The sequence below is a fragment of the Streptomyces sp. JK94 genome, from assembly GCF_053613315.1.
On the sequence record NZ_JBSICH010000007.1, the window covers coordinates 396,225 to 491,964 of the forward strand.

The 95,740-nt window shown below is 72.0% G+C and carries 81 protein-coding genes and 1 pseudogene (1 of these 82 running past the window's edge); 57 read left to right on the forward strand and 25 right to left on the reverse strand.

Annotated elements, in window-relative coordinates:
* The 3 genes from ACVV2G_RS08455 to ACVV2G_RS08465 all read right to left on the reverse strand — a co-directional run.
* A protein-coding gene (locus ACVV2G_RS08455; RefSeq protein ID WP_453841963.1) for a Yip1 family protein crosses the window boundary here: on the reverse strand, positions 1–335 show its 5' portion. Its footprint begins 706 nt before the window's first position; the window shows 335 of its 1,041 coding nt (coding positions 1–335); its start codon is at positions 333–335; its stop codon lies off the left edge, out of view.
* A gap of 71 nt (positions 336–406) precedes the next feature.
* On the reverse strand, positions 407–1,309 hold the full coding sequence (locus ACVV2G_RS08460) for an FG-GAP repeat domain-containing protein (protein ID WP_453841964.1): 903 nt from the start codon (positions 1,307–1,309) through the stop codon (positions 407–409).
* A gap of 198 nt (positions 1,310–1,507) precedes the next feature.
* Complete coding sequence (locus tag ACVV2G_RS08465; protein ID WP_453841965.1) at positions 1,508–3,790, reverse strand: heterodisulfide reductase-related iron-sulfur binding cluster; 2,283 nt, start codon at positions 3,788–3,790, stop codon at positions 1,508–1,510.
* A gap of 260 nt (positions 3,791–4,050) precedes the next feature.
* Here ACVV2G_RS08465 and ACVV2G_RS08470 point away from each other — a divergent pair, with 260 nt between their 5' ends.
* From ACVV2G_RS08470 to ACVV2G_RS08500, 7 genes are all read left to right on the forward strand, one after another.
* On the forward strand, positions 4,051–5,502 hold the full coding sequence (locus tag ACVV2G_RS08470; protein ID WP_453841966.1) for an MraY family glycosyltransferase: 1,452 nt from the start codon (positions 4,051–4,053) through the stop codon (positions 5,500–5,502).
* Between the two features lie 95 nt (positions 5,503–5,597).
* Complete coding sequence (gene dnaK, locus ACVV2G_RS08475) at positions 5,598–7,451, forward strand: molecular chaperone DnaK (RefSeq protein ID WP_453841967.1); 1,854 nt, start codon at positions 5,598–5,600, stop codon at positions 7,449–7,451.
* A complete protein-coding gene (gene grpE / locus ACVV2G_RS08480; protein WP_453841968.1) occupies positions 7,448–8,155 on the forward strand; it encodes a nucleotide exchange factor GrpE in 708 nt (235 codons plus the stop codon). The genes dnaK and grpE overlap by 4 nt, the downstream gene beginning before the upstream one ends.
* A gap of 42 nt (positions 8,156–8,197) precedes the next feature.
* The gene (gene dnaJ / locus ACVV2G_RS08485) at positions 8,198–9,391 is read left to right on the forward strand and encodes a molecular chaperone DnaJ (RefSeq protein ID WP_453841969.1); all 1,194 of its coding nucleotides are present in this window, start codon (positions 8,198–8,200) and stop codon (positions 9,389–9,391) included.
* A 5-nt stretch (positions 9,392–9,396) separates the two neighbouring features.
* Positions 9,397–9,849 (forward strand): heat shock protein transcriptional repressor HspR, encoded by a 453-nt coding sequence (locus ACVV2G_RS08490; protein WP_453841970.1) that lies wholly within the window; start codon positions 9,397–9,399, stop codon positions 9,847–9,849.
* A 355-nt stretch (positions 9,850–10,204) separates the two neighbouring features.
* Complete coding sequence (locus ACVV2G_RS08495; protein ID WP_453841971.1) at positions 10,205–11,314, forward strand: substrate-binding domain-containing protein; 1,110 nt, start codon at positions 10,205–10,207, stop codon at positions 11,312–11,314.
* Positions 11,315–11,463: 149 nt separating this feature from the next.
* Entirely contained in the window at positions 11,464–12,510 is a 1,047-nt protein-coding gene (locus tag ACVV2G_RS08500; RefSeq protein WP_453842052.1) for a helix-turn-helix transcriptional regulator, read from the forward strand.
* A 154-nt stretch (positions 12,511–12,664) separates the two neighbouring features.
* Here the strand turns inward: ACVV2G_RS08500 and ACVV2G_RS08505 are convergent, their stop codons facing one another.
* On the reverse strand, positions 12,665–13,675 hold the full coding sequence (locus ACVV2G_RS08505; RefSeq protein ID WP_453841972.1) for a helix-turn-helix transcriptional regulator: 1,011 nt from the start codon (positions 13,673–13,675) through the stop codon (positions 12,665–12,667).
* A gap of 84 nt (positions 13,676–13,759) precedes the next feature.
* On the opposite strand from ACVV2G_RS08505, the gene ACVV2G_RS08510 reads away from it, so the two are divergent.
* The 3 genes from ACVV2G_RS08510 to clpB all read left to right on the forward strand — a co-directional run bounded on the left by ACVV2G_RS08510 (position 13,760) and on the right by clpB (position 17,232).
* Positions 13,760–13,951 carry a hypothetical protein gene (locus tag ACVV2G_RS08510; protein ID WP_453841973.1) on the forward strand — a complete coding sequence of 64 codons (192 nt, stop codon included), beginning with the start codon at positions 13,760–13,762 and terminating at the stop codon, positions 13,949–13,951.
* A complete protein-coding gene (locus ACVV2G_RS08515) occupies positions 13,948–14,283 on the forward strand; it encodes a hypothetical protein (RefSeq protein WP_453841974.1) in 336 nt (111 codons plus the stop codon). The genes ACVV2G_RS08510 and ACVV2G_RS08515 overlap by 4 nt, the downstream gene beginning before the upstream one ends.
* Before the next feature lie 351 nt (positions 14,284–14,634).
* Positions 14,635–17,232 (forward strand): ATP-dependent chaperone ClpB, encoded by a 2,598-nt coding sequence (clpB, locus tag ACVV2G_RS08520; protein WP_453841975.1) that lies wholly within the window; start codon positions 14,635–14,637, stop codon positions 17,230–17,232.
* A gap of 56 nt (positions 17,233–17,288) precedes the next feature.
* Here the strand turns inward: clpB and ACVV2G_RS08525 are convergent, their stop codons facing one another.
* Complete coding sequence (locus tag ACVV2G_RS08525; RefSeq protein WP_453841976.1) at positions 17,289–17,816, reverse strand: hypothetical protein; 528 nt, start codon at positions 17,814–17,816, stop codon at positions 17,289–17,291.
* A 137-nt stretch (positions 17,817–17,953) separates the two neighbouring features.
* On the opposite strand from ACVV2G_RS08525, the gene ACVV2G_RS08530 reads away from it, so the two are divergent.
* The 3 genes from ACVV2G_RS08530 (at position 17,954) to ACVV2G_RS08540 (ending at position 19,889) form a co-directional block, all read left to right on the forward strand.
* On the forward strand, positions 17,954–18,490 hold the full coding sequence (locus ACVV2G_RS08530; protein ID WP_453841977.1) for a YbjN domain-containing protein: 537 nt from the start codon (positions 17,954–17,956) through the stop codon (positions 18,488–18,490).
* Positions 18,491–18,744: 254 nt separating this feature from the next.
* Entirely contained in the window at positions 18,745–19,026 is a 282-nt protein-coding gene (locus tag ACVV2G_RS08535) for a hypothetical protein (RefSeq protein WP_453841978.1), read from the forward strand.
* A gap of 116 nt (positions 19,027–19,142) precedes the next feature.
* Positions 19,143–19,889: a UPF0158 family protein gene (locus ACVV2G_RS08540; protein WP_453841979.1), complete on the forward strand. Its 747-nt coding sequence runs from the start codon at positions 19,143–19,145 to the stop codon at positions 19,887–19,889.
* A gap of 222 nt (positions 19,890–20,111) precedes the next feature.
* Here ACVV2G_RS08540 and ACVV2G_RS08545 read toward each other — a convergent pair whose 3' ends face one another.
* Complete coding sequence (locus tag ACVV2G_RS08545) at positions 20,112–21,314, reverse strand: pyridoxal phosphate-dependent aminotransferase (RefSeq protein WP_453841981.1); 1,203 nt, start codon at positions 21,312–21,314, stop codon at positions 20,112–20,114.
* Between the two features lie 882 nt (positions 21,315–22,196).
* Between ACVV2G_RS08545 and ACVV2G_RS08550 the strand changes: the two genes are divergently transcribed.
* The 15 genes and pseudogenes from ACVV2G_RS08550 to ACVV2G_RS08620 all read left to right on the forward strand — a co-directional run bounded on the left by ACVV2G_RS08550 (position 22,197) and on the right by ACVV2G_RS08620 (position 36,998).
* Positions 22,197–22,733 carry a DUF2617 family protein gene (locus tag ACVV2G_RS08550; RefSeq protein WP_453841982.1) on the forward strand — a complete coding sequence of 179 codons (537 nt, stop codon included), beginning with the start codon at positions 22,197–22,199 and terminating at the stop codon, positions 22,731–22,733.
* Between the two features lie 261 nt (positions 22,734–22,994).
* Complete coding sequence (locus tag ACVV2G_RS08555; protein WP_453841983.1) at positions 22,995–24,842, forward strand: polyamine aminopropyltransferase; 1,848 nt, start codon at positions 22,995–22,997, stop codon at positions 24,840–24,842.
* A gap of 148 nt (positions 24,843–24,990) precedes the next feature.
* Positions 24,991–25,872 (forward strand): SRPBCC domain-containing protein, encoded by an 882-nt coding sequence (locus ACVV2G_RS08560; RefSeq protein WP_453841984.1) that lies wholly within the window; start codon positions 24,991–24,993, stop codon positions 25,870–25,872.
* Between the two features lie 169 nt (positions 25,873–26,041).
* Positions 26,042–26,830: an aldose epimerase family protein gene (locus tag ACVV2G_RS08565; RefSeq protein WP_453841985.1), complete on the forward strand. Its 789-nt coding sequence runs from the start codon at positions 26,042–26,044 to the stop codon at positions 26,828–26,830.
* A 10-nt stretch (positions 26,831–26,840) separates the two neighbouring features.
* Positions 26,841–27,413: an orotate phosphoribosyltransferase gene (gene pyrE, locus ACVV2G_RS08570; RefSeq protein ID WP_453841986.1), complete on the forward strand. Its 573-nt coding sequence runs from the start codon at positions 26,841–26,843 to the stop codon at positions 27,411–27,413.
* A 156-nt stretch (positions 27,414–27,569) separates the two neighbouring features.
* Complete coding sequence (gene fbaA, locus ACVV2G_RS08575) at positions 27,570–28,601, forward strand: class II fructose-bisphosphate aldolase (protein ID WP_453841987.1); 1,032 nt, start codon at positions 27,570–27,572, stop codon at positions 28,599–28,601.
* Between the two features lie 189 nt (positions 28,602–28,790).
* The gene (locus tag ACVV2G_RS08580; protein ID WP_453841988.1) at positions 28,791–29,204 is read left to right on the forward strand and encodes a DUF3151 domain-containing protein; all 414 of its coding nucleotides are present in this window, start codon (positions 28,791–28,793) and stop codon (positions 29,202–29,204) included.
* A gap of 143 nt (positions 29,205–29,347) precedes the next feature.
* A complete protein-coding gene (locus tag ACVV2G_RS08585) occupies positions 29,348–30,163 on the forward strand; it encodes a tryptophan 2,3-dioxygenase family protein (RefSeq protein WP_453841989.1) in 816 nt (271 codons plus the stop codon).
* Positions 30,156–31,427, forward strand: coding sequence for a kynureninase (kynU, locus tag ACVV2G_RS08590; protein WP_453841990.1), 1,272 nt, complete (start codon positions 30,156–30,158; stop codon positions 31,425–31,427). The genes ACVV2G_RS08585 and kynU overlap by 8 nt, the downstream gene beginning before the upstream one ends.
* A gap of 152 nt (positions 31,428–31,579) precedes the next feature.
* On the forward strand, positions 31,580–31,972 hold the full coding sequence (locus ACVV2G_RS08595) for a hypothetical protein (protein WP_453841991.1): 393 nt from the start codon (positions 31,580–31,582) through the stop codon (positions 31,970–31,972).
* Positions 31,973–32,074: 102 nt separating this feature from the next.
* On the forward strand, positions 32,075–32,983 hold the full coding sequence (locus ACVV2G_RS08600; protein WP_453841992.1) for an alpha/beta hydrolase: 909 nt from the start codon (positions 32,075–32,077) through the stop codon (positions 32,981–32,983).
* A gap of 354 nt (positions 32,984–33,337) precedes the next feature.
* Positions 33,338–33,535: pseudogene (locus ACVV2G_RS08605) on the forward strand (acyltransferase family protein); the annotation flags it as partial.
* A gap of 80 nt (positions 33,536–33,615) precedes the next feature.
* Complete coding sequence (locus tag ACVV2G_RS08610; RefSeq protein WP_453841993.1) at positions 33,616–34,962, forward strand: sensor histidine kinase; 1,347 nt, start codon at positions 33,616–33,618, stop codon at positions 34,960–34,962.
* Positions 34,959–35,633 carry a response regulator transcription factor gene (locus ACVV2G_RS08615; protein WP_453841994.1) on the forward strand — a complete coding sequence of 225 codons (675 nt, stop codon included), beginning with the start codon at positions 34,959–34,961 and terminating at the stop codon, positions 35,631–35,633. Before ACVV2G_RS08610 ends, ACVV2G_RS08615 begins: the two co-directional genes overlap by 4 nt.
* Before the next feature lie 147 nt (positions 35,634–35,780).
* The gene (locus tag ACVV2G_RS08620; RefSeq protein WP_453841995.1) at positions 35,781–36,998 is read left to right on the forward strand and encodes a cytochrome P450; all 1,218 of its coding nucleotides are present in this window, start codon (positions 35,781–35,783) and stop codon (positions 36,996–36,998) included.
* A gap of 15 nt (positions 36,999–37,013) precedes the next feature.
* Here the strand turns inward: ACVV2G_RS08620 and ACVV2G_RS08625 are convergent, their stop codons facing one another.
* Together ACVV2G_RS08625 and ACVV2G_RS08630 are read right to left on the reverse strand one after the other, a co-directional pair.
* Positions 37,014–38,681 carry an ABC transporter permease gene (locus tag ACVV2G_RS08625; RefSeq protein ID WP_453841996.1) on the reverse strand — a complete coding sequence of 556 codons (1,668 nt, stop codon included), beginning with the start codon at positions 38,679–38,681 and terminating at the stop codon, positions 37,014–37,016.
* Positions 38,678–39,688, reverse strand: coding sequence for an ABC transporter ATP-binding protein (locus ACVV2G_RS08630; RefSeq protein ID WP_453841997.1), 1,011 nt, complete (start codon positions 39,686–39,688; stop codon positions 38,678–38,680). The genes ACVV2G_RS08625 and ACVV2G_RS08630 overlap by 4 nt, the downstream gene beginning before the upstream one ends.
* 73 nt (positions 39,689–39,761) lie before the next feature.
* Here ACVV2G_RS08630 and ACVV2G_RS08635 point away from each other — a divergent pair, with 73 nt between their 5' ends.
* Positions 39,762–40,286 (forward strand): GbsR/MarR family transcriptional regulator, encoded by a 525-nt coding sequence (locus ACVV2G_RS08635; protein ID WP_453841998.1) that lies wholly within the window; start codon positions 39,762–39,764, stop codon positions 40,284–40,286.
* A 38-nt stretch (positions 40,287–40,324) separates the two neighbouring features.
* Here the strand turns inward: ACVV2G_RS08635 and ACVV2G_RS08640 are convergent, their stop codons facing one another.
* On the reverse strand, positions 40,325–41,287 hold the full coding sequence (locus tag ACVV2G_RS08640) for a diacylglycerol kinase (protein ID WP_453841999.1): 963 nt from the start codon (positions 41,285–41,287) through the stop codon (positions 40,325–40,327).
* Between the two features lie 185 nt (positions 41,288–41,472).
* Between ACVV2G_RS08640 and ACVV2G_RS08645 the strand changes: the two genes are divergently transcribed.
* The 3 genes from ACVV2G_RS08645 to ACVV2G_RS08655 all read left to right on the forward strand — a co-directional run bounded on the left by ACVV2G_RS08645 (position 41,473) and on the right by ACVV2G_RS08655 (position 43,908).
* Positions 41,473–42,756 carry an adenylosuccinate synthase gene (locus ACVV2G_RS08645; protein WP_453842000.1) on the forward strand — a complete coding sequence of 428 codons (1,284 nt, stop codon included), beginning with the start codon at positions 41,473–41,475 and terminating at the stop codon, positions 42,754–42,756.
* A gap of 150 nt (positions 42,757–42,906) precedes the next feature.
* Positions 42,907–43,428, forward strand: a complete 522-nt coding sequence (locus tag ACVV2G_RS08650) for a DUF3515 family protein (protein ID WP_453842001.1) — start codon at positions 42,907–42,909, stop codon at positions 43,426–43,428.
* Positions 43,429–43,707: 279 nt separating this feature from the next.
* Positions 43,708–43,908 (forward strand): hypothetical protein, encoded by a 201-nt coding sequence (locus ACVV2G_RS08655; protein WP_453842002.1) that lies wholly within the window; start codon positions 43,708–43,710, stop codon positions 43,906–43,908.
* A gap of 129 nt (positions 43,909–44,037) precedes the next feature.
* Here ACVV2G_RS08655 and ACVV2G_RS08660 read toward each other — a convergent pair whose 3' ends face one another.
* The 3 genes from ACVV2G_RS08660 to ACVV2G_RS08670 form a co-directional block, all read right to left on the reverse strand.
* The gene (locus ACVV2G_RS08660) at positions 44,038–44,688 is read right to left on the reverse strand and encodes a hypothetical protein (protein WP_453842003.1); all 651 of its coding nucleotides are present in this window, start codon (positions 44,686–44,688) and stop codon (positions 44,038–44,040) included.
* A 131-nt stretch (positions 44,689–44,819) separates the two neighbouring features.
* On the reverse strand, positions 44,820–45,521 hold the full coding sequence (locus tag ACVV2G_RS08665) for a GntR family transcriptional regulator (protein ID WP_453842004.1): 702 nt from the start codon (positions 45,519–45,521) through the stop codon (positions 44,820–44,822).
* A 169-nt stretch (positions 45,522–45,690) separates the two neighbouring features.
* Positions 45,691–47,046, reverse strand: a complete 1,356-nt coding sequence (locus ACVV2G_RS08670) for an aspartate aminotransferase family protein (RefSeq protein ID WP_453842005.1) — start codon at positions 47,044–47,046, stop codon at positions 45,691–45,693.
* A 377-nt stretch (positions 47,047–47,423) separates the two neighbouring features.
* On the opposite strand from ACVV2G_RS08670, the gene ACVV2G_RS08675 reads away from it, so the two are divergent.
* Positions 47,424–49,397 carry a serine/threonine-protein kinase gene (locus ACVV2G_RS08675; protein ID WP_453842006.1) on the forward strand — a complete coding sequence of 658 codons (1,974 nt, stop codon included), beginning with the start codon at positions 47,424–47,426 and terminating at the stop codon, positions 49,395–49,397.
* 310 nt (positions 49,398–49,707) lie between these two features.
* Here ACVV2G_RS08675 and ACVV2G_RS08680 read toward each other — a convergent pair whose 3' ends face one another.
* Entirely contained in the window at positions 49,708–50,466 is a 759-nt protein-coding gene (locus ACVV2G_RS08680; protein ID WP_453842007.1) for an SLATT domain-containing protein, read from the reverse strand.
* Positions 50,467–50,721: 255 nt separating this feature from the next.
* Here ACVV2G_RS08680 and ACVV2G_RS08685 point away from each other — a divergent pair, with 255 nt between their 5' ends.
* The 3 genes from ACVV2G_RS08685 (at position 50,722) to ACVV2G_RS08695 (ending at position 52,401) form a co-directional block, all read left to right on the forward strand.
* Positions 50,722–51,063, forward strand: coding sequence for a YbaB/EbfC family nucleoid-associated protein (locus ACVV2G_RS08685; RefSeq protein WP_453842008.1), 342 nt, complete (start codon positions 50,722–50,724; stop codon positions 51,061–51,063).
* Positions 51,064–51,149: 86 nt separating this feature from the next.
* The gene (gene recR, locus ACVV2G_RS08690; protein ID WP_453842009.1) at positions 51,150–51,749 is read left to right on the forward strand and encodes a recombination mediator RecR; all 600 of its coding nucleotides are present in this window, start codon (positions 51,150–51,152) and stop codon (positions 51,747–51,749) included.
* A complete protein-coding gene (locus ACVV2G_RS08695; protein WP_453842010.1) occupies positions 51,742–52,401 on the forward strand; it encodes a DUF5063 domain-containing protein in 660 nt (219 codons plus the stop codon). The genes recR and ACVV2G_RS08695 overlap by 8 nt, the downstream gene beginning before the upstream one ends.
* A 137-nt stretch (positions 52,402–52,538) precedes the next feature.
* Here the strand turns inward: ACVV2G_RS08695 and ACVV2G_RS08700 are convergent, their stop codons facing one another.
* Entirely contained in the window at positions 52,539–52,937 is a 399-nt protein-coding gene (locus ACVV2G_RS08700) for a hypothetical protein (protein ID WP_453842011.1), read from the reverse strand.
* A gap of 84 nt (positions 52,938–53,021) precedes the next feature.
* On the opposite strand from ACVV2G_RS08700, the gene ACVV2G_RS08705 reads away from it, so the two are divergent.
* Both ACVV2G_RS08705 and ACVV2G_RS08710 read left to right on the forward strand, forming a co-directional pair.
* A complete protein-coding gene (locus tag ACVV2G_RS08705) occupies positions 53,022–53,831 on the forward strand; it encodes a helix-turn-helix domain-containing protein (RefSeq protein ID WP_453842012.1) in 810 nt (269 codons plus the stop codon).
* Positions 53,828–54,013, forward strand: a complete 186-nt coding sequence (locus ACVV2G_RS08710) for a DUF397 domain-containing protein (RefSeq protein ID WP_453842013.1) — start codon at positions 53,828–53,830, stop codon at positions 54,011–54,013. Before ACVV2G_RS08705 ends, ACVV2G_RS08710 begins: the two co-directional genes overlap by 4 nt.
* A gap of 69 nt (positions 54,014–54,082) precedes the next feature.
* Here the strand turns inward: ACVV2G_RS08710 and ACVV2G_RS08715 are convergent, their stop codons facing one another.
* Entirely contained in the window at positions 54,083–56,275 is a 2,193-nt protein-coding gene (locus tag ACVV2G_RS08715) for a VCBS repeat-containing protein (RefSeq protein ID WP_453842014.1), read from the reverse strand.
* Between the two features lie 277 nt (positions 56,276–56,552).
* Here ACVV2G_RS08715 and ACVV2G_RS08720 point away from each other — a divergent pair, with 277 nt between their 5' ends.
* From ACVV2G_RS08720 to ACVV2G_RS08735, 4 genes are all read left to right on the forward strand, one after another.
* The gene (locus ACVV2G_RS08720; RefSeq protein WP_053134529.1) at positions 56,553–57,830 is read left to right on the forward strand and encodes an aspartate kinase; all 1,278 of its coding nucleotides are present in this window, start codon (positions 56,553–56,555) and stop codon (positions 57,828–57,830) included.
* Positions 57,830–58,906, forward strand: coding sequence for an aspartate-semialdehyde dehydrogenase (locus ACVV2G_RS08725; RefSeq protein WP_453842015.1), 1,077 nt, complete (start codon positions 57,830–57,832; stop codon positions 58,904–58,906). Before ACVV2G_RS08720 ends, ACVV2G_RS08725 begins: the two co-directional genes overlap by 1 nt.
* 476 nt (positions 58,907–59,382) lie before the next feature.
* Positions 59,383–59,958, forward strand: coding sequence for a SigE family RNA polymerase sigma factor (locus tag ACVV2G_RS08730; RefSeq protein ID WP_453842016.1), 576 nt, complete (start codon positions 59,383–59,385; stop codon positions 59,956–59,958).
* A 383-nt stretch (positions 59,959–60,341) separates the two neighbouring features.
* On the forward strand, positions 60,342–61,409 hold the full coding sequence (locus tag ACVV2G_RS08735) for a hypothetical protein (RefSeq protein ID WP_453842017.1): 1,068 nt from the start codon (positions 60,342–60,344) through the stop codon (positions 61,407–61,409).
* Between the two features lie 217 nt (positions 61,410–61,626).
* On the opposite strand, the gene ACVV2G_RS08740 is transcribed toward ACVV2G_RS08735, so the two are convergent.
* On the reverse strand, positions 61,627–62,418 hold the full coding sequence (locus ACVV2G_RS08740) for an SURF1 family protein (RefSeq protein ID WP_453842018.1): 792 nt from the start codon (positions 62,416–62,418) through the stop codon (positions 61,627–61,629).
* Positions 62,419–62,562: 144 nt separating this feature from the next.
* Between ACVV2G_RS08740 and ACVV2G_RS08745 the strand changes: the two genes are divergently transcribed.
* Complete coding sequence (locus ACVV2G_RS08745; RefSeq protein ID WP_453842019.1) at positions 62,563–64,407, forward strand: S9 family peptidase; 1,845 nt, start codon at positions 62,563–62,565, stop codon at positions 64,405–64,407.
* Positions 64,408–64,724: 317 nt separating this feature from the next.
* Here ACVV2G_RS08745 and ACVV2G_RS08750 read toward each other — a convergent pair whose 3' ends face one another.
* On the reverse strand, positions 64,725–66,620 hold the full coding sequence (locus ACVV2G_RS08750; protein ID WP_453842053.1) for a potassium channel family protein: 1,896 nt from the start codon (positions 66,618–66,620) through the stop codon (positions 64,725–64,727).
* 242 nt (positions 66,621–66,862) lie between these two features.
* On the opposite strand from ACVV2G_RS08750, the gene ACVV2G_RS08755 reads away from it, so the two are divergent.
* Both ACVV2G_RS08755 and ACVV2G_RS08760 read left to right on the forward strand, forming a co-directional pair.
* Entirely contained in the window at positions 66,863–67,372 is a 510-nt protein-coding gene (locus ACVV2G_RS08755; RefSeq protein WP_453842020.1) for an NfeD family protein, read from the forward strand.
* A gap of 193 nt (positions 67,373–67,565) precedes the next feature.
* A complete protein-coding gene (locus ACVV2G_RS08760) occupies positions 67,566–69,116 on the forward strand; it encodes a flotillin family protein (RefSeq protein WP_453842021.1) in 1,551 nt (516 codons plus the stop codon).
* 132 nt (positions 69,117–69,248) lie between these two features.
* Here the strand turns inward: ACVV2G_RS08760 and ACVV2G_RS08765 are convergent, their stop codons facing one another.
* From ACVV2G_RS08765 to ACVV2G_RS08780, 4 genes are all read right to left on the reverse strand, one after another.
* Positions 69,249–70,334 (reverse strand): PucR family transcriptional regulator, encoded by a 1,086-nt coding sequence (locus ACVV2G_RS08765; RefSeq protein WP_453842022.1) that lies wholly within the window; start codon positions 70,332–70,334, stop codon positions 69,249–69,251.
* Between the two features lie 125 nt (positions 70,335–70,459).
* A complete protein-coding gene (locus ACVV2G_RS08770) occupies positions 70,460–70,753 on the reverse strand; it encodes a zinc-ribbon domain-containing protein (RefSeq protein ID WP_453842023.1) in 294 nt (97 codons plus the stop codon).
* Between the two features lie 245 nt (positions 70,754–70,998).
* The gene (locus ACVV2G_RS08775) at positions 70,999–71,220 is read right to left on the reverse strand and encodes a helix-turn-helix domain-containing protein (protein WP_453842024.1); all 222 of its coding nucleotides are present in this window, start codon (positions 71,218–71,220) and stop codon (positions 70,999–71,001) included.
* A complete protein-coding gene (locus ACVV2G_RS08780; RefSeq protein WP_453842025.1) occupies positions 71,220–71,717 on the reverse strand; it encodes a DUF2975 domain-containing protein in 498 nt (165 codons plus the stop codon). Before ACVV2G_RS08780 ends, ACVV2G_RS08775 begins: the two co-directional genes overlap by 1 nt.
* Before the next feature lie 210 nt (positions 71,718–71,927).
* On the opposite strand from ACVV2G_RS08780, the gene ACVV2G_RS08785 reads away from it, so the two are divergent.
* The 4 genes from ACVV2G_RS08785 to ACVV2G_RS08800 all read left to right on the forward strand — a co-directional run bounded on the left by ACVV2G_RS08785 (position 71,928) and on the right by ACVV2G_RS08800 (position 82,400).
* The gene (locus tag ACVV2G_RS08785) at positions 71,928–73,052 is read left to right on the forward strand and encodes an amidinotransferase (RefSeq protein WP_453842026.1); all 1,125 of its coding nucleotides are present in this window, start codon (positions 71,928–71,930) and stop codon (positions 73,050–73,052) included.
* 826 nt (positions 73,053–73,878) lie between these two features.
* Entirely contained in the window at positions 73,879–75,918 is a 2,040-nt protein-coding gene (locus tag ACVV2G_RS08790) for an SPFH domain-containing protein (RefSeq protein ID WP_453842027.1), read from the forward strand.
* Positions 75,919–76,052: 134 nt separating this feature from the next.
* Positions 76,053–80,930, forward strand: a complete 4,878-nt coding sequence (locus ACVV2G_RS08795) for a DNA repair ATPase (RefSeq protein ID WP_453842028.1) — start codon at positions 76,053–76,055, stop codon at positions 80,928–80,930.
* A gap of 222 nt (positions 80,931–81,152) precedes the next feature.
* Positions 81,153–82,400 carry a cation:proton antiporter gene (locus tag ACVV2G_RS08800; RefSeq protein WP_453842054.1) on the forward strand — a complete coding sequence of 416 codons (1,248 nt, stop codon included), beginning with the start codon at positions 81,153–81,155 and terminating at the stop codon, positions 82,398–82,400.
* 266 nt (positions 82,401–82,666) lie between these two features.
* Here ACVV2G_RS08800 and ACVV2G_RS08805 read toward each other — a convergent pair whose 3' ends face one another.
* The gene (locus ACVV2G_RS08805; RefSeq protein WP_453842029.1) at positions 82,667–84,205 is read right to left on the reverse strand and encodes an alanine/glycine:cation symporter family protein; all 1,539 of its coding nucleotides are present in this window, start codon (positions 84,203–84,205) and stop codon (positions 82,667–82,669) included.
* Positions 84,206–84,766: 561 nt separating this feature from the next.
* Here ACVV2G_RS08805 and ACVV2G_RS08810 point away from each other — a divergent pair.
* The 5 genes from ACVV2G_RS08810 to ACVV2G_RS08830 all read left to right on the forward strand — a co-directional run bounded on the left by ACVV2G_RS08810 (position 84,767) and on the right by ACVV2G_RS08830 (position 87,805).
* Positions 84,767–85,222, forward strand: a complete 456-nt coding sequence (locus ACVV2G_RS08810; RefSeq protein ID WP_453842030.1) for a hypothetical protein — start codon at positions 84,767–84,769, stop codon at positions 85,220–85,222.
* Positions 85,219–85,422, forward strand: a complete 204-nt coding sequence (locus ACVV2G_RS08815) for a hypothetical protein (protein WP_453842031.1) — start codon at positions 85,219–85,221, stop codon at positions 85,420–85,422. Before ACVV2G_RS08810 ends, ACVV2G_RS08815 begins: the two co-directional genes overlap by 4 nt.
* Positions 85,423–85,449: 27 nt before the next feature.
* On the forward strand, positions 85,450–85,581 hold the full coding sequence (locus ACVV2G_RS08820; protein ID WP_453842032.1) for a hypothetical protein: 132 nt from the start codon (positions 85,450–85,452) through the stop codon (positions 85,579–85,581).
* Between the two features lie 201 nt (positions 85,582–85,782).
* A complete protein-coding gene (locus ACVV2G_RS08825) occupies positions 85,783–87,123 on the forward strand; it encodes a TrkH family potassium uptake protein (protein ID WP_453842055.1) in 1,341 nt (446 codons plus the stop codon).
* On the forward strand, positions 87,116–87,805 hold the full coding sequence (locus tag ACVV2G_RS08830) for a potassium channel family protein (protein WP_453842033.1): 690 nt from the start codon (positions 87,116–87,118) through the stop codon (positions 87,803–87,805). The genes ACVV2G_RS08825 and ACVV2G_RS08830 overlap by 8 nt, the downstream gene beginning before the upstream one ends.
* A gap of 819 nt (positions 87,806–88,624) precedes the next feature.
* On the opposite strand, the gene ACVV2G_RS08835 is transcribed toward ACVV2G_RS08830, so the two are convergent.
* Positions 88,625–89,458: a PIG-L family deacetylase gene (locus ACVV2G_RS08835; RefSeq protein WP_453842034.1), complete on the reverse strand. Its 834-nt coding sequence runs from the start codon at positions 89,456–89,458 to the stop codon at positions 88,625–88,627.
* A gap of 635 nt (positions 89,459–90,093) precedes the next feature.
* On the opposite strand from ACVV2G_RS08835, the gene ACVV2G_RS08840 reads away from it, so the two are divergent.
* The gene (locus tag ACVV2G_RS08840; protein WP_453842035.1) at positions 90,094–90,501 is read left to right on the forward strand and encodes a RusA family crossover junction endodeoxyribonuclease; all 408 of its coding nucleotides are present in this window, start codon (positions 90,094–90,096) and stop codon (positions 90,499–90,501) included.
* Positions 90,498–91,379, forward strand: a complete 882-nt coding sequence (locus tag ACVV2G_RS08845; RefSeq protein ID WP_453842036.1) for a hypothetical protein — start codon at positions 90,498–90,500, stop codon at positions 91,377–91,379. The genes ACVV2G_RS08840 and ACVV2G_RS08845 overlap by 4 nt, the downstream gene beginning before the upstream one ends.
* 618 nt (positions 91,380–91,997) lie before the next feature.
* Here ACVV2G_RS08845 and ACVV2G_RS08850 read toward each other — a convergent pair.
* Positions 91,998–93,872, reverse strand: a complete 1,875-nt coding sequence (locus ACVV2G_RS08850; protein WP_453842037.1) for an NACHT domain-containing protein — start codon at positions 93,870–93,872, stop codon at positions 91,998–92,000.
* Positions 93,873–94,363: 491 nt separating this feature from the next.
* Between ACVV2G_RS08850 and ACVV2G_RS08855 the strand changes: the two genes are divergently transcribed.
* Positions 94,364–95,170: an IS5 family transposase gene (locus ACVV2G_RS08855; RefSeq protein ID WP_453842038.1), complete on the forward strand. Its 807-nt coding sequence runs from the start codon at positions 94,364–94,366 to the stop codon at positions 95,168–95,170.
* On the opposite strand, the gene ACVV2G_RS08860 is transcribed toward ACVV2G_RS08855, so the two are convergent.
* Positions 95,112–95,618 (reverse strand): hypothetical protein, encoded by a 507-nt coding sequence (locus tag ACVV2G_RS08860; protein ID WP_453842056.1) that lies wholly within the window; start codon positions 95,616–95,618, stop codon positions 95,112–95,114. The two genes, ACVV2G_RS08855 and ACVV2G_RS08860, sit on opposite strands and share 59 nt — an antisense overlap.
* Positions 95,619–95,740: the final 122 nt, after the last annotated feature.

A 95,740-nucleotide genomic window follows, 5' to 3' on the forward strand; every position in this document is an offset into this window, starting at 1 on the left:
AAGTACTCCGGCTCACCGTGTCTCCCGCCGTGCGGCTGCGGCCACGGGGACCCGGCGGCACCGGGGCCGCCGCCTCCGGGGCCGCCGCCTCCGGGGCCGCTGCCTCCGTACGGCTGCTGAGGGTACGGCTGCTGAGGCGTCGCGGGACCGCCGTACGACGGTCCCTGGGGCGCCTGCTGTCCGTACGGTGGGCGTTGCGGTCGCGCGTGCGGAGCGCCGTTGTCCCGGCCGCGTCCGATCCTGAATCCAGCCACGCCTTCGAACGTACCTGGTCCCGGAGAGTGACGTGCGGGGCGCGGCCTTTCGGGGCGGCCTTTGCGGCCGAGCTGTGACATCCCCTACGGGTGCTCCCCGAGGGCACCCCGACGTCCCGGAGACGTGCGGGCGCGGGGCGTCCGTCCCTCCCCTACGGGGTCAGGAAGTGCGACGTCGAGAAGGTGACCGCGGGCTGTGCCGTCAGCAGAGTCTTCGCCGTGCCCCGGTACACGGCGACCGTGTCCTTCGTGTCGGCCCGGTACGTCCGTACCACCAGGTCCGCCAGGCCGTCGCCGTCGAAGTCGCCGGCCGTCAGCACCTGCGTCGTGCCCGTCGCCGCCGGCCGCACCGTGACCACGCCGTCTGTGGTGGGGCCGGTGTCGCGGCCCGGGAGGACGCGTACCGCGGAGCCGCCGGCGACCAGCTCGCTCAGGCCGTCGCCGTCGAAGTCGGCGGCGTCGAGCGCCGGGCCGGGGGTGTCGAGGGTGCCGCGTGCGGCGGTGGGGAGGTCGTAGCGCAGGGCGGTGCCGTCCGGGGTGCCCACGGCCGCGTCCAGCGCCTTGCCCCCGCCGAAAGCGCCGAGGGCGATGTCGGTGCCGGCGGGGAGGGTGACGCCGGTGCGGGCCGGTCCGGTCGGGCCGCCCAGGACGAGGGCCGCCTCGCCGGGGCCCGTCGAGGCGCGGACGAGCAGGTCGTCGTACCCGTCGCGGTCGACGTCGGCGGTGGGTCCCGCGGGGGCCTCGCCGGGGGTGAGGAGGGGCGCGCCGGCCTGTTGCGGGGCGCCCTTGCGGGTGAAGGGGCCGCGCAGGTAGCTGAGGTGGCCGGCCGAGGCGTGGACGACCAGGTCCTCGGCGCCGTCGCCGTTGAAGTCGTCCGGGACCTCGCTGCCCTCGCCGTGCGGGACGGGGAGCGGGGCGGGGGCCCCGGCGGCGTGGAGGGGGGTGGGTTCGCCGTCCTCGGGGGTGTGCGCCGCCGGGCCGTGACCGCAGGCGGTCAGCAGCAGGAGGCAGCCGAGAGCAGTCGCGCCTGTCAGGGGGCTTCTTCGCGCGCGCACCGTTCACCTCGTCCGTATCAAGCCGTACCACCGACAACGACCGGGTAATGATGCACGCGTTCGAGAAACGGCGACACCCCCGGGTCCGGGCGGACCTGGGGGTGCCGGAGGCGAGGGCGGTCACCTCACCGGGTGTGCTTCACCGGGTCTGCTTCACCGGGTGTCCTTCATCGGAACTGCTTCACCGGTTCACCGGGTCTACTTCACCGGTTCCGGCGCCGGCTCGTCCGCCGACTCCGGTTCGCCCGCCGGGTCGGCCGGGGTCTTGACGGAGTCCAGCAGGAGCTGGGCGACGTCGACGACCTGGATGGACTCCTTGGCCTTGCCGTCGTTCTTCTTGCCGTTGACCGAGTCGGTCAGCATGACGAGGCAGAACGGGCAGGCGGTGGAGACGATGTCCGGGTTGAGGGAGAGGGCCTCGTCGACGCGCTCGTTGTTGACGCGCTTGCCGATCCGCTCCTCCATCCACATCCGCGCACCGCCGGCGCCGCAGCAGAAGCCGCGCTCCTTGTGGCGGTGCATCTCCTCGTTCCGGACGCCCGGGACGGCGGCGATGATCTCGCGCGGCGGCGTGTAGATCTTGTTGTGGCGGCCCAGGTAGCACGGGTCGTGGTACGTGATGATGCCCTCGACGGGGGTGACCGGGGTGAGCCTGCCCTCGTCGACCAGGTGCTGGAGCAGCTGGGTGTGGTGGATGACCTCGTAGTCGCCGCCGAGCTGCGGGTACTCGTTGCCCAGGGTGTTGAGGCAGTGCGGGCAGGTGGCGACGATCTTCTTGGCCGACTTGGGCCTGCGCGACGCGTCGGTGACCTTGCCGTCGTCGTCCGTCTCCTCGCCGAAGGCGGCGTTGAGGGACATGACGTTCTCCATGCCGAGTTCCTGGAACAGGGGCTCGTTGCCGAGGCGGCGGGCGGAGTCGCCGGTGCACTTCTCGTCGCCGCCCATGATGGCGAACGTGACGCCCGCCATGTGGAGCAGCTCGGCGAAGGCCTTGGTGGTCTTCTTGGCGCGGTCCTCCAGGGCGCCGGCGCAGCCGACCCAGTAGAGGTACTCGACCTCGGTGAGGTCCTCGATGTCCTTGCCGACGACCGGGACCTCGAAGTCGACCTCCTTGAGCCATTCCAGGCGCTGCTTCTTCGCCAGGCCCCAGGGGTTGCCCTTCTTCTCCAGGTTCTTGAGCATCGTGCCCGCCTCGGACGGGAACGCCGACTCGATCATGACCTGGTAGCGGCGCATGTCGACGATGTGGTCGACGTGCTCGATGTCCACGGGGCACTGCTCGACGCAGGCGCCGCAGGTGGTGCAGGACCACAGGACGTCCGGGTCGATGACGCCGTTGTCCTCGAGGGTGCCCACCAGCGGGCGCTCGGCCTCGGCGAGGGCCGCCGCCGGGACACCGGCCAGCTGCTCCTCGGACGCCTTCTCCTCGCCCTCCATGGTCTTGCCGCCGCCGGCCAGCAGGTAGGGGGCCTTGGCGTGCGCGTGGTCGCGCAGGGACATGATCAGGAGCTTGGGGGAGAGGGGCTTTCCGGTGTTCCAGGCGGGGCACTGCGACTGGCAGCGGCCGCACTCGGTGCAGGTGGAGAAGTCCAGCAGGCCCTTCCAGGAGAACTGCTCGACCTGGGAGACGCCGAAGACGTCGTCGTCGCCGGGGTCGGTGAAGTCGATCGCCCTGCCGCCCGAGGTCATCGGCAGCAGGGCGCCGAGGGAGGTCTCACCGTCGGCGTTCCGCTTGAACCAGATGTTCGGGAAGGCGAGGAAACGGTGCCAGGCCACGCCCATGTCGGTCTTCAGGGCGACCGTGATCATCCAGATGAACGAGGTCGCGATCTTCAGGGCGGCGAAGAGGTAGACGAGGTTCTGGAGCGTGGAGACGTCCAGGTCCTGGAACGCGGAGACGACCGGGTACGAGATGAAGAACGACGCCTCGTAGCCGTCCACGTGGTGGAGGGCGCCCTCGAGCGCGTGCAGCGTGAAGATGCAGACGCCGACGATGAGGATGACGGCCTCGACGAAGTACGCCTGGCCGAAGTTGGAGCCGGCGAAGCGGGACTTGCGGCCCGGCTTGTCCGGCTTGCTCAGCTGGCGGATCGCGATCAGGACCAGGATGCCGAGCACGGTCATCGTGCCGATGAACTCGACGAAGACGTTGTACGGCGCCCAGTCGCCGATGACCGGCAGGATCCAGTCGGCCTGGAAGAGCTGGCCGATCGCGTTGACGATCGTCAGCAGCAGTGAGAAGAAGCCCACCGCCACGAACCAGTGCGCCACCCCGACGATGCCCCAGCGGTTCATCCGGGTGTGGCCGAGGAACTCCCTGACCACGGTGAGGGTGCGTTGCACGGGGTCGTTGGTCCGCGTTCCGGCCGGGACGGGCTGGCCCAGGCGCATGGAGTTGTAGATCTGCAGGACGGCGCGGCCGAACAGTGCCACGCCGACCACGATCAGGACCAGCGACACGATGATCGCGGCGAGTTGCATTTGGGGGCTCCTCGGGCCTGCGAGGTGACGAGGGGGCGGTATTACTAAGCGGTAACTTAGGCAGTCCGTTCGAGACTACCCCCATCCTCCGCCGCACTGTAGCCGGACGTGCGGTGATCTGCGTCGCTGAGGCAACCCTGACCACGGGCCTGACCACGGGCCTGACCACGGGCCGGGCCCGGCACCCCGGGCGGCGCCGCGACGACCGGACGCGCCATTCATCGCAAATCATGATATTCATCCACGTTCGGGCATAGCTTATGCCCGTGCTCTATGGGATCACCGCAGCCACCGCCTCCTTCCTCCTCGCCGCCCTCCTCACCGCGCTGCTGAGGGCGCCCGCCCTGCGCCTCGGCCTCGTCGACCGGCGACGGCGGCGGCCCGTCCCCCTGCTCGGCGGTGCGGCCGTCGTCCTCGTCACCGGAGCGGTCGCGTGGACCGGCGACCGGACCGGCGTCGTGCCGCTCGGCTCGGGGGTGGGCCGGCTGCTCGTGGCCGGGACCGCCGTCGGTGCCCTCGGTCTGGCCGCCGACGTCTGGCGGCTGCGGCGGCGGTGGCCGGCCGCCGGGACGGCCGTCGCGGCGGCGTGCGTGGTGCCGTACGGCGAGACGGGGCCGGTGGCCGGGGGGCTCGCGGTGGGCTGGATCGCGCTGGTGGCCGTCGCCTTCCGGGGGCTCGACCATGCCGACGGGGTGGCAGGCACGGTCGGTGTCGTGACCGCCTTCGGTGTCGGTGCCTGCGCCGCGGCGGAGCTGATGGACGGGCTGGCGGTGCTGCTGCTCGCGCTGGCCGCCGCGCTGACCGGGTTCCTGCTGCACAACCGGCACCCCGCGCGGATCGCCCTCGGGGCCTGCGGGTCGCTCTATGCGGGCTTCCTGCTCGCCGGGGCGGCCGTGTTCACCCGGGCGGGGCACGATCCCCTGGCCGGCGCGGGGGTGCTGTTCGCGCTGACGGCCCTCGCGGGGGCCGACGCCGTCCTCGTCCTCCTCTCGCGCCGGCTGGCCGGGCGGCCGGTGCTGCGCGGTGGTCCCGACCATCTGGCCCACCGGCTGCGGCGGCTGGGACTCACCGCGCAGGGTGCGGTGGTGGTCCTCGGTGTGGCCGCGTTCTGCGGGGTACTCGTGGGCGTGCTCGTGCACACCGGCTGGGCGGGGGAGACGGCGGTGCTGTGGGTGGCAGGCCCGGTGGTCGCCGGGGTGGCGGCGCTCCTGCGGGTGCGGGTGTACGGACCGCGGCGGGCGGCGACGGGCGTGCCGGTCGGCGGGTCCGCCGGCGGGGTCGGCCGGTCCATCAGTGGGGTCGGCCGGTCCCTCGGCGGGGCCGACCGGTCCCTCGGCGGGGCCGACCGGTCCACCGGCGGGTCCGACCGGACCTCCGGCAAGACTTCCCGCCGGTCCCTCGGCGGGGCCTTCCGCCGCTCCTCCGGTGAGGGCGGTCGCTCCTTCGATGAGGGGCGTCGCTCCTCCGGTGAGGGCGATCGCCCCTTCGGCGGGGGCCGCCGGTCCTCCGGTGAGGACGGTCGCTCCTCCGGAGGGGGCCGTCGCTCCTCCGGCAGGGCCCCGAGCCGGCCCGCCGTGGTGCGGCAGGAGCCTCTCGGGGCAACCGGAACCCCGGACGGGACGTCCTCCCGGGGGACGGTTTTTCCGGTTCGTCAGACCCGACGGGCAGAGAACGCGCAGGTCAGAGAGTCATTGCGCGTAAGGAACGGATAAGAGTTGAGTCCACTCGACTCACCTCTGTTGACCGAGCGACCCGCGTCGTGCACACTTGAGCCTGTTCCACTCAAGTCAGCTGGAGGTTATTCACCATGGCACGTGCGGTCGGCATCGACCTGGGCACGACTAACTCCGTCGTCAGCGTTCTGGAGGGCGGCGAGCCCACCGTCATCACCAACGCCGAGGGCGCCAGGACCACGCCGTCCGTCGTCGCCTTCGCCAAGAACGGCGAGGTGCTGGTCGGCGAGGTGGCCAAGCGCCAGGCGGTCACGAACGTCGACAGGACCATCCGGTCGGTCAAGCGCCACATGGGCACCGACTGGAAGATCAACCTGGACGGCAAGGACTTCAACCCGCAGCAGATCAGCGCCTTCGTGCTGCAGAAGCTGAAGCGGGACGCCGAGTCCTACCTGGGCGAGAAGGTGACCGACGCGGTCATCACCGTCCCGGCGTACTTCAACGACGCCGAGCGCCAGGCCACCAAGGAGGCCGGTGAGATCGCGGGCCTCAACGTCCTGCGCATCGTCAACGAGCCGACGGCCGCCGCGCTGGCGTACGGCCTCGACAAGGACGAGCAGATCATCCTCGTCTTCGACCTCGGTGGCGGTACGTTCGACGTCTCGCTGCTGGAGATCGGCGACGGTGTCGTCGAGGTGAAGGCCACCAACGGTGACAACCACCTCGGTGGTGACGACTGGGACCAGCGCGTCGTCGACTACCTGGTCAAGCAGTTCCAGTCCGGCCACGGCGTGGACCTCAGCAAGGACAAGATGGCGCTGCAGCGCCTGCGCGAGGCCGCCGAGAAGGCGAAGATCGAGCTGTCCTCGTCCACCGAGACCTCGATCAACCTGCCCTACATCACCGCGTCCGCCGAGGGCCCGCTGCACCTGGACGAGAAGCTCACCCGGGCCCAGTTCCAGCAGCTGACCGCCGACCTGCTGGAGCGCTGCAAGACGCCGTTCCACAACGTCATCAAGGACGCCGGCATCCAGCTGTCCGAGATCGACCACGTGGTCCTCGTCGGCGGCTCCACCCGCATGCCCGCCGTCGCCGAGCTGGTCAAGGAGCTGACCGGCGGCAAGGACGCCAACAAGGGCGTCAACCCGGACGAGGTCGTCGCCATCGGCGCCGCCCTGCAGGCCGGTGTCCTCAAGGGCGAGGTCAAGGACGTCCTGCTCCTCGACGTCACCCCGCTGTCCCTCGGCATCGAGACCAAGGGCGGCATCATGACCAAGCTGATCGAGCGGAACACGACGATCCCGACGAAGCGTTCGGAGATCTTCACCACCGCCGAGGACAACCAGCCCTCCGTGCAGATCCAGGTCTACCAGGGCGAGCGCGAGATCGCGGCGTACAACAAGAAGCTCGGTATGTTCGAGCTGACCGGTCTGCCCCCGGCGCCCCGCGGCGTCCCGCAGATCGAGGTCGCCTTCGACATCGACGCCAACGGCATCATGCACGTCACGGCGAAGGACCTCGGCACCGGCAAGGAGCAGAAGATGACCGTCACCGGCGGCTCCTCGCTGCCGAAGGACGAGGTCGACCGGATGCGCCAGGAGGCCGAGAAGTACGCGGAGGAGGACCACGCCCGCCGCGAGGCCGCCGAGTCCCGCAACCAGGGCGAGCAGCTCGTCTACCAGACGGAGAAGTTCCTCAAGGACAACGAGGACAAGGTCCCGGGCGAGGTGAAGACCGAGGTCGAGACGGCCGTCGCCGAGCTGAAGGAGAAGCTCAAGGGCGAGGACACCGCCGAGATCCGCACCGCCACGGAGAAGGTCGCCGCCGTCTCGCAGAAGCTGGGCCAGGCGATGTACGCCGACGCCCAGGGCGCGCAGGCCGCCGGCGGCGAGGCCCCCGGCGCGGGCGCTCAGGCCGGCGACAAGGGCGACGACGACGTCGTCGACGCCGAGATCGTGGACGACGAGCGCAAGGACGGTGCCGCGTGACGGAGGAGACCCCGGGCTTCGAGGAGAAGCCCGACGTCCCCTCCGGCGCCACCCCTGACGACGCCGAGCCGAAGGCCGCTGCCGAAGAGGGAGCGGCCCCGGCCGGGGACGCGAGTGAGAACGCGGGCCTGGTGGCCCAGCTGGACCAGGTGCGCACCGCGCTCAACGAGCGCACGGCGGACCTCCAGCGCCTCCAGGCCGAGTACCAGAACTACCGCCGCCGGGTGGAGCGGGACCGCGTCGCGGTCAAGGAGGTCGCCGTCGCGAACCTCCTGTCCGAACTGCTGCCCGTGCTCGACGACGTCGGCCGCGCCCGGGAGCACGGCGAACTGGTCGGCGGCTTCAAGTCCGTCGCGGAGTCGCTGGAGACCACGGTCGCCAAGCTGGGCCTCCAGCAGTTCGGCAAGGAGGGCGAGCCCTTCGACCCGACGATCCACGAGGCCCTGATGCACTCCTACGCACCGGACGTCACCGAGACGACGTGCGTGGCGATCCTGCAGCCCGGGTACCGGATCGGCGAACGCACCATCCGCCCCGCGCGGGTGGCGGTGGCCGAGCCGCAGCCGGGTGCGCAGACGGTCAAGCCGGCCGAGGAGGGCACCGAGGCCCAGGCCGACCCCGCGGAGAACGCGGGGGACGCCCAGGGCACCGGGACCGCCGGGCCGGCCGGGAACAAGGAGAGCGGTGGCCCGGAGGAGGGCTGACGTCACGGGAAACACGTACGCAGGAGAGGAGGGACGTCGGGGATGAGCACCAAGGACTTCATCGAGAAGGACTACTACAAGGTCCTCGGCGTCCCCAAGGACGCCACCGAGGCCGAGATCAAGAAGGCGTACCGGAAGCTCGCCCGCGAGTACCACCCGGACGCCAACAAGGGGAACGTCAAGGCGGAGGAGCGCTTCAAGGAGATCTCCGAGGCCAACGACATCCTCGGTGACCCCAAGAAGCGCAAGGAGTACGACGAGGCCCGCGCCCTCTTCGGCAACGGCGGTTTCCGTCCGGGGCCGGGCGCGGGCGGCGGCACCTTCAACTTCGACCTGGGCGACCTCTTCGGAGGCGGGGCCCAGGGCGGGGCCCAGGGTGCCGGCGGCTTCGGCGGGGGGATCGGGGACGTCTTCGGGGGCCTGTTCAACCGCACCGGCGCCGGCGGTCCCGGCACCGGCACGCGGACCCAGCCGCGCCGCGGCCAGGACGTCGAGTCCGAGGTCACCCTGAGCTTCACCGAGGCCATCGAGGGGGCGACGGTCCCGCTGCGGATGTCCTCGCAGGCACCCTGCAAGGCCTGTTCGGGCACCGGCGACAAGAACGGCACGCCGCGCGTGTGCCCGACCTGCGTCGGCACCGGACAGGTCGCCCGCGGCTCGGGCGGCGGCTTCTCGCTGACCGACCCGTGCCCCGACTGCAAGGGCCGCGGCCTGATCGCGGAGGACCCCTGCGACGTCTGCAAGGGCTCCGGGCGGGCCAAGTCCTCCCGGACCATGCAGGTCCGCATCCCGGCCGGGGTGTCGGACGGGCAGCGCATCCGGCTGCGCGGCAAGGGCACACCGGGCGAGCGGGGCGGGCCGGCGGGCGACCTGTACGTGGTCGTGCACGTCAAGGACCACTCCGTCTTCGGCCGCAGGGGCGACAACCTCACCGTCACCGTCCCGGTGACGTACGCCGAGGCCGCCCTCGGCGGGGAGGTCCGGGTCCCGACCCTCGGCGGTCCGCCCGTCACCCTGAAGGTGCCGGCGGGCACGCCCAACGGCCGCACCATGCGCGCCCGGGGCAAGGGCGCGGTCCGCAAGGACGGCACCCGGGGCGACCTCCTGGTCACCGTCGAGGTGAGTGTTCCGAAGGACCTGTCGGGGAAGGCTCGTGACGCGCTCGAGGCGTATCGCGAGGCGACCGCGGACGAGGATCCGCGGGCGGAGCTGTTCCAGGCCGCGAAGGGAGCTTGACGGGAATGGACGGTCGTCGACGCAACCCGTATGAACTGACCGAGGACACCCCGGTCTACGTCATCTCGGTGGCGGCCCAGCTTTCCGGTCTGCACCCGCAGACCCTGCGCCAGTACGACCGCCTCGGCCTGGTCTCCCCCGACCGCACGGCCGGGCGCGGCCGGCGCTACTCGGCCCGCGACATCGAACTGCTCCGCCAGGTGCAGCAGTTGTCGCAGGACGAAGGCATCAACCTGGCCGGGATCAAGCGCATCATCGAACTGGAGAACCAGGTCGCCGCGCTCCAGGCCCGCATGGCCGAGCTGCAGGACGCCCTGGAGGGCGCGGCGTCGGCGATGCGCCAGCGCGAGGCGGCGGTGCACGCCTCCTACCGCCGCGACCTGGTCCCGTACCAGGAGGTCCAGCAGACCAGTGCCCTGGTGGTGTGGCGTCCGAAGCGGCAGCAGCAGTCGGACTGAGCCCGCTCGGTGGAGGGGCCCGGGAGTTCGCGCGCGGACTCCCGGGCCCCTTCGCGTGTGCCGCCGTACGGGCCGGGGGCCGACCGCCCGCCGCCGGTGCGGGGGCGGCGCCGTGCACACGTCCGCGTGCGGTCCGTGCCCGGCCCGCGCCCGGCTCGTGTCCACTCCGTGTACACGCCGACGGCAGATCTCCGCACTTCGTCCGCGGCATGTCCGCGAGTTCGCGGAGCGTACTGTTCCCATGTCGTTAAGTGGTTCCCCTTGACGCCGGTGGTGGCGAAAGCGTTGGCTTTTCAGTCATACGGGCCGTACTGCTGTGCCCACGTACCGAATCGCACCTGAAGTGAGCCCTCACATGCGCCGTCGTATCGCCATATCCGTGGCCGCCCCCGCCATGTCCCTCGTGCTCGCCGGCTGCGGCGTGCTCGGCGCGTCGGAGAGCGGCGACGGGGCGAGCCCCACCAAGGGCAACGACGTCACCGTGGGACTGCTGCTCCCGGAGACGGCGAACACGCGCTACGAGCAGTTCGACTACCCCTACTTCAAGGCGAAGGTCGCCGAGCTCACGCGCGACCAGGGCCACGTCAAGTACGCGAACGCCGAGGCGAGCGCGTCGAAGCAGGCCGACCAGATGCAGCAGATGATCGACGACCAGGTCGACGTGATCGTCCTGGACGCGGTCGACGCGAAGGCCGCCGGGGAGAGCGTGCGGAAGGCCAAGGACGCGGGCATCCCGGTCATCGCCTACGACCGGCTGGCCGAGGGTCCGATCGACGGGTACATCTCCTTCGACAACGAACTGGTCGGCGAGGTCCAGGGCCGCTCCCTCGTGGAGGCGCTCGGCGACAACGCGGGCGGCTCCGACACGATCGTCATGATGAACGGCTCGCCCACCGACCCGAACGCCAAGCAGTTCAAGGCCGGAGCGCTGGCCGAGCTGAACGGCAAGGTGACGATCGCCGAGTCCTACGACACCAAGGACTGGAAGCCGGAGGAGGCCGAGGCGAACATGGCCGAGGCGATCGGCAAGCTCGGCAAGGACAACATCGCGGGCGTCTACGCCGCCAACGACGGCATGGCGGGCGGGGTCATCAAGGCCCTGGAGGACGCGGGCCTCGAGGACCTGCCGCCCATCACCGGCCAGGACGCGGAACTCGCGGGAGTGCAGCGGATCGTCACCGGCGACCAGTACATGAGCGTGTACAAGTCCTACCCGCTGGAGGCGGAGAGCGCCGCCGAGATGGCCCTCGCACGGGTCCAGGGCCGGGACATCCAGTTCGACGCGCTCGCCCGCGACAAGGTCGACAGCCCCACCCACAAGGGCATCCCCGCCCAGCTGGTGCCCGTCGTCGCCCTCACGCGGGACAACATCGAGAGCACCGTCGTCGCGGACGGCTTCTTCGAGATCTCCGACATCTGCACGGCCGCGTACGAGGCCGCCTGCGCGGAGATGGGGCTGAAGTAGGGCCGGTACGGTCCCGACGCACGGCCCGGGCATCCCGGGAGAACCGGCGCTTTCCGGCCGTCGTGCCGTGTCGAGCCGTGTTGCGGACCCGGTCCGGGCCGCGCATAGTTGCGCTGCGGAAGGAGCCGAAACCGGGGGTGGGACGGGCGATGGCCGGGCACGGGGCGGAAGAGCATCCACACGGTGCCGACCGGCTGTGCGCGGCCGGGGACCGCGTGTACTCCCGGGCCGTACGACGCGGCCGGGTGCCCCGCCGGGACGCCGAGCCGGTCCCCTGCCTCCTCGAACTGGCCCTGCTGCACCCCGACCCCGACGACATGGACTGGCTGGTGCCCACCTCCCCGCAGGAGGTCATGACCCGGCTGCTGCGCGGTGTCCACGACGAGGTCAACGCGAGCCAGCAGCGGGTGGGCTCGGCGGTGGAGGCCTTCGAGTGGTACGCGGGGCTGGGCCGCCAGCTGCAGTCCCCGGCCGGCACGGAGGGCACGGCGCTCCGGGTCCTGGACGGCCTGGCCCGTATCCAGGCGGCGATGGACGAGGCGACGCAGGCGTGCACGACGGAGGTCCTCACCGTGCAGCCCGGCGGCATACGGCGTGAGGCGGAGCTCTCCGAGGGGCTGCACCGGGCGCTGGCGCTGCGCGGGCGCGGGGTGCGGATGCGGGACCTCTACACGCACGTCGCCCGGCACGGGCAGGGCCTGCTCACCTACCTGGAGCTGATGGGTGACGCGGTGGAGGCCCGCACCCTCGACGAGGTCATCGACCGGCTCATCCTCTTCGACCGCACCGTCGCCTTCATCCCCGCCAACACCGACCGCACGATGGCCCTGGAGCTGCGCCACCCCGCCCTGATCGCCTACCTGGCCACGGTCTTCGAACGCCTCTGGCGCCTGGCGGTCCCCTTGACCGCGCCCCTCCCCGACACGGGCATCGAGGGCATCTCCCACCGCGAGCAGTCCATCGCGGCGCTGCTGGCGGAGGGCCACCAGGACGCGGTGATCGCGGAACGGCTGGGCATCAGCGTCCGCACGGCCCGCGCCCACATCGCCCGCCTCTCGGAGACCCTGGGCGCGGCGAGCCGGACGCAGCTGGGGGTGCGCATCGCCCAGGCCGGCCTGGACGGCTCCCCGCACCTGCCGCCCGCGATCGGCCTGCCCGACCAGGCTCCCGGCCGGGAATCCCCGACCGCCCGGTGAGGTGGCCGAGCTGCGCCCGGCTGTCACTGCCGGCGTCGAGGGCGAGTGAGCGGTCGTCGCCGGCAGGGAAGAAGGCGAGCGACGGTGCGGACAGTGACGGTGAGGTGTTCGGTGGTCTCGTCGAGGGTGCCGGCCTCCACGTCGGTCGAGGGGGTCAGTGTCCCTGTTCCAGAAGTCCGGACCGGGCTATCAGGTAGCCGAGCTGGGCGCGGCTCCCGCTGCCCAGAGCGGCCGCCAGTTTCGCGATGTGGGCCCGGCACGTGCGCACGTTCATGCCGAGACGCCGGGCGATGGCCTCGTCGACATGGCCCTCGACGAGCAGCTTGGCGATGGAGCGCTGGACGCCGGTGATCCCGTCCGTGGGGGGAGCGTAGGCGGGTTCCTCGAGGAGCGGCACCGCACGGGCCCAGAGTTGTTCGAACACCTTGACCAGGTAGTCCACCAGGCCGGGGTGGCGGAGTTCGAGGGCGACTTGGCGGTCGTCGCGCGCCGGGATGAAGGCCACGGCCCGGTCGAAGATCATCAGCCGTTCGATGAGTTCCTCGAGAGTGCGGATCTCGACCTTGCCCTTCGCCATGATCTCGGCGTACGCGAGGGTTCCCTGACTGTGCCGCACGGTGTGCTGGTACAGCGTGCGCATCGACACCCCCCGGTCGATGACGCCCTGACCTCGCTTCAGAGCGGTGCCCAGCACGTGTTCACTGCGTCCGCCGCCCGGCTGGACGGTGAGTACCTCCGACTGGCACTCCGCCGTGGCGCGTTCTATGGCCGAGTTGATGCGCTCGATGCCCTCGTGCACTGTGACGGCATGGGTTTCGCCGGGGCTCTGTGCGCTGATGGCCATGAATGGCTCGAAGGAGTCGGCCAACTCGATGGCCAGGTGCCTGCGTTCCTGGATCTCTCGTTCCAGGGGATGCAGGCGCTGGGCGAGTGCCGCGGCCGGCGGCACCGGTCGCAGCCAGTTCGGGTCGTCCGGATCCGGGTGCAGCAGTGCGAACTCCAGCAGGCACGGAGCCGTCTCGGCTTCCGTGCGAGCGACGCGCCCCAGGCGAAGCGCGCTGGCGTACAGGTGTTTTCCGTCGTCGCAGAGGTCCGCCATCGCATGAGGATGCGCCCCTTTTTTATCTGTATTAGGCAAATCTCCACCCCCCAGGGTCCTGAACATGCAGGAACATGATGCACCGATCCTGTGGCTTTGACGTGGCTTGATGAGCCATCGTCTTGGAGACGGGGGAGAGACACTGGGGAAGTGAGGACGAAGCCCATCATGTGCAAGAGAATGCTTCGCTCGATACTTGCCGTTGCCTTCTCCGCAGGGCTGGTCTTCTGTACGGCGACCGGTTTGGACCTCGGCTGGGACAGCAGCAAGTTCGTCGTGACCGACGCCAAGAGCGTGCCCGACCTTGGCTGGGATGTGGTGCAGGCGGGGGTAAGGGTATGACCACTCCACCCGACGACCGTTCCTTCCGCCGGGAAATGGCCACCGCCTACCGCTCCGGCTGGCACTTCATCGACCTGGTCACCGCGATCCCCCACTCCGGTGACTCCCTGATGGTGACCGTCTTCGGCGAGCCGGTCGTCGTCACGCTGGACGAGGACGGCGACGTGCGGGCGTACCGGTGTCTGCGGCGGCCTCGGGGGGCGCCGCAGCCCGTGCGGTGCGCCATCCGATACGGAATGATCTTTGTGAACCTGGACCAGAGGGACCACCGGCTCGCACAGCCGGAGGACTCCGAAGTGAGGACCATCTCGGCCACCCCCCGCAGTGCCTGACGCGATTCCCCCGTCGTAACAAATCGCTCAGGTGCTTCCCCCCGGCAGCGGCGTCACCGTGACCTGAACACGGTGACGCCGCTGTCGTTTGCGGTGACGTCCCGGGGTACCGGTCTGGCGTCGGTCTGGTCTCGTCCCGGCTGGAGCGCCTCTCGCACGGCATGGACGCCGGCAGGGGGAGGCCTCGACGCCCTCTGGAGGGGGTGGCGGCCGTGTCTCCCCCGGAGGGTGCGGCGGTCGTGTCCCTTTTCCCTTGAGTGGAATAGACTCAACTTTGTGTACGTTGTCTGAGTCAGCACTGGGAGACGTGGCCGGACCGCCGACGGCCGGCGCGAGGAGGGAAGCCAGAACGTGGACGCCGAGCTGACCAACCGGAGCCGGGACGCGATCAACGCGGCCAGCAACCGGGCCGTGACCGAGGGGAACGCCGACCTCACCCCCGCCCACCTGCTCCTGGCTCTGCTCCAGGGGCAGGACAACGAGAACATCACCGACCTGCTCGCCGCCGTCGAGGCCGACCTCGCGGCCGTGCGCTCCGGAGCCGAGCGCATCGTCGCCGGGCTGCCCAGCGTGACCGGGTCCACGGTCGCCCCGCCGCAGCCGAACCGTGAGATGCTCGCCGTGGTCGCCGACGCCCAGGCCCGCGCCAAGGAGCTCGGGGACGAGTACCTCTCCACCGAGCACCTGCTCCTCGGCATCGCCGCGAAGGGCGGCGCGGCCGGTGAGGTACTGGAGGGGCAGGGCGCCCGTGCGAAGAAGCTGCAGGAGGCCTTCCGCAAGGCCAGGGGAGGGCGGCGCGTGACCACCGCCGATCCCGAGGGCCAGTACAAGGCCCTGGAGAAGTTCGGTACCGACCTCACCGCCGCCGCCCGCGAGGGCAGGCTCGACCCCGTCATCGGGCGGGACCAGGAGATCCGGCGCGTGGTGCAGGTGCTCAGCCGGCGCACCAAGAACAACCCCGTCCTCATCGGTGAGCCGGGCGTCGGCAAGACCGCCGTCGTCGAGGGCCTCGCCCAGCGGATCGTCAAGGGGGACGTGCCCGAGTCGCTGAAGGACAAGCGGCTGGTCGCGCTGGACCTGGGCGCCATGGTCGCCGGGGCGAAGTACCGCGGTGAGTTCGAGGAGCGGCTGAAGACGGTCCTCGCCGAGATCAAGGACTCCGACGGGCAGATCGTCACCTTCATCGACGAGCTGCACACCGTCGTGGGGGCCGGGGCCGGCGGCGACTCCGCCATGGACGCCGGCAACATGCTCAAGCCCATGCTCGCGCGCGGCGAACTGCGCATGGTCGGCGCGACGACGCTGGACGAGTACCGGGAGCGGATCGAGAAGGACCCGGCGCTGGAGCGCAGGTTCCAGCAGGTGCTGGTCGCCGAGCCGACCGTCGAGGACTCGATCGCGATCCTGCGCGGCCTCAAGGGGCGCTACGAGGCGCACCACAAGGTGCAGATCGCGGACAGCGCGCTGGTCGCCGCCGCCACCCTCTCCGACCGGTACATCACCTCCCGCTTCCTGCCCGACAAGGCCATCGACCTCGTCGACGAGGCGGCCTCGCGGCTGCGCATGGAGATCGACTCGTCCCCGGTCGAGATCGACGAACTCCAGCGTGCCGTGGACCGGCTGAAGATGGAGGAGCTGGCGATCGGCAAGGAGACCGACGCCGCGTCGCTCGAACGCCTGGAGCGGCTGCGGCGCGACCTCGCCGACAAGGAGGAGGAGCTGCGCGGTCTCACCGCCCGCTGGGAGAAGGAGAAGCAGTCCCTCAACCGGGTCGGCGAGCTGAAGGAGAAGCTCGACGAGCTGCGCGGTCAGGCCGAACGCGCCCAGCGCGACGGTGACTTCGACACCGCCTCCAAGCTGCTCTACGGCGAGATCCCGGCCCTGGAGCGCGACCTGGAGGCCGCCTCCGAGGCCGAGGAGGAGGTCGCCGGGGACACCATGGTCAAGGAGGAGGTCGGCGCCGACGACATCGCCGACGTCGTCGCCTCCTGGACCGGCATCCCCGCCGGGCGGCTGCTGGAGGGCGAGACGCAGAAGCTGCTGCGGATGGAGGAGGAGCTGGGCAAGCGGCTCATCGGGCAGAGCGAGGCGGTGCGGGCCGTGTCCGACGCCGTACGGCGGAGCAGGGCCGGGATCGCCGATCCCGACCGGCCGACCGGGTCGTTCCTCTTCCTCGGCCCGACCGGTGTCGGCAAGACCGAGCTGGCCAAGGCCCTCGCCGACTTCCTCTTCGACGACGAGCGGGCCATGGTCCGCATCGACATGAGCGAGTACGGCGAGAAGCACAGCGTCGCGCGGCTCGTCGGTGCCCCGCCCGGATACGTCGGGTACGAGGAGGGCGGCCAGCTCACCGAGGCGGTGCGGCGGCGGCCGTACAGCGTGGTGCTGCTGGACGAGGTGGAGAAGGCGCACCCCGAGGTCTTCGACATCCTGCTCCAGGTGCTGGACGACGGGCGCCTCACCGACGGGCAGGGCCGCACCGTCGACTTCCGCAACACCATCCTCGTCCTCACCTCCAACCTGGGCAGCCAGTACCTGGTCGACCCGGTCAGCAGCGAGACCGAGAAGAGGGAGCAGGTCCTGGAGGTGGTCCGGGCGTCCTTCAAGCCGGAGTTCCTCAACCGGCTCGACGACCTCGTGGTCTTCTCCGCCCTGAGCAAGGACGAGCTGAGCCGGATCGCGCGGCTCCAGATCGACGCGCTCGCCCGGCGGCTCGCCGAGCGCCGCCTCGCCCTGGAGGTCACCGACGAGGCCCTGGTCTGGCTGGCCGACGAGGGCATGGACCCGGCGTACGGCGCCCGGCCGCTGCGCCGCCTCGTGCAGACCGCGATCGGCGACCGGCTCGCCCGCGAGATCCTCTCCGGAGAGATCAAGGACGGTGACACGGTCCGCGTGGACCGCTTCGGCGACGACCTGATCGTGGGACCGGCGGGCGGCAGCACGCCGTAGGCCCGGCAGTCCGCCGCCGTGCGGCCCGTCACCCGCCGGGGTGGCGGGCCGCCGCGTCACATGGTGAACGCGGCGAACCGCACCAGTGCCGTCCCGGCCGCCTCGTACGTCACCCGCACCTGCACGGCATGGGCGTCCACGCCGTCCGGCAGGCCCCGCTGGTAACCCAGATTCAGACAGAGATCGACGTCGCCGCCCGCGCAGTGCTCCGACGCGGGCCCGGGGGCGTCCGGATAGGTGTGTGCCAGCCATTCCCGGACACCCGTGCGGGGCATGCGGAAGGCGGCGCCGTAGTGAATGTCCTGGAAGCCCTGCAGCGTGCACGCCCCGACCGGCCGCGCGCCGTCCGGCAGGGCGGCTCCGCCGAAACGCAGGGCCTCGGCGCAGGGGACGTGCGCGGCGGCCCCGCCGTCGCCCCGGCCGTCCGGCTCGGAGAAGACGGAAGCCGTGAGGAGGACGAGAAGGGGGAACAGGACCAGCACCGGCAGCGTCACGAGCGCCGCGAACAGCCGCCACCTGGTGCGCCCGCGAGGCACCTCCCCGCCGCCCTCGTGCCCCGTCGCCGTGTTCCGTGTCCGCCACATGGCCCCGCCCCCGTCCGCGAACCTCCACCCCACCGGCCGGATCATGTCAGCCCAGGGCTGACAGGCCCCCGGCGGGCTTGCCACGCCCCTCCCCGCATGGGGGAGGATGGCCAGATCCGTACGAAGGGAAATTCACGGTGACCATCGACCCGTCCTCGATTCCGAACTTCGGGGGCCAGCCCGAGCCGCAGCCCCAAGGACCGGCGGGCCCCGTCGTCCCGGACCAGGATCTCGTGAAGCAGCTCCTCGAACAGATGGAGCTCAAGTATGTCGTCGACGACGAGGGCGACCTCGCGGCGCCGTGGGAGCAGTTCCGTACGTACTTCATGTTCCGCGGCGAGGGCGACCAGCAGATCTTCTCGGTGCGGACGTTCTACGACCGGCCCCACCAGATCGGCGAGAAGCCGCAGCTGCTGGAGTCGATCGACGACTGGAACCGGCGCACCCTGTGGCCCAAGGTGTACTCCCACACCCACGACGACGGCACGGTCCGCCTGATCGGCGAGGCGCAGATGCTGATCGGCACGGGCGTCAGCCTGGAGCACTTCGTCTCCTCGACGGTCAGCTGGGTGCGGGCCGCCATCGAGTTCGACCGGTGGCTCGTGGAGCAGCTCGGCCTGGAGCAGGAGGTCAACGAGTCGGAGGAGAAGCCGAAGGACGAGGACGGCGAGTAGTACGGCCCCGTCCCGTAGGAGGAGAGCCCGCCCCCGGAGGTGACCGGGGGCGGGCTCTCCTCGTGCGCGGGGCCCCGCCGGCGGGCGGCCCCGCTGCGGATCTCCGGCACCGGCGGTGAGCGGGCCGCACCACCTGTCCGAACCGGTCAGCCGGCCGTACCGACGGGCTCGGTGACGCGGCACTGCCCGTCGTACCCTGACCACACACGGGAAGGAGCGCGCTGGCGCGCCGTGAGTTGCTGTCCCCGGAGGACATGACCGAAGCGGAGTCTCTGCTGGTGCTCGCCGAGAGCCTGCTTCAGTTCGTGGAGTTGGCGGGCGACGGGGCCGGCGCCGAGGAGATGCTGCGCGCCCAGGACTCCCAGGCCGGGGACGCGGTGGCCGCCGCGTTGGACTCCGCGCACCCGGACCGGGCCGGACTCGACGAACTGAGGCAGCTGGCGGCCCGGGCACTGGGCACCCGCGGCACCCGCGTCGGCCGCGCCCGCAAGGCCCGGCGCTCCTCGGGCAGGAGCGGCCGCAAGCGGCGCCCCTGACCGGGCGACACCGTCTGCCCCCAGGCGCCGGGGGCGCCGGCACCGGCACGGAGCCGGGCGGAGGGAAACCGATGGGTCCCCGGCGTCGTACCCCGGTGGCGCGTTAGCGTCGGGGCGTGGATGAGGAATGGGACGAGGACGGGCTGCGGGCCCTGCGTGGCGCGCTCCATGCGCAGGACGGAGTGGCGGTGCTTGCGGCGTTGCGTCGTGGACCCGTGCGCGAGGTGCTGCAGCTGGCCGGCGATGGTGTGGCCGGTGCCCCGGCACAGGGCCTGCCGGGGGCTGCGGAGATGGCGGCCCTGTTTCTCGGCGCACTCCAGGAGCGCGGCTTCCGTGGCGATGAGGAGCTGGCGGACCGGTTGCGCGCGGCCACGGGAGACGCGGCGACCCCCCTCCTGCGTCCGCTCGCGGTCGATCTGGAGATGCTCGCCATGCTGCTGGAGGGCGACCCGGCCGAGTCCGGTGGCCGGATCGATCTGTCCACCGGGGAGTGCCGGCCTGCGTTCACCGGTGAGCCGGGGCCTGGGCCCGAGGCCGAGGAGGACGACGATCCCGAGCGATGGCTGTACGTTCCGGCTCTGGGGTCCGGGGCCGGCTACCGGGACATGGAGCTGTTCATCGAAGGGGTCGAGGACGCCGCCCTTGCCGACAGGCTGCGGAACGCCATCGGCGGGCGGGGCGCCTTCCGGCGCTGCAAGGCCGTCCTCGCCGGTGACGAGCGCTCCTGGAGCCGGTACCACCGGTTCCGCGATGAGCGACAGCGCGGCCGGGCCCGCGCCTGGCTGGCCGAGGAGGGCTACTGCCCGCACTCCGCCCTCTTCGTAGAGCCCAGCTCGGTTCCGATTCCTTCGGGGCCGGTATGACCCCTTGCCGCCCCTGTCCTGCCTGATCCGGGGCGCTGTCAGCGTGCCGGACGGCGCCGGTTGATGGCTGAGGGAAGCGGGACCGCCGACAGGCGGGCTGCGTGAGATGACCGCCGGTCGGCCGGTGTCCCGGTCGGCCGGACGGCAGTGGAGTGCGGGTGCGCGGCGGCTCGGAGCCACCAGGCCGTGTGGCCGGTACGTCCGCTGGTACGTCGGTGGCCGTCAGGCGGCCAGCGTCCCGAGGCGGGAGGCCGCCTCCTCCAGCACGCTTGTCCGCTTGCAGAACGCGAAGCGGACGAAGGGGGCGCCCTGCTCGCGGTGGTCGTAGAAGACCGCGTTGGGGATCGCGACCACCCCGCAGCGCTCCGGCAGCGCACGGCAGAAGGCGAAACCGTCACTCTCACCGAGGGGCCGGATGTCGGTGGTGACGAAGTACGTGCCGGCCGGGCGGAAGACCGTGAAGCCGGCCCGCTCCAGACCGCCCGCGAGCAGATCCCGCTTGGCCAGCATGTCCGTGCGGAAGTCCGTGAAGTACGTCTCGGGCAGGCGCAGCGCCTCGGCCACGGCGTACTGGAAGGGCCCCGACGCCACGTACGTCAGGTACTGCTTGGCCGAGCGGACCGCCGTGACCAGGGCGGGGGCCGCGGTGATCCAGCCGACCTTCCAGCCGGTGAAGGAGAACGTCTTGCCGGCCGACCCGATGGTCACCGTGCGCTCGCGCATCCCCGGGAAGCTCGCCAGGGGGATGTGCTCGGCCGCGTCGAAGACCAGGTGCTCGTAGACCTCGTCGGTCACCACCAGCAGGTCCCGTGCCACGGCCAGTTCGGCGATCGCGGCCAGCTCCTCCCGGGTCAGGACCGTGCCCGTCGGGTTGTGCGGGCTGTTCAGCAGCAGCAGGCGGGTGCGGTCGGTGACCGCGGCGCGCAGCTCGTCGAGGTCGAGGCGGAAGGTGTTCACCCCGTCGGCCGTGTGCGGGCGCAGGGTGACGGGTACGCGCGTGCCGCCCGCCATCGCGATGCAGGCCGCGTACGAGTCGTAGTAGGGCTCCAGCGCGACCACCTCGTCGCCGGGCTCCAGCAGGGCGAGCAGCGAGGCGGCGATGGCCTCGGTGGCACCGGCGGTGACCAGGACCTCGGTGTCCGGGTCGTGGGCGAGGCCGTAGCGGCGCCGCTGATGGGCGGCGACGGCGGTGCGCAGCTCGGGCACGCCGGGCCCCGGCGGGTACTGGTTGCCGCGCCCGTCGCGCAGCGCCCGTACGGCGGCCTCCCGTACCTCTTCGGGGCCGTCGGTGTCCGGGAAGCCCTGGCCCAGGTTGATCGCCCCGGTCGACTGGGCCAGGGCGGACATCTCGGCGAAGATCGTCGTCCCGAACCCGGCGAGCCGGTGGTTGAGGAGGGGGCGTGCGCTGGAGCTCATGGGGGTCATGGCGGTCATCCTGCGCCGAAGCTCTGGAGTTCCTCAACTCTGCTTTGGCGCGTGGCGGCGAAGGGCATCTCCCGTTCACGCGACGAGCTCGACGCACAGCCGGCCGAGCTTCACTCGGGAAGCGGGGCGCCCGACGGGGGCTGCTTCGGGGGATCACCGGGCGCGAGCCCGGGAAGCGGAAGGAGGGTGGCGCCATGGTCGTCGGCATCATTCTGGTCGTGTTCGGAGCCCTGGTGGTCGGCGGGCTCGTGGCCGGCGCGCGAAGCGGCGGAGGTCACCGGAGCGGCAGCGTCCGCAGGAGCCGCGCCGGCCGCGGCCGGAACAGCTGGTGGGCCGACGGCTCGCCCTCGGGCGGGCACCACTCGAGTCACTCGGGTGGCTCCTCGTGCGGCGGAGGCTCCTCCTGCGGCGGCGTTTCGTCCTGCGGAGGCGGGTCGTCGTCCTGCGGGGGAGGGGGTGGCGGCGGATGCGGTGGAGGCAGCTGACACGGGGCAGCTGAGCTTCTTCAGGGGGAACCGCATCCCCGCCACGGGGCCCGCGCCCGGAGCCGGGCCCCACGTCCCCACCACGAGCGCCCGCCGGGAAACACACCCGGTGGGCGCTCCCACGCACCGGCGCGCGCCGTGCGGGCGGGGTGTGCGCCTCGGTTGAACAGTTGAGCTGTGGACCCCCTGAGGGATGGAAACCCGGTGAAGTTGGGTAAAAAAGCTGTGGCGGCGCCACGGTTCATGATTCCCTCTCCCTCATCAACGCAGCTCCTCGGACGACCTGTTGACCCCCCTCCTGACCGGCCGACTGGGCTGAGCGGGCCGCATCCCCGGCAGTGACCGGGACGCGCCGGCCCCACACCGTCCTCTCCTTGTGTGCTTGCGGAGCCGATCCATGCTCACGACCCTGAAAACCGCCTACACCGACACGCGCGCCACGGACCTCGCCTGGGCCCTGGGGCGCGAACCGCTGCCCGCGCTCGCCCGTCTGGACGTCGAACTGGGAGACGCCAAGCTCCAGTTGCGGCTCCTCGGCGCCTCCCACCAAGTGCTGCTGGAGGAGGAGCGGGGCAGCTGTTCGGAGACCGTGGCGTGCATCCCCGGCAGCAGCACGCCCCTTCCACTGGGCGTCGCCAAGCGGAAGGGCGACTGGGAGTACGAGTTCGCCGCGCGCGTGGAGGTGCTGACGCCGGGTTCCTTCGCCGGCCGTGCCCAGGAGCTGCTGGCCCTGGTCGCCGACCACCCGCACGGACTGGCCGGGGTCTTCCCGGGCAATCCGCACGCCTTCACCGCGCTGCTGGCCCAGCGGCACGAGGGGCAGGTGCACTGGCGGACCTGGCACGCCTACCCGCAGGACGGCCACTTGGTGGCGACCCGGACGAGGGTGGGCGTGCGGGTGCCGACGTCGCAGCTCAGCCCGTCCGGGGGGTGAGCGGGTGGGGTTGGGCCCGCGGTGCGGCCTGCGGTGCGGCCTGTGGCGGACCTCGCCGCGGTTTCCGTCGTGGTCCCGTCGCGGGTCCGGTCGCGGTCCCCTCGCGGGTCCGGTCGTGGTTCCGTCGCGGGTCCGGTCGTGGTTCCGTCGCGGGTCCGGTCGTGGTTCCGGTCGTGGGCTAAACCTGTGGCGCCCGGGGGAACGTCAGTTTCACACGTGTGGGTGACGAAGCGTGCTGCTGGAGTGACGTAACGTCACCCCGTGATCGAACCGCACGCGCCCGCTCCGCCCGGCTCTCCGCCGTCCTGGGGCGGCCCCGGCGGCCGTCCGGACGGCCCCGACAGGTTCGCCGGTGCCTCTGACCCCTCGCGTGCCTCCGAGGCGTCGGATCGTTCCGGGACCGCCGGCGGTTCCGGCGCCGGAGCGGCGGCCCGGCTGCCCGTCCGGCCGGCCATCGGGCGGTTCCTCGTGCTGGCGGGCGTGTTCGTCTGCGCGGCCTGCGGGCTCGTCTACGAACTCGAACTGGTCGCCCTCGCCTCGTACCTCATCGGCGACTCGGTCACCCAGGCGTCCGTCGTCCTGTCCGTCATGGTCTTCGCCATGGGCATCGGCTCGCTCGCCGCCAAGCGGCTGCGCCGGTTCGCGGCCGCCGGCTTCGGCGCGGTCGAGGCCGCCCTCGCCCTCGTCGGCGGGCTCAGCGCGATGGTGCTGTACGCCGTCTTCGCCTGGACCGGAGGCTACGGCGGGCTGTGGGAGACGGGCCCCCACGTCCTCCTGGTCGTCTTCTCGCTCACCATCGGCGTACTGATCGGCGCCGAGGTGCCGCTGCTGATGGAGCTGATCCAGCGCGTCCGCCGCCAGGACGCGGGCGGCGCCGTCGCCGACCTGTTCGCCGCGGACTACGTCGGCGCGCTCGTCGGGGGCCTCGCCTTCCCCTTCGTGCTGCTGCCCTTCCTCGGCCAGCTGACCGGCACGCTGATCACCGGCACCGTCAACGCGCTCGTCGGTGCCGCGCTGGTCCTCGGCCTGTTCCGGCGGGACATGACCCGCCGGGCCTGCCGGCTGCTGCTGGCCGCCTACGCCGTCGTGCTGAGCCTGCTCGCCACGGCGACCGTCCTCGCCGACGACTTCGAACGCGCGGCCCGGCACGCCGTGTACGGGCAGGACGTCCGCGTGGCCGTCCGGACCGGCGTGCAGGAGGTCGTCCTGACCGGCGACACCGACGGCCGGCCCCTCGGCCTGTACCTGGACGGGCGGCTGCGGCTCAGCGCCGGTGACGGGCCGCGCCGCCACGAGGCCCTGGTGCGTCCCGCCATGAGCGGTCCGCACGCGCGCGTACTGATCCTCGGCGGGGGCGACGGCCTCGCCGCGCGGGAGGTGCTGCGCCACCCGGGCGTACGCCGTGTCGACGTCGTCGAACCGGACCCCGGGCTGGTCCGGCTGGCCCGGCACGACCCCGGGCTGTCCGCGCTGAACCAGCACGCCTACGGCGATCCGCGCCTCCACGTCATCGGGGCCGACGCCTTCCGCAGGCTGCGCTCGACGCCCACCGCGACGTACGACGTGGTGATCTCGGACCTGCCCGATCCGGGCGTCACGGCCGGCACGAAGCTGTACTCGCAGGAGTTCTACGGTCTGCTCCGCCGGGTGCTCGCCCCCGACGGGCGGCTGGCGGTGCACGCCGGGCCGCTGTCCGCCCGGCTCCGGACCTTCTGGACGGTGGACGCCACGCTCCGCGCGGCCGGCCTGCGGACCGTCGCCTACCGCGTCGGCGCGCCGGAACCCGGCGCGCGGGACCCGGACTCCGCGCGGGGCCCCGGTTCCGTCATGGGCCGCGGTTCCGTTCCGGGCTTCGGTTCCGCGCGGGGCTCTGGCCCGGTTCCGGGCCCCGGTCCCGGCCCCGGTGGCACGGTCGTCGGCTCCTCCCGCGCCACCCGGGACTGGGGCTTCCTGCTGGCCGCCCGCACGCCCCCCGTCCTGCGCCTCGACCCGACGGCTCCGCGCCCGCGCACCCTCACGCCCCGGTCCCTCCTCCGGGACGCCCGCGCCGCCTCCCGTACCCGGCTCACCGGTCTGCCGCCGTCGACGCTGGTGCATCCCCGGTACTGAGGCCCGCGTTCGCGCCCGGCACCGCCCCGCCGGTGCCGGCGCCCGGAGCGGGAGGCCGCGCGGGGCGGCCCGTGGGGTACGGGAGACGGCGGGTGACTTCGCGCCGACGGGGGGTGTACCGGGCGCCCGCTGGGTAGGCTGCGCTGACATGGAGCATGAGGTGTTCGTTCCGGTTCCGGCCGAGCGGCTCAGGAAGGTGCTGGCCGACCCCCTGCGGGTCGCCCGGGCGGTTCCGGGGCTCCAGCAGGACGCCGGTGCCGAGCCCGTCACGGGGCGGCTCAAGGTGCGGGTCGGCAGTCACTCCGTCACTTACCGGGGCTCCCTGCGGCTGTCCGCGAGGACGGACGGCGCGTACGCCGTCGAGGGCGTCGCCGCCGAGTCGCGCGGCACCGGCACGGTCACGCTCGCGCTCGTCCTCCGGGTGACGGACGCCGACGACGGCTCCACCCTGGCGATCGACGGGACGGCCGCGGCCGACGGGCGGGTCAAGGAGCTGCCGGCGGACGCGGTGACGTCGGCGGCCACCCGGTTGCTGACCCGCTTCGCGGAGAACCTGGGCGCGGTGGCGGAGGCGGACGAGGACGTCGAGAAGCAGCCGGACGACGGGGGAGCCGACCCGGACCGGCAGGACGGGCAGGACGGGCAGGACGGGCAGGACCGGCAGAACGGGCGAGAGCAGTCGGACGGCCGGGAGCAGGCGGACGGGCAGGAGCACCCGGACGGCCCCGGGACCGCCGCGAGCCACCCGGCCCCCACGACCCCCGTGACGCCTGTGACCCCCGTGACTCCGGTGGCGCCCCCCGCCCCCGAAGCCCCCGGGCCCCCGGCCGAGGCGGCGCACGCGCGCCGCACGATGATCGGCCGCAGCGCGGAGGAGGTCGACCACGCCCCGCCGCGCGGCAGGTACGCCCCCGTGCCCGCGCCCCAGGGCGGCGTGGCCGGTGCCCCCCTGCGCTGGGCCGCCCCGGCGGCGGCGCTGGTCGTGGCGTCGGCGATCGTCGTGGGCCGGGCGCTGCGCAAGCGCCGCTGAGGCCTCACCCGCAGCAGCCTCGTCGCACCCGCCCGCTGCAAGCGCCGCTGGAACCGTCGCCGCCCCCGGACGCGCCGACCGGACAGCCGCGCCGACCAGGCAGCCGCGCCGACCAGGCAGCCGCGCCGACCGGGTGGGGCACTCTTGATCGCCCCAGTAGGGTCGTGGCGTGAGCAACGAACCCATCACGCTGACCGCGGGTGACGCGGAGGCGACCGTGCTGCCGGGCAACGGCGGCCGGATCGGCGGGCTGCGCGTCGGCGGCACGGAACTGCTCCGCCAGGGCGAGCGCTACGGCTGCTTCCCGATGGTCCCCTGGTGCGGCCGCATCCGCGAGGGCCGCTTCCAGGACGGCGCCGTCGTCCGGCGGATGCCGCTCAACTCCCCGCCGCACGCCATCCACGGCACCGCCCGCGACGGCGCCTGGCACACCGCCCGCGTCACCGCCGACGAGGCCGTCATCACGTACGACCTGGTCGACCCCTGGCCCTACTCCGGCCGGGTCACCCAGGTGATCGCCCTCGCCGAGGACGCGCTGACGCTGACGATGTCCGTGGAGACGTACGAGTCGTCGTTCCCGGCGCAGGTCGGCTGGCACCCCTGGTTCAACCGCACCCTCGACGGCGCGGACGTGGCGATCGACTTCGACCCCGCCTGGCAGGAGGAGCGCGGCGACGACCACCTGCCCACCGGCCACCGGACCGCCCCCGGGCCGGGGCCCTGGGACGACTGCTTCGGCATGCCGGACGGCGTCGACGTCACCCTCACCTGGCCGGAGCGCCTGGAGCTGAAGGTGTCCAGCCGGGAGCAGTGGGTCGTGGTGTACGACGAGCAGGACGCCGCCGTCTGCGTGGAGCCGCAGACCGGTCCGCCCGACGGCCTGAACACCCTCCCGCGCCTGGTCACGCCCCTGGAGCCGCTGGAGGCCACGACGACCTGGAGCTGGACCCGGCTCTAAGCTGGTGCGCATGACGGACGTCAACGAAGTAACGCCGCCAGGCACACGCGCGGCGCTGCTGCAGCAGATCAAGGACAAGGCCGTGGTGCACGGCAAGGTGACCCTCTCCTCGGGCCTGGAGGCCGACTACTACGTCGACCTGCGCCGCATCACCCTGGACGGCGAGGCCGCGCCGCTGGTCGGGCAGGTGCTGCTGGACCTGACCGCCGACCTGGACTTCGACGCGGTGGGCGGGCTGACCATGGGCGCCGACCCGGTCGCCGCGAGCATGCTGCACGCCGCCGCGGCGCGCGGAAAGCGCCTGGACGCGTTCGTCGTCCGCAAGGCCGCCAAGGCGCACGGTCTGCAGCGGCGCGTCGAGGGCCCGGACATCAAGGGCCGCCGCGTCCTCGTCGTCGAGGACACCTCCACCACCGGCGGCTCCCCGCTCACCGCCGTCGAGGCCGTGCGCGAGGCCGGCGCCGAGGTCGTGGCCGTCGCGACGATCGTCGACCGGGCGACCGGTGCCGCCGAGAAGATCGAGGCCGGCGCGGGGGTGCCGTACCTCTACGCGTACGGCAAGGACGAGCTGGGCCTGGACTGAGGCCGGCCCCGGCGACGGACCCGCCCAGGGGGCGGACGTCCACTCGGAGGATCCCGGCCCGTCTGGAAGGATGGGGCCGACGATGACGTCGCCCCCCATGGTCTAGGTCAGGGCCCACGCACGTATCACGCCCACCCGCACACACAAGGAGCGGACATGCCCATCGCAACTCCCGAGGTCTACAACGAGATGCTGGACCGGGCGAAGGCAGGAAAGTTCGCCTACCCGGCCATCAACGTGACCTCCTCCCAGACGCTGCACGCGGCCCTGCGCGGTTTCGCGGAGGCGGAGAGCGACGGCATCGTCCAGATCTCCACCGGCGGCGCCGAGTTCCTGGGCGGCCAGCACAACAAGGACATGGTGACCGGCGCCGTCGCCCTCGCCGAGTTCGCGCACATCGTCGCCGAGAAGTACGACGTCACCGTCGCGCTGCATACGGACCACTGCCCGAAGGACAAGCTCGACACGTACGTCCGTCCGCTGCTGGCGGTCTCCGAGGAGCGCGTCAAGGCCGGCCGCGACCCGCTGTTCCAGTCGCACATGTGGGACGGTTCCGCCGAGACCCTGGCCGACAACCTCTCCGTCGCCACCGAGCTGCTGGAGCGCGCCCGCGCCGCCAGGATCATCCTCGAGGTCGAGATCACCCCGACCGGCGGCGAGGAGGACGGCGTCACCCACGAGATCAACGACTCCCTGTACACGACGGTCGACGACGCGGTCCGCACCGTCGAGGCCCTGGGTCTCGGCGAGAAGGGCCGCTACCTGCTCGCCGCGTCCTTCGGCAACGTGCACGGCGTGTACAAGCCGGGCAACGTGGTGCTCCGCCCCGAGCTGCTCAAGGAGCTGAACGAGGGCGTCGCCGCCAAGTACGGGCAGCCGGCCGGCAGCAAGCCGTTCAACTTCGTCTTCCACGGCGGCTCCGGTTCCTCCGCCGAGGAGATCGCGACCGCGCTGGAGAACGGCGTGGTCAAGATGAACATCGACACGGACACCCAGTACGCCTTCACGCGTCCGGTCGCCGACCACGTGCTCCGCAACTACGACGGCGTCCTGAAGGTCGACGGCGAGGTCGGCAACAAGAAGACCTACGACCCGCGCACCTGGGGCAAGCTCGCCGAGGCCGGCATGGCCGCGCGCGTCGTCGAGGCCTGCGGCCACCTGCGTTCGGCCGGCCAGAAGATCAAGTAACGGCCACCGCACCCGTACGACGGGCCCGGCACCCCGGCTCTCCCCCGAGGCGCCGGGCCCGCGCCACGCGCGCGGGCGGGCCTGCGATGTGCGTGGGCGGCGGGCCCGCGCCACGCGCGCCCGGCCCGTCGCACGTGCGCGGGCGGGCCCGCGCCACGCACGCCGGCGGCATGACGCAGACTGGTGCGCATGGCCATTCACGAGAACCTCCTCGGGGGACCGCCCCCGACCCACCTCCCCGACGAGCCGGGGCCGCGTGAGCTGCTGGCGGGCGGGACCACGCCCGCCGACGTCGCCGCGAAGTACCCGACGTCCTCGCTGGCCTGGGCCCGGCTGGCCGACGAGGCGTTCGAGCGCGGCAGCGTCGTGGAGTCGTACGCGTACGCCCGTACCGGCTACCACCGCGGTCTGGACTCGCTGCGCCGCAGCGGCTGGAAGGGCCACGGCCCGGTTCCCTGGGAGCACGAGCCGAACCGCGGCTTCCTGCGCGCCCTGCACGCCCTCGCCCGCGCCGCCCAGGCGATCGGCGAGCAGGGGGAGTACGAGCGCTGCAGCCAGTTCCTGAGGGACTCCTCGCCGGCCGCGGCCGAGGTGCTGGGCTGACACCGGGGGACGGTCCGCGGGGCCCGCGACGGGCGGGCCTTGCGGTTTCCTGGCACGATTGCGGAGGATGCCGTTGGGGACCGGGGCCCCGTGCCGGTAACGGCAGGGCGGACCGCTACCCGTAGTGCCATCAGGAGACAGCGATGTCCCACGACGCCCCGAATCTCGACTTCGAGGGCAGCACGCCGTACGAGGACTACGTCAAGGCGGACGTGCTCACCCACCTCCAGCACACCCTCTCCGACGATCCCGGAGAGATGGTCTTCCTGGTCACGACCCAGGTCATGGAGCTGTGGTTCACCGTCATCGTCCACGAGTGGGAGACCGCGGCCCGCGCCCTGCGCGAGGACCGGATCCAGGTGGCGACCGACGCGCTGAAGCGTTCGGTGCGCGAACTGGAGGCCCTGAACGCCTCCTGGACGCCGCTCGCGGGCCTCACCCCCGCCCAGTTCAACTCCTACCGGAGCGCCCTCGGCGAGGGCTCCGGCTTCCAGTCGGCGATGTACCGCCGCCTGGAGTTCCTGCTCGGCGACAAGTCCGCGTCCATGCTCGTCCCGCACCGGGGCGCCCCCCGCGTCCACGCGGAGCTGGAGAAGGCGCTGCACGAGCCGAGCCTGTACGACGAGGTGGTCCGGATGCTCGCCCGGCGCGGGTACGACATCCCGGACGCCGTGCTCGAGCGCGACGTCACCCGGAAGTACGAGGCGGCACCCGAGGTGGAGGCCGCCTGGACGGCCGTCTATTCCGGTGACCAGAACGGCGAGCTGGCCCGTCTGGGCGAGGCGCTCACGGACGTCGCCGAGCTGGTGTGGCGCTGGCGCAACGACCACCTGGTCGCCACCCGCCGCGCGATGGGCTCCAAGACCGGCACCGGCGGCTCCGCCGGGGTGGCCTGGCTGGAGAAGCGGGCCCGCGGCAGCGTGTTCCCCGAGCTGTGGACGGCGCGGTCGTATGTCTGAGCGCCTCGGACCGGCGGCCGAAGCCGGAAAGCTGGGCGCTGCCGACGGGTTGGTGGCCGAGGGCGGGAAGTCGGACGCCGCCGACGGGCTGGTGGCCGAGGCCGGGAAGCTGGACGCCGTCGACGGGCTGGCGGCACTGCGTGAGCGGTTCGTCCTGGACGACGTCGTCTATCTGGACGGCAACTCGCTCGGCGCCCTGCCGGCCGGTGTCCCCGCGCGCGTCCAGGACGTCGTACGGCGTCAGTGGGGCGAGCTGCGCATCCGGTCCTGGGAGGAGAGCGGCTGGTGGACCGCGCCCGAGCGGATCGGCGACCGGATCGCCCCGCTGGTCGGCGCCGCGGCCGGGCAGGTCGTGGTGGGCGACTCGACGAGCGTCAACGTCTTCAAGGCTCTCGTGGCGGCCGTACGGATGGCGGACGAGGGGCGGGACGAGATCCTCGTCGACGCCACCACCTTCCCCACGGACGGGTACATCGCCGAGTCGGCGGCCCGGATGACGGGCCGCACCCTGCGCCCGGTCGCCCCGGCCGAGGTGCCGTCCGCGCTGGGGGAACGCACCGCCGCCGTCCTGCTCAACCACGTCGACTACCGCACGGGCCGGCTGCACGACCTCCCGGCGCTCACGGCCGCGGTGCACGCGGCGGGAGCGTACGCCGTCTGGGACCTGTGCCACAGCGCGGGCGCGCTGCCGGTCGGGCTCGACGAGCACGGCGTCGACCTGGCGGTCGGCTGCACCTACAAGTACCTCAACGGCGGCCCCGGCTCGCCCGCGTTCCTGTACGTGCGGCGCGACCTCCAGGGCCGCTTCGACTCGCCCCTGCCGGGCTGGAACTCGCACGCCGAGCCCTTCGGCATGACACCCGCCTACGCGCCGGCCTCCGGTGCGGTGCGCGGGCGCGTCGGAACGCCGGACGTCCTCTCGATGCTCGCCCTGGAGGCGGCCCTGGAGGTGTGGGACGGGGTGTCGGTCGAGGCGGTGCGGGCCAAGTCCCTGGCGCTGACGGACTTCTTCCTGCGCTGCGTCGGGGAGTACGTCCCGGACGGCCGGGTGGAGTCCGTGACGCCGGCCGCGCACGCGGAGCGGGGCAGCCAGGTCGCGCTGCGCTGCGGCGACGCCGGGGACGTGATGAAGCGCCTGATCGAGCGCGGGGTGGTCGGGGACTTCCGTGCCCCGGACATCCTGCGCTTCGGCTTCACCCCGTTGTACGTCCGGTTCGCGGACGTCGAGCGGGCGGCGCGGGTGCTGGCGGAGACGCTCGGGTAGCCGGTCCACGCCGGCTTGCTCGGGCGTCTCGGGTCGGGGCGGGGTGTTGGTGCGGGCTGTTCCGGGTGTGCGTGGGGGTGTCTCGGGTGTGCGCTGAGCTGTCCCGGGCGTGCGCCGGGAACCGTGGCGGGCTCCGGCGCGTGGACGTGGGTGTGGATGACGTGCATCACCGGACCCGTGGCTGCGCCGGCTGCCTCGTCGCGGGCGGGATCGGCGCCTCGACCGCCGTGCTCGTCTGGGCGCCGCTCGCCCGCATCAGCGTGACCGGCGGCTTCGACGGACGGCATCGCGACCTCGGCGTGCTGTACCTCGACCTTCCGCTCGTCGCCCTGGGCGGGGCGCTCGTACCGGTCGCCGCCTGGGCGGTGGGACTGCGGCTGCTGGGCGGGCGGTCGTGGGCGGCGGCGCTGCTCGCCGTGGCCGCGCTCGCGCTCGGCACCTGGGGTCTGACCGCGTGGACGCCCTACGAGCAGCCCGAGTTCACGGGGTGGGACCGGCCCGGCGACTCGGCCGCCGACCGGACCTCTTCCCTTCACCCTGCGTGACATCCTCGTGTCCGCGCACGTCACCGGCCTGATACGGTCCCGCCAACGGCCGATTTCCATCCCCCGGTCCGCCAACACCGTTTCGCCGCTGAGAGGTTGAGCATGCCGGACGCCGCCGCAGAGCCGGGCACCGCTGCCACGAGGGACGCCGCGGAGGGCGCGGAGGAGAAGTCGGCCTTCTCGCACCCGGTGGCCGACCCCGACACCACCGCCGTGTACGGCGATCACCCCGACCAGGTCGTCGACTTCCACGTCCCGCGCTCAGCGGGCGGCCCGGGCGGCGCCGCTCCCGTCGTGGTGCTCCTGCACGGAGGCTCGTGGCGGGCGCCGTACGACCGCCGCCACGTCAGTCCGTTCGCCGGCTTCCTGGCCCGTCGGGGCTTCGCCGTGGCCAGTGTGGAGTACCGGCGCGGTGCGGAGGGCGGGGGCGCGGCCGGGGGCGGACCCGTCGCGGGGCGCTGGCCCGACACCTTCGACGACGTGGCCGCCGCGCTGGACGCGCTGCCCGCGCTGGTACGGCAGCACCTCCCGCAGGCCGACGCGCACCGCATGGTGCTCACCGGCCACTCCGCGGGCGGTCACCTCGCCCTGTGGGCGGCGGCCCGGCACCTGCTGCCCGCCGACGCCCCCTGGCACCTGGACCGTCCGGCGCCCTTGCGCGGGGTGGTCGCCCTCGCGCCGATCGCCGACCTCCGGGCCGCCGGTGAGCTGGACGTGTGCGGTGGTGCGGTGCGCCAGTTCCTGGGGGACGGCGAGGTGTTCGAGGAGCGTCGGCCGTACGCCGATCCCGCCCTGCTGCTGCCCACCGGCATCGCGACGACCCTCGTCCAGGGCCGTGCCGACGTGGACGTCCCGCAGGCGGTCGCCGAGGCGTACGCCGACGCGGCGGCGAGGGCCGGGGAGGTGGTGGGGGTGACGCTGCTGGAGGACGTCGGCCACTATCCGCTGATCGACCCGGCGGCGGACGCGTGCGCGGTGGTGGCGGAGGAGATCGCGCAGTTGGCTTGGTGAGACCGGGTGTGGGGGAGGGGGCGCGGCGGGGAGCGGCCGGTGATGCGGTGGGGGCAGGCGGGGGTGCCGGTGCGGTGTGTGTGGTGCCTGTGGTGCGCGTGCGGTGCGGTGCGGTGCGGGCCGCCCGGTTGTACCCGTAATACCTGAGAGCTACCCCGCGGATGAGCTCCCTGGCGGGACGCGAGTTACCCGGCGCGATGCATGACTTCCTTCTCAGGCAAGCCCGATGGGCGGGTGAGCCGGAGGGGAGAGACCATGGGGTCCGGGCCGGCGGTACGTTGGCGGCGGCGCGTGAGCAGATGGCGTCGTACCGTCCTCGCCGCGCTCGTCCGAGGGGCCGCGGTGCCCCCGCGCGGCTGGATCAACCTCGCCGCCGGCCGGCTGGTCCCCCACACGCTCGGCGCCGCCTGGACCCGCGGCGCACTGGACCGCGGCGCGGGCCGGCTCCTGCTCACCGGCGGTACGGCGGCGACCGCGGCGCTCGTCGCCTGGGCGGGCTACCCGGCGTCGACGGTCGGCGTCCCCGGCGCCGAGGTGTCCGTCCGTACTCCCCGTAGTACCTGAGGCGGACACCCGAGGACCCCCCTCACTGGTGACGACCGCGCCATCCCGGGCCGCCTACCGTTGCCCATGTGACCGAGACGACCCAGACGTGGACCACGCCCCCCGGAGACGGGGGCGGGTCCCGCAGCCCCGAGTACCGGCTGGCGATGGACGCCCTGAGCGGACTGCGCAGGGAGCTGTTCCACGACGCCTTCGCCTACCGTCCGCTGACCCGCACGGCCACGGACGGTCCGTGGGTCCGCCGCCTGCCCGCCCGGATGCGGCCGTACGCGGCCCGCCTTCCGTACGCGGTGGTGGCCGCCGTGGCGCTGCTGTCCTTCTACGGCGGCGTGGCCGGCGGTACGAACGACGGCCCGCCGGCCCTGATGAGCGGCCTGGTGTGCGCGGTCCCGGTGCTCGCGACACTGGTCCGGCCGGTCGGCGCCTTCTGGATGTCCATGGCGGCGACCCCGGTGGTCGCGCTGCTCGGCAGCAGCTGGGGGGACTGGCCGTGGCCGCCCGGCGCGTTCATCTGCCACGCGGCGGTGATGGTGATCGTGGCGATACGCACCCGGCCCCGGGCGGCGGCGTGGATGTGGGCCCTGACCGCCGCGTACGGCTTCGCCAACGAGTCCGTCTGGGGCGCCGGCCACTACGGCGGCAATTCCTCCCCGCTGCTGGTCCTCACGGCCTTCGCCCTGCTCGTGGTCTCCGTGTGGCACATCCGCCGGGACGCCCGGCGGCAGGTGACCGCGCAGGAGACGGTGACCGCGCACGAGCGGTCCCGTCGGACCCTGCTGGAGGAGCGCACCACCATCGCCCGCGAGCTGCACGACGTGGTCGCCCACCACATGTCGGTGGTCGCCATCCAGGCCGAGGCCGCCCCCTACCGGGTGGAGAACCCACCGGAGGAGCTGGAGCGGGCCTTCGCCACCATCCGCGAGAACGCGGTGGCCGCGCTCACCGAGCTGCGCCGCGTCCTCGGTGTCGTCCGCGCCGAGGACTACGAGGTCCCGGACGCCCCGCAGCCCACGCTCGCAGACCTGGACGCCCTGCTCGCCAACGTCCGCGACGCCGGCCTGAGCGTGGAGAAGGCGGTGACCGGCGCGGTGCGTGAGCTGCCGCCCGGCGTGGAGCTGTCGGCGTACCGGATCGTGCAGGAGGCACTGAGCAACACCCTGCGGCACGCGCCCGGCGCGACCGCCCGCGTCGAGGTCTCCTACGTGCTGGGCGGCCTGGGGCTGCGCATCGTCAACGGCCCGATCCCCGAGGCCGGTTTCGTCAAGCCCTCACCCGGCGCCGGACACGGCATCACCGGCATGCGGGAGCGGGTGTCGATGCTGAACGGCGGGATGACCGCCGGCCCCACCGACGAGGGGGGCTACGAGGTGGCGGTGTTCCTGCCGGTCACCGCGCCGAACGAAGGTGACGCATGACCGGCGGCACGATCCGCGTACTGGTCGCCGACGACCAGATGATGGTGCGCGAGGGATTCTCGGTCCTGTTGAACGCGATGCCGGACATCGAGGTCGTCGGCGAGGCGGTCAACGGCCGCGAGGCCGTCGACAAGGTCCGCGAGCTCGCCCCCGACGTCGTCCTGATGGACATCCGCATGCCGGAGCTGAACGGCATCGAGGCGACGAGGGAGATCATCGCGGCGGACGGTGCGTCGAAGGTGCTGGTGCTGACCACCTTCGACCTCGACGAGTACGTGTACCAGGCGCTGCGCGCGGGCGCTTCCGGCTTCCTCCTCAAGGACGCCTCGGCCCGCCAGCTCGCCGACGGGGTGCGGGTGGTCGCCGGCGGGGAGGCACTGCTGGCCCCCTCGGTCACCAGGCGTCTGATCACCGAGTTCTCGAAGCTGTCCGAGGGCCCGCGTCTGATGCCGCAGGCGCAGGCGGCGTACGGCGAACTGACCGACCGGGAGACGGAGGTCCTGGTGCTCATCGCCCAGGGCCTGTCGAACGCGGAGATCGCCGGTCACCTGGTCGTCGCCGAGTCGACGATCAAGACGCACGTCAGCCGCATCCTGGTGAAGCTGGGCCTCAGGGACCGTACCCAGGCCGCGGTCTTCGCCTACGAGGCCCGGCTGGTCACGCCGGGGTGATCGGTGCACGGTCACGCCGGGGTGATCGGCACGCGCACGCCTCCCGCGCGCCCGCCTTCTCCCGGCACGCACGCCTCCGTGCGGATGTTCCTATTCCGGTGCGGGATCCTCTGGGCAGGGGCCCGGTCGGCGTCCTATCGTCCGTTCATGACGGCTGCATCCGACCTCGCGTTCGACCCGTGGGACCCGGCGTTCGTCGCCGACCCGTACCCCGCCTTCGCCGAGCTGCGGGCCCGGGGCCGGGTGCACTACTACGCGCCCAGTGACCAGTGGCTGGTCCCGCACCACGCGGACGTCTCGGCGCTGCTGCGCGACCGCCGCCTGGGCCGGACCTACCGGCACCGTTTCACGCACGAGGACTTCGGACGCACCCCGCCCCCGCCGGAGCAGGAGCCCTTCCACACGCTGAACGACCACGGGATGCTCGACCTGGAGCCGCCGGACCACCCCCGTATCCGGCGCCTGGTGTCGAAGGCGTTCACCCCGCGGACGGTGGAGCGGCTGAGGCCGTACGTGTGCGGGCTCGCGGACGTCCTGGTGTCCCGGCTGGTGGCGGCGGGCGGCGGTGACCTGCTGCGGGAGGTGGCCGAACCGCTGCCGGTCGCCGTGATCGCCGAGATGCTGGGCATCCCGGAGTCGGACCGGGGGCCGCTGCGTCCCTGGTCGGCGGACATCTGCGGGATGTACGAGCTGAACCCGTCCGAGGAGACGGCGGCGAAGGCGGTCCGCGCGTCGCTCGACTTCTCGGAGTACCTGCGCGGTCTGATCGCGGCCCGCCGCAAGGAGCCCGGGGACGACCTGATCTCGGGTCTGATCGCCGCCCACGACGAGGACGACCGGCTCACCGAGCAGGAGATGATCTCGACCTGCGTCCTGCTCCTGAACGCCGGTCACGAGACCACGGTGAACGCCACGGCCAACGGCTGGTTCGCCCTCTTCCGCAATCCGGACCAGCTGGCGGCCCTGCGCGCGGACCACTCCCTCGTCCCCCGTGCCGTCGAGGAGCTGATGCGCTACGACACTCCGCTCCAGTTCTTCGAGCGCTGGGTGCTGGACGAGATCGAGATCGACGGCACGGTGCTGCCGAGGGGCGCGGAGGTGGCGATGCTGTTCGGCTCCGCCAACCACGACCCGGCGGTCTTCACCGCCCCCGACCGCCTCGACCTCACCCGCCGGGACAACCCCCACATCTCCTTCAGCGCCGGCATCCACTACTGCATCGGCGCCCCACTGGCCCGCATCGAACTGGCGGCGTCCATGACGTCCCTGCTGGAGCGGGCGCCCGCGCTCCGGCTCGCCGCGGAGCCGGAGCGCAGGCCCCACTTCGTCATGCGGGGGCTGGAGGGGCTGGCCGTCGAGGTGTAGGACGCCCGCTCGCGCCTACTTCGTCTCCAGGTCCCGCCGCCGGAAGCCCGCCAGGCCCAGCCATACCAGGCCGGCGGCGACGAGTGTCAGCACCAGCAGGGGGGTCCATTCCATGTCCGCGGCCGGGAGCCGGGGAACGTGGCCGAAGGGGGACAGGTTGTTCATCCAGTCGGGGAACCGGAGGATCTGGCCGAGGTAGCCGACGACGAAGGCGTACGCGGGCACGATCCAGGCCGCCGCGCTCGCCCGCGGGAACCAGCCGAAGAGCACCGCCGCCACCCCGGCCGTGACCCACAGGGCGGGCGCGTAGGCGAGGGCCGCGCCCACCAGCTCGGGCAGCAGCCCGCCGTCGCCGGTCGAGGCGGCGCCCGCCAGGCCCATCCCGAGGCCGGCCAGCAGCAGGACGAGCGTGCCGCATCCGATGGCCACGGCCAGGTGGCTGCCGGCCCAGCGCCCGCGCGACAGGGCGGTGGAGAGCAGTGGCTCGGCCCGGCCCGAGGTCTCCTCGGCCCGGGGCCGCAGCGCCGTCATCACCACGTACACCGCGGCGACCACCGTGACGACCACCATGACCATGGAGGCGAACGACTCCGCCATGCTGGAACCCCCGAGGCGCTCCAGGGCGTCCTGGATCTGGTCGATGTCCTTCAGCATGTCCTCGGCCTGCCCGAGGATCGAGCCGTACATGGCGCCCATCAGGAACAGGCCCGCCCCGAAGCCGGCGAGCATGCCGCGGTGCAGCCGCAGGGCGAAACCGAGGGGGGTGCCGAGGGCGTCGGAGGCGTGCGGGCTGCCGAGCTTCTCCGGCCGCAGGCCGGCGCCCACGTCCCGCCGGGCGGAGAGCACGAACCCCGTCGCCGCGCAGGCCACGGCCAGGGCGAGGCACAGCAGCAGCGGCCACCAGTCGTCGTCGACGTAGACGTAGGTGCGCTGCGTCCAGCCGATCGGGGAGAGCCAGGACAGGGCGCTGTTCGGGCCGCTGTCGCCGGCGGCACGCAGCACGTAGGCGACGCCGATCACCGCGATCGCCATGCCGGTGGCGCTGCGCGCGTGTGCGGTGACCTGGACGGTGACGGCGGCGACGGCGGCGAAGACGAGGCCGGCGGCGGCGTGGCCGGCGCCGTACAGCAGCGACCCGGAGGCGTCGACGCCGTCGATGCCGAGGCCGGTCAGACCGAGGGCCAGCAGGAGGGCGAGGGCCAGGTTGGCCAGGATGGCGACCGACAGGGCGGCGGCGAGGTGGGCGTGCCGGCCGACCACCGCCGAGCGCAGCAGTTCGGCCCGTCCGGTCTCCTCCTCGGCCCGGGTGTGCCGGATGACGGCCAGGACGCTCATCAACCCGACGAGGACGGCCGTGAAGCCGAGCATCTGGTGGCCGAGCATGGCGCCGGAGGTGTAGTCGTCCAGGTAGTGGCGCGGGCCCGTCATGGCGAGGCCCGCCGGGCTGCTCATGGTCTCCACGGCGTTGGCCCGGTCCTCGGGGGAGCCGTACAGCTCGGTGAAGCTGTTCGCCGTCGACAGGGTGCCGAGGAGCAGTGCCGCGATCCACACCGGGAGCCGGACGCGGTCGCGGCGCAGGGCGAAGCGGATCAGCGTGCCGGTGCCGGCCAGGGCGGCCGTGCCGCCCGCGCCGGGCCGGGGGCTTGCCGGGGCCTTGGCGGTGGTCGCCGTCGTGGAGGTCATCGCGTGGCTCCGTGAGCGCCGTCCGCACCGTCGCGCGTGCCGCCGTTCGCGCCGCCGTCCGCACCGTCGCGTGGGCCGCCGTCCGTGGTGGCGCGCGGGTGCCCGTTCCGGTCGGCGGCGGGCAGGGCGTCGTCGTAGTGGCGCAGCATCAGCTCCTCCAGGGTCGGTGGATGGCTGACGAGGCCGCGGATGCCGAACTCGGTGAGTTTGCGGACCGCTCCGTCGATCTCGGTGCCGTCGACGGCGAAGCGGACCCTGCCGTCGGTGGTCCGCAGGTCGTGGACGCCGGGCAGCGTCTCCAGGCCGGTGGCCGGGCGCTCGGTCTCCGCCTCGATGGTGGTGCGGGTCAGGTGCCGCAGCTCGCCGAGGGTGCCGGACTGGACGATCCGGCCGAGCCGGATGATGCTCACCCGGTCGGCGAGCTTCTCCACCTGGGCCAGGATGTGACTGGAGAGCAGGACGGTCTTGCCTGCGGTCTTGGCCTCGGTGATGACGTCCTGGAAGACGACCTCCATGAGGGGGTCCAGGCCCGCGGTCGGTTCGTCGAGGAGGAGCAGTTCGGCGTCCGAGGCGAGTGCCGCGACGATGGCGACCTTCTGCCGGTTGCCCTTGGAGTACGCGCGGCCCTTCTTGGTCGGGTCCAGGCCGAACCGCTCGGTGAGTTCGGCGCGGCGCCGCCGGTCGAGCCCGCCGCGGAGCCGCCCGAGCAGGTCGATCGCCTCACCGCCGGTGAGGCCGGGCCACAGCTCGACGTCGCCGGGGACGTAGGCGAGCCGGCGGTGCAGGTCGACGGCGTCCGCCCACGGATCACGGCCGAGTACCTGCGCGGCGCCCGAGTCGGCGCGCAGCAGGCCGAGCAGGACGCGGATGGCGGTGGACTTGCCGGCGCCGTTGGGGCCGAGGAAGCCGTGGACCTCGCCGGCTTCGACGGCCAGGTCGAGGCCGTCCAGCGCGCGCGTCCGGCCGAACGACTTGTGGAGCCCGGAGACGCTGATTGCCTTCGTCATGTTTCGGAAGGTACGCTACTTTCATAAATTTGTGAAGTTAAGAAAGCGCCAGGATGTGAGGGATGATCGAAGGATGAGGGAAGCGGCGGGGGCGGAGGAGACGGCGGGGGTGACGGAGTGGGAGCGTGACCCCGAGGCCGTGGGAAAGTTCGTGGAGAGCTTCGCCGCCCAGCTCGTCGAGGGCGGAATGCAGCGGATGCCGGCCCGGGTCTTCACCGCACTGCTGGCCTCCGACGCCGGCGCGCTCACCTCGGCCGACCTCGGCGAGCGGCTCCAGGTCAGCCCGGCCGCCGTCTCGGGCGCCGTCCGCTACCTCTCGCAGCAGCACATGGTCTCGCGCGAGCGCGAACCCGGCTCGCGCCGGGAGCGGTACCGGGTGCGCAGCGACCAGTGGTACGAGGCCCTCACCAACCGCGAGGCGGTCCTCAAGCAGTGGGAGAGCGCGCTGCGCGAGGGCGTCACCAGCCTCGGCGCCGAGACGCCGGCGGGCCGCCGCATGGCCGAGACGCTGGCGTTCTTCGAGTTCATGGAGAGGGAACTCGGGGCGATGATGGAACGCTGGCGCGTCCACCGGGAGGAACGGTTCGGACGGAGCTGAGCGGAAGCGGGGACGCGAGCCGCCACCCGACGGCGGCGTCAGTCCCCACCCCCCGCCCCCCACCCCGTCGGCAGCGTCAGCCCCCACGCCCCCTCCCGTACCGTCCACGTCCGCGTCCGTACCGGCCCCGACACCACCTCGTCGGCCCGGTACCGGAAGTGCGCCCCCGACACCGTCACCGTCCGCCCGCTCGCCGTCAGCGGTGACGCCTCCGCGCCCACCGACACCGGCCGCACCTCCACCACGGCCAGTCCGCCCGCGCCCGGTGTCACGGACACCGCCTCCACCGGCTGGTCCAGATCCACCAGCGTCACCCCGTCGACCTCCACCCGCAGCCGGACCGGCCCGTTCGCCCCCACGGTGACCGCGCCCCGCGCCGGACGCGAGGGCGCCAGCGTCCGTACGAGGGACTGGCAGGTCCGCAGCCAGGGGTGCGCCGAAGCCGACGCCGTGGCCGACACGCCCCGCCCGTCGCCCGCCCCCGTACCCCGCCCAGCCCCCCGCCCCGTGCCCGCACCCTCGTGCTCGGCGGCCGGGGGAATGCCCACCGCCCCCAGCACCACCCCGTCACTGTCGTCGACGAGCAGGTCCAGTCGCCGTTCCGCCCCGTCCAGCACCGACCGTGCCGCCGCCACCGCGCCCGACGGCAGCCCGAGCGACCGGCTGAGGCCCAGCACCTGCCCCACCGGCACCACGGACAGCGCGCACGCCGCGAGCTCCCGGTGCCGGTGCAGCAGACCCACCGCCCGCAGCAGCGCGCGGTCGTCCCCGACCACGACGGGCCGCCGCGAACCCCGCCGCCGCAACGCCCGGGCGAACTCCTCCGGACCGTCCGGCAGACACACCTTCGTACTCGCCGCACCCGCGCTGAGCACGTCTTTCGCTATCCGGACGGACTCCCCGTCCATCCGCCGGGCGGCCGGATCGACGACCACCAGAAGCTGATCGGGCCGCGCGGAATCTCTCGCGGAAGAGTTCGCGGAAGTCGCCACCTCGGCCATGCCTCGCTTCCTCGGGTAGCATCTTTGTGCAAGAGCCCCTTGCGCTACTGCGCCAGGGGCTTCGTCTATTCCGGGGCATCCGGTCCGACGGTTGGCGGCCAATGACGGTCGCGGTGCACGCGGTGGATCCCCTCCGCGTACGCCCTCGACCTTGGACATGCCCCGCCCGGAAGGGGTGTACGCGCGTGCCCGCACTTGTGCTGCTCGGTGCTCAGTGGGGTGACGAAGGCAAGGGAAAGGCGACGGACCTGCTCGGTGGATCCGTCGACTATGTGGTGCGCTACCAGGGCGGCAACAACGCCGGCCACACGGTAGTCGTGGGCGATCAGAAGTACGCCCTTCACCTGCTCCCTTCCGGAATCCTGTCTCCCGGCTGTACGCCGGTCATCGGTAACGGCGTCGTGGTCGACCCGTCGGTCCTGTTCTCCGAGCTGAGCGGGCTGAACGAGCGCGGTGTCGACACGTCCAAGCTCCTGATCAGCGGAAACGCGCACATCATCACGCCGTACAACGTGACCGTCGACAAGGTGACGGAACGCTTCCTCGGCAAGCGCAAGATCGGCACCACCGGCCGCGGCATCGGCCCGACCTACGCCGACAAGATCAACCGTGTCGGCATCCGCGTCCAGGACCTGTACGACGAGTCGATCCTCACCCAGAAGGTCGAAGCGGCGCTCGACGTCAAGAACCAGATGCTCACCAAGCTCTACAACCGGCGCGCGATCGCCGTCGACCAGGTGGTCGAGGAGCTGCTGGGCTACGCGGACAAGCTCCGCCCGTACGTCGCCGACACCGTCCTGGTCCTCAACCAGGCGCTCGACGACGACAAGGTGGTCCTCTTCGAGGGCGGCCAGGGCACGCTCCTGGACATCGACCACGGCACGTACCCCTTCGTCACCTCGTCGAACCCGACCGCGGGCGGCGCCTGCACCGGCGCCGGCGTGGGCCCGACGAAGATCAGCCGGGTCATCGGCATCCTCAAGGCGTACACGACCCGCGTCGGCGCCGGTCCCTTCCCGACCGAGCTGTTCGACGAGGACGGCGAGGCGCTGCGCCGCATCGGCGGCGAGCGGGGTGTGACGACCGGCCGTGACCGCCGCTGCGGCTGGTTCGACGCGGTGATCGCCCGCTACGCCACCCGCGTCAACGGCCTCACGGACTTCTTCCTCACCAAGCTCGACGTGCTCACCGGCTGGGAGCAGATCCCGGTCTGCGTGGCCTACGAGATCGACGGCAAGCGTGTCGAGGAGCTGCCGTACTCGCAGTCCGACTTCCACCACGCGAAGCCGGTCTACGAGATGCTGCCGGGCTGGAGCGAGGACATCAGCAGGGCGAAGTCCTTCTCCGACCTGCCGAAGAACGCCCAGGCGTACGTCAAGGCGCTCGAGGAGATGTCCGGCGCCCCGATCTCCGCGATCGGCGTCGGACCGGGCCGGGACGAGACGATCGAGATCAACTCGTTCCTGTAGGAACCGCGGACGGACGGCGACGGCCGGGGCCCCAGCTCGGGGGCCCCGGCCGTTTCCGGTGGTGGGCGGAGCGCGGCGGAAAGCCGCGATCGGGTGCCGGATACGCTGGCGGGTGCCAGCAGCGGACGAGGAGCGCGGAGCGGGTGGAACATGCGGATCGGTAACCCCCTGCCCGTCGGTCTGCGCCGGAGGCCCACCGTCCGGATGTGGATCTGGCTGACCGTGGCGGTCGTCGCCGTGGCCGGCGGGCTCCTCGTCGTCGACGCCCACCGTGTCTCCCCCGCCCCGCACGCGGACGACGCCAAGTGCGACGAGGTGGTCTCGCGCCTGCCGGACGGCATACCCGGCGCGGAGCGCGACTGGACCCTCGGGCAGGGGGTCGCGGCCTGGGGCGGCCAGTCCGCGGTGTTCCGCTGCGGCGCAGAGGAGCTGCCGCCCAACATCAACCTCTGCGTCACGGTCGACGGCGTCGACTGGGTCCTGGACGAGGAGCGGCTCAAGCGGGACGGCGTCAGCGTCCTGCGGACGTACGGCCGCTCACCGGCCGTGGAGTTCACGTACTCCGGGCCGCGCGAGGAGGTGGGCGGCATCCTCGCCGCGCTGGACCCCGCCGTGAAGTGGATCCCGCAGGAGCGGAAGTGCGTCGGCCTGGCCGACGCCGACGTCCTCTAGCGCCTGCCCCTCGCACAGGCCCCACCGCTCGTACAGAGCTGCCCCTCGCACAGATCCTGCCCGTCACCCGCACAGGGCCTGTCACCCGCACAGGGCCGTTTGCACAGCGCCTGCCCTTCGCACAGGCCCCGCCCCCCCCGCAGGTCCGGTCACCCGGTCCCTGTCGCGGGCGCGGGGGCCGTTCACGTTGCTTTCCCGCGGCGGGGCCCGGCGGTGGGCGCCAGCCGTTCGGCCCCCTGTGCCGGGCACGGGCGTGGGGTGTGGTGTCGGATCGGAGGCATGACCGACCGTGGCCGCGCCGCTTCCTGCCAGGGCCCGTACGGCGTCGAGGGCGCCCCGGGGGACTGTGGCGACCCCGTCCGTTTCGAGGTCGCCCGGCACAGGAGGGCGCCGCTGCGGGTGTGCCCCGTGCATCTGGGGCCGGCGCTGCTGCTGGCGGACGGGGTGCTGTGGCCGCCGGGGATCGCCCTGGTCCGCTGAGGAGGCGGGCCGGCGGGGCGTCGTCTTCGGCGGAGCGGAGAAGGCGGCCGGACGCGGACGAGCTGCGCGAGGGCCTGTCCCGACTCGGGTGACCCCGGGCCGGACCGCCGGTGTCCCGGTCCCCGGTCCTCAGCTGAAGACGATCATCGACCCCTGCGCCAGGCTCCGCGTGGCCGCCGCGTGCAGGCCCAGCCACACATGGCGTTCGCGGGCGAAGGGGCTGGAGTCGTGGGGCGCGGGCAGGGCCGGCTCCTCCAGTTCCGTCGGGGTGCGCGGCGGCTGCGGCGGGGCCGGCGGGTTGGCCGGATCGATGCCGAGGGCCGGGCCGACGGCCTCCAGTTCCCGCAGCAGGGTGTGCGAGGAACCCAAGGGGCCGCCTCCCGCCAGGAGTTCGTCGCTGGACAGCGGGTGCGGGAAGTCGACCGGGACGTACGCACCCGCGTGGTCGTAGTGCCAGACGAGGTGCGACTGCTGGGCCGTCGTCTCGAACATCTCCAGCAACTGCTCGTAGTCGCCGCCCAGTTCGTCCACCGGCGTCACCGGCAGTCCGCACACCTGGAGCAGGTACGCCCGGCGCAGGAAGTGCAGCGCGTCGTAGTCGAAACCGGCCACCGGGGCGACCTCGCCGGTCAGCCCCGGCATGTACTGGTAGACCGGCACCGGCGGGAGCCCGGCCTCGGCGAGCACCTTGTCGTACTGCGCGAGTTCCTCGGCGAACGGGTTGTCCGGTGTGTGGCACAAGACATCGACGAGCGGTACCAGCCACAGGTCACAGGCCAAAAGAGGGCTCCTCACACAGCACGGTGGTCAAGCACGGTCGACGGGCACGGTGGTCGGGAAGCGTAGTCGGTACGCGGTGTGTGCAGGTCCCCTACCCATCTGAGGCCGGAGCACGACACGTCGGACGTTGGTCATCCGTCGGCGAGCCGCTCGACGAGGGCGAGCGAGTGGGCGTTGTACGCGTCGACGAGCGAGCGCGCGGCCGGGGCGTCGAGGCGGACGAGGGCGTCGACCAGTTCGGTGTGCCCGGACCACAGGGCGCCGCGCAGGTCGCTGAGGCGGCGCAGGTGCTGCACGGTGCACACCCAGCCCTGCACGCGCAGCCGGTGCAGGAAGTCGGCGAGGTGGCGGTTGCCGAACAGGACGGCCAGCTCGCGCCAGTAGCGCAGGTCGTAACCGATGAGGACGGTCAGCTCCCCGGCCGCGGCGGCGCGCTGGGCCTCCTCGCCGCGGCGGCGGACCCCGGCGAGAGCGGCGGCGATCCGCGGGTCGTCCGGAATCGGTCCGTCCGGCCGGTCGGCGAGGAGGGCGAGGAACATCCCGTCGGTGACGAGGCTGCGGGCCTCGACCATGCTCCGGAAGTCGTCGACCGAGTACTCGTGCACGCGGAAGCCGCGGTGGTGGTCGGCGTCGAGCAATCCCTGCGCCGACAGGTCGACCAGGGCCTCGCGCACGGGCGTCGCGGACACCCCGTACTGGTCGGCGATCTCCTTGACCGTGAACTCCTGCCCCGGCTGGAGCCGCCCGGCCAGCACCTCGTCGCGGAGCGCGTCGGCGATCTGCTGCCGCAGGGTGCTGCGGGTGACGGCAGCGCTGCCGCTGGGGCCGGGCATGGTCGGGCGGTCTCCTCGTCGCGTCCGGGGGTGTCCTCGTGCACAGGTCGCGTCCCGTGCGGACGACTGGTGCACACATCTGTGGCGTGCTCGTACACGTGTCCACTGTGTACGAGCACGCCACCTTACGCGCTCCGCTCCCGTCCCTGCCCGGATGCGGGCAGGGGGTCTACTCCGTGTACTCGTCCGCGACGGACAGTGCGGTGTCCAGAGCCGCCAGGCCTTCCTTCAGCTCCGCCTCGGAGACGTTGCACGGCGGCACGACATGGGTCCGGTTCATGTTCACGAAGGGCCACACGCCGTGCGCCTTGGCACAGGCGGCGAACGCGTTCATCGGGGTGGCCGCCTGCCCGGTCGCGTTGTACGGCACCAGCGGTTCCCGGGTCCGCCGGTTCTTCACCAGCTCCAGCGCCCAGAACATGCCGACCCCGCGCACGTCGCCGACGCTCGGGTGCCGTGCGGCCAGTTCCCGCAGCGCGGGCCCGACGACCTCGGCGCCGAGCCGCGCGGCGTGCCCGACGACGCCCTCCTCCTCCATCACGTTGATCGTGGCCACGGCGGCGGCGCAGGCCAGCGGGTGCCCGGAGTAGGTCAGCCCACCGGGGTAGGGGCGCTCGGCGAACGTCTCGGCGATCCTCCCGGAGATCGCGACACCGCCCAGCGGGACGTAGCCCGAGTTCACGCCCTTGGCGAAGGTCATCAGGTCCGGCACGACGTCGTACAGGTCCGCCGCGAACCACGTGCCCGTCCGTCCGAACCCGGCCATGACCTCGTCGAGCACGAAGACGATCCCGTACTTGTCGCAGATCTCGCGGACCCCGGCCAGGTAGCCGGCCGGCGGCGTCATGATCCCCGCCGTGCCCGGGATCGTCTCCAGGATGACCGCGGCGACGGTTCCCGGGCCCTCGAAGGCGATCGTCGTCTCCAGGTGCTCCAGCGCCCGCGCGCACTCCTGCTCCTCGGTCTCGGCGTAGAAGCGCGAGCGGTAGAGGAAGGGCGCCCAGAAGCGCGCGACACCGGTCGCGCCGCTGTCCGAGGCCCAGCGGCGCGGGTCGCCGGTGAGGTTGACCGCCTGCTGGGTGCCGCCGTGGTAGGAGCGGTACGCCGACAGCACCTTCGGCCGCCCGGTGTGCAGCCGCGCCATGCGCACGGCGTGCTCGACCGCGTCCGCGCCGCCGTTGGTGAAGAAGATCCTGTCCAGGTCGCCGGGTGTCCGCTCGGCGATCAGCCGCGCCGCCTCCGAGCGCGCCTCGACGGCGAACGCGGGCGCGAACGTCGTCATCCGGGCCGCCTGTTCCTGGATCGCGGCGACGACCTTGGGGTGCTGGTAGCCGATGTTGGTGAAGACGAGCCCGCTGGCGAGGTCGAGGTAGCGCTTGCCTTCGTAGTCCCAGAAGTACGACCCCTCGGCGCCGGCGACGGCGAGCGGGTCGATGAGTTCCTGGGCGGACCAGGAGTGGAAGACGTGCGCACGGTCCGCGGCCTTCACGGCGGCGCCGGCCTGGGGGTGGGGCTGAGGGGTCATGCGGCCGAGCGTAGGTGTCCGCGATGCGGAAACGGAATCGGCGTACTGTCTGCGGTCACGGGCTTTCCACGACAGGTTGTCGACGCGTCGGGCGTCACCCGGCGGAGCGTGCGGCGTGGCGTCGGCCTGCCGGTGGAACGCCGTCCGGGCACGCGCCCTTCGCGGTCGGCCGGGCGTGCGGGTCCCGGGCCGGTCGGCCGGGGTGTGCGGGTCCGCGACGGTGCCGGCGGCGGACGGGGCCGTCGAACGGCTGTCGAAGGCGCTGGACGCGACCGGTGGCCGGCCTGTTACGGAAACGTAGACAAGACCGGCTCACCGTACGGCCGCCCCGCACTATCCTCGGTCTGTTGCCACGTGCGGGGGGAAGGCGGCGCAACATGGACAAGCTCGGGGGCGGGGACCCGCGGCACATCGGTGCCTATCGGCTGCTGGGGCGGCTCGGCGCGGGCGGCATGGGGCACGTCTATCTGGCCCGGTCGGACCGCGGACGCACCGTCGCCGTGAAGCTGGTGCGCGAGGAGCTGGCCGCGCAGGAGGAGTTCCGGGAGCGTTTCCGGCAGGAGGTCGAGTCCGCGCGACGGGTCGGCGGGTACTGGACGGCGCCCGTCCTGGACGCCGACACCGAGGCGGCCGTGCCCTGGGTCGCCACCGGGTACGTCGCCGGGCCCAGCCTCCAGCAGGTCGTCGGGCGCGACCACGGCGCGCTGCCGGAACGCTCGGTACGGACCCTGGCGGCCGGGCTCGCCCACGCTCTCCAGGACATCCACGCCGCCGGGATCGTGCACCGCGACCTCAAGCCGTCCAACGTGCTCGTCACCATCGACGGCCCCCGGGTCATCGACTTCGGCATCGCACGGGCCCTGCAGACGGTGACCGACGGCGGACTCACCCGCACCGGGGCGCTCGTCGGCTCGCCCGGTTTCATGGCGCCCGAGCAGGTGCGCGGCGACCGCATCACGCCCGCGTGCGACGTCTTCTGCCTCGGTTCCGTCCTCGCCTACGCCGCCACCGGCGAGCTGCCCTTCGGCACCGCCAACAGCGGCGTGCACGCCCTGATGTTCCGCATCGCGCAGGAGGAACCCGGCCTGGTCGGCGTGCCGGAGGGCATCGCCGACCTCGTACGCGACTGCCTGAGGAAGGACCCCGCCGCGCGCCCCGGCCTCGCCGAGGTCCTGACGCGCACGGGCGCGCAGGACACGGTCGCCGACGGCCGCTCCCGCGACCCCTGGCTGCCCAGCGCGCTGGTGGCCCAGCTCGGCCGGCACGCGGTCCGGCTGCTGGACACGGAGAACCCGGAGGCACCGGGGGCCGTGGGCGCTGCGGGGGCTGCGGGGGCTGCGGGGGCTGCGGGGGCCGCGCCCGAGCCGGGCGCCCCGCACGGGGGCCGGACGACCCCGCCGCCGCCCCCGGCACGGGAACCGGCCGCCGTGGCACCGGACGGCCCGCCGCCACCGCGCGAGCCGGGCAGCGGAGGCGCCCCGCTGAACCACCTCCCCACCCTGGTCGCGGGCCAGAGCCCGCCGACGCCCCCGCCCGCCGCCTACGGTCACCCCCAGCAGCCTCAGCAGGCCCAGCAGCCTCAGCAGGCCCAGCACCCTCAGCAGGTCCAACAGTTCCAGCAGCCTCAGCCGTCCGCCCAGCACGGTTACGCCCCGGCCTACGGCGCACCGGTGGCCCCGCCCGGGTACCACCCGTACGGTGGCGGCCTCGGCCAGACTCCGCCCTACGGGCCCCCGCCCCAGCCTCCGTACGGCCCGCCGCACGAGCCGCCCAGGAGGGGCCGCTCCACCGCGCTGCTGACCGTGGTCGCCCTGGTCGTCGCGCTGGGCGCCGGGGGTTTGGTCTACGCGCTGATGAGCGGGGACGACGGGGACGGCCGGGCCGAGGGCAACCCGACGAACACCCCGACGGTCGGCGCGTCCCAGAACCCGGGCCCCACCGCGGACGGCCCGGCTCCGACGACGGGGGCCGGCCAGTCGGACACCCCGACGCCCCAGGACGGCGCGATCCCGACGGCCTACCTGGGCACGTGGTCCACGACCATCGACAACGCGTCCGGCGTCCACACCCGGCAGCTGACCATCCAGCAGGGCGACGTGGGCGACACGGTGCTGTCCCTCGTCGCGGACGGCCCCGCGGGCAACGGCAGCTACCACTGCGTCTTCGAGGCCGACCTCTCCGACGCCCCGGACTCCGACGGCCCCCTCGACATCGGCCCCTCGACGGTGCGGGTCGGCCCCTCGGCCACCTGCACCCCGGGCGACCCCTCGCAGGTCAGGCTGCTGCCGGACGGCACCCTGGAACGCACCAACACGGGCACCGACGAGAAACTGACCTACCGCCGTCAGTAGCCGCGGCGCGACCGCCGCTCCGGCCGTCCCCGTCCCCGTACCGACGGGCCGGGAGACACCGCGGGGGCGGCACGGGAGTGGGGGGCGGGCCCGGTGATGCCGGGTCGCGTTCGCGTCTTGGCCCGTACCGATGTGGGGCCGGGCAGCGCCGGGCCGGTCACCGTGGCTGCGGTGGTCGTTGGCGGGGTGGGTTCGGCGGGCCCGGTGGGGCGTTGTCGGGGGCCGGTGTGGAGTGGGGCAGGCGCCTGTGACGCGGGGGCGTGTCCGTGTCGTGGGCCGTAGGGGGGTGGGGCGGGTGGTGCCGGGGCGGTTACCGGGGTTCCGGGGGGCGTTGGCGGGGCATGTTGGGGCGAGTGCCGTTCGGCGTTACCGAGAACCGGCCCGGACCCCCGAGGCCCCCCGTCTCCGGTCGGCCCGCCCCGGCGGGCACCCCCGTCTGCAGCCCCAGCGGCGCGGCCCCGGACCGGAAGTCCACCATCCAGTCCGCCGTCTCCGCCCGCACCAGCTCCGTCATGTCCTCCGAGAAGCGCCGCAGCACCAGCAGACACCGCTCGGCCGCCTCGCTCGCCGTCCCGTCCGCGGGCCCCAGCACCTCCCGCACGCTCTCCGAGGCCCAGTCGAACTGGAGCGCCTGGAGCCGCCGCTGCACCGCCTGGGCCGTGGCCACGTCCCGCATCCACCCGGACGTGACCCCGAAGTACCGGTCCCCGGCCACGCAGGCCACCGCGAACAGCAGCGCCAGATATCCCCAGGGCGCGGCCCCGTCCACCAGCCCGGACATGTCCAGCAGCGGCAGCACGGCCCCGGCGACCGCGCCCACCGCGGCACCGGCCCGCAGCAGTACGGCGCCCCGCCGCTTGCCCACCCGGTCCGCCAGGTACCAGGCGGCCGTGTCCAGCGCGCCCCGCTCCACCCACCGGTACAGCTCGTCCAGCCGTTCCGCCGGCAGTGCCCAGTCCCCGAGCGGAAACGCCCGCCCGGCCAGGTCGCCCGGCCGCAGCCCGGCCGCCCCCTCACCGCTCCGCCCGTCGTGCGGCGGCCCCTCGGGCTGCATCTCCGGCTGACCCACCCGGCACTCCCTACTGCTGACCGTCCGTGAAGACCTGAAGACCTCATGCGCCGGAACCTTCCTACCGCCCAATGGGTGGCGAGGCGCCGGGTTCCGCCGCCTTTCCGCTCGGAAGGGGGCCTTGATCAGGTAGAGGGAACGCGCGATGTCACTCGAAAGAGTGCTGGGGCGAGGGCCGCCCGGACCACGTAGGCTCGTGCCGAACGGCAAAAACCCGCGGCGAGCCCGCGGCGACAGCGGAGACAGGAGCTGAACGTGATCCCCGGTGGTGGCCAGCCCAACATGCAGCAGCTGCTTCAGCAGGCCCAGAAGATGCAGCAGGACCTCGCCCAGGCCCAGGAGGAACTGGCGAGGACCGAGGTCGACGGGCAGGCGGGCGGCGGCCTGGTGAAGGCCACCGTCACCGGCTCCGGCGAGCTGCGCGGCCTCGTGATCGACCCCGAGGCGGTGGACCCGGAGGACACCGAGACCCTCGCCGACCTGGTCGTCGCCGCCGTCCAGGCGGCCAACGAGAACGCGCAGAACCTCCAGCAGCAGAAGCTCGGACCGCTCGCCCAGGGCCTCGGTGGCGGCGGCATCCCCGGCCTGCCCTTCTGAGCCCGCTCTCCCCGCCCGCCTTTCTCAGACCGGGCGCAGCCCTCTACCGTACGTAGTGCAGGTACCCCAGGAAGGACGGCAGTCCGTTGTACGAAGGCGTGGTCCAGGACCTCATCGACGAACTGGGGCGGCTGCCCGGCGTCGGTCCCAAGAGCGCGCAGCGGATCGCCTTCCACGTCCTCCAGGCGGAACCGGTCGACGTACGGCGGCTCGCCCAGGCCCTCATGGAAGTGAAGGCCAAGGTCCGCTTCTGTGCGACCTGCGGAAACGTGGCGCAGGAGGAGCAGTGCAACATCTGCCGTGACACGCGTCGCGACGTCTCCGTCATCTGTGTCGTGGAGGAGCCGAAGGACGTCGTCGCCATCGAGCGCACCCGCGAGTTCCGCGGGCGCTACCACGTGCTCGGTGGCGCGATCAGCCCGATCGACGGGGTCGGCCCCGACGACCTCCGCATCCGTGAGCTGCTCGCCCGCCTGGCGGACGGCACCGTCACGGAACTGATCCTGGCCACGGACCCGAATCTGGAGGGCGAGGCCACGGCCACGTACCTCGCCCGCATGATCAAGCCCATGGGCCTCAAGGTCACCCGCCTGGCCAGCGGCCTCCCGGTGGGCGGCGACCTGGAATACGCGGACGAGGTGACCCTCGGCCGCGCCTTCGAGGGGAGACGACTCCTAGATGTCTGACGCCACGCTGCACGCGACCAACCAGAACCCCGACGACTTCGCGGTCCAGATCGCCGACCAGATCGAGAGTTTCCTGGTCGCGGTCACCGAGGTCGCCAAGGGCGACGAACCGGATTCGGCGGTCCCCTTCCTCCTCCTGGAGGTCTCCCAGCTCATGCTGGCCGGCGGCCGGCTGGGCGCCCACGAGGACATCGTCCCGGACGACCGCTACGAACCCGACCCGGGGCCGGAGCTCGACGTGGACGAACTCCGGGAGAACCTCGCCCGCCTCCTCGAACCGATCGACGTCTACTCCGAGGTCTTCGACCCGTACGAGCCGCGCAAGGCCCCGGTCCCGGCCCGTATCTCCGACGACCTCACCGACGTGATCACCGACCTCCGCCACGGCATGGCCCACTACAAGGCGGGCCGCGCCACGGAGGCCCTGTGGTGGTGGCAGTTCTCCTACTTCTCCAACTGGGGCTCCACGGCGTCCGCGGCCCTGCGGGCGCTCCAGTCCGTGGTCGCGCACGTGAGGCTGAACCAGCCCCTGGAGGAGCTGGACGGTCTCGACACCGACCAGGACCTCGGCGACGACGCCCTGGAGCGCGAGGCCGGCAAGGTCATGGTCGAGGAGATCGCGGGCCCGCTGGGACTGCGCCCGGTCACCTGACGCGGTGCGTCCCAGCGGGCTGGGGACGGGGGCCTTGCGGAAAAGCGTGAGCACAGGGCGAGGGAGTGTCATTTGGGCGCTCGGATGAGCGCCGTGAGGGCAGTGTGGGGCGGAGTGCTCACGTTTTTTGGGAAGGGTCACGCGGCGCGGCCCAGCGCGGCACGCAAGGTCGGCGCGCACACGTACGGCGCGGTCGTGGTCGGTGCGCTGTACCAGCGCAGCGGCCAGGTGTTGCCCTCCAGCGCCGGGATGCCGATGTAGGTGACGGTCCGGGTGCCGCCGCCGTGCCGTTGTACGCCGAGCGGCCAGTCGTGCGCGGCGGCCTCCCCGGGCGCCAGCAGGAAGTACACCCACCGCCCGCCGCTCCCCTCGCACACGATGGGTCCGGCGTCCTCGTCCGTCGCCTCGACGAGCCAGTCGGCGACCAGCTCCCCACGGATGCCGTCGATCCGTACGGCGTCGAAGTGCACGCCCGCGACGTGCAGTCGGTGCCCGGCGACCGGGACCCATGCCGGGCGGTGAATGATGTGCGTCATGGTCACACGCTGCCCCTCACGAAGCTACGCTCGGTAGCGACTGAGGTGATACACGCCGGGGTGTGTCCGTCGGAGGTGCATGTCGTGTCGGGCCCGTACAACTCCCAGCCGCCGGTCGCCTGGCGCTACAGCGGGAACCAGATGAAGCGCTGGCGCACGAAGGCCAACGTGAGCAGGGAACAGCTCGCCGAGGCGGCCAACTACTCGCCGGACACGATCAAGTCGATGGAGCAGGGCGTCCGGATGCCGACGCCGCGGGTGCTCGACGTCGCCGACGAACTGTGCCGGGCGGAGGGACTGCTGAGCGCCGCGAAGGACTACCTGCGGAGGGAGAGGTTCCCGGCGGGGGCACGGGACTTCATGTACCACGAGCGGGAGGCGATCAGCCTCTGGTGGTACGAGGTCACGTATGTCCCCGGGTTGCTGCAAACCCAGAAGTACGCGCGCGCACTGATCGAGAATCACGTGCCGCCCCTTGAAGAGGAGACCGCTGAGGAGCGGATCGCGGCGCGGATGGAACGCCAGGCGGTCCTGGCCGAACGGAAGCCTCCGGTGGCACTGAGCTTTGTGATCTACGAGGCGGCCCTGCGCAGCCAGCAGGTGGACGCGGAGCAACTGCGCCACCTGCTGGAGGTCTCCCGTCTGCGCAACGTGATGTTGCAGGTCCTGCCGTTCGCGGGCGTCATCCCTGTGGCGCTGATGGGGCACATGGTTTTGCTGGAGACTCCGGACCATGAGCGGCTCGCCTTCGCCGAGGGCGCTTTGGCGAGTGAGTTGTCGTCCGAACCGGAGGTTGTCAGCCGCGCGACCGAGATGCTTAGCATGATCCGCGCCCAGGCTCTCAGCCCAGCTGAGTCGGCCTCATTCATCGAGCGGATGGTGGATCAGTCGTGAGTGATCAGCTGACCTGGCTCAAGTCGAGCTACAGCAACTCCGAAGGTGGCGCCTGCGTCGAAGTGGCACTCGCCCGCACCATCCACGTCCGCGACTCCAAGACCTCACCGGCCGGCCCCGAACTCCACGTCTCCGCCCCCGCCTGGTCGGCCTTCATCGACGCGGTTCAGCCCGGGGCCTGAGCCCCGGCAACCGCCGCGCGGACCGAGCCCGGCCCCGGGAGCGCGCCCCGGGGCCGGGCCGGGCGACCATCAGGAAACCGCCGTGTGGGCCGGCTCCGTGAAGAAGAGGCTGGTGGGCTTCCGGCCGGCGAAGGGCGCCCGCCAGTTGCCCGTACCGGGGTAGTAGTACGTGCCGCCGGTGCCGTAGGCGAACAGGTCGGCGCGTCCGTCGCGGTCGGCGTCGCCGACGCCGACGGTGTACAGGTAGGTGTTCCAGCCGCCGCCGATGCGGGTGCGGGCGGCGAAGGTGCCGTCGCCCTTGCCGAGGTGGAGCCAGAGGACGCCGGCCTTGTCGCGGGCGACCAGGTCGCCGGTCGCCGCGCCGCCGATGTCGCCGGTCGCGGTGATCTGGTCGTAGCCGCCGTAACCCGTGCCGGCCTTGACGCGGCCGGCGAAGGGCGCACGCCAGTTGCCGGTGCCCTTGTAGAGCCACAGGACACCGCTCTTGTCGATGGCCAGGAGGTCGGACCTGCCGTCGTTGGTGACGTCGCTGCCGGCGGTGATCCTGTCGTAGACGCCCCAGCCGCCGCCGATGCGGCTGCGGGTGGCGAAGGTGCCGTCGCCCTTGCCGAGGTAGAGCCAGAGGACGCCGGCCTTGTCGCGGGCGACCAGGTCGCCGGTCGCCGCCCCGCCGAGGTCGCCGGCCGCTTCGATCCGGTCGTACGTGTTCCAGCCGCCGCCGACGAGCTTGTTCTCCGCCTCGGACAACTGGCCGTTCTCGCCGATCCAGGGGCTGTGGTAGGTGTCGGCGCGCCACAGGCGGCCCGAGGCGTCCCGGGCCAGGAGGTCGGGGCTGCCGTTGTCGCTGTAGTCGTGCGGGGCGGCCTCGCGGACGACCTCGAAGGTCCCGGACGACGCCAGGGCCGGGCCGATGCCGTTGCGCGGCAGCGCCGTCATCTTCCAGGCGTAGTCCCCGTTGGGCGCGCTCGCCGTCGACCGGTCGACGTCACCCAGCCAGTCGAAGGTGAAGCCGTTCTGCTCCGGACCGTAGAAGACGGCCTCCGCGGTCTTCCCGGTGCGTACGTGGCGCAGCTCGATGTGTACTTCCGCGTTGCTCCGCGACAGCGTCCACCGCAGCTTGACCCGGCCGCCGTCGCGGTCGAGGTCGATCACCGCGGGGACGTTGTGGCCGACCAGAGCGAGTTTGGTCGGTTCGCCCGTGCTCGCGACCAGGGCCGCGGTCGGGGTGCCGGCGGCGTCGGAGGTGACGCGGTAGACCCCCTCGCCCCGGGCCACCGTGCCGCCGCGGACGTGGAGGACGCCGTCGGGGGAGGTCGCGGCGGACGTGAGGTGGTCCAGCAGCCTGGTGGTGGCGCCGGTCTTCAGGTTGCGGGCGGTCAGGGCGGACAGGGCACCCGCGTAGTCGTAGGTCTGGCCGCCGGGGTCGCCGTAGAGCAGGAGGTCGCCCTGGAGGCCGACCTCGACGTCCCGGGGGAGGGAACTGGCCAGTGCGATGCGCCGCGTCTCGCCCGTGGCACGGGTGCGGACGGCGACGACGGTCCGCTCCGTGCCGTACTCGACCCACGCGACGTAGTCGGGGGAGACGGCGATGTCGCCGTTGCCGCTCGGTTCGTCCCGCAGGCCGGTCTCCGTCACGGCGCCGGTGGTGAGATCGATCAGGCCCCAGTACTTCCCGGCGCCGCTGGTGTACGTGACCAGCGCGTGCGCGGACGTGCCGGGCGAGACCCTGCGGTTGGCGGCGTCGGCCGGGAGGCCGGTCACCGGGGACCTGCCGGCGCCCTTGGTGTGCAGGAACAGGTCGGCGCCCTCGGGGGCACTGCTGTCCGTGCTGAAGAGCGCCCGGCCCGCGGCGCCGGCGTAGTCGAGACCGGCGGCCGGCTGGACGAAGACGTCGAAGACCTTGCTGCCGGTGGCCAGGTCCCGCAGTTCCGCGGTGTCGCGGCGGGGCTGCACGGCCACGAGGTCGCCGTAACCGGTGGCCTGCATGGGCACACTGTCCGCCAGATCGGTCACCGCGCCGTCCGAGGCCCGGACCCAGGCCCGGTCGTTCTTGGTGTAGTCCCAGGTCAGATAGCCCGAAGCGGTCACCGCCACGATTCGGTGGCCGACCGGGAAGGCGGCCGCGGCGGCTGCCGCCGACAGCACCCCCTGCGCCGGCGGGGCGGCCACGGCCGGAAGGGCGGGAACGGTGGCGCCGACGGTGGCGGCGAGAACGGTGGCGGCGACGGCGAGCCGCCGCCGTGCGGGACGTGCGTGAGACAAGGTGGTGATCCTCCCCGGGCGCGGCGCACCACGCGCCACGACCGCACCCTCAGACTCACCGTCGGGGCGGGAGGTTGTAGGCGGAACGTCTTGTGAACGTGTGACTCACCGCACTTTCCGAGTGACCTGCGCCGTGATGGGCATGAGCCTGCCTGGACGGGCCCCGAGGTCTCACCATGCGGTATCGCAGGGGGGAATTTCGGACGCTCGATAGAATGAGCCGACCGCAGTACATGTACGTACGTGCGGAAAGAGACGGATTGAGCGAGGAGCGCACGTGGGCCTTGTCGTGCAGAAGTACGGAGGCTCCTCCGTAGCCGATGCCGAGGGCATCAAGCGCGTCGCCAAGCGGATCGTGGAAGCGAAGAAGAACGGCAACCAGGTGGTCGCCGTCGTTTCCGCGATGGGCGACACGACGGACGAGCTGATCGATCTCGCCGAGCAGGTGTCCCCGATCCCTGCCGGACGGGAACTCGACATGCTGCTGACCGCCGGGGAGCGCATCTCCATGGCGCTGCTGGCCATGGCGATCAAAAACCTGGGCCACGAGGCCCAGTCGTTCACCGGCAGCCAGGCCGGGGTCATCACCGACTCGGTCCACAACAAGGCCCGGATCATCGACGTGACGCCGGGTCGCATCCGCACCTCGGTGGACGAGGGCAACGTCGCCATCGTGGCCGGTTTCCAGGGCGTCAGCCAGGACAGCAAGGACATCACCACGCTGGGACGCGGCGGGTCCGACACCACGGCCGTCGCTCTCGCCGCCGCGCTCGACGCGGACGTCTGTGAGATCTACACGGACGTCGACGGCGTGTTCACCGCCGACCCGCGCGTGGTGAAGAAGGCGAAGAAGATCGACTGGATCTCCTTCGAGGACATGCTGGAGCTCGCGGCCTCCGGTTCCAAGGTGCTCCTCCACCGCTGTGTGGAGTACGCCCGCCGGTACGACATCCCGATCCACGTCCGGTCCAGCTTCAGCGGACTGCAGGGCACGTGGGTGAGCAGCGAGCCGATCAAGCAAGGGGAAAAGCAGGTGGAGCAGGCCCTCATCTCCGGTGTCGCGCACGACACCTCGGAGGCCAAGGTCACGGTCGTCGGTGTGCCGGACAAGCCGGGCGAGGCGGCCGCGATCTTCCGGGCGATCGCCGACGCCCAGGTCAACATCGACATGGTGGTGCAGAACGTGTCCGCGGCCTCCACGGGCCTGACGGACATCTCCTTCACCCTGCCGAAGACCGAGGGCCGCAAGGCCATCGACGCGCTGGAGAAGAGCCGGGCCGGCATCGGCTTCGACTCGCTGCGCTACGACGACCAGATCGGCAAGATCTCGCTGGTCGGCGCGGGCATGAAGAGCAACCCGGGCGTCACCGCGGACTTCTTCACCGCGCTGTCCGACGCCGGGGTGAACATCGAGCTGATCTCGACCTCCGAGATCCGCATCTCGGTCGTCACCCGCAAGGACGACGTGAACGAGGCCGTCCGCGCCGTGCACACCGCCTTCGGGCTCGACTCCGACAGCGACGAGGCCGTCGTCTACGGAGGCACCGGGCGCTGATGTCCGGCATCCAAGGCGCCGGGCGCACCGGGCGGCCGACCCTGGCCGTCGTGGGGGCGACCGGCGCCGTCGGCTCGGTCATGCTCCAGATCCTGTCCCAGCACGCGGACGTCTGGGGCGACATCCGTCTGATCGCCTCCCCGCGCTCGGCCGGCCGCAAGCTGACCGTGCGCGGCGAGGAGGTCGAGGTGGTGGCCCTCACCGAGGAGGCCCTCGACGGCGTCGACGTCGCCATGTTCGACGTGCCCGACGAGGTCTCCGCCCGGTGGGCGCCGGTCGCCGCCGCCAAGGGCGTGGTGGTGGTCGACAACTCCGGCGCGTTCCGGATGGACCCGGACGTGCCGCTCGTCGTGCCCGAGGTCAACCCGCACACGGTGCGGAGGCGACCGCGCGGGATCGTCGCCAACCCGAACTGCACGACGCTGTCCATGATCGTCGCGCTGGGCGCGCTGCACGCCGAGTTCGGCCTGCGCGAGCTGGTGGTCTCGTCCTACCAGGCGGTGAGCGGCGCGGGGCGGGACGGCGTCGAGACGCTGCGCCGGCAACTGTCCCTGGTCGCCGGCACCGAACTGGGGACCCACCCCGGTGACGTGCGGCGGGCCGTCGGCGACGACACCGGGCCGTTCCCGGAGCCGGTCGCGCTGAACGTCGTACCGTGGGCCGGATCGCCGCGCGAGGACGGCTGGTCCTCGGAGGAGATGAAGGTGCGGGACGAGTCCCGCAAGATCCTCGGACTGCCGCAGCTTCCGGTGGCGGTGACGTGCGTACGGGTTCCCGTGATCACCACGCACTCGCTGACCGTGCACGCGCGCTTCGAGGGCGAGGTCACCGTCGACCGGGCCCGGGAGATCCTGGCCACCGCGCCCGGTGTCGTCCTCTTCGACGACCCGGCCGCGGGGGAGTTCCCGACCCCCGCCGACGTGGTCGGCACCGACCCGACCTGGGTCGGCCGGGTGCGGCGTGCGCTGGACGACCCGACGGCGCTCGAACTCTTCGTCTGCGGGGACAACCTGCGCAAGGGTGCCGCGCTGAACACCGCTCAGATCGCGGAGCTGGTGGCGGCCGAATACGCCTGAGCGGCGGCCAGCCGCGCAAGAAGTCCTGGCCGTGGTGGGGTTCGTCCGCAGGATTCACGGACGAGATGTGATCCGGAAGTCGGTCCGGAGCACTTGTACACGACACCCGTGGCATCAGAGGATTTGCTCCCCGCCCTCCGCAACCGTGCGGAGGGCGGGGAGCGTCTTTGCGGTCACCCATTCAGGGCGCGGAGACGCGTGAGTCGGCGTGGGGACGCCGAGGACGTGCGTGGGGACGCCCGTTCACATGGGACACAGGGGAAGAGCGGGACGATGAGGGCCTATGACGCACCGTCAGTCAGGCAACTGTCCGACGGGCACGGGAACGTGACGCCCGGCACGTACAACCCTCAGGGGGGTGGGCGTGTCCAACTGGCGTGGCAGAGGTACTCGATTTCACCGCGGCAACGCGTGGTCCCGCTGTGCGGGCACCCGTCCGGCCCGTCCGTCCCCGTGTGGCCGGTCCGGCCGGTGGCATGCCGGTGATCGCGCCCATGCCCGCAGCGCGGCCGGCCCGCATGTCGAACCAGCGCGACGGCGCGGAGGACGCGGTGGCGGCGGGTACCACCGTCGACCACCTCACCGAGACGTACCGGGCGCACTACCGGTCCCTGCTCGGCCTCGCCGCCCTCCTCCTCGACGACACCGCCTCCTGCGAGGACGTCGTCCAGGAGGCCTTCATCCGCGTCCACTCGGCGCGCAAACGCGTCCGCGACCCGGAGAAGACCCTGGCGTACCTGCGTCAGACCGTCGTCAACCTCTCGCGTTCGGCGCTGCGCCGCCGCATCCTCGGACTCAAGCTGCTCTCCAAGCCCATGCCGGACATGGCGAGCGCGGAGGAGGGCGCCTACGACCAGCTGGAGCGCGACTCCCTGATCAAGGCGATGAAGGGGCTGCAGCGCCGCCAGCGCGAGGTCCTGGTCCTGCGCTACTTCGCCGACATGACCGAAGCGCAGGTCGCCGAGGCGCTCGGCATATCGCTCGGCTCGGTCAAGGCGTACGGTTCGCGTGGTATCGCGGCGCTCAGGGTCGCCATGGAGGCACCGGCATGAGCGACGGCAACGAACCGCGGCGCGACGCCCGCGACGAGCACGGCACCCGGGAGGGCGCCACGCCGGCCGGGGGGAGCGAGCCGGCCGGGCGGGTCGGGGGGAGCAGTGGTCCGGGGGGCGGGAGTGGTTCGGCTGACGGAAGTGGCCCGGCTGACGAGAGCGGTCCGGCTGACGGAAGTTGCTCGGGTGGCGGGAGCGGTCCGGGGGGCGAGAGTGGCCCGCCTGACGGGAGCGGTCCGGCTGACGGGAGCGGTCCGGCTGGGGTGACCGGTCCGGCTGGGGTGACCGGTGCGGCCGAGGACATCGGTCCGGCTGGGGTGACCGGTCCGGCCGGGCGGTACGAAGAAGAGCAACCGAAGCACACGCACGCAGGGAACGGAACTGTGAACCACGGCCCCGCCGACCAGGGCCCCGACACCCGTGGGCCCGACGGGCTCGGCTCCGAGGAGCTGGCCCTGCGCAGGATGCTGCACCACGCCGTCCAGGACGTGGCGCCGAGCGACGGGACCCTGGAGCACCTGCGCCGCGCGGTACCCGCCCGGCGGGCCCGCAAGCGCCAGGCCGTCGTCGGCGTGGCCGCGGCCGTCCTCTTCGTCGGCACCGCGATCCCCGCCCTCGTGCACGTCTCCAGCGCCACCGGGCCCGGGGCCGACCCGTCCGTCGCGGGACACGCCTCCCAAACGCAGGGCGGCGCCTCCCGGGGCAAGGACCCGGCCGGCGGCCAGAGCGGCGTCGCCGGCTCCGCGGGTACGGCCGAGGACCAGGAGAGGGCCGACCCCGAGAAGACGCCCCAGGACACGGAGAGCGGCGCCGCGACGGGCTCGGCCCCTGGTGCCGGCCCCTCCGCCAGCAGCGCCGTCGAGATTCCCGCCTGCACGGCGAAGCAGCTCGGCCCGGCCGTCGCGAGCAGCGCCGCGCCCGACTCCACGGGCGTGGTCTACGGCTCCTTCCGCGTCACCAACCTCTCCTCGCACGGCTGCACCGTCACCGGCCCGGGCAGCGTCGTCGCCACCCCGCAGGGCGCGGCGGACGCCACCAGGATCGGCACCGCCCGCCACGCCGCCGGGGACGCCGCGGCCGGACTGCCCGACCCGTCACTGGAGACCGCCTCGCTGGCCCTGTCGCCGGGCTCCGCCTACGAGGTGCAGTTCGCCTGGGTGCCCTCGGAGACCTGTCCCACCACCCCCGGCGGCACGACGGGGGCCGGCACCGGAGGCGGCCCCTCACCCACCCCCTCGCCCACCGAGGACACGGCCGCGACGGGCGGTCCCTCCACGGTCGACGGCGACACCGGCACCACGACCCAGTCGGTCACCGCGGAGGGCCCGGCCGACGGGAGCGTGTCGGTCACCTACACCCCGGAGGGCGGATCGGGCTCGGCGACGGCCACGGTGTCCGACGCGTGCGCGGGGACCGTGTACTGGACGGGTGTGCTGGCCGGGTCCGAATAGGGCGCCCGGCGTGTGCGCGGGCCGCGGCGCCTGCCTCGGGGCTGAAGCTCCGGGCCCCGGGCGTCCGGGCCCCGGCCCCGGACCCCCGCAGCTGGTCTCCGGCCTCGGCCCGGCCTCCGGACACTGGACCGCCGGCCTCCGGGGCAGGGCCCGCCCGCACCCGGTCCGGTCGGGCAGGCCGTGATCCCTTCGCGCGTCCGGCGTCGGCCGTCCGGCCTCAGACGCCGGACGGCTGCGGCTCCCGCTCGTCCTCCGGGGCCAAGCCCAGCTCCGCGTCCCGGGCCAGCTCGACCTCGCGGCGCAGCAGCCGGAACCACATGAAGATCACGAAGCCCACGAAGGCGAACCACTCGGCGGTGTAACCGAGGTTCTGGAACGCCTTCAGGTCCAGCCCCGTGTTCTGCGGCGCGCTCACGGGCACGGCCCGCATCCCCGAGTCGCCCGTGTTGAGCGTGATCCACGCGTCGTACACGTCGTACGGCACCAGATTCAGCAGCGTCGCCGCGCTGATCGCGCCGGTCTGTCCCTGCGGCCACCCGGAGCGGCCGCTGACGCCGTTGCCGCCGGGCGACTCGGCCGCCTGGAGCGCTCCGGTGACGGTGACCTCGCCGGTGGGCGGGGCCGGAGCCTTCGCCGGGTCGGGGGTGCCGGGCAGCCAGCCCCGTACGACCGGCAGCGCCTCACCGGCGTCGGTGCGCAGCAGCGTGAGGACGTAGTAACCGTCCCGGCCGTCCAGCTTCCGCTCCGGGACGAGCAGCTGTGCGTCGTACCGGCCGCTCACGGTGGTCTGCTTGCCGACCGTCGACCTGTCCACGGGCAGCAGCTCCGCCAGCGGGCGGGCCGCCTCCCGGCGGGCCGTCTCGTGCTGCGTGGTCGCCGCCTCGTGGTCCTGCACCCGGTCCTCGAACCGGCCCAACTGCCACGACCCCATGAAGATGCAGAAGGGGATGGCGAGGACGACGAAGACGTTGATCCCCCACCAGCGGGGCGTCAGCAGAAACCGGTACACGCCCTCCACGGTACGGGGCGGGGCCCCGCGACCCGCCCGCGGGGCTGTGGAAAAGCGGGGGAGGGGGAACCGGGGAGAGCGGAGTTTTCCACAGGCTGGGGATCTGATCTGCGCGTTGTCCCCGGGGGGAGGCAGTATGGGGCCATGACTGAGAGCAACGGGTCCGTGTCGTCGGACCAGCGGCGGGGACAGGACGGCCGGCGGGCCGAGGAGATGCCCGACTGGGAGAAGCGGTTCCGGGCGCCGAGGGTGTCGCTGCCCGACTGGGCCGAGGACGCACCGGACCGCTCCCTGTTCGTGTCCAACGCCACGGGGACGTACGAGCTGTACGCCTGGGACCGGGCGACCGGTGAGCAGCGCCAGGTCACCGACCGGCCCAACGGCACGACGGACGGCGTGCTCTCGCCGGACGGCGACTGGATCTGGTGGTTCGACGACAAGGACGGCGACGAGTTCGGCGTCTGGCGCCGCCAGCCCTTCGCGGGCGGCGAGGACGAGCCGGCGGTGCCGGGCCTCGGCCCCTCCTACCCGGCGGGCCTCGCCCTCGGCCGGGACGGGCGCACGGCGGTGATCGGCCGCTCGACCGACGAGGAGGGCACGACGATCCACCTCGCGTACGCGGGAGGGCCCCCGGCGGAGATCTACCGGCACCGCGAGTCCGCGGGCGTCGGCGACCTCTCCCACGACGGCACGCTGATCGCCGTCGAGCACACCGAGCACGGCGACGCCATGCACTCGGCGCTGCGGGTCCTGCGCCCCGACGGTACGACGGTCGCCGAGCTGGACGACACCAGGGGCGGCGAGGAGGAGCTGGGCCTGGAGGTCCTCGGCTTCGCCCCGGTCGACGGCGACACCCGCCTGCTCATCGGCCACCAGCGCCGGGGCCGCTGGGAGCCCCTGGTGTGGGACGTGGCGACGGGCGAGCAGGCCGACCTCGCCCTGGACCTGCCCGGCGACGTCAGCGCCGAGTGGTACCCGGACGGCTCCGGCCTGCTGATCGTGCACGACTTCGAGGCCCGCAGCGAGCTGTTCCGGTACGACTTCGCCGCACGCGGGCTGGTGGAGATCGAGACCCCGGCCGGCACCGTCTCCGGGGCGACGGCCCGGCCCGACGGCAGCGTGGAGTACCTGTGGTCCTCGGCCGCCGAGCCGTCGGCGGTCCGCTCCACCTCGGGCCGGGTCGTCCTGGAACCACCCGGCATGAAGTCGCCCGGCTCGGTCCCGGTGGAGGACGTGTGGGTGGAGGGCCCGGGCGGCCGCGTCCACGCCCTGGTCCAGAAGCCGGCCGGCACGACCGGACCGTTCCCGACGGTCTTCGACATCCACGGCGGCCCGACCTGGCACGACAGCGACTCCTTCGCCGCCGGCCCCGCGGCCTGGGTCGACCACGGCTACGCGGTGGTCCGCGTCAACTACCGCGGCTCCACCGGGTACGGCCGCGCCTGGACCGACGCCCTCAAGCACCGGGTCGGCCTCATCGAGCTGGAGGACATCGCGGCGGTGCGCGAGTGGGCGGTCACCTCCGGTCTCGCGGACCCCGAGCGCCTGATCCTCACCGGCGGCTCCTGGGGCGGTTACCTCACCCTGCTCGGCATCGGCACCCAGCCCGAGGCGTGGACGCTGGGCATCGCCGCGGTGCCGGTCGCCGACTACGTCACCGCGTACCACGACGAGATGGAGGGACTGAAGGCCCTCGACCGCACCCTCCTCGGCGGTACCCCCGAAGAGGTCCCCGACCGCTTCGAGGCGTCCTCCCCGCTGACCTACGTCGACCAGGTCAAGGCCCCGGTCCACATCTCCGCCGGCGTCAACGACCCGCGCTGCCCGATCCGCCAGGTCGAGAACTACGTCGAGCGCCTGGCGGCGAGGGGCGCGGTCCACGAGGTGTACCGCTACGACGCGGGGCACGGGTCACTGGTGGTGGACGAGCGGATCAAGCAGGTCCAGCTGGAGCTGGACTTCGCGGCGAAGCACCTGCCCCGCAGCTGACCACCCGTCCGACGGAGGAGCGGAGCGGGCCCGGCCGTGCGGGCCCGCCCGCCGGTCCGTCCGACCGCGTCCGTTGCAGGCTCTGCTTCCTGGCCGCCCGAGACGGGCGGCGGGTACGGCGCAGACGCCGGGGGCCCGGGTGGCCGGGACCCCTCCCGGGGGCGCGGGGCGCGGGCCTCGGTGGGCGGGGTGTGGGGGCATGGGCCTTCGGTGGGTGGGGTGTGGGGGCGCGGGCCTTCGGTGGGCGGGGTGCGGGGCACGGGCCCTCGGCGGGCGGCGCGGGGCACAACCCGTGCGGAGGCGTGGGGGTGTCGCCCCTACACGTCCGTCCGCCGTCGCGTCCGCCGCCCCAGCAACTCGGCCAGCCCCCGCCGCGTGGCCGCCAGCACCACCCGGTCCTCGCTTCGCAGGACATACGTGTCGGGCAGCTCCCACACCAGTCTCGACTCCCGGGGCCCCTCACCGCCGGCGCCCGCCTCGTCGCCCGGGCCCCCGTCGGAGACCTCCAGCGCCAGCACCCGCCACGCCCCCGCCCGGAACGCCTCCCCGACCGTCTTCCCCTCCAGCTGCGGATGCCCCGCCACCTTCACGGCCGCGAACAGCAGCACCCGCCGCTCGACGGGGATCGCCCCCAGGATCTGGCGGCCCATCATCGCCCCGGCGAAGGCGGGCGCGGACAGGTGCGTCACACTGCGGCTCCGGGTGAGCGCGCCCGGGTGCGCGGCGCGCAGGGTGCGGTACACGGCGGTCGCGAAGTCGTCGTCGTACAGGCGCAGCACCACCCGCAGCCCGGACCGCACGGAGCGGGCGTACAGCACCGCCTCCAAGTTGGTGGTGTCCGCGCTGGTCAGGGCGAGCAGCGAGTGCGCCCGGTGGATCTTGGCGGCCTCCAGGACGCCTTCCTGGGTGACGTCCCCGAGGACCACCGGCACCCGCAGCCGCCGTGCGGTCGCCATGCCGCGCGCCTCGGGATCGGCCTCCACGCACACCACGGGGATGTCCATCTCCCGCAGCCGGGTCAGCACGCGCGTGCCGATCTTGCCGAGACCGAGCAGGACGACGTGTCCGCCGAGGCCGCGCGGCGGCTTCCGCAGGGCCGACGCGCTGCGGAACGTACCGAGCGCCTCCAGGACGGCCGCCAGCAGCACCGGGAGCAGCAGCAACCCGACGAAACCGGAGAGCAGCTGCAGGATCTGGCGTCCGGGGTCCTCCTTGTGGGCGGGCTCGTTGATGGCGAACAGGTCCAGCAGCGTCACGTAGGTGGCGTGCAGTGGATGGTCCTCGGTGACCACCATGAGCGCCACGGCGAGGGCGACCACGCAGACGCCCAGGCCCGCGAGGGACCACCGCAGCCGCCGCGAGAACAGTTCACCGAACGGGGGCACACCGGCCCGCACGACGGGCAGCGGCGGGCCGGAGTACGACACCTGCTCCAGGACGACCGTGCCGCGCCCGGTGGCCGCCCGCGCCGCGGCCGCGTCGGGCAGCAGCTGCGGTCCGTGCTCGCCGCTGCTCTCCGAGCCGTCGGTGCCGGCCGGGTCGCTGCTCGTCGCGGACAGCAGCGCGAGCGTGCACAGTCCGGGGTCGGCCACCTCGCCGGGGCGCGGCGGCTGCCGTTCCGCCGCGCGCAGCAGCACTCCGTCCGTCTCCAGGACCTTGCTGGTGCCGACGAGCGCGGTCGCGGCCAGGGCCGGTGCGGCCGTGTCGGCGTCGGACAGCACGGTCGTGGAGGCACCGGCGCCGTCCAGCCCCGCGTCCCGGTCGTGGCCGGTCGCCAACGCGGCGCTCTGGTCCAGGAGTTCCTCGATGTGCCGGCCGAGCCGCCGGTTGTACAGGCGCAGGACCAGACGCAGCCGGGGGTTGAGCCGGCGGGCGGTCAGGGCGGCGCGGATGTTGGTCTCGTCGTCGTCGTACACGAGGGCCAGCGCCGCGGCCCGGTCCACACCGGCCGCCGCGAGCACGTCCTCGGTCGGCTCGGCGGCCTCCAGCTCCGGTTCGGGGCCGATGTCGTTCGGGTCACCGCCGGCCGAGCGGTTGACGGCCGCGTTGACCAAACCCAGCAGCGCCGCGGAGGCCGCGCGGGCCCGCCCGACCGCGGGCTGGGAAGCCCGGCGCCCGGAGGGCGGGACGACGAGTGTGACCTGTTCGCGGTACACGCCGCGCAGTTCGGCGGCCAGGCGGTGCGCCAGCCCGTCGTCGCCGCACACCACCATGTGCGCGTATCCGTCGCCCTGCGGAACCTGGTGCGGAACGCTCCCCGTATGAGTCCCCATTTGGGAGAAGACAGTACCGGCGGGAGGTGCGGTTCCCGGTCTTCGCGCACCACATCCGGCCAGAGCGGGAGCGGCATGGAAGAGACGTGAAGATTGCCGGGACACGGCAATGACGCTCACCTCCCCGCATGTGACGATGCGTCGTACCGGAGCTCGGCGACGGGCGAGAGGGGGCGGCACGCATGGCCTGGTTTCTCGGGCTGGGTATCACGGGGGTCGTGCTGCTCGCCCTGTCGCTGATCTTCGACGGACTGCTGGAAGGCGCGTTCGACGGAGTGCTGGACGGCGTCCTGGAGGGGTGGCTGTCGCTGCCGGTCATCGCCGGGTTCGTGGCGATGACCGGCTTCGGGGGTGCCATCGCCCTCGGCGCCGGCTGGACCGGTCCGGCGGGCGCCGCCGGGTTCGGTGCGGTCGCCGGGGTGGGGGCCGGCTGGCTGACGTACCGCCTCAGCCGTGCGCTGATGCGCGATCAGTCCACCGTCACACCCCGCACCGACGACCTGCTCGGCACGTCCGGCAGGGTCGTGACCGCCATTCCCGCCGACGGTTTCGGCGAAGTGCTGCTCCGGCTCGCGGGGCAGCCGCTGAAGTGTGCGGCGCGCAGCGCGGTGCCGGTGGCGCGGGGGACCGAGGTGTGGGTCGAGGCGGTGCCGACCGGGACGTCGGTCGTGGTGCGGCCGGTGGACCGCTGAGCGTCCTCGCCGTCCTGCCCGGCCCGCCCGCTCTCCCGGCGCTTCTTCCGGTCGGTCCTCCAGGTCAGGCCTTCCGGTCAGGCCTTCAGGCCAGGCCTCCAGGTCCGTCCTTCAGGTCAGGCCGTACGGATCGGTCCTGCCGATCGGTCCCGCTGTTGTCTCTGTCCTCTCTGTGTGATTCGGGGTTGTTGCCATGAGTCCTGTCGTCATCGCGGTGCTGGGGGTCGTCGTACTCCTGGTGCTGCTCGCGCTGGTGGTGGTCAGCCGCTACAAGGTGGCCGGGCCGAGCGAAGCGTTCATCGTCACGGGACGGCGCGGCAAGAAGTCCACCGATCCCGACACGGGACGCGTCGTCACCGACAACAGCGGCCAGAAGGTCGTGGTCGGCGGCGGTGTGTTCGTCGTGCCGTTCGTGCAGCAGCGGTTCACGCTCGACCTCTCCTCGCGGCACATCCCGGTCGCCGTGCGCGGCGCGGTGACGCTGCGCGGGGTGAAGGCCAACCTCGAAGGTGTGGCGATCGTCAAGGTCGGCGGCACGGAGGACGCGATCCGCGCCGCCGCGCAGCGGTTCCTGATGCAGCAGGACGGCATCGTCGGCTTCACCCAGGAGGTGCTGTCCGGCGCGCTGCGCGCGATCGTGGGCCGGATGTCCGTGGAGGACGTCATCCGGGACCGGGCCGCCTTCGCCGGGCAGGTCGCCGAGGAGGCGGAGGCGAGCCTGTCCGGGCAGGGCCTGGTGCTGGACGCCTTCCAGATCCAGGACATCACCACCGAGGGCTCCTACCTGGAGGACCTCGGCCGTCCCGAGGCGGCGCGGGCCAAGCAGGAGGCCGACATCGCCGAAGCCGTGGCCCGGCGCGCCGCCGAACAGGCGCGGCTGAAGGCGGAGGAGGAGATCGCGGTCGCGCAGCGGACCCTCTACCTGAAGCAGGCCGAGATCAAGGCCGAGACCGACCAGGCGTCGGCCCGCGCCAACGCGGCGGGCCCCCTCGCGGAGGCGGCCCGGCAGCAGGACATCCTCGCCGAGCAGGAGAAGGTCGCCGAGCGGCAGGCCGCGCTGAAGGACCGCCAGCTCGACACCGAGGTGCGCAAGCCCGCCGACGCCCAGCGGTACGCGGCCGAGCAGGAGTCCGAGGCCCGCCGGGTGGCGCGGGTGAAGCAGGCGGAGGCCGAGCGGTCGGCGGAGATCGCCGCGGCACAGGCCGAGGCCGAGCGGGCCCGGCTCACCGGTGAGGGCGAGAAGCAGCGGCGTGGCGCGCTGGCCGAGGCGGAGGCCGTCGAGGGCCTCAGGCAGGGTGAGGCGGAGCGTTCCCGGCGTGCGGCGATCGCCGAGGCCGTACGGCTGGAGGGCGAGGCGGAGGCCGCAGCGATCGGTGCCAGGGGCGCGGCCGAGGCCGAGGCGATGCGGCAGAAGGCCGACGCCTTCGGGCAGTACGGCGACGCCGCCGTGCTCCAGATGCTGGTCGAGGTGCTGCCGCAGGTGGTGGCCAAGGCGGCCGAGCCGCTCGCGGCCGTGGACAAGATGACGGTCATCTCGACGGACGGCGCGAGCCGGCTGTCGCGCACGGTCGCCGACAACGTGGCACAGGGCATGGAACTGCTCACCTCGACCACGGGCGTCGACCTGGCGTCCCTGCTGAAGAACCTCACGGCGAAGGACTCCGCCGGGACGGCCGGTGCGCCCGGACCGGACCGCCCGGAGGGCCCGGGCCCGCGCGACGGCAAGGTGGAGATCACGGGCTGACCGCGCCCACGGGCCGGGCCCGGCTCGCCCCGGCCCCTCCCGCCCCGGCCCTCTCGTCCAGGCCCCTCCAGTTCCGGCCTCTCCCGCCCCATCCTTTCCCGCCCCGGCCTCTCCCGTTCCGCCGCGGCCCGCTCAGATCTCCTGGGCGGGCCAGCCCAGCAGCCGGGCCCCGATGACCGCCGTCTGCAGGGTGTAGCGGTGCACCGGGTCGGCGGGGTTGGCGCCGGTGAGCTGGTGGATGCGCTCCAGCCGGTAGGTGAGGGCCCGCACACTGAGCGACAGGCGCCGGGCGGCCTCGGCCGCGGTACAGCCGGCGTCGAAGTACACCTCCAGGGTCCGCACCAGCGGCTCGACACCGCCGCGGGCCTCGCGCAGCGGCCCCAGCACGCTCAGCACCAGCTCGGCCATGGCCTGCCGGTCACGGGTGAGGACGGGGTAGACGAGCAGGTCGGCGGCGCGCAGCACGGGATCCTCCAGCTCCAGCCGCTCGGCGAGTTCGAGGGTGCTCAGCGCCTCCTCGTAGCTGTGCACCACACCGCCCGCACCGGTCTGGGGGCGCCCGATGGCCACCCGGCTGCCCTCCGTGGCGGCGTACGCCTGCTTGGCGAAGAAGGCGAGGACGTCGTCCTGGTCACCGGGCGCGATGCAGATCAGCTGCCCGTTCTTGGTGGTGATCAGGATGCGCCGGTCGCCGAAGCGGGAGATGAGGGCGGTCTCCACGAGCCGGGTGACCGGCGCGGTGTCGTCGTACACCTCGGGCCCCTCGGCCACCGCGACGGCGTGGGCGCGGGAGAGGACGAGCCCGAAGCGCTCGGCCCGTTCGGCGAGCCGGCCCAGGTCGCTGCGCCCGTAGAGCAGGTCGTCGATGAACTCCCGCCGTGCGGCCTCCTCCTGCCGTACGGCGAGGCGCTGGGCGCGTTCGTAGCCCTCGGCGAAGGCGTCGACGGCCTGGGTGACGGCGGCGAGCACGCGGTCCGTGACGCCGGTGGCGGAGCCGTTCGCCCCGCCGGGCCAGGCGGTGCGCGTGGCGTCCAGGTGCAGCCGTACGAGGCCGCGCAGACTGTGCCCGGCCTCCGCGGCCCGTTCACCGAGGAGCCGCCTTCTCTCCAGCTCGTCCCGGGTCAGCCGGCGCCCGGTGCCCGCGACCGCCGCGAGGATCTCGGAGTACCCGGCCAGATACGACTCCTGCGGTTCCGGTGTCTCCTGCTGCTCCGTCACCCCACGCCTCCCCCTGCCCTGCCCGCCCGGTCGGCGCGGTCCGGCAACGTGAGGTTAGTCAAGACTGCCGGAAACCGGAAATGCCTTCGGGCGCGGGCGCGTTGCCGGCCGGCGGGGCGGGGGTGTCAGGGCCTCTGGTACGGCTGCTGCTGCGGCTGCCCGTGGGCCTGACCGCCCTGGCCGCTCACGGCCTGCGTCTGGAGGTGCTCCGCCTGTTCCCCGGTCACCTGCTGCTCGGCGCCGCAGAAGGTGCACTGCGTCAGGTACTTCGTGGAGAACGGGAACAGCGGCACGAAGAACAGCGTGAACTTCGTGACGCGCTTCCTCAGGGTGTGCGCGGAGGGGTTGCCGCACTGGCCGCACACCAGCGTCAGTATCGCGAGCTGGTAGAGGTAACCCTTGGTGCCGAAGATGATCACTGGGTGGTCCTTCCCGGGTCGGGGCCCGCGAGCGGGCAGGGCACGCAGATCCTCTCCCAGATTGCGCCCGGACGGGTCCCGGGAGCCACCTGCACCGCCTGCGGCTACCTGCGGTCATCTGTGGCTACTTGCGGTCATCTGCGGTCGCCTATGGTCACAGCGGTCACCCGCCATCACCACCGACCGGACGCCGGCCCGGAGGCGGACCGGACGCCGGCCCGGAGGCGGCCCGGCATCGGTCGGCGTCAGCCCGCCTCGACGCCCCCGGCCTCCCAGCGCAGCAGGTCTCCCGGCTGGCACTCCAGCACGTCGCAGAGCGCGGCGAGCGTCGTGAAGCGCACCGCCTTGGCGCGGCCGTTCTTGAGCACCGCCAGGTTGGCGGGGGTGATGCCGACGCGTTCCGCGAGCTCTCCCACGGACATCTTGCGCTTCGCCAGCATCACGTCGATGTCGACGACGATCGGCATCAGATCACCTCGGACAGCTCGGCCCGCATCCGTGCCGCCTCGATGTCGCGCGCGACGGCCTGGGCGAGCAGCATCCGCAGGACGAGCACGACCAGCGCGACGCCCAGGATCGCCACGACGACCCCGCCCAGCACGAGGACGATGCCGGGCGCGACGGCCTCGCCGGGGGCCAGGACGACCCCGAGCGCGAACACCAGGAGCGCGGCCGCGACGAACGCCCCGATCACGACGTGCACGTACCGGAAGGCGCCGAGGGAGAACACGGTGCCCCGCCGCGCCATCGTCCCCAGCCGCCATACGCAGACCAGGACGACCTGGGCCGCCGCGGCCACCAGGACGATGATCAGGAACACCGGCGTACGCACGGCCGCGAGGTCGGCGTCGGGATCACCGGTCCCGGCCGCCAGGAGCCGGATCAGCACCGCCTGGACGAACGCCGAGCCGGTCAGCAACATCACGAGTACCCCGCGCAAGGCGAGCACCGTCATCCGTCCCATCGCCCCTCCTTCAATCGAATCACGATGGAAAGCTATCGAAAAACGATAGATCCGGCAAGTCCCGGCCGTCCCCGGTGAGAAGCAACGGGCGCCGTCCCGCGGCGCGCCCCCGCGGCGCGTCCGGGTGACGTCCCGGGGTGACCGGTGTCATCGGTCCGGTTCGGGGCACCGGGTAGGTCACGGAGCCGTAGCGATCGAGAGCGGTCAGTCATGGCGGTGGCGCAGGAGCCCGGCGTTGCCCGGGCGGCGGAGCCCGGCGGTTCGCCGGTCGGTTCGCACAACGAGTGGGACCCGCTGGAGGAGGTCGTCGTCGGACGCCTGGAGGGCGCGACGATTCCCTCCGACCATCCGGTCGTGACCTGCAACGTCCCGCCGTGGGCGGCGCGGTTGCAGGGGCTGGCGGCCGGGTTCCGCTACCCGCGCGTCCTGGTCGAGCGGGCGCAGCGCGAACTCGACGGCTTCATCACCCTCCTGCAGTCCCTGGGCGTCACGGTCACGCGCCCGGAGGCGGTCGACCACCGGCAGCGCTTCAGCACCCCGGACTGGTCGTCCCGCGGCTTCTGCAACACCTGCCCGCGCGACTGCCTGCTCGTGGTCGGCGACGAGATCATCGAGACCCCGATGGCCTGGCCGTGCCGGTACTTCGAGACCCACTCCTACCGTCCGGTCCTCAAGGACTACTTCCGGCGCGGCGCACGGTGGACGGCGGCCCCGAAGCCCCAGCTCACCGATGCCCTCTTCGAGCGGGACTTCCGCGTCCCCGGGCCGGGCGAGCCGATGCGCCACATCCTCACCGAGTTCGAGCCGGTCTTCGACGCGGCGGACTTCGTCCGGGCCGGACGCGACCTCTTCGTCACCCGGAGCAACGTCACCAACCGCATGGGCATCGAGTGGCTGCGCCGCCACCTCGGCCCCGGCTACCGCATCCACGAGATCGAGAGCCGCTGCCGCGCCCCCATGCACATCGACACGACGTTCGTCCCCCTCGCGCCCGGCAAGGCGCTGGTCAACCCGGAGTACGTCGACGTCGACCGCCTTCCCGACGTCCTGTCCTCCTGGGACATCCTGACCGCGCCCGAGCCCGACCCCATCGACGACCGGCTGCTCAGGATCACGTCGATGTGCGGCAAATGGCTCAGCATGAACGTGCTCGTGATCGACGGCGAACGGGTGATCGCGGACCGGCACCACACCGCCATGCTGCGCGCGCTGGAGAGCTGGGGCTTCGAGCCGGTCCCGTGCGACCTCCTGCACTACGCGCCGTTCGGCGGCTCCTTCCACTGCGCGACCCTCGACGTACGGCGCCGGGGCACGCTCGAGTCGTACTTCGACTGACGGCGGGCCGAGCACCGGCCGCTTCACCGAGCCCCTGGCCCGCCGCCTCCCCCGCCGGCCTTCCCCACTGCCTCCCCCGCCGGCCTCCCCGCCGCCTCCCCCGCCGGCCTTCCCCACTGCCTCCCCCGCCGGCCTCCCCACTGCCTCACCCGCCGGTCCGCCGAGCCGGTCGCGGCACCGGCCCCACCCCCCGGCGTACGCCTGGCCCCGAGCCGGAGCCCGCCCACGCCCGAGGGAGGCCCGGGAGGGCTGTTCGGGCGACGACCCCCGCCGCGAGGCGGAGGCCGGGCGAGGCGGGCGAAGCCGCTCCCGGTCGCGTCGCCGCTCGGCATCCAGAGGGCGCCAAGATTGCCGTATCACGGCAATGCGGTGAGAGGCGCGCCTCGGCCAGGATGAGGGTGGCAGGAACACGGGGGCGAACCCGGTGCCAGGGCCCGGCAACGGGCGCCGGCACCGGCGCCCGACGGACCGTTTCGGGGGTGAGGGCGTGGCACGCGTGGACGACGCCCCCGTACGGCCCCTCGGCCTCCTCGACACCACGCCCCCGGCGACCGGGCCCGGCGTACGGGCGGCGCTCCCGGCAGGCCGGGCCGGCCGGGCCGGGGCGCGCTCCCGTGCCGCCCTCCGTGCCGGGCTGGGACGCGGACGCCGCGGGCGACGACGACCGGACGCGGCGGACTGTTCCCCGTACGACCCCGGCAGTAGGCACCGCCGCGGCTGAGCCGTGGCCGGCGTGCGTCACACCGGACGCGCCCGCTCGTCACCGGGCGGGCCGCCCCGCCTCCTCGTGGAGGCGCCAACTCTTCGCAGACTTCGAGGAATTCCTATGGATTACCGCACCCTGGGCATCGGCGTGCTCGTTTGCATCCTGCTCGCCGCCGCCGTGCTGTTCGTCGTGGCCCGGCTGTTCCGCAAGGTGGAGCAGGGCAAGGCCCTGATCGTCTCCAAGATGCGCAAGGTCGACGTGACCTTCACCGGGCAGGTCGTGCTGCCGGTGCTGCACAAGGCCGAGGTGATGGACATCTCGGTGAAGACCATCGAGATCACCCGGGCCGGCAAGGAAGGGCTGATCTGCAGGGACAACATCCGCGCGGACATCCGCATCTCGTTCTTCGTCAAGGTCAACAAGACCGCCGAGGACGTCGTCAAGGTCGCCCAGGCGGTCGGCACCGCACGGGCCAGCGACCGGGAGACCCTCCAGGAACTGTTCCACGCGAAGTTCTCCGAGGCGCTGAAGACCGTCGGCAAGCAGATGGACTTCACCGACCTCTACACCAAGCGGGAGGAGCTGCGGTACCGGATCATCGAGGTCATCGGCGTCGACCTCAGCGGGTACCACCTGGAGGACGCGGCGATCGACTACCTGGAGCAGACGCCGCTGACCCAGCTCGACCCGGCCAACGTCCTGGACGCGCAGGGCATCCGGAAGATCACCGAGCTGACGGCCGTGGAGCACGTGCGTACCAACGAGGCCCAGCGCACCGAGGAGAAGGAGATCACCCGCCAGAACGTCGACGCCCGGGAGGCGATCCTGGAGCTGGAGCGCCGCCGGGTCGACGCCGAGACCAAGCAGAAGCGGGAGATCGAGACCGTACGGGCGCGCGAGGAGGCCGAGACCGCGCGGGTGATGGAGGAGGAGCGGCTGCGGGCGCAGTCCGCCTTCCTCAAGACCGAGGAGCAGCTCGGCGTCCAGCGCGAGAACCAGGGACGCGAGGTCGCGGTCGCGCAGAAGAACCGCGAGCGGGTCATCGCCATCGAGAACGAGCGCATCGAGAAGGACCGCCTCCTGGAGGTCATCGCCCGGGAGCGGGAGACGCAGCTGACGCGGATCGCCGCCGAGAAGGAGGTCGAGGCGGAGAAGCGGGAGATCGCCGACGTCATCCGTGAGCGAGTGGCGGTGGACCGCACGGTCGCCGAGCAGGAGGAGGCCATCAAGCGGCTGCGTGCCGTGGAGGAGGCGGAGCGGCAGCGGCAGGCCGTCGTCATCGCCGCCGAGGCCGAGGCGCAGGAGCGGCTGGTCAAGGACATCAAGGCCGCCGAGGCCGCCGAACAGGCCGCCACGCACCGTGCCGCCGAGGAGCTCACGCTCGCCGAGGCGCGGCTGAAGAGCGCCGACCTCGACGCGCGGGCCAAGCTGCGCCTCGCCGAGGGCATCCAGGCGGAGAGCGCTGCCCAGGGACTGGCCGAGGTCCAGGTCCGCGACAAGGAGGCCGAGGTCGTCGAGAAGGCCGGCCGTGCGGAGGCCGGGGCCACCGAGGCCCGGCTGCGGGCGGAGGCCGAGGGCGCCAAGGCCAAGGCGCTGGCCGAGGCCGCGGCCGTCGGCGAGAAGCTGAAGGCGGAGGCGGCCGGCCTCACCGAGAAGGCCGCGGCGATGGCCGCGCTGGACGAGGCGTCCCGCGGCCACGAGGAGTACCGGCTGAGGCTGGAGGCGGAGAAGGACGTCCGGCTGGCCGGGCTGGAGGTGCAGCGGCAGGTGGCCGAGGCGCAGGCGACGGTCCTGGCGACCGGGCTGGAGAACGCCGACATCAACATCGTCGGCGGCGAGTCCGTCTTCTTCGACCGGCTGGTCGGGGCGATCGCCCTCGGCAAGGGCGTCGACGGCTTCGTACAGCACTCCGAGACCGCGCAGGCGCTGGCCAAGCCCTGGCTGGACGGGACGTCGAGCTTCACCGACGACCTCAGCCGCGCCCTCGGCTCCGTCTCCACGGCCGACGTGCAGAACCTGACCGTGTCCACCCTGCTGATGAAGCTCATGAAGACGGGCGGCGCCGACTCGGGAGCCCTGGAGCAGCTGCTCAGCAAGGCCGGCGAGCTGGGCCTCGCCGACACCCGGCTGACGGCCGTGAACGGCAGCGCCAAGGGCTGACAGGCCGCGGGCGTGGGGGGGGGGGGGGGGGGGGGGGGGGGGGGAGGGGGAGGGGGGGGGGGGGGGGGGGGGGTGGGGGGGGGGGCCCCCCCCCCCCCACGCCCGCTTTTCTCCGACTTCCTGAGAGGGACCTCATGACCACCGCCCTGGACACGGGTACGTACGAGGTGCTGCGCGACCGCCTCACCGCGCAGGCGGCCGAGCTGGCCCGCCGCGCCGAGGCGCTGAACGCCCGCCGCGTCGAGGAGTTCGGCTCCCTGCGCCTGGAGCTGGCCGGCACCGAGCACCTGCGCACCGGGCCGGCGTGCGTGCCGCGCGACCTCGTGTCCGTCGGTGACGTCCTGCTCTTCGGTTACGACACCGTCCCCGGCCGGGGGCCCGAGACCGCCGTCGGCGACGTCCTCGCGCTGCACGACCGGGACCTGAACCGGCTGCCCGAGGACGCCGTGCCCGGCCTGCTCGACGACCCGGCCTTCGTCCGCGAGTTCGCCGCCCTGCACCGCTACTTCCACCAGGCCCGGCTCCTCCAGCTGCGGCGCGTCGAGGACAAGGTGCTCGCCGTCTTCCGGACCGGCGAGAAGGCGGACGACATCCGGGTCCTGCGCTGGGCGCTGTCCGACGACGGCCGGGCGTCCTTCCTGGACGCGCGCGGCGACCGCGACCACGTCCTGCCGCCCGCCCACGACTTCGACTGGACGGTGACGACCCGCGAGGACCACGTCCTGGGCCGCCACCCGCACGTCTCCATCGAGGGCGAGGTGTTCGTCGAGACGCTGGGCGGGACGCTCACCGTCAAGACCGAGGACGACACCGGGACGGGCGAGGGCGTGTACGCCGAGCCGGTCGACGAGCCGCTGCAGTCGCTCGCCGACGCGCACATCGCGTACGCGCGCGTGGGCGCCCTGATCCTGGTCGACGTCCTCCCCTACAAGGAGGACGCCCACCGCTACCTGGTCTTCAACACCCTCACCAGGACCGTCGTGCGCCTCGACGGCATCGGGCAGGCGTGCCGCCGGCTGCCCGGGGACCAGGGCGTCGTCTTCCCCGGCGGCTACTGCCTGGCCACCGGCACCCACCGGACCTTCGACGGCGTCGACACCGAGGGCCTGGAGTTCGAGCGGGCGGTGCGCTCACCGAACGGCGAGGACGTCCTCTTCGCCTTCCACGCGCGGGTGGCGGGCCGCACCCTGCTGCTGCCCTACAACGTGATCCGCAAGGAGGTCGCCGCCCCGCTGTCCTGCCACGGCTGGGCGCTGTTCGACGACGGAGCCCTCCTCGCCCTGCGGGCGGCCGGCGCCGAGCCGCAGCGCGTGCACCCCGTGCAGCGGTGGACCTCCCCGTACGTCTCCGACACCCACGCCGCCGCCCGGCCGGCCGGCACCGGTCCGCTCGCCCGGGTCGGCAACGCCGACCTCGTGCGCGGCATCTCCGACTGCCTGTCCGTCACCCGCGCGGTGACCGGCACCACCCCGACCGGCGAGGTGTACGAGGCGCTGGTGGCGGCCTGCGTACGGACCGCCGACACCCACCACTGGCTGGCCGAACCGGACCTGGGCGCCCTGCTCGAACCGCTCACGCAGGTGCGGACCACCGCCGAACGGGTGCTGGCCGAGTTCGAGACGGTGCAGGCGCTCACCCGGCAGGCGGCCGACGCGCTCACCGAGGCGGCGGCCCGCGTCGCCACCGTCGTACGGCGGCTGCGCGGCGAGGCCCCGCGCGGCGCCGCGGCGTGGGTGGCCGGGCTCACCGAGCTGCGGCAGGCCCAGGGCCACCTGCTCACCCTCAAGGACCTGCGGTACGCGGACACCGGCCGCGTCGACGAGCTGGCCGCCGACGTCGAGCGCGACCTCGCCTCCTTCGGGCAGCGGGCCGTGACCCACCTGGCGCACGAGGACGCCTTCGCCGACCACCGGGCCGACATCGAGCGGCTCGTCGCCGACGCCGAGGCGATCACCACCGTGGCCGAGGCGGAGCCCGTCGCCGCCCGCCTCGACGAGCACGCCGACGGCCTGCGCACGGTCACCGACGTCGTCTCCGGCCTGGACATCGGCGACGCCACCGTCCGCACGTCCGTCCTGGAGCGGATCGCCGAGGTCCTCGGGGGCGTCAACCGCGCCCGTGCCACCCTGGACGGCCGCCGTCGCACGCTCCGGGAGAGCGAGGGCCGGGCCGAGTTCGCCGCCGAGTTCGCCCTGCTCGGCCAGGCGGTCACCGGCGCGCTCGCGGCGGCCGGCACCCCCGAGGACTGCGACGAGCAGCTGGCCCGCCTGCTCGCGCGGGTGGAGGACCTGGAGTCCCGGTTCGCCGAGTCCGACGCCTTCCTCGCCGAGCTGGCGGACAAGCGCGACGAGGTCCACGAGGCACTCTCCGCCCGCAAGCAGACCCTCGCCGACGCCCGTGCCCGCCGGGCCGAGCGGCTGGCCGAGTCGGCCGGCCGGGTGCTGGGCACGGTCGTCCGCCGGGCGTCCGCGCTCGCCGACGCGGACGCCGTCACCACGTACTTCACCTCCGACCCGATGCCCGCCAAGGTCCGCCGCACGGCCGAGGAACTGCGCGGACTCGGCGACCCGGTCAGGGCGGAGGAGCTGGACGGCCGCCTGAAGTCCGCCCGGCAGCAGGCCCTGCGCGCGCTGCGCGACCGCACCGACCTGTACGCCGACGACGGCCGCACCCTGCGCCTGGGCAGCCACCGCTTCGCGGTCAACACCCAGCCACTGGACCTCACCCTCGTCCCGCGGGGCGACGGCCTCGCCTTCGCCCTGACCGGCACGGACTACCGCTCCCCGGTCACCGACCCCGAGTTCGCCGCGACCCGCCCGTACTGGGACCGTCCGCTGCCCTCGGAGTCGCCGGAGACCTACCGCGCCGAGCACCTCGCCGCCGGCCTGCTCGACGAGCACGGCCCGGCCGCGCTCGCCCAGGCCGAGGACCTGCCCGCCCTGGTCCGCCAGGCGGCGGAGGCGGCCTACGACGAGGGGTACGAGCGCGGGGTGCACGACCACGACGCGGCCCTGATCCTCGCCGCCCTCCTGCGTCTGCACGAGGGCGCGGGCCTCCTGCGCCACGAGCCGGCCGCCCGCGCCGCCGCGCAGTTCTTCTGGGCGCACGGCACGACGGCCGAGGAGCGGGACGCCTGGACCCGCCGGGCCGTCTCCCTCGCCCGGGCCCGCGACACCTTCGGGCTCGCGCCCGCGATCGCCGACCTGGAGGCGGAACTCGCCGGGGCGGCCGGCTCGCGAGCGGCAGCCGCGTACCTCTTCGAGGAGCTGACGTCCGGCCCCGACGGCTTCGTCATCAGCGCCGGCACCCGGACCCTGCTCGACAAGTTCCGCCGCACGGTGGGCGGCTCCGCGTACGACGACGACCTCACCGCCCTCACCGACACGGCCGCCCGCCGGCAACTCGTCGAGGCGTGGCTGACGTCGTACACCACCGCGACCGGCACCGGCCTCGCCCCGGGCGACCTGGCCGAGGCCGTGACCGCGGAGCTGTGCCCCGCACTGCCCCGCTACGCGTCGGACGCGCCCCTGACCGAGACCGTCGGGGGCCTGCTCGGCGCCCACCCCCGCATCCACGACCGGACCCTGACCGTCCGCGTCGACGAACTCCTCGCACGCGCCCGCGGGTTCCGCACCCGCGAAGTGCCCGCCCACCGGGCCTACCAGCGCCGTCGCGCCGCACTGGTGGCCGCCGAGCGCGGCCGCCTGCGCCTGGACGAGCACCGGCCGCGCGTGATGCCGGCGTTCGTGCGCAGCAGGCTCATCGACGAGGTCTACCTCCCGCTGATCGGCGACAGCCTGGCCAAGCAGCTCGGCACCACGGGGGACACCAAGCGCACCGACACCGGCGGCCTGCTGCTGCTCATCTCCCCGCCGGGCTACGGCAAGACGACCCTCATGGAGTACGTCGCCGACCGGCTCGGCCTGCTGCTGGTGAAGGTCAACGGCCCGGCCCTGGGCCACACGGTGACCTCCCTCGACCCGGCCGAGGCCCCGAACGCCACCGCCCGGCGGGAGATCGAGAAGGTCAACTTCGCGCTGGAGGCGGGCAACAACACCCTCCTCCACCTCGACGACATCCAGCACACCTCGCCCGAGCTGCTGCAGAAGTTCATCCCGCTGTGCGACGCCACCCGCCGCGTCGAGGGGGTGCGCGACGGCGAGCCGCGCACCTACGACCTGCGCGGCAAGCGGTTCGCGGTGTGCATGGCGGGCAACCCGTACACGGAGTCCGGCAGCCGCTTCCAGGTGCCCGACATGCTCGCCAACCGCGCCGACGTGTGGAACCTCGGCGACGTCCTGACCGGCAAGCGGGACGCCTTCGCCCTCAGCTTCGTCGAGAACGCCCTGACCGCCAACCCGGTCCTCGCGCCCCTGGCCGGCCGCGACCGCGCGGACCTGGAGCTGCTCCTGCGGCTGGCCGCGGGCGACCCGGCCGCGCGCGCGGACCGGCTGACCCACCCGTACGAACCCGCCGAGCTGGACCGGATCACCGCGGTTCTGCGCCACCTGCTCACGGCCCGGGACACCGTCCTCGCGGTCAACGCCGCGTACATCGCCTCGGCCGCCCAGTCGGACGCCACCCGGACCGAGCCGCCCTTCCGGCTCCAGGGTTCCTACCGCAACATGAACAAGATCGCCCAGCGCATCCAGCCGGTCATGAACGACGCCGAGCTGTCCGCCCTGGTCGACGACCACTACGCGGCCGAGGCCCAGACCCTGACCACCGGCGCCGAGGCCAACCTGCTGAAGCTGGCCGAGCTGCGGGGCACGCCGACCGCCGCGCAGGCCGGTCGCTGGGCGGAGCTGAAGGCCGCGTACGTCCGCACCCAGAGCCTCGGCGGCCCCGACACCGATCCGCTCACCCGGGCCGTCGCCGCCCTCGGCCTCCTGGCCGACCGGGTGGCGGCCGTCGAGTCGGCGATCAACCGTGCCGTCGACCCACGCCACCTCGTCGCGGGCCCGGCCCCCCGGCACGCCGCCCGACCGGTGCGGGGGAGCGGGGAGGCCTGAGAGGAGCGAGAGGTTTGAGAGGATTGCGATGACTGAGCGGGCCGTGGAGGGCCACCCACCGTGAGGGCCGTCGTACCGGAACGCGGCAGCACACGGCGGACGGTCGCTGCCCGCCAGGCATCTGTCAGGGACGCGTAAGAGGCGTGTAAAGTCGACGCGGAGTGCCGGGAAGCCTGGTCGGCGACAAGGAACAGCTGTCTTCGTTGATCGGGGTTGGTCTACGTGGTACTCGTCGCGGTGTTCGGCGCGGCTCTGCTCATCGCGGTTCTGCTCTCCGGTCTCGCGGCCCGGACCGTACTGTCCACCTCCTTGCTCTTCCTGGTCGGCGGTGCGCTCGTCAGCGACGGGTTCCTCGGACTGATCCACATCACACCGGACAGCGACATCGTCGCGGTCACCGCCGACCTGGCGCTGTTCGCGGTGTTGTTCACCGACGGCATGCACGTGTCCTTCCCGAAGCTGAAGGAGAACTGGAAGAACCCGGCCCGCGCCCTCGGTCTCGGCATGCCCCTGGCCTTCGTCGGCATGGCGCTGATCACCCACTACCTGGTCGGGTTGGACTGGACGACGTCCTTCCTGGTGGGCGCCGTACTGGCACCCACGGACCCGGTGTTCGCCTCGGCGATCGTGGCGCGCAAGGAAGTACCGGCCAAGCTGCGGCAGTTGCTGAACGTGGAGAGCGGCATCAACGACGGGCTCGCCCTGCCGGTGGTCCTCGTCCTCATCGCCGCCGCCGGCCCGACCAGTGGCCACGCGGAGTCGGCCCCCGGGATGATCGCCCTGGAGCTCGGGCTCGGGCTCGCCTTCGGCGTGGTGCTGCCCCTGCTGGTGAACGGGCTCGTACGGTTCCGGCTGCTGGGGGCGGAGCCCAAGCTGCAGCCGCTGCTGCCGCTGGCCACCGGAGTCGTCCTGTACGCCGCGTGCCACCTGACCCATGCCAACCCGTACCTGGCCGCCTTCTCGGCGGGGGCCGTTCTCACCGCCGTGTCGCCGGAGGCGAAGACGGCCTTCGAACCGCTGGGCGAGGCGCTCGCGGAGCTGGCCAAGTTCGCCGCCCTGCTGATCTTCGGCGCGCTGCTGACGCCCCAGCTCTTCGCCGACCTGTCCTGGACCGGCTACGTGGCCGTGGTCCTGGCGATCCTGCTGGTGCGGCCCGCCTCGATGCTGGTCTCGCTCGTCGGCACGCGTTTCGACCGGCGGGAGAAGCTGGTGGCCGCGTGGTTCGGTCCCAAGGGTTTCGCGTCGGTGGTCTACGGGCTTCTCGTGCTGCAGGCCGGCATCCCCCAGGGGGAGCAGGCGTACACGCTCATCGCCGTCTGCATCGCCTTCTCGATCATCGCCCACAGCAGCACCGACGTGCCCATCGCGAGGCTCTTCGACGTCGAGGACCTGACCGGCATCCCCGAGGCGGCGGACAGCGCGCAGACGCGGGCCCGGGACGAGGAGGACGGCCAGGTCCGCCGGCCGTGACCACGGCCTGCGCCTGCCGGGACGAGAGCCCGCGGGAGGGCTGACCGGCCGGGGAGGCGGCTTGGCGGGCCCGGAGGCGGCTGCGGGGCCGCTGATGGGGCCCCTGGGGTGGCTGCGGGGCCATTGATGGGCCCTGGGGCGGCTGCGGAGCCGCTGATGGGGCCCGGGGGCGGCTGGACGGTCGGCGGGTACGGCGAACGGGCCCGTGCTCACCGAGGCGCGAGGTGAGCACGGGCCCGTTCGAGGGGCCGGTCCGCGTGAGGCGGTCAGACGATGGTCTTCGCCGACTCCTGGTTGTCGTCGCCGTCCCCGGCGCCCGCACCGGTCTTCCGGGTGCGGATGTACTCCAGGAAGGTGTCGAGTTCGCGCTTGACGAGGGGCGCGAGCAGGTAGAGGCCGATGATGTTGATGACGGCGAGGGAGAAGAGGACCGCGTCGGCCAGGTCGATCAGGGTCTGCAGCGTCAGCAGCGAGCCCGCGACGGCGAAGACGGTGTAGACGACCTTGTACGTCACCTCGCTGGCCCGGCTGCGGCCGAAGAGGTACGTCCACGACTTGAGGCCGTAGTAACCCCAGGTCAGCACCGTGGAGATGGCGAACAGCAGCACCGCGACGGTGAGGACGTACGGGAACCACGGCAGGACCGTCTCGAAGGCGTCCGAGGTGATCGTGACACCGCCGATGCTCTCGTTCGTGCGGGCCTCGGCCCAGCTGGCCGGGTCGGCGATGACGATGGTCAGCGCGGTCATGGTGCAGATGAGCACCGTGTCGATGAACGGCTCCAGCAGCGCGACCAGGCCCTCACTGGCGGGCTGCTTGGTCTTGACCGCGGAGTGCGCGATCGGGGCCGAGCCGAGACCGGCCTCGTTGGAGAACGCGGCCCGCTTGAAACCGATGATCAGCGCGCCGAGCACACCGCCGGCGACTCCCTCGGGGTTGAAGGCGCCCTCGACGATCGAGGCGACGGCGTCCGGGACCGCGGTGATGTTGACCAGGATCACGACCAGGCACGCGACGATGTAGACGCCCGCCATGGCCGGCACGAGCCTGCTGGTGACGTTGGCGATGGAGCGGATGCCGCCGAGGAGCACGATGCCGACGAGCGCGGCGACCAGGATGCCGAAGAACAGGGCGCCCGCGGAGGAGCCGATCGCGCCGTCCTCGCCACCGGTGACCGAGACCAGCTGCGCGTAGGACTGGTTGACCTGGAAGAGGTTGCCGCCGAAGAGGCCGAAGAACAGGATCATGAAGGAGGCGAGGACCGCGAGGACCTTGCCGAGGGTCCTGCCGTTCTTGCCGAAGCGCTCGGCGAGGCCCTTGGGGAGGTAGTGCATCGGGCCGCCGGAGACGGTGCCGTCGGCGTGCACCTCGCGGTACTTCACGCCGAGGGTGACCTCGACGAACTTGGTGGCCATGCCGAGCAGGCCGCACAGGACCATCCAGAACGTGGCACCCGGACCGCCGATGGAGACGGCGACGGCCACGCCCGCGATGTTGCCGAGGCCGACCGTGCCGGAGACGGCGGCGGTCAGGGCCTGGAAGTGGTTGACCTCGCCGGCCGAGCCCTTCTCGTCGTACTTCCCCCTCACGACGTCGACGGCGAGTTTGAACTTGCGGACCTGGATGAACCCGAACCAGCAGGTGAAGACCAGACCGGCGACGACGAGCCAGGCGACGATGAGGGGCAGATCGGTCCCGCCGACCGGGACGGCGTAGAAGACCACCTCCCCCAGCCACTTGGCTATGGGCTCGAAGAATCCGCTGACGGCCTCGTCGACGGACTGGGTGACGGAGTCGAGTGACACTTGGCTACCTCGATGACGCGGGGCTGGCGGTCTGGGGAGTCTCGCCGGGGAGCGGTCTCTGAGCGAACGTCGTTGTCCGTTGAGCGAACCGGTACGCACGGCCCGGCTTCGGACCGTGATCGTGCCGGCTGGTGATGCGCGTGCAGGCGACCATCCGTAGATCGTCACTTAATGGATAGACCTGCGGGGTTGCGCAGTTCTACCACGTCCTTGCCGATGTTTTAGTGATGCATCTCACGTCACGGGCCGTGATCGGAGGAAGTCCCAGCTGGTGAGATCGGACTGTTATGCGGTCGCGGGATGGGTGCCATGGGCACCTACACGCCGGTCGGCCGAGGTCCCGGAGCCCGCCGAGGCGCCCGCGCCGGTCTCGGGCCTCTTCGGCGGCGACCGGCACGGAGGCCCGCCGAAGACTGCCGGGAGCGGGCAATGCGGCAGGTGCTCCGCGTCGCCACGATGGGACCGAGGGGAGCACACGCCGGATTCCGGTGCCGGCGCCGACAGGCGGCGGCACCGGGGTCCCGGGCGCAGCGACGTGGCGAGGCAGAGGGGACGGGGGACATGGGGACGTTCGTCGAAGCCGCCACGACGTTCCCCGTCCTGTTCTTCACCGTCGCGTCGATCGTCGTCACGGCCTTCTGGCTGCTCGTCGCGGTGGGCGCCGTCGACGCCGGCTGCTTCGACGAGGACGTCGACGCCGACGCCCTGGGGCTCGGCGGGGTGCCGGTCGCGGTCTCGTTCTCGGTACTGACGGCGCTCGCCTGGACCGGAAGCCTCGGCGCCGTCCTGCTCCTGGAAACCGCCGCCCCCCACGGCCAGGCGCGTGCGCTGACCGCCCCGGCGATCTTCCTCGCCGCCCCCGTGGCCGGATGGCGGGGGACCCGGTGGCTCGTACGACCGCTGCGCCGCCGCCTGCCCCGGGGGGCGCGGGCGGGGCCCCGGACACCGCCCGCTTCCCGCGGTGCGGCACCGCGCCGAACCGGCCCGCACCGGCCCGGAGAACGGGAGAAGCGATGATCTCTTACCTGACCCCCCTCGCGGCCGCCTTCCTGATCATCGCGTCGTCCATGGTGATCCTGACACGCCGGGACCGCAGGCGCATGGATGACGGCGGCCCCGACACGATGCGCATCGAGGAGTCCGCCACCCGGGGCCTGCGGGACACGCGACGCCGGGCGCACGTCTACCGCGACCGTTTCTGGCGGGAACACGAGTGAAACCGGCGGCCCGCGGGGGCCGGCCTCGTGGCCGGCCCCACGCCCGCCGACACCGGCGACGCCAAGCCTCGGGGCGGCAGCGAGCCGCTGCCGGTCGAGCCGGTGGACCACACCCGGATCGACCGAGGGGACCAGGAGGGCGTAGTGGCCAGGCCGTAGCAGCAGCGCCCGTTCCGTTCGTGCGCGTCGTCCCGGTGCCGCCGGCCGTGACATCCCGCCCGCCGGTGAGCTTCACCGCGGGCTCGGTGACCGCCGACGGCACAGAACGGAGCCCGCTGCCCGGAACGGTGTGGGTGTTGTCTATCGTCTCCCAGTGCGAACAATCGGAATGCCCGTCCGCGAAGCGGAGGGCCTGGGGTGGTGACGCGGCGATGGCCGCGTCTGCGGCATCCGGCGCAGATGGTCGTGGCCGGTTTCGCCGCGGCGGTCGCGGTCGGGACCGGGCTGCTGATGCTGCCGGCGGCCAAGGCCGGCCCGGGCGGCGCGAGTGCGGTGGAGGCGTTGTTCACCTCCACCTCCACGGTGTGTGTGACGGGTCTGGTCGTGGTCGACACGCCCGGCTACTGGAGCGGGTTCGGGCAGGCGGTGATCCTGGCCCTCATCCAGGTGGGCGGCTTCGGCATCATGACCTTCGCCTCCCTGCTGGTCCTGCTGGTCTCCCACCGCATCGGCCTCAAGGCGCGGCTGACGGCCGCCGCGGAGACCAAGACCCTGGGCCTGGGCGATGTCCGCTCGGTCGTGACCGGCGTGGTCAAGGTCAGCCTCGTGCTGGAGGCGGTCACCGCACTGGCGCTGGCCCTGCGGTTCGGCACCGGGTACGCCGAGCCCTGGCCGCGGGCGGCGTGGCTCGGCGTCTTCCACGCCGTCTCGGCGTTCAACAACGCCGGCTTCGCGCTGTACTCCGACAGCCTGATGGGCTTCGTCACCGACCCGTGGATCTGCCTGCCCATCGCGCTGGCGGTCATCGCCGGCGGGCTGGGCTTCCCGGTCCTGTTCGAGCTGCGCCGCCGTTGGCACCGACCGCGGTCCTGGTCCCTGCACACCAAGATCGTGGTGTGGGTCTCCGGGATCTTCCTGGTCGGCGGCACCGCGTTCGTCACCGCCCTCGAATGGTCCAACCCGGCCACCCTGGGGCCCCTGCACGCCCCCGGGAAGCTGCTGGCCGGGTTCTTCCAGGGCGTCATGCCGCGCACCGCCGGGTTCAACAGCCTCGACACCTCGCAGATGAACCCCGCCAGCTGGCTGGGCACGGACGTGCTGATGTTCGTCGGCGGCGCCAGCGCCGGCACCGCCGGCGGCATCAAGGTCACCACCTTCGCCGTACTGTTCTTCGTGATGTACGCGGAGATCCGGGGCGAGGGTGCGGTCGACATCTTCCACCGCCGCCTGCACGGTGACCTCCAGCGGCAGGCTCTCACCGTGGTGCTGCTCTCCGTGGCCGCGGTCGCCGTCTCCACCCTGGCCTTCGTGGTTTTCACCGAGAACAGCCTGGACCGGTCGCTGTTCGAGGTCACCTCGGCCTTCGCCACCGTGGGACTGTCCACCGGCATCACCGCGGGCCTGCCCACCGGTCTGCAACTGCTGCTGGTCGCACTGATGTTCATCGGGCGACTCGGGCCCATCACCGTCGCCTCCGCGCTCGCCCTGCGCAGCCGCGTCCGTCTGTACGACCTTCCTGAGGAGCGACCCGTCATTGGCTAGGAAACCCAGCCCCAAGAAGCGACGCGGCGGCCCGGAGAGCTCCGTCGTCGTGATCGGCCTCGGCCGCTTCGGCCGCGCCCTGGCCCTGGAACTCGTCGACGAGGACACCGAGGTCCTCGGCATCGACGAGAGCGCCGAAGTCGTCCAGGCGCTGTCCGGGTCCCTCACCCACGTCGTGCGGGCCGACTCCACGAAGGAGGACGCCCTGCGGCAGCTCGGCGTCCACGAGTTCGAGCGCGTCGTCGTCGCCATCGGCACCGACCTGGAGGCCAGCATCCTCACCGCCTCGCTGCTGATCTCCTTCGGCATCGAGAACGTCTGGGCCAAGGCCACCAGCGAAGCCCACGGGCGCATCCTCACCCAGCTCGGCGTCCACCACGTCGTCTACCCCGAACACGACATGGGCCAGCGCGTCGCCCACCTCGTACGGGGCCGCATGCTCGACTACATCGAGTTCGAGGACGACTTCGCCATGGTCAAAACCAGCCCACCGGCCGACATCATCGGCCTCCCCCTGTCCCACAGCGCCGTCCGCACCCGCCACGGCATCACCGTCGTCGCCATCAAACGCCCGGGCGAGGGCTTCACCTACGCCACGGCCGACACGGTGGTCGAGGCGGACGACACCATCATCGTCGCCGGCCGCACGCGGGCGACGGAACGGTTCAGCGAACTCCAGTGAGCCCCGCCCACCGGCCGGCGGTCGCGGCAGTGCGCGCACCGGCGGCGACCGAGTAGCCGCCTCGTCCCCGCGGGCCGAGAGCCCGCGGCGGCGCGGGCCTGTTGCCGGTGAGGTCGTCCGGTGGGTGGTGCGGTCCCGACAGGGGCACGGGCCCGGGTCTCGTGAGCGGCCAGGCCCTTCTCCCGGACAAGTTCCCATACACCCCCCGGAAACCCGCCAACTGATCGACACCGCCGACTTTGCTCCTCGCAGACGGGCAGAACCCGTCCCGGCCCCGCCACTGTCGAGGACGGGACCAACTCGCCAGCCATGCTCGCCGCCGCCGCAGTCAGCAGGAACCGCGGTGCCGCCTTCGTCCTGCGGCCGCGCCGCAGAGTGTGGTCGCCGACCACCTCGCCGCCCGCAACGCCCCACGCGCCGTCCGCCTGGGCACCAAGCGGATCGCTTTCCTCTGGCTCCGCGGCTGCGCCGACCGGAAGACGGCCCGCCGTGTCAGGGCCGTGTGGTGCCGACTCCGTCCGGGATACCACTACCACCAGTACGAGACCGGACCGATCGAGGACCAGGTACGTGCTCGGCGTACCGAAGTGGTCACCATGGCGGCCTTGTTGCCCGTTTGAAGCGGCCCGAGCGCCGTTCTCTGCTACTTCTGTCACCGGGGAAGGCGGGCTTCGGCCTGCGCGCAACGGCCGGACCTCGTCGGCGGTGACTGCCGAAGTCCACGGCTCAACGCCTGCGGATCAGCCCGAATCCGCCGGGCTGATTCCGCACTGGCTGGCGCCGGCTGCGCTCCTCAGGGCTCCGCTCCGGACATGTGGATCAGCGCAGGCCGGCGAAGAGATCGTTCTCGGGTACGTCCGCGCCGGTGGCGTCCTGGACACGTACGAAAGTCTCCATGCCCATCAACTCGCCGAACCGCTCCTTGCCCATCCTGAGGAAGAAGATGTTCTCGCCCTGACTGGCGTGCGCGGCCAGCGCGTCGAACTTCTGACCGCTGAACGCGGTGGTGTCCACCCACGTGGTGATCTCATCGTCGGGGAGGCCGATCTCGGCCATCGCGGCGGCCTCGGCGGGGTCCGGCTCCGGCATGTCCGGATGAAACTCGCGCATGATCTCCCCGAACCGCTGCATCCCCGAGCGGGGCATCGTGGTCCAGTACACCTTCGGTGTCAGCGCGGTCGTCTCCAGCGCCGCCATCGTGATGCGGTGGGCCTGGATGTGGTCGGGGTGGCCGTAGAAGCCGTTTTCGTCATAGGTGACGACCACATCAGGTCGGTAGTGCCGCATGAGTTCCGCGAGTCGGGCCGCGCCTTCCTCCACGGGGGTCTGCCAGAAGGATCCGGGGGCGTCGTTGCTCGGCCAGCCCATCATCCCGGAGTCGGCATACTCCAGCATTTCCAGATCGCTGACCTTCAGGACGTCACAGCTCGCCTTGAGTTCCTGACGGCGCATCAATGCGACGGCCGCCGGATCGTGCCCGGGACCGCCCGGCTTGACACCCCCGGGCCCGTCACCGCAACCGCCGTCGGTGCACGTCACGAGAACCGTGCGGATGCCTTCCGCCGCGTACCGCGCGAGGACCCCTCCGGTTCCGGTGGCCTCGTCGTCGGGGTGGGCGTGCACCGCCATGAGCGTCAAGGGCCGGTCAGTCATCAAGCAGTCCTCCTGCAGAAATACGTCTTGCTCCGAGTGCGCGGCGGGCGTACCGCGATTCCGGGTCCGGACCCTGTCGGCGCAGACGAGCTTGTGGTCCCCGAGTCCCCCGCCGTGCAGTGCCGTCCCTCGGCCGATACAACAGCGTCGGCCGGACCCGCTGTTCCCGGCGCGGCCGCACGTCTCAGCGCCAGGCCGTATCCGGCTTCCGTTCGGCACCGGGCGGGAGATTCCGACGGCTCCCCAGGAACCACTCAGGGGCCCGACCCGCGCTGCGGATCAGGCCCCTGACCTGGTACTTCACTGTCGGGGTGGCGGGATTTGAACCCACGACCTCTTCGTCCCGAAGCAACTTGGGATGGGGCTGTGCCTTGGGCTGGTGTGGCTCTCACCTACACTTGCAGTCCGTAGGTGTTCGCGCTTGTCCACCGATGTGCGTGGGCGTTGTCACGCAGTTAGACACTCACCCCGCCGCTCCTCTTGGCTCGGTGCGAGCCGTGGATGCCAGGTGCCCGATGTCCCTCGCGGCTGCCGTCCGCAGTCGTATCGGTGCATCCCGACTCGTCGCGCCGATCGTGCCACTGTCCTGCCTCACTGAACACTGGTGCGTCGTACGACCTTGGTATTGTCACTGCATGGCGACACTGCCCTGGGACTGCGTGGTGCATGGAGTGCCCGCATCAGTCCAGTCGAAGAGCTCGACGCGAGCTCGGTGGAAGACGGCCGTCGCCGCAGCTGCGACATCCCGTTGGCCTGCCGGTGAAACACCGCTCGCAGTCCCCGTTCAGGTCACCATCACCTACTTCTTCGAAGGCGACGCCCTCGATGTCGACAACATGCTGAAGCCGATCCAGGACGCGCTGATCGGGATCGCCCTGGAAGACGACAAGTACGTGACCGACGTACGAGGATCCAAGCGAGATCTCGCTCATGCCTTCGTGGTCAAAGGCATGAGCCCAGCCCTGGCAGAGGGATTCATCTCTGACGGACCTTTCGTGCACGTGAAGATCGACCTTGCGCCCGACCACAAGGAGCTGCCATGAACATTAGGCACACGCTCGGTGTAGCGGAGGACGCACGTCGCAAGAAGGTACTTGAACTGCGGCGGGACGGGTTCGAAGTGCTGAGCGACGAACAGGCCTCAGAGCTCGTCGGAGGGCGAGTTGAGGCGGTTCCTGATCTGATTGCTCGGCGTGGCGACGAGGTTGTCATTGTCGAGTTTGCCCAGAGACAGCCAGACTCCGCGTTGTCTGATGAGGTTAAGGACTCTCTCGCCTTTTTCTCCACCATTTCCGAATCCAAGGAAAATTGGCGGTTCGAAATGGTGTGGATTGGAGAGGATTCGACAGTTCCGGAAGAGCGGGCTGTAGAGTCTTTTGCTCATCGGGCTGTTCAAATTGCCAAGCATGACGAAGCAGCCGGTCTTCTCCTCGCGTATGCGGCACTTGAGGGGGCTATCTCGCGGCTGGTGGAACGTACCCCTGAGCTGCGCGAACAGTATGCGCGGCATCACCGCCCAGGGCTCGCGGAGCTGACGAGTCTAGGGTTGCTAAGTCCAGAAAACTTCAGCAAACTGAATTCGGCTCGGCAGGCAAGGAATTCGATTTCACATGGAATCGACGTGCCGGTTTCGTTTGGCATGGTAGAAGAGTTGGCAACCATGGCTGAACGGCTCGCTGATGCTCGCTACGTCTCCATTGATCAAATGGTTGACTGGTTTTTCGAGCACTACGAAGATCCTGCAAATGGGGTGCCGTACGTTTCGAGCGAGGGCGGATATCAGTATGTCCTCGGCGGCCCGTATGATGCTCACGAAGTGCTCGCGGAGAAGTTCCCGTACGCCTCACCCGACGATATCGAAGAAGCCGTAAAAATCGTCCAGTCGGAGGCGTATGAGTGGGTCGAGAAAGGCGTTTACTGACCGTTTGGCGAGGGTTTAGGTCGGCGTAGGCTCAATGGATAAGGCAAGAGATTTCTTCTTGCCCTGAGTCTTGCCGGGGATCTTGGGGACCTTCCTTTTCGCTGCTCAGGGGCGGTGGGCCTGGTGGGCCTGGTGGTCGTCGTTGGTCGTCCTTGGCCACTGTTGAGCAACCTCGGGCGGCCCAGGGACGGCCCAGCTTTGCCGCGCTCGCACGACGGCCGGCACGTTCGACGCGCCCGGTCTGAGCCTGGCCGACGACAGTCCGCCACGACGGCGGGTGCGCCGACCGACCACGCACGCGTATGCCTCGATGCACCCCCACCGGCCTCAGCCACGCTGCCATGCGTCGACCAGCGCAAGCCGCGCCGGCCGATCCGTGACGACGATGCATGAGCCCTCAGCTTGGGAAGCTGCGATCATGTGAAGCCAGCTTGGGTGCTGACCTGGACGAACGGGCTGGCGGCGCCCTGTTGGGCTCGCTTGCTTGCACCGAGGTTCCCCGCTCATTCTGGTGCGCTTGTGGTGCGGTGCTGTACGCAACCACTGCAAGGCTCCCATAGACCGTCTGGTCAGCCGCAGAATGAGCATCTGTTCACGCCCATTTCTTCTCAAGCATGGCTAGGCAATTTTTCGCACACAATCTTTGAAAAACTCTGAGAGGTCGGTGCGGTTTGCGATGAGCTGTTGAATGTCATTACCTGTTACGGGAACGATCAGTGGGCTGGTGGAGCTTGCGGCAGCCTCCCTCATGCGCCTCGCCGCGTCTCGGGTAAATCCGGAAGTGGAAAGAAAGAACCCTATCCTCCAACGCGATCCCACCAGCTTTCCAATGAAAGTATTCACTTGTTCGATGGTCGCCTTATCTTCTGTATTTTTGCACTCGACCCATACATCTCCTCCGTGGTAAACCCAGAACGGGTCAATTTTCTTCATTTCGCAAATCAGGTCGATCTCGCCAACTCGGTGATGATGTCGAGCTTCAATCACCTTGAAATGCGCGCCGAATAGTTTCCTTGCGAATGACTCCCAGGAGCGGCCTCTGTCGTTTGCCGTAGCGCCCTTCCTGGGGAGTGACACCCACCTCTCCTGAAGGGCGGTGTAGAAATCTGCGTCAGAACTCCCTGATTCCGGCTGCTGTTCCTCAAGAGGTTTGGAGTCGAGGCTGTCGAGCTTGAGGATTTCGCGCAATGTGGGCAAAAATTGGGAACCAAGTTCGCCCAATACGAGATTCACCAAGTGTTCGCGGGCGCCCTGCGGGTTTTCCAATTCTTTACAGCAGCTTGCAGCCAGCTTAAGTGCTTTGCGCCTGTAGGCGAATGTGATAACTGGTATTGGGTCGGCGGCGAGTCCTGTCGCAATAAGGAGCGGCTGGTCGAGGTCAGGCAGGAGGAAGCCATCGGATGCGTTGACATTGTGAGCCAATAGCCTGCCGACAAAGTAATCATAGAAAGCTCTGTGTGCGAAACCTATGTGCCCTTCAGTAGGTGAATTAAGGATGCCGACTCGCTGAAGCGCGTAAGACAAAAGGAAATCCGCCTCTTCCTCTGTCAGGGCCCATTGCGCGTCGGAATTGAGCAGAGACCTAGCCATTCTCGCGGAGATGTAAGGAAGGTTGCTCACTGCCAAGGTGGCAGCGATGATCTCATGCCCCGTCTCCAGCGCTTGAACCGAGGGAGCGTTGGTCGTGCGTTCGCGCTCGCGAAAGAAGATAGCGTGCGTAATATCCTCGAAGAGTTTCCCTCTGCTCTTGGGGAGTTTGAATTCTTTTTCAGTTGCATAGGTGAATAGGAGGCTTGCGATTAGCGGATTCCCTTGACTTTCCTTCAGGATTCGGGAGTCGCTAACCTGTTGGCTGTCGTCGTACCTCCCAAGCTGCAGAGCTCGTAGTTCGATCAGTCTTGCTTCATTGAACGGCAGAATTGTCCACGGTTCTAGTCTTCTGGACAGGCGTTCTGGAAGGCTAGAAAAGTTCCGCGCGGATGCAATCAGTGACAGCCCTTCATTCTCCTCAATCAGCTGATATAGCGCCTCCATTATCGATACTCTGAGCGACAGGTCTACAATTTCGTCTAAGCCGTCAACGAAGATCCGTGCATTCTGTTCTCGGATAGCGTCTCTAATTGGGCCCGAGTTGAGCATGCCGCTTTGTGCTTGCTGGTGGGCTTGTCGGGCAATCCATGAGACGACATCTTTTCGCTCGGAAGGTGAAAGTCGATTCGCTTGTATGAGGATGGGAATTGTTGCCGTGATGCCGTTCAGGTAATTTTGAGCTTGCTCCGCGACCAAATACCTGAGAAGGTATGTTTTTCCTGATCCTGGTTCGCCCTGGAAAAGCACTCCGTCTTTTAGGAGGAACTCTGTCAGCGTATTCGCGCTCTCGCCATTCACTAGTGACTGCAACTGGGGGGCAACGAAACCAGTAGCTTCATGGCGTGTCATCTCGTACAGATGCCGGGCATAAGAATGCGCTGTCGCTAGATAGTTGCGGCTCATGGGTCAATAGTGACGTATGCGCGCGTGTACGGCGGCTGTTTGCCCACATCCGCTCGCACAAGGCCAGCGAGGTCGGCGGAACGGCTTTGGGCTGGAGCTGCTTTGGCGCGAGTGATCATGGCCCCGTAAGCTTGCGGCGCGGCGGGCAGTCTGTGGACCTGCCCGGTAAAGCACGACGTTGGGGCCATGATCTTCGAGGCTCGCGCCAAAGTGGCTGCCTAACTGGCTGTTCTCTATCCGTGCGGGTGCTCGGCCGGGGCTCGAACAGGGTGCTGGATCGGGTGAGTTGTCGGGTGTTCGGACATGAAGGAAGGGCCTCTTGGTAGCTCGCGGATGTCGAGTCCAGCGAGGAGCAAGAGGCCCTGTTGTCGAAGTGTCGCGTGGTCGCAGTGGCCGGGTCCAGTCCGTCCACTCCTGGGTGTGACTGTCTCGCCCACAGGTTCGGGAATGCGGCCGACCGCCCGGGGCGCCGGCCCCGGTACGGCTCGGACATGAGCGATGCCGAGTGGGCAGCAGTGCGGGATCTGCTGCCGGTTCCGGGATGGCTGGCCGGCCGGGGCGGGCGGCCGGAGGGTTACTGCCACCGGCAGATGATCGACGCGGTGCGCTACCTCGTCGACAACGGCATCAAGTGGCGGGCGATGCCGTCGGACTTCCCGCCCTGGCCGCGGGTGTATGCCTTCTTCGCCCGCTGGCGGGACGCGGGACTCGTGGCCGAGCTGCATGACCGGCTGCGCGAGGCGGTCCGTGATGCCGAGGGACGCGACCGGGAGCCGAGTGCGGCGGTCATCGACTCGCAGTCGGTGAAGGCGGACGCCACCGTCGCCCTCACCTCGCGGGGCTACGACGCGGGCAAGAAGATCAATGGACGCAAGCGGCACCTGCTCACCGACACGCTCGGTCTGCTGCTGGCAGTGCTGGTCACCCCGGCGTCGACCACCGACCGGGACGCCGCCCGCCTCCTGCTGCCCGCGGCCCGGGGCCGCTTCGGGCGGCTGGCACGGGTGTGGGCCGACGGCGGCTACACCGGCCACCTCGTCGACTGGAGCGCAACGCAGCTCGGCGTCGTCCTGGACATCGTCCGCCGCAGCGACGACATCCGCGGCTTCCAGGTCCTGCCCCGCCGCTGGGTCGTGGAACGGTCTCTCGCCTGGTGCCTGCGCAGTCGGCGCCTGGTCCGGGACTACGAGCGGCGCACCGACACCAGCGAAGCGGTCATCCTGTGGTCGATGACCATGCTCATGAGCCGCCGCCTGGCCGCCCGGTGTCAGGAGCCTGTTGCGGCGCGGGCGGCATGAACCTGCCCGGTTTCGCTTCGACCAGCCAGCCCCGTTCCACCAGCCGTTTCAGCCGGGCCCTCGCCCCTTCGACGCGGGAGGCGGACGCGCTGTCCCAGCCCAGCACCACCGCCGCCCGCCGGGCACCCAGCCCGTCGCCTCCCGCATCGACCGCGGCGGCCATCAACGCCTGGTAGTCCGGCGACAACTCCGCCACCCCACTCGCGTGTCGCCGGTGCGGCACCGCCCGGCGAGGCCCGACCGCCTTCCTCCGCGGCACCTCGCCGGCCCCGTCGGCGGGTGCGTTCTCCTCGGCCAACGCTTCCAGATACTGCTCCAGACCGATCACCCGGCGCCGGTGCACCTCCTCCGCCTCCGCCAGAGCCGCCCGCACCCGTTCCAGCTCGGCTTCGAGGTCCTTCACCTGCGCGGCTGCGGCCTTCTGCCGCGTCTCCAGAACCGCCCGCATCGACGGCATCCGCTACCTCCACGACATCTCGCCCGGCAACAAGCCCAGGCTCCCGCAGCAGCTGCTACTTCATGCCTGACCAGCGAAGACGTCACACGAGGTTCGGAAAGAGAACGGTCTCT

Bases quoted from the DNA above. Each gene is read 5' to 3' on its own strand.
- ACVV2G_RS08465 (WP_453841965.1), bottom strand. From the start codon at position 3,790: ATGCAACTCGCCGCGATCATCGTGTCGCTGGTCCTGATCGTGGTCGGC.
- ACVV2G_RS08470 (WP_453841966.1), top strand. From the start codon at position 4,051: ATGCCCGTGCTCTATGGGATCACCGCAGCCACCGCCTCCTTCCTCCTC.
- dnaK (WP_453841967.1), top strand. From the start codon at position 5,598: ATGGCACGTGCGGTCGGCATCGACCTGGGCACGACTAACTCCGTCGTC.
- dnaJ (WP_453841969.1), top strand. From the start codon at position 8,198: ATGAGCACCAAGGACTTCATCGAGAAGGACTACTACAAGGTCCTCGGC.
- ACVV2G_RS08490 (WP_453841970.1), top strand. From the start codon at position 9,397: ATGGACGGTCGTCGACGCAACCCGTATGAACTGACCGAGGACACCCCG.
- ACVV2G_RS08495 (WP_453841971.1), top strand. From the start codon at position 10,205: ATGCGCCGTCGTATCGCCATATCCGTGGCCGCCCCCGCCATGTCCCTC.
- ACVV2G_RS08500 (WP_453842052.1), top strand. From the start codon at position 11,464: ATGGCCGGGCACGGGGCGGAAGAGCATCCACACGGTGCCGACCGGCTG.
- ACVV2G_RS08505 (WP_453841972.1), bottom strand. From the start codon at position 13,675: ATGTTCAGGACCCTGGGGGGTGGAGATTTGCCTAATACAGATAAAAAA.
- ACVV2G_RS08515 (WP_453841974.1), top strand. From the start codon at position 13,948: ATGACCACTCCACCCGACGACCGTTCCTTCCGCCGGGAAATGGCCACC.
- ACVV2G_RS08525 (WP_453841976.1), bottom strand. From the start codon at position 17,816: ATGTGGCGGACACGGAACACGGCGACGGGGCACGAGGGCGGCGGGGAG.
- ACVV2G_RS08535 (WP_453841978.1), top strand. From the start codon at position 18,745: ATGACCGAAGCGGAGTCTCTGCTGGTGCTCGCCGAGAGCCTGCTTCAG.
- ACVV2G_RS08545 (WP_453841981.1), bottom strand. From the start codon at position 21,314: ATGACCCCCATGAGCTCCAGCGCACGCCCCCTCCTCAACCACCGGCTC.
- ACVV2G_RS08550 (WP_453841982.1), top strand. From the start codon at position 22,197: ATGCTCACGACCCTGAAAACCGCCTACACCGACACGCGCGCCACGGAC.
- ACVV2G_RS08560 (WP_453841984.1), top strand. From the start codon at position 24,991: ATGGAGCATGAGGTGTTCGTTCCGGTTCCGGCCGAGCGGCTCAGGAAG.
- pyrE (WP_453841986.1), top strand. From the start codon at position 26,841: ATGACGGACGTCAACGAAGTAACGCCGCCAGGCACACGCGCGGCGCTG.
- fbaA (WP_453841987.1), top strand. From the start codon at position 27,570: ATGCCCATCGCAACTCCCGAGGTCTACAACGAGATGCTGGACCGGGCG.
- ACVV2G_RS08580 (WP_453841988.1), top strand. From the start codon at position 28,791: ATGGCCATTCACGAGAACCTCCTCGGGGGACCGCCCCCGACCCACCTC.
- ACVV2G_RS08585 (WP_453841989.1), top strand. From the start codon at position 29,348: ATGTCCCACGACGCCCCGAATCTCGACTTCGAGGGCAGCACGCCGTAC.
- kynU (WP_453841990.1), top strand. From the start codon at position 30,156: ATGTCTGAGCGCCTCGGACCGGCGGCCGAAGCCGGAAAGCTGGGCGCT.
- ACVV2G_RS08600 (WP_453841992.1), top strand. From the start codon at position 32,075: ATGCCGGACGCCGCCGCAGAGCCGGGCACCGCTGCCACGAGGGACGCC.
- ACVV2G_RS08615 (WP_453841994.1), top strand. From the start codon at position 34,959: ATGACCGGCGGCACGATCCGCGTACTGGTCGCCGACGACCAGATGATG.
- ACVV2G_RS08620 (WP_453841995.1), top strand. From the start codon at position 35,781: ATGACGGCTGCATCCGACCTCGCGTTCGACCCGTGGGACCCGGCGTTC.
- ACVV2G_RS08625 (WP_453841996.1), bottom strand. From the start codon at position 38,681: ATGACCTCCACGACGGCGACCACCGCCAAGGCCCCGGCAAGCCCCCGG.
- ACVV2G_RS08630 (WP_453841997.1), bottom strand. From the start codon at position 39,688: ATGACGAAGGCAATCAGCGTCTCCGGGCTCCACAAGTCGTTCGGCCGG.
- ACVV2G_RS08635 (WP_453841998.1), top strand. From the start codon at position 39,762: ATGAGGGAAGCGGCGGGGGCGGAGGAGACGGCGGGGGTGACGGAGTGG.
- ACVV2G_RS08640 (WP_453841999.1), bottom strand. From the start codon at position 41,287: ATGGCCGAGGTGGCGACTTCCGCGAACTCTTCCGCGAGAGATTCCGCG.
- ACVV2G_RS08650 (WP_453842001.1), top strand. From the start codon at position 42,907: ATGCGGATCGGTAACCCCCTGCCCGTCGGTCTGCGCCGGAGGCCCACC.
- ACVV2G_RS08655 (WP_453842002.1), top strand. From the start codon at position 43,708: ATGACCGACCGTGGCCGCGCCGCTTCCTGCCAGGGCCCGTACGGCGTC.
- ACVV2G_RS08665 (WP_453842004.1), bottom strand. From the start codon at position 45,521: ATGCCCGGCCCCAGCGGCAGCGCTGCCGTCACCCGCAGCACCCTGCGG.
- ACVV2G_RS08670 (WP_453842005.1), bottom strand. From the start codon at position 47,046: ATGACCCCTCAGCCCCACCCCCAGGCCGGCGCCGCCGTGAAGGCCGCG.
- ACVV2G_RS08675 (WP_453842006.1), top strand. From the start codon at position 47,424: ATGGACAAGCTCGGGGGCGGGGACCCGCGGCACATCGGTGCCTATCGG.
- ACVV2G_RS08695 (WP_453842010.1), top strand. From the start codon at position 51,742: ATGTCTGACGCCACGCTGCACGCGACCAACCAGAACCCCGACGACTTC.
- ACVV2G_RS08700 (WP_453842011.1), bottom strand. From the start codon at position 52,937: ATGACGCACATCATTCACCGCCCGGCATGGGTCCCGGTCGCCGGGCAC.
- ACVV2G_RS08725 (WP_453842015.1), top strand. From the start codon at position 57,830: ATGTCCGGCATCCAAGGCGCCGGGCGCACCGGGCGGCCGACCCTGGCC.
- ACVV2G_RS08730 (WP_453842016.1), top strand. From the start codon at position 59,383: ATGCCGGTGATCGCGCCCATGCCCGCAGCGCGGCCGGCCCGCATGTCG.
- ACVV2G_RS08745 (WP_453842019.1), top strand. From the start codon at position 62,563: ATGACTGAGAGCAACGGGTCCGTGTCGTCGGACCAGCGGCGGGGACAG.
- ACVV2G_RS08750 (WP_453842053.1), bottom strand. From the start codon at position 66,620: ATGGTGGTGTGCGGCGACGACGGGCTGGCGCACCGCCTGGCCGCCGAA.
- ACVV2G_RS08755 (WP_453842020.1), top strand. From the start codon at position 66,863: ATGGCCTGGTTTCTCGGGCTGGGTATCACGGGGGTCGTGCTGCTCGCC.
- ACVV2G_RS08760 (WP_453842021.1), top strand. From the start codon at position 67,566: ATGAGTCCTGTCGTCATCGCGGTGCTGGGGGTCGTCGTACTCCTGGTG.
- ACVV2G_RS08775 (WP_453842024.1), bottom strand. From the start codon at position 71,220: ATGCCGATCGTCGTCGACATCGACGTGATGCTGGCGAAGCGCAAGATG.
- ACVV2G_RS08780 (WP_453842025.1), bottom strand. From the start codon at position 71,717: ATGGGACGGATGACGGTGCTCGCCTTGCGCGGGGTACTCGTGATGTTG.
- ACVV2G_RS08785 (WP_453842026.1), top strand. From the start codon at position 71,928: ATGGCGGTGGCGCAGGAGCCCGGCGTTGCCCGGGCGGCGGAGCCCGGC.
- ACVV2G_RS08790 (WP_453842027.1), top strand. From the start codon at position 73,879: ATGGATTACCGCACCCTGGGCATCGGCGTGCTCGTTTGCATCCTGCTC.
- ACVV2G_RS08795 (WP_453842028.1), top strand. From the start codon at position 76,053: ATGACCACCGCCCTGGACACGGGTACGTACGAGGTGCTGCGCGACCGC.
- ACVV2G_RS08810 (WP_453842030.1), top strand. From the start codon at position 84,767: ATGGGGACGTTCGTCGAAGCCGCCACGACGTTCCCCGTCCTGTTCTTC.
- ACVV2G_RS08815 (WP_453842031.1), top strand. From the start codon at position 85,219: ATGATCTCTTACCTGACCCCCCTCGCGGCCGCCTTCCTGATCATCGCG.
- ACVV2G_RS08835 (WP_453842034.1), bottom strand. From the start codon at position 89,458: ATGACTGACCGGCCCTTGACGCTCATGGCGGTGCACGCCCACCCCGAC.
- ACVV2G_RS08840 (WP_453842035.1), top strand. From the start codon at position 90,094: ATGGCGACACTGCCCTGGGACTGCGTGGTGCATGGAGTGCCCGCATCA.
- ACVV2G_RS08845 (WP_453842036.1), top strand. From the start codon at position 90,498: ATGAACATTAGGCACACGCTCGGTGTAGCGGAGGACGCACGTCGCAAG.
- ACVV2G_RS08850 (WP_453842037.1), bottom strand. From the start codon at position 93,872: ATGAGCCGCAACTATCTAGCGACAGCGCATTCTTATGCCCGGCATCTG.
- ACVV2G_RS08855 (WP_453842038.1), top strand. From the start codon at position 94,364: ATGAGCGATGCCGAGTGGGCAGCAGTGCGGGATCTGCTGCCGGTTCCG.
- ACVV2G_RS08860 (WP_453842056.1), bottom strand. From the start codon at position 95,618: ATGCGGGCGGTTCTGGAGACGCGGCAGAAGGCCGCAGCCGCGCAGGTG.